Genomic DNA, 90216 nt, shown 5'->3' with positions numbered 1-90216 from the left:
TGCGTGGCCTGCTGGGTCCCGGCTCTGCGCAGCAACGCTTGCGCGTTGCAGCGCGTCCGGGACACGCAGGGATCAGCGTCGCACGTGCCTCACAGGTATCGCGTCAGCTCGGTCTTGACCTGTCCGTAGACGGCGTCCTCGATCTGGCTGCGCGTAATCCCGATGTCGCGCAGGGCGCGGTCGTCGAGCTCGTTCAGGGTCTTGACGGCGGAGCGGTGCTCCAGGCGATCGAACAGCGCGTAAACAACACTGGCGAGCGTTGCAAAAAATCCGCTCGATGAGGATGGGCGTATGCTCCGCCCGGCAGTTTGTGAGATCAGGGTCATTTTTCTTCTCCGGCAGTCGTCCCACGCGGCGAAGCCGATGCCGTTGGCGCAGACGCTACGAGCGCTTGCACCTCATTGCCGTCGGATTGCTCTCGCTCTCCTCGGCTCAATCGCGGAACTTGATGGAACTTAAATGCTCCAGTACACTGCTCGGAGCAAGTAAAACATTGCTCTCGGTGCAATAATGTCCAAGTTCGAGTACGTGAAGCTTGCCGATGCCATTGCCGTCGATATCGCTAACGGCACGTTAAGGCCCGGCGACCGCCTGCCGCCGCAGCGCAATTTTGCCTATGACCGTGGCATCGCGGTCTCGACCGCGAGCCGGGTTTATACGGAGTTGCTCCGCCGTGGGCTCGTCGTCGGCGAGGTCGGCCGCGGCACGTTCATCTCCGGCGACATCAGGCGCGAGGTCGAGGCCTTGAGCGAGCCGCGCGATGCGCGGATCGATTTCGAGGTCAATTATCCGCTGCTGCCGCAGCAATGGGCGATGATCGCCAAGAGCCTTGCGGGCCTCGAGCGCGTCGACGCACTTGAATCCGCGCTGCGCGTCTCGACCAGCACCGGCACCAGGAGCGCGCGCAATGCCGCCGCCGCCTATCTCGCGCGGAAGGATTTCGCCCCGCAGGCCGAGCAGATCGTCTTCACCGCCAACGGCAAGCAATCGCTCGCGGCCGCGCTCGCGGCACTCGTCCCGACCGGCGGCCGCTGCGGCGTCGAGGCGCTGACCTATCCTTACGTCAAGAGCATCGCCGCGCGGCTCGGCGTGACGCTGGTCCCGATTCCCATGGACGAGCATGGCGCGCGGCCCGACGCCATCCAGAAGGCGCATCGCGAGGCGCATCTGTCGGCGCTGTATCTCCAGCCCATCATCCAGAACCCGCTCGGCGTCACCATGACCGCGACGCGGCGCGCCGACATCATACGCGTCGCCGAGAAGCTCGACCTCACCATCATCGAGGACGCCGTCTACGGCTTCCTCGCCGACGACACGCCGCTGGCCGCCCTCGGGCCGGACCGCTGCATCGTGATCGACAGCCTGTCCAAGAAGGTCGCGCCGGGCCTTGCGCTCGGGATCCTCGTGGCGCCGCCTCGCTTGCGCGAAAGCGTGATGAGCGCGGTGCGGACCGGCGGCTGGATCGCCTCGGGCTACGCGCTCGCATCCGGGCAGCGGCTGATGGCCGACGGCACCGTCGCCGAGCTGACGCGGCTGAAGCGGATCGACGCCGCCCGGCGCCAGCAGACCGCTGCACGGCTGCTGGCCGGCTACCAGCTCGCCGCCGACCCGCGCTCCTACCATCTGTGGCTGACGCTGCCGCCGCACTGGCGCTCGCAGACCTTCGTGGCGGCGGCGGCGAGGCGCGGCATCGCGCTGACGCCGTCCTCCACCTTCGCCATCGCCCACGGCCACGCACCGAACGCGGTGCGCCTCGCACTCGCCCCACCCACCTTCGAGCAGCTCGATTCCGGCCTGCGCACCATCGTGTCGCTGCTCGGCACCAAGGAAGAGGATTTCGACTCGACGGAGTAGCTCAGATCTCCGGCCAATCCGCGATGAAGCCCCTCGCTTTGTAGGGCTCGATCTTGTCCCATTCGTGCAGCATGCGGCGGCGAAATTCGGCATCGGTATGCCAGAGCGAACGCGGCGTCGCGAAGCTGTCGACAGTGAGCAGCATCTTCTCGACCTCCGGCCAATGCCTCTGCAGCGTCATCGGGTAACGCCGCGCGGTCCAGGTGTTGCCGAGGCAGATCACGCTGCGGATGTTCCGCAGTCCGAGCGCGGCATCGATCACCGGAAGCGAGAAGATCACGTTCTCGCCGGTGTTCATCGCGCGATGCTCCTCAAGGATAACGTCCGCCGGAATGCTCGCCGCGATCATCGCCGACTTGATGATCGTGCACTCGGTTTGCTCCGAGCCCGGCGTCATACCGCCGCTGACAATCGACCCGCGGAATAGACCCTCGCGCCAGAGCCTTGCGGCAGTGCCGGCACGTAAGCCCACGTCTTCGCGGGTGCCGAACATGAACAGCAGGTCGGCTGGCCGCAGCGGCGTGTCGATCAGATGGGTGCGGTTGATTCTGGCGATCTCATCTGCCGTCGGCAGACGGGTGCTGCGGTCCATGACTGACATGAACGCAAGATGCGACGTCGGCGCCGCGACGCGAAGTCACGTTTGATTGCTGCCGATTGCACTCAAGGCAGCAGGCCCTTCGGCACCTGATCGAAACTGTAGCTCTGCGGCTGGTTGCGCCTGACGAAGCCGCCGACCTGCCAGGCGAACAGCGCGGCAAAGCCGAGGATGAACAGCACGCCGGCGAACTCGCCGATCACGAGGGCACGGATCAACAGGCCGGCCATCGCCACCGTCAGCATTGCGAGCAACGCCAGCACTGCCGCATAGGCCGCACGGCCAAGCCCGGCGGTCAGCACCGCGCGGCTGCCGGCCTTGGCCATGCGCGCATGCAATTCGACGATGAAGGCGCGAAAGCCGTTGTCCTGCGGCGCCATCAGCGCCGCGGTCTGCCAGCTCGTCGACAGGATCGTGATACGGCGGCCACTGCTGTGGGTGACATCGGCGCGGAAGCGATGCTGCTGCATCGAGACCGGGCGGAACGACAGCCGGATCGCGCCGATCTCGGCATAGGGCCACAGCGCGGCGCGGCCGCCGATGTGCCAGGAAAGCCCCTCCTCCGTCAGCTCGAAGCGATGCGCCGAGCCGATCAGCGACGCCTTGTAGGCGTAGCTCGTGACCGACGCCGCCTCGGCTCCCGAATCCTGCATCCTCACAATCAATCCAATCCCGCGCTCCGCGACCCGCTTGCGTGACCGCCCTGGCCCATCCTACAAGCGGGACATGGCTGAGACGATTTCTTTTCCGCGCCGCCTGATTCTCGGCGCCGCAATGACCTCAGGCGTACTGCTCGCTCTCGCGGTGCACATGCTGGGCGCGCGCTACGGGCTCGACCTCGGCGGGCTCTGGCGCTCCGACTCGCATGAGTTCATTCCCGCCGGCGCGGCGATCGCGTGGTGGCTGATCGCGACCGTCGGCTTCTCCGGCGGCTATTTCACGGCGACATTGATGCAGAGCGCCGTCTCCGGCCAGATCCCGCAGCGGATGCGGCAATTCCTGATCGCTGTCGGCGTGCTCCTGCTTGCTGGCGCGGGCCAGGCGGCTTCGGCACCGAGCCCGATCCCGAGCGTCTCGGGCGTGCTGGCCGGGCTTGCCGCGCTATGCCTCGGCGCCGTGATGGCGTTCTGCGGGGCCCATTTCGCGCTGCGCCGCGGCTGAATATCAGGCAGACACGCGCAGCCGCGGGCGGTCCAGCATCATCGCCACATCGGAAGCGGGCCGCGGCTTGCTGAACAGATAGCCCTGCGCCTGGGTGCAGCCCTCGCGCCGGAGCAGCTCGAGCTGCGCATCGTTCTCGACGCCTTCCGCGGTGGTGACGATCCCGAGACTGCGGCCAAGGCCCGTCACGGCGCGGATGATCGCCATGGAATCCTCGCGCGTCGTCAGTTCCGACACGAAGGAGCGGTCGATCTTGATCTTGTCGAACGGGAAGCTGCGCAGATAGCTCAGCGACGAATAACCGGTGCCGAAATCGTCGAGCGAGATCCGTACGCCCAGGGCGCGCAGCTCGTGCAGCGTGGTCAGCGTCGCCTCGCTGTTCTGCAGCAGCACGGATTCGGTGATCTCGAGCTCGAGGCGCCGCGCCGGCAGTCCCGAGGCGGCTAGCGCCGCGATCACGGATGTGATCAGGTTCGGATTCTTGAACTGGACCGGCGACAAATTGACGGCGAGGTCGACATCATCAGGCCAGGTCGCCGCGTCGATGCAGGCCGAGCGCAGCACGAATTCGCCGAGCTGGACGATCAGTCCGGTCTCCTCGGCCAGCGGAATGAAGTCGATGGGAGCAATCAGGCCGCGCTGCGGATGGTTCCAGCGCAGCAGCGCTTCGAAGGCGACGACGCGGCCGCTGGCCACGTCGCGGATCGGCTGATAATAAGCCTCGAATTCGTCGCGCTGCAGCGCCGCGCGCAGATCCATTTCAAGGAGACGACGCGCCTGCGCGCGGGCGTCCATGCCGGTCTCGAAGAAGCGATAGGTGCTGCGGCCGTCGGCCTTGGCGCGGTACAGCGCGAGGTCGGCGTTCTTCAATAGCTCGTCGGGATTGTTGCCGTCCTGCGGCGACAGCGAGATGCCGATCGAGACGCCGATCACGATCTGATGGTCGTCGATCTCGTAAGGTGCCGAGATCACCTCGACGAGGCGGCCGGCAAGCGATCTCGCAGCGGCTTCCTCGGAGCGTCCGATCTGGACCACGGCGAACTCGTCGCCGCCGAGCCGCGCCACGGTGTCGCTTTCGCCGACCGCGAGGGACAGCCTGCGGCCGACTTCCCTCAGCAGGGCATCGCCGATGGGATGGCCGAGCGAGTCGTTGATGTCCTTGAAGCGATCGAGATCGAGACAGAGCACCGCGAGCTGATCGCCCGACCTGGTCCGGCGCAGTCCCTGCTCGAGCTGCTCGTGGAACAGCACGCGGTTCGGCAGGCTGGTCAGCGCGTCATGGCGCGCCATGTGCGAGATCTTGGCCTGCGCTTCCAGCCATTCGGTGATGTCCTCGAAGGTCGCGACCCAGCCGCCACCCTGCATCGGCTGGTTGACCACCCGGATGGAGCGGCCGAACCGGCTGACGACGTCGGTCGTGGTGCGGCCCTCGCGCGCATCGGCGACGAGGCGGGCGAAGAATTCGTCCGCGTCGCCCTGCCACTGGCCCCTGGCCTGCTCGTCCCGCAAGATGTCGACCAGCCGGCGGCCGGTGAGCGCGATGTCGGTGCGGCGAAGCATCGCCGCATAGCGCTCGTTGAACAGGATGATCTTGCCGTCGGCGTCGAACATGCAGAGCCCCTGCGACATGTTCTCGAGTGCCGTATCCAACACCATTTGCTGGGCACCCAATTGGCCCCTGGCACGACGGTCGAGCAGCGCGGCCACGAGCGCGATCGCAATGATCGCGACCGCAGCGCTGGCGGTGAGGAAGGACAGCGAGGCCGGCGGGATCGACAGGCCTCCGATCGCGAGCGTCGGATCCGGCGTCAGCAGCACCGCGCTCATGGCCGTGAAATGATGCGCGACGATGGCGACCGTCAGCAGGGCCGTCGCCGCCAGCGCGTGGACGAGGTCGTCGCGGCGCGCCGCTACGAACAGCGCAAGTGCCGCAAAGAAGATTCCTGAAAGCACCGAGACGGCGACCGTGCTTCCGATCCAGTCCACCCGCGCAGGCATCTCCAGCGCCGCCATGCCGGTGTAATGCATCGCCGCGACACCGGCGCCGACGATGGCGCCGCCGAGGACGATCCATACCGCGCGCGAGGACGATACCGCGATGCTCAGCCCCACGAAGGTCACGGAGATTGCCAAGATCAACGACAGGATCGTCACCGGAATGTTGTAGGCGCCCGCGCCTCCGGGCCCGTAGGCGAGCATCGCGATGAAATGCGTCGCCCAGATGCCGCATCCGCTGACGGCGGCATCGAGGCCGAGCCAGGCCAGACGCCCGGTGCCCTGCGTCGCGCGCGCCCGGTGGAACAGGCTGATCGCCGCCGCGCTGGCGAGCAGACACACCGCGCCGCCAAGCGCGACGAGCCGCAAATCGTGCTCTTTGGTAAGACAGTAGAGAACTTGGTACATCCACGGGCCCCTATGGACCCGCACTTCAACCAACAGAAGTGGACAGTCGGTAACCGGCTAAGCGCCTGTTGCGGCAATGGTGAACGGAAGATGTGCCCATTCACTCGGATTGTTCATCCTCGCGTGCGCGCACAGAGGCGCCAGCCATACGGCTCGACGCCACTCTTCGGGGACGACGGAATATGGTGCAGGCATGCAAGCGCCGCGCGGATGACCGCGCGGCGCCATTCCCGTCAAGCCAGCTTAGCTCGCCGCACGCAGGTTCACCTTGCTCTCGGCGAGTTTCGTCAGCTTCATGTCGGTCGCCTTCTCTTCCTCGAGCGTCTTGGCGAGCACACTGGCGCAGTCGTTGCGGCCGAGCTGCCTGGCCCAGGCAATCAGGCTGCCGTAGCGTACGATCTCATAATGTTCGGCGGCCTGCGCCGCGTTGATCAGCGCGGCATCGAGCACCGCCTTGTCGGCGACCTCGCCGGCGGTCTCGTCGGCCTCCTCGATGATGCCGTCGATCGCCGGGCAGTCGACCGCCTTCACGGGAACGCCATGCATCTTGAAGACCTTCTCGAGCCGAGCGACGTGCTGCTTGGTTTCCTCGAGGTGCGTCAAAAAGCCCTGTTTCAGTTGCGGATCAGTGGCCTTGCTTGCCATTTTCGGCAGCGCCTTGGTCAGTTGCTGCTCGGCATAATAGATGTCCTGGAGCTGGTGCACGAACAGGTCGTTCATGGTCTTGATGTCTTTTGTGAACAGTCCCATCGTTCCGTCCTCTCGGTTTCTCTGGAACAACACGGCAGCGGCCTGCACGAAAAGCCGCTTATTCCGCCATGTTCGGTTGCTGATGAGGCACAACGAGCGCACGGCAGCGACGTTCCAAAAAAGCCCGTATGGCTTGCGCTGGAGCAACGCGGACCAAGGGGGGATCTGAGATCATCTCAACATTCGAAACGCACGAGCCGGCCGATTTCACGACTCATATGCTTAACGCGCCTTCCGATGTGAACCGCGTATGACAAAATGGCCGGTCCTGCGCAGAACCTATTGTTGTCAAGGGCTGCACAAGCCGGTGTTTTTGCCTTAAATGAGCCGGATCATGCCTAGCGATCGATGCCTGCCTATGGCCATCATCGCACCCGATTGGCCAATGCCTGGCCCGGTCGGTCTTGCCCCCCGCCGGGAGGATGAATGCACGGACTGCTGACCGCGCTGAAGCGCGGCTTCAAGAGATGGATCGGCTGGCGACGGCTCGGAGTCGCCGCGAGCATCTTCATCATCGCCTTCGCGATCACCACGCTGGTGCGGACCCTCAAGGGCATCGATACCGGGGTCATCCTGACCGCGTTGACCGAAATTCCCCGCGGGAGCATCGGGCTCGCGGCAGTCTGCGTTTTCTTCGCGTTCTGCACGCTGACCTTCTACGACTATTTCGCACTGCGAACGATCGGCAAGAAGCACGTGCCCTATCGCATCGCGGCGCTCTCCAGCTTCACGTCCTATTCGATCGGTCACAATATCGGCGCCACCGTCTTCACCGGCGGCGCGATCCGTTTCCGGATCTATTCGGATTACGGGCTGAACGCGATCGACGTCGCCAAGATCTGTTTCCTGTCGGGCCTGACCTTCTGGCTCGGTAACATCTTCGTGCTCTCGATCGGCCTGGCCATCCATCCGGATGCGGCGTCCTCGATGGATCAGCTTCCCCCGTCGATCAACCGGCTGATCGCCCTCGGCGGCCTTGCCTCGATCGGCGCGTATCTGGTCTGGCTGTGCATGGGCGAGAAGCGGCGGGAGCTCGGCCAGAAGGGGTGGAAGGTGGTGCTGCCCTCGGCGCCGCTGACCCTGGTGCAGATCCTGATCGGCGTGGTCGATCTCGGCTTCTGCGCCCTGGCAATGTATCTGCTGATGCCTGCCAATCCGCCGATCGACTTCATGTCGCTTGCCGTGGTGTTCATCCTGGCGACGCTGATCGGCTTTGCCAGCCATGCGCCCGGGTCGATCGGCGTGTTCGATGCCGCCATGCTGGTGGCGCTGCCCCAGTTCGGCCGCGAGGAGCTTCTGGCGACGCTGCTGGTGTTCCGCATCCTCTATTTCGTGATCCCGTTCGGCCTCGCCATCTCCATCATGGGCACGCGCGAGCTCTGGATGAACGTGGTCGCCCCCTGGCAGGAGCGGCGGCGGCTGGCGGAGGCCTGCGCCCAGGCCAATCTGCCCAAGCAGGTGGCCGGGATGGAGCGTGAACGGGCGCTGCGGCAGGCCGGCAAGCGGTAGGCGGATCCTCGAACCCGTGAGACAAAGGTTGCAGGCGGGGGAGCGATCCTCTCTTATTTCCGCCTCAACTTTGCCGTTGAACACGCGGGCCATGATCCCTCGCCCCCTTCGTTCCCTTTCCGCAGGCGCCCTGCTGCTTGCGGCGATTCTGGTCGCCCTGCTGCCCGAGCGCGCCGTCGCTCAGGACGCCGGCGCCCTGCAGATCAGCTGGGAGGTGCGCAACCGTTTCCGGCTGTTCCGCGAGGAGCGCGACTTCCTGCTCCATGTCGAGAACGCGCGCAACCGCAACATCCTGGCCGCCGAACAATCGCTGGAGCTCCAGAGCGAAGGCCGCGGCTGGGCCCGCAACATGGTCAACCGCCTCTGCATCGACCTCCAGGGCCGGGTCAACCAGCCCTGCACCCGCGACAACACCAAGGAAAACTACCTCACCCCGATCGACCACCCGGTCACCGTGCGCCTCGTTGGCGCGGTGCCGGTCGGCGCCACCTGCGCCTGGTCGTTCGACGACGGCGACGGCCCGCAACAATCGACCTTCGACTGCGCCGAGCCGATCAACCTGCGCGTCCGCTACGGCAAGCAGACGGTCGCAACCGTCGACGTCTCCTCCGGCTCCGATCCGACCCAGCGCGTCCAGACCGAGATCCAGGTCCGCGACATTTTCGTCGCCGGCCTCGGGGACAGCATCGCCTCGGGCGAAGGCAATCCGGACCGTCCGCTGGCGCTGTCCGACGAAGGCTTCTGCTTCCGCTCCTACCTCGGCACCGCCGGTGCGCAATATTACCGGCCGAGCCGCCAGGGCTTCAAGGGCGGCCGCGCCTGCGAGGCGCCGGATACGCTTGCCAACTGGCAACGCTACAGCGCGCTCTGGTTCAACGCGCCCTGCCACCGCTCGCTGTACAGCTACCAGACGCGCACCGCGCTGGCGCTCGCCGTGCGTTACACCCATATCGCCGTGACCTACCTGCCGCTCGCCTGCACCGGCGCCAGCATCGGCGACGGGCTGCTAGGCTCGCAGCGAGCCCGCGAGTGCCCGCCCGGCAAGACCGGCGTCTGCAACACCAGCGTGAACGCCCAGGTCGCCGAGCTGCGCGAAGCGCTCACCGCGGCGAAGAAGCGCCAGCCCGACCGCACACTCGACCTGGTGCTGCTCTCGGTGGGTGCCAACGACGTCTATTTCTCCGGTCTCGTCGCCGACGTGATCGTCGAGACCCCGACCGAGCGCACGCTGTTCCGCCGCTCCGGGGTGATGGCGAGCGTCGACGATTCCCGTGATGCGCTGGCGCGCGAGCTGCCGCAGAATTTCGTCAAGCTGCGCGAGGCACTGAAGCCCCTGGTCGACGGCGACCTCTCGCACGTGGTCTATGTCTCCTATGCCAACCCAGCGCTCGCCGACGGCGGCGTGCCCTGCCGCGGCGGTCGGGCCGGCTTCGACATCCATCCGTCGTTCAACGCCGACCCACAGCGCCTTGCCCGCGTCTCGACCTTCGTCGACACTGAATTTCTGCCGCAGCTGAAGGGCCTCGCCACCTGCACGCGCGGCGCGCTGTGCCGCGATCCCGAAGCCGATCGCATGACGTTCGTCGATGCGCACCAGGCCGCGTTCGCCGATCACGGCTTTTGCGCCCATTCCGGCAACGATCCCGAATTCGACCGCAGCTGCTTCGCCGAGAACGGCCAGAGCTTCAATCCCGACATCGTGAGCGGAGCGAACCAGCCGATGCTGTGCGGCCGCGGCGCCTCGGAATACCGCGCCTACCTGCCCCGCGCGCGCTGGATCCGCGATGCCAATGACAGCTATTTTGCGGCGATGACCTATCCGCAAGGACTGCCGGCCGCGAGCCAGCCGACCGACATCCACGACGCGACCTGGGGCGTGCTCTCCGCCGTCTATGGCGGCGCCGTGCATCCGAGCGCGGAAGGTCATGCCGCGATGGCGGATGCAGCGCTGCCCGCCGCAAGCGCCGTGCTCGGGCTCGACGCCGTGCCGCCGGGCGTGACGCGCGGATCCCTGCCGCAGCTGTTGCCGAGCGCAAGGCAGTAGCGCAGACGCGAGCTCGTTCCACACACTCGGTGTCGTCGCCCGACTTGATCCGGCGATCCAGTACGCCGAGACAATAGTGATGAATCGAGAAGCCGCGGCGTACTGGATTCCCCGCCTTCGCGGGGAATGACAGCGGTGTGTGCGGCATCATCTTGCGCATCACGACCGCTCGCACGTTCTCCTCGCGCCATCATCGTTCCCCCCGACCTGCCTTTCATCAATCCAAAAACGGCATCGATCGATACTGCCTTGAGCTTGGACACTTTGCCGCGCGCGCCTCTAGGACTCGTCTCGGGGAAACGGGTCGAGTTCAAGGAGGCGCCTGATGAGCGCAGTGGTGTCCACAGCGGATGCGAGGAGATCTCGCGTCAGGCTGTTCATCGTGACCATGTTGTTCCTGGTCACCACCGTGAATTATGCCGACCGCGCCACGCTGTCGATCGCAGGCCCCGCGCTCTCCAAGGAGCTGCATCTCGATCCCGTCGCAATGGGCTGGATCTTCTCGGCCTTCGGCTGGTCCTATGTCGTGGCGCAGGTGCCGGGCGGCTGGCTGCTCGACCGCTATGGCTCGCGCATCGTCTATGCCTTCAGCATCATCATCTGGTCGTTGTTCACGCTGATGCAGGGCTGGATCGGCTTTCTCAGCGCCGGCGCGGCCGTCGTCGTGCTGTTCGCTCTCCGCCTCCTTGTCGGCGTCGCGGAAGCGCCCTCCTTCCCCGCCAATGCCCGCATCGTCGCGGCCTGGTTTCCAAGCAACGAACGCGGCACGGCATCGGCCTTCTTCAACTCGGGACAGTATTTCGCCACCGTGATCTTCGCGCCGCTGATGGGCTGGATCGCGCACGCCTATGGTTGGCGCTTCGTGTTCTTCGTGATGGGCGCGCTCGGCATCGTCATGGGCTTGGTCTGGCTCAAGACCATTTACGGACCGAAGGAGCATCCCTCGATCAACGAGGCCGAGTTCGATTACATCAGGGAAGGCGGCGCGCTGGTCGATCTCGATGCGCCCAAGGACGATCTGCCGCGCGCGCGTTCGCCCGAGGCCGGCTCCGGCTGGCACCACATCCGCCAGCTGCTCTCCAACCGCATGATGCTCGGCGTCTATCTCGGCCAATACTGCATCAACACGCTGACCTATTTCTTCCTGACCTGGTTCCCGGTCTATCTCGTCAAGGAGCGCGGCCTGTCGATCCTGCAGGCCGGCTTCGTCGCGACGCTGCCGGCGCTGTGCGGCTTCATCGGCGGCGTGCTCGGCGGCATCATCTCCGATGCGATCCTGCGCAGGACCGGCTCGCTGACCATGGCGCGCAAGATTCCGATCGTCGGCGGCATGCTGCTGTCGATGTCGATCGTCGCCTGCAACTATGTCGACGGACAGGCGCTGGTGGTCGGCTTCATGGCGCTAGCCTTCTTCGGCAAGGGCATCGGTGCGCTCGGCTGGGCGGTCGTGTCCGACACCTCGCCGAAGGAAGCCGGCGGCGTCTCCGGCGGCCTGTTCAACACCTTCGGCAATTTGTCCTCGATCACCACGCCGATCGTGATCGGCTACATCCTGGCCGCGACCGGCTCGTTCAACGGCGCACTGGTGTTCGTCGGCCTCAACGCGCTGGTGGCCGCCTTCGCCTATCTCGTCATCGTCGGCAAGATCGAGCGGGTGACGCTCAAACGTTCCTCCTGAGGGCTCCCATGGGAGCTCGACCAGGCAACTCAACGGCGGCCCTCAAAGCCGCCGTCTTTGTTTTTGGGGGTGATCGATGCTAGAAGTGCCAGGGAAACGCCTTATCCATCTAAGGCATGTATCGATGTTCGACCTCAACCAGCTCCGCTGTTTCGTCACGGTGGCGGAAGAACTGCATTTCGGCCGCGCCGCCGCGCGGCTGAACATGACCCAGCCGCCGCTGTCCCGGCAGATCCAGGTGCTCGAGCACATCATCGATGCGCCGCTGCTGGAGCGCACCAGCCGCTCGGTCCGTCTCACCCCTGCGGGACGAAGCTTCCTGCCGGAGGCGCGCCGCATCCTCAAGCTCGCGGAAAGCGCTTCGCAAGTCGCTCGCCGCATCGCGCTCGGCAAGACGGGGTCGGTGAAGATCGGCTTCACCGCGGCCGCCGCCTATGGCTTCCTGCCCGAGCTCGTCGCGGCGTGCCGCGCCAAGCTGCCCGAGGTCGACTTCTCGCTGAAGGAGATGGTGTCGGGCGACCAGTTCGAGGCGTTGACCTCGGGCCAGATCGACGCCGGCCTGCTCAGGCCGCCGATCGCGCGGCCCGAACTCGCCAGCCGCCGCGTCGTCGCCGAGCCCCTGCTCGCCGCGATCCCGAAGAAGCATCCGCTCGCGAATGCCGAGAGCATCACCATCAAGGATTTCGACGACCAGCCCTTCGTGATGTATTCGCCCTATGAGAGCCGCTACTTCCACGATCTCCTGGTGGCGCAATTCACCCGCGCCGACGTGCTGCCGCGCTACGTCCAGCATCTCAGCCAGATCCACTCGATCCTGGCGATGGTCCGCGCCGGCCTCGGCCTTGCCATCGTGCCGGCCGCGGCTGCGGGCCTGAAGATCTCCGACGTCCGGCTGCGGCCGCTGAAGCTGCGGGGCCGCGTACCGGTCGAGCTGTTCATGGTCTGGCGCCGCGACGACGAGAATCCGCTGCTCTCGGCACTGGTCAAGATCGCCGGTGAACTGTCCTCCGCGGAGGTGGCGGAAGATTGATGCTCAATCCGCATCGGTCGATATAGGCTTTGGCTTGGACCCGCATCGAACGGTCTCCTAAATCACGGCGCATGGACGCGCAGGCATCGAGGACCGCGTCCTCCACAACACGCACGAAGGGAACAGCGCCCGTGAGCAAGATGACCCCGCAGGAAATGGCCCAGAAGATCGGATCCGGCCTCCTGTCTTTTCCCGTCACGCCGTTCAGGGCGGACTACTCCTTCGACGAGGCGACCTACCGCTCCAACATGGACTGGTTGTGCGGCTATGACGTCGCCGGCCTGTTCGCCGCCGGCGGCACCGGCGAGTTCTTCTCGCTGACGCCGACCGAGGTTCCCGAAGTCGTCAAGATTGCCGTCGACGAAACCAAGGGTCGCGTGCCCGTGCTCGCCGGCACCGGCTATGGCACCGCGATCGCCCGAGAGATCGCGATTGGCGCGGAAAAGGCCGGCGCCGACGGCCTGCTGCTGCTGCCACCCTATCTCACTCACGCCGAGCAGGACGGCCTTGCCGCCCATGTCGAAGCAGTGTGTGCCGCCGTGAAGATCGGCGTCATCGTCTACAACCGCGACAACGCCATCCTCCAGCCCGACACGCTCGCGCGTCTCGCCGAGCGCTGCCCGAACCTCGTCGGCTACAAGGACGGTATCGGCGACATCGAGCTGATGACCCGCGTCTACACCAAGCTCGGCGACCGCCTGACCTATGTCGGCGGCCTGCCGACGGCCGAGACCTTCGCCCTGCCCTATCTCGACATGGGCGTGACGACCTATTCCTCCGCCGTGTTCAACTTCGTGCCGGAATTCGCCACCAATTTCTACACGGCCGTGCGCAAGCGCGACCACGCCACGATCCAGGCCGGGCTGAAGGATTTCATCCTGCCGCTGATCGCGATCCGCAACCGCAAGAAGGGCTATGCGGTCTCGATCATCAAGGCCGGCATGAAGGTGATCGGCCGCGATTCCGGCCCGGTCCGCCCGCCGCTGACCGACCTCACCGAGCAGGAGATCGCGGAGGTGACCGCGCTGGTGAAGAATCTGCCCGCCATCCGATCGTCACAACAGGCTGCAGAATAGGACGCCGACAGCGAGGAGCGTTCGATGGCCCAGACCAATATTTCCGGCGCACCTGTTATCACGGCGATGCAGGTGATCCCGGTCGCGGGCCGCGACAGCATGCTCCTCAACCTCAGCGGTGCGCACGCGCCGTTCTTCACCCGCAACATCGTCATCCTCACCGACAATGCCGGTCACACCGGCCTCGGTGAGGTGCCGGGCGGGCAGAAGATCTGGCAGACGCTGCAGGACGCGCGCGATCTCGTCATCGGCAAGACCGTCGGCGCGATGAACAACATCCTCGCCGAAATCCGCACGGCCTTCGCCGACCGCGATGCCGGCGGCCGCGGCAAGCAGACGTTCGACCTCCGCGTCATGATCCACGCCGTGACCGCGATCGAATCTGCGCTGCTCGATTTGCTCGGGCAGCACCTCAACCTGCCGGTCGCGGCGCTGCTCGGCGAAGGCCTGCAGCGCAGCAGCGTGGAGACGCTGGGCTATCTCTTCTTCGTCGGCGATCGCCGCAAGAGCAGGCTGGACTACGTTGCGGGCGAGACCGGCAAGCCAGAGTGGTTCAATCTCCGCCATCAGGAGGCGATGACGCCCGAGACCGTGGTGCGGCTCGCGGAAGCCACCCACGACCATTACGGATTCGCCGACTTCAAGCTGAAGGGCGGCGTGCTGCGCGGAGAGCAGGAGATCGAGGCCGTCACCGCCATCGCCAAGCGCTACCCGAACGCGCGCGTCACGCTAGACCCCAACGGCGCCTGGTCGCTGGACGAGGCGATCAGGCTCTGCAAGGGCATGCACGGTGTCCTTGCCTATGCCGAGGACCCCTGCGGCGCCGAGGCCGGCTTCTCCGGCCGCGAAATCATGGCCGAGTTCCGCCGCGCCACGGGGCTGCCCACCGCAACCAACATGATCGCGACCGACTGGCGCCAGCTCTCCCATGCGCTGCGGCTCGGCGCAGTGGACATTCCGCTGGCCGATCCCCATTTTTGGACCATGCAGGGCTCGGTGCGCGTCGCCCAGACCTGCCGGGACAACGGCCTGACCTGGGGCTCGCATTCCAACAACCATTTCGACATTTCGCTGGCCATGTTCACCCATGTCGGCGCCGCCGCGCCCGGCAAGGTCACCGCGATCGACACCCACTGGATCTGGCAGGACGGCCAGGCGCTGACCAAAGAGCCGCTCCAGATCAAGGGCGGCAAGATTGCCGTCCCCGACAGGCCGGGGCTGGGTATCGAAATCGACAGGGCCGCTATCGACGCGGCGCATGACCTCTACAAGCGGCATGGACTTGGCGCCCGTGATGACGCTATTGCCATGCAGGACCTGATCCCAGGCTGGACCTTCGACGACAAGCGTCCCTGCCTCGTGCGGTAAACACTCTGGAGGAAACGATGACTGCGATCCTTAAAAACTTCATCGGCGGCGAATGGGTCGACGGCTCGGGCGTCACCAGGAACATCAATCCCTCCAACACCAACGACGTCGTCGGCGAATACGCCAAGGCCGACAAGGCGCAGACCGAGAAGGCGATCGCCGCCGCCAAGGCCGCCTTCCCCGCCTGGGCGCAGTCGACGCCGCAGGCGCGCTTCGACGCGCTGAACAAGATTTCGCTCGAAATCCTCGCCCGCAAGGAAGAGCTCGGCCGCCTGCTCGCGCGCGAGGAGGGCAAGACCCTCCCCGAGGGTATCGGCGAGGTCGCCCGCGCCGGCCAGATCTTCGCGTTCTTCGCCGGCGAGGCGCTGCGCCTGATCGGTGAGAAGGGCGCCTCGGTGCGTCCCGGCCTCGACGTCGAGCTCACCCGTGAGCCGATGGGCGTCGTCGGCATGATCACGCCCTGGAATTTCCCGATCGCCATCCCTGCCTGGAAGATCGCGCCGGCGCTGTGCTACGGCAACACCGTGGTGTTCAAGCCGGCCGAACTGGTGCCGGGCTCGGCGCATGCGCTGTCCGAGATCATCACCCGCTCCGGCATTCCCGCCGGCGTGTTCAACCTCGTGGTCGGCTCGGGCTCGGTGGTCGGACAGACCCTGCTCGATCACCCGGACGTCGCCGCGATCTCCTTCACGGGCTCGGTGCAAACCGGGCGCAAGATCGCGCAGGCCTGCGTGCTCTCGAACCCGATGAAGAAATTCCAGCTCGAAATGGGCGGCAAGAATCCGCTGGTCGTGCTCGATGACGCCGATCTCAAGACCGCCGTCGAAGTCGCCGTCAACGGCGCCTATTTCTCCACCGGCCAGCGCTGCACGGCCTCCTCCCGCCTGATCGTCACCGAAGGCATCCACGATCGCTTCGTCGCGGCGGTGGCCGAGCGCCTCAACAGCCTGTCGGTCGACGACGCGCTCAAGGCCGGCGTGCATATCGGCCCCGTGGTCGACCAGAGCCAGCTCGACCAGGACCTGCGCTACATCAAGATCGGCCAGGACGAGGGTGCCAAGCTCGCCTTCGGCGGCGAGCTGCTCAAGCGCGAGAGCCCCGGCCATTACCTCCAGCCGGCGCTGTTCACCGAAGCCAACAACAACATGCGCATCGCGCGCGAGGAAATCTTCGGACCGGTCGCCGCCGTGATCCGTGCGAAGAACTACGAAGAGGCGCTGGCGATCTCCAACGACACCGAGTTCGGCCTCGCCTCGGGCATCTGCACCACCAGCCTGAAATACGCCTCGCACTACAAGCGCAACAGCGAGTCCGGCATGGTGATGGTCAATCTGCCGACCGCCGGCGTAGACTACCACGTGCCGTTCGGCGGCCGAAAGGGCTCGAGCTACGGCGCCCGCGAACAGGGCTCGTATGCGCGCGAGTTCTATACCACGGTGAAGACGGCTTATACGTTCCCGGGCTGACCGGGAAGATCTCGTAGGGTGGGCAAAGCGAAGCGTGCCTACCGCTTACGTCTGATGTGAAGCGTGGTGGGCACGGCGCGATGCGCCTTTGCCCACCCTACGGCTTCGGAGGCAAGCCCAGATGGACCAGGACGTCGCAGCGAAAGAGCAGCCCCGCTATATCAAGCTCAACGAGCGCGACAATGTCGCGATCGTGGTCAATGATTTCGGGCTTCCCGCCGGCTCCCGCTTTGCCTGCGGGCTGACGCTGCGCGCCTTCGTGCCGCAGGGGCACAAAACGGCGCTTGTCGATATCGCCGAAGGCGCGCCGATCATCCGCTATGGCGAAATCATCGGCTATGCGCTGTCGCCGATCTCGGCCGGCGAATGGGTGGACGAGGCGCGCATCCGCATGCCGGAGGCTCCTGACCTCGACAAGCTCGAAATCTCCACCGCCGTGCCGGCGCCGCTGCCGCCGCTCGAGGGCTTCACCTTCGAGGGCTATCGCAATCGGGACGGCTCGGTCGGCACGAAAAATATTCTGGGCATCTCCTCCTCCGTGCAATGCGTCAAGGGCACGATGGAATATGCGGTGAAGCGCATCCGCGCCGAACTGCTGCCCAAGTACCCCAACGTCGACGATGTCGTGCCGCTGACGCATGCCTATGGCTGCGGCGTCGCCATCACCGCGCCCGACGCGGTGGTGCCGATCCGAACGCTGCAGAACATCGCGCTGAACCCGAATTTCGGCGGCGAGATCCTGGTCATCGGTCTCGGCTGCGAGAAGCTCGCGCCGGAGCGGTTGGTGCCCGAAGGCGTCAGCGATGCCATCGTGCGGATGCAGGACGAAGCCTTCGACGGCTTCGGCGCGATCGTCGATGCGATCATGTCCCAGGCCGAATCCCGGCTGAAGGTGCTCAACGCCCGCCAGCGCGAGACCTGCCCGGCCTCCGATCTCGTCATCGGCCTGCAATGCGGCGGCAGCGACGCCTTCTCCGGCGTCACCGCCAACCCCGCCGTCGGCTTCGCCGCGGACCTCCTGGTGCGCGCGGGCGCTACCGTGATGTTCTCGGAAGTGACCGAAGTGCGCGATGCCATCCAGCTGCTGACGCGGCGCGCCGTCAACGAGGACGTCGGCCGCGCGCTGGTGCGCGAAATGGCCTGGTACGATTCCTATCTCGCCCGTGGCGGCGCCGACCGCAGCGCCAACACCACGCCCGGCAACAAGAAGGGCGGCCTCGCCAACATCGTCGAGAAGTCATTGGGCTCGATCGTCAAGTCCGGCTCCTCCGCAATCACCGGCGTGCTCTCGCCCGGCGAAAAGGCGACGCAGAAGGGCATGCTGTTCGCGGCGACGCCCGCCTCCGACTTCATCTGCGGCACGCTGCAGCTCGCCTCGGGCATGACGCTGCAAGTGTTCACCACCGGCCGCGGCACGCCCTACGGGCTCGCGGCAGCGCCCGTGATCAAGGTCGCGACCCGCAGCGAGCTCGCCCGGCGCTGGAAGGACCTGATCGACTTCGACGCCGGCCGCATCGCCACCGGCGAGAAGACCATCGAGGAAACCGGCTGGGACCTGTTCCGCCTGATCCTCGACGTCGCCTCTGGCCGCACCAAACCATGGTCGGATCGCTGGGGCATCCACAACGATCTCACGCTGTTCAATCCGGCGCCGGTGACCTGAGCGCCGCGGAGTCGGTCGATCACTGCCTGTCGATCAGATGCATGTCGCCCAGCGTGACGGGCAGGCTGCGCGTGATCAGGTCCGCAATCGCCGCGCGCAGCCGTTCACTTGCAGCCGGTCCGTCGAACATGTCGTCGACCTGGCCGCTCGGGCCTGCGACGCTGACGGTCCCGGTATTGTCGAGCGGCGCGGCCGCCCGCTTCTCGATCACGTCGAACGATTTGCCCTCGATGACGCGCACTTCGTACAACGCGTGGATCAGGCCGTAGTTTGCAAGCAGCGTCCGGTATTCGGCGAAGCCGACGCCCTCGACGCTGCGTCCATTTCCGAGTTTCGATCTTGCCCGGGTGATGACGATATAGGCATCCAGCCCCTGCGGGGTGATGTCGCTGCGAACCAGCTCCTTGAACGGATCGCTCCGCAGCAGATTGACGGGCGCAACCGCCGAATCCCGGATCGCAGCGAATGCCGCGCGCCTGTAGGTCACCGGCTGCACGCGAAAACGTCCGGCGAGCAGCTTCGTTGCCTGCTGGACGATCAGCTCGTCCAGACCCCATGCGCTGATCGACACGCTTTGCGCGCTGTTGCCAAGGCCGGTCAGTCCGGCTTGCATCAGGCTCATTTCCTCGCCGATGGCCGAGACGATGCCGACGGTCTTGATTGCCTGGAGACGGCTCGCGCGCGTCTCGAAGGCCGCGGCGGCGCCGAGGGCGACGCAAGCGGCCGCGAGGCCAATCCATAGAAAAGCAGTGCGGCGCATGGCGAGCTACCGAATCCTGAAGTCGAACGAATAGGACGCGCCGAGTCCAACGGTGGTCTGGTTCGACGATCCCCGCAGCTTGACCAGCGGGCTGTCCGCGGCGTCGCCGAGCAGCTTCTCGTACTCGACATAGGCGTGAACCTCCCACTGCGGATTGATGCGGTAGGAGATCTGGCTGCCGAAGCCGACCGAGTGTGCGCCGCCCCTGGCATCGTACCTCGCCAACCCCGACGCCAGCGCCTGCGCAGCGTCGACGCCGAAATACGGCGCGGTCGCGTTGGTGCTCTTCCAGGTGAAGCGCGGACCGGCCGAGATGGTGAGCCTTTGAATCAGCGGAACGATGACGTCGGCGGAGACGTCGGCGACCGTGCCGGTGTGGCCGCCGATACCCTGGCGCAATTCGCTGCGCAGGCGCAGCCAGTCCACGGGATAATATTCGACGAAGCCGCCGAGCTCGTATGCGGCATCGACATTGCCGAGGCCTGTCAGCTCCGCATATTTGTCAGCCTTGCGCGAGGCGACGTATTTGAACGCAGGGCCGGCGCGAAAATTGCCGACGTCGAGCAGCGCGATGCTGGCGCTGTCGCGCGGCCCACGAAACTGGTCGACTGATCCGGCACGACGGATGGTGAAGATCGGAATCGGGAGGAATTTCCCGTCGTTCGACCCGACGAAATTGGGCATGTACTGTCCGCCGATGCCGACCATGACGGTCCAGTTGCCCGAGGGCGAAGGCAGCATCGGCAGCTCGAACGGCGGCGCGGGCAGCGTGACCGGGGTCTGCGCCGATGCCGGTTGTGGAATGGTCGCGATCGCACCGAGTGCGGTAAGGAGGGCGATGGTCAGCCGCGCATTCACCGTGAGGCGGAAGGCGGCTTCGTCAAGATGCTTCATTACGGGCCCCGGACCGGCCTTGCTGGCCTGGTCGACTGATGTGGTTCGGAGCCTCAGCATGTGGTCCGGCAAAATTGCCCCAAGATTGCAAGGCGAGAGCCGCTGAGACAATCCGCTCCCGGCGTGTGCTGCGCATGGCTCGCCGAACCAATATTGCCCGAACATTGCCGACAGGCGCCCATGCGCCCAAACTTTGGCCGGCAGTGCCGATCAGCCCGCTTGCGTCTGCCTTTTATTCGCCAAGCTCGCTGCCTTTATGGGAACCCTGCGCACGAGCCGAAACGCCAGACTTCGGCCAGGGAGCGTCACGCTCGGGTTCTGTTGCCAGCACAGTCAAGGACGACCCGCGTGCGCTCCCTTGTGATCGAAGACGAACCGCAGATCGGCGCTTATGTCAGCCGCCTGCTCGGGCAATTGCACGGGATCGTCGATCTCGTCAGCTCGATTGCCGATGCCCGCCAGGCGCTGAGCAACTTCAAATATGATCTCGCGATCATCGACCGGATGCTGCCCGACGGCGATGCGCTCCAGGTGGTCACGGCGCTGAGCCAATCGCCCGACCGCCCCGCGATCATCATGCTGACGTCCAGGGACGCCACGGAGGATGTCGTCGATGGTCTCAACGGCGGCGCTGACGATTATCTCGGCAAGCCGTTCGAGCCGCAGGAGCTGCTCGCGCGGGTACGCGCGGTGCTGCGGCGGCCCCGGCTGCTCGCGCCCTCGGTGCTGTCGCTCGGCAATGTCGAGCTGCATCTCGGCAGCAACGAGGCCGTCGTCGCCGACACCAAAATTCTGCTGCGGCGGCGTGAGGCCCTGATCCTGGGAGCGCTGCTGATGCGGCGCGACCGCGTCATCACCCGCGCCGCCCTGATCGAGGAGATCTACGGCTTCGACGACGAGATCGAGTCCAACACACTCGAATCGCAGGTCTCACGCCTGCGCAAGAAACTGGCTGAACTCGGCGGCGACGTCGAAATCCGCAGCATGCGCGGCATCGGATATATCCTGCGGCTGGCAACACCTCGATGAGGTCGATCGCCCGGACGTTTGCACTGTCGCTCGGCATCGCCGCCACGGCGATCTTCCTGATCATGCTCAGCATCTTCATCTGGCGCTACCCGACCGAGGAACGCGAATTCAGGTCCTGCCAGGTCGTGGCCGCCATTCTCGATCGCGCGACGGTGATCGAAGGGCAAAAGCTGACGGTGCGTTCGACTCCTGCCCTCGAGGAACTGAAGGCGGACAGTCCAAACCTCTGGTACGTCGTATCCTCGGGCGACCTGCTCAGCGAGTACGGCAGCGAACATCGGCCCGCCCTCCCCTTCGTGTTTCCCTACCACGGGCCCGTCGGCTCGTCCGTCTTCAGCACGCTCGACCAGAACAGCACCTTCTGTCTCTCCGCCGTGCAACGGGGCTCGTTGCGGCTCGCGATGATGGTGGGCGAGCCTCAGGTCCGCTTTGGCCGGATTGCAAGGACTTTTCTCCTGCGAAGGGTCTTTTCGATCATCCTGGTGGCACTGGCCTTTGCTGCGACCGTCGCGATCGGTTCGGCCCTCGCCGCTCGTTTCGTCTCACGGGGGATCGAGCGGGTCGCGAAGCGCGCCCTCGCGATCGATCCGTCGGCGCCGCAAGGCTCGATATCCTTGTCGGAGGTTCCTTACGAGCTGAAGCCGCTGGTCGAGGCGTTGAACCGTGCCTTCGGCGAGATCGACGCCTACATCAGGATGCAACGCCGCTTTCTCGGCAACGCTGCCCATCAACTCCGCACGCCGCTCACGCTGCTGCGTGCGAAGATCGAGGACGTGCCCGAGCCGGCGCTGAAGGCCGAATTGGTGCGCGACGTCAGGCGCCTGACGTCACTGGTCTCCGCCATGCTCGACCTGGCCCGGCTGCAAAATCATGCGATCGAGAAGCGGCCGATCGATCTCGCCCAGATCACGCTCGACGTGCTGGCCGATTTCGGTCCCTCGGCACTGGACGCCGGCATCGAGCTCGCGCTGGAGCAGGACGGGAAAGGTCCGCTCCTGGTGCAAGGCGTGGACGCCGCGATTCGCAGCGCGCTCGCCAATCTCGTCGGAAACGCGCTCATCCACGCCCATGGCGCGCAACGCATCGTCGCCACGCTCAGCCGCGATGGCATCTCCATTCACGACGACGGCGCGGGCCTGCCCGATGGCGCCGAACTCGGGCTGACCGAGCCGTTTCAGACCGGCAACGCGGCCGGCGACGGCGCGGGCCTCGGCCTGTCGATCGTCCGCGAGATCATGGCCGCTCATGGCGGCGAGCTGGTCATTGCTTCCACGCCCGGCCGCGGCACGACCATGAGCCTGCGCTTTCCCGCGGCCATCGCGCCGGTCAAAGCCCCGCAGCCCGATCTGCAAGAGCACTAAGCGAGGCGTACCGATCCGCGAAACCGTCCGGAAACACTGGCGCGAAAAGCTTCTTCATCGTTTCGTCCTTTCGCATCAGGCAACCAATATTGCGCCCAAGGCCAATCGAATGTTCGCACACGCGCGAACCTGTTCCTGCACCGTCACGACCAAACCTCCGATTGACATCTTCAACGGAGATTTCCAATGCGTGTTTTCACAATGATTGCCGTCGCCGCCGCTGTGATTGCGAGCTCGACCAGTGCCTTCGGCAGCGAGCTTCCCTCTTACGAAGTGACGTCGTTTCCGATCTCGGCGACGCAAGTGCAGGTGCTCGGCAGCGGCGGCGTCGAGGAGCAGTCGGCTGCGCCCGCGATGATCGTCGCCGGCATGCCGGCCTCGCCCGCGCAGGTCTCGGTGCTGTCGCCGCGCGTCAAGCAGCTTGCGAGCGCGGGTTCCGAGAGCCAGGCGCGCTAAGCCTTTCTCGTCATCCAACAACAATCACTCTTTTTGTGCTGAAACGTCATGGCCGGGCTTGTCCCGGCCCATCCACGTCTTGCTCCGCTGCACGAAGAATGTGGATGCACGGGACACGCCGGGCGTGACGGCCTCTCCCCGCACCAATCGGAATGGCACGCGCGTTCAGATGCTGCCCAAACGAAACAGCGCATGCGCAAACGCCGTCGAATTTCCTCGCAAGGGGCGACGGCGATGCGTGGCGCGACAGCCGGTCGGGGCAGGACGCGCGAGCAGACGCCTCTATTGCTTGGGCGCCGGCGCCATCATCCCGCCGCCGCTCTTCTTCGGCGCGGGTGCCGGCGGCTTGGTGGCCGCAGCCTGCGCGGGCAGATATTTTGCCACGATGGCGGGATCGACCTGGGCGATGTTGGCGTCAGGCAGGCGCGTCCAGGTCTCGTCCTTGCCGAGCAGCGAAAATCCGAGATAGCCGCGCAGCGTCAGGGTCTGGCCATCGGGACTGACCTTCATGTTGGCCTTCCAGATCTGGCCGTCACGCGGATTGAGCACGTTGCCGCCTTCGTACTTCAGGCCTTCGCGCTTCATGTTACGGACGAAGGAGATGCCGAGCACCGGCGCGTTCTTGCGGTCGTCCGTGCACTTGGAGCACACCTCGTTCGGATCGTCGCCGGGCCGCGGGAAGGTCTTCGCGATCACGCCTTCGAAGACGCCGCTACGGTCGACGAACAGGAACCATCCGACCGTCTTGCCGTCTTCGACCTTCTGCCAGAGGCCCGCCGCCGTGGGCTCGGCGGTCTGCGCCGCAGACGGCGTCACCGCCGCGAGCGACAATGCCAGCGCGAGGAAGGGCAGCCGAAAGCTGGGAGAATTCCGCATTAGATCACCTTGCTATTCCATGACCGGAATGGCCGCAGACTACGGCGATTTCGCGAACAGCTCCAGCACCAGAAACATGGGGCATCGCCTCCCCCGCTCCGCTGCCGTCAGTTGACACCCAGCTTCTTTTGCAGGCTGGAGGATGACGTCGTGTACTGGAACACGAGCCGCTTATCCGGAAAGACGTAGCGATGGGCTTTTTGCGACATCAGCGCACCCTCGTGGAAGCCGCACAGGATCAGCTTGATCTTGCCGGGATAGGTGTTGATGTCGCCGATCGCGAAGATGCCCGGCACGTTGGTCTCGAACGCGGAGGTCTCGACCGGCACCAGATTGTTCTCCAGCGCGATGCCCCAGTTCGCGACCGGGCCGAGCTTCATGGTCAGTCCGAAGAACGGCAGCATGGTGTCGCAGGAAATGTCGCTCACATTGTTGTCGTTGCCCTTGATGGTGGCGCCGGCGAGCTTGCCCTCGGCGCCCGAGAGCGCCGTGACCTGGCCGAGCCGCAGATCCATCTTGCCGGCGGCAACCAGCGCGCGCATCTGCTCGACGCTGTGGGGCGCGGCGCGAAACTCGTCGCGTCGATGCAACAGCGTGATGCGCTTGGCGATCGGATGCAGATTGAGCGTCCAGTCGAGCGCGGAATCGCCGCCGCCGACGATCAGCACGTTCTTGTCGCGGAACGTTTCCATCTTGCGCACGGCGTAATGGACTGACGTGCCTTCATAGGCCTCGATGCCCGGCACCGGCGGACGCTTGGGCTGGAACGAGCCGCCACCGGCCGCGATCACCAGCACCTTGCATTCGAACACCTTGCCCGCATCCGTGGTGCAGCGAAACAGGGGATCGCCGATCTTCTCCACGGTCTCTACCATCTCGCCGAGATGGAAGGTCGGATGGAACGGCTTGATCTGCTCCATCAGCGCGTCGGTGAGGCCCTGCCCCGAAACCTGCGGAATGCCGGGAATGTCGTAGATCGGCTTTTCCGGATAGAGCTCGGCGCATTGGCCGCCGACCTTGTCGAGGATGTCGACGAAATGCGCCTTCATGTCGAGAAGGCCGAGCTCGAAGGCGGCGAACAGACCGCAGGGGCCGGCGCCAATAATCAGCACGTCGGTTTTGATCACGTCGCTCATGTCGTCTCTTTATCGATCGTTATCGGTTGGACGGCGCCCTTCGGGCCGAGGTGACCCTGCCTGTCTAGCCAACGGGGATGGATCAGGGAAGGCATAAAAGCGGGAGGCCCCGCCGCCGCGCCCACTTGCCGGGACAGGATAAGTGGGCTGTAACGTGCAAGGATATGACGGAGATCAATCGGTGAACGCACCAAGCCGCCTCGACACCACGCCGCGCCTGGAGGACTTTCCCTTCCGCCTCAGCGACAATGTCCGCTTCGGCGATCTCGATCCCAACCAGCACGTCAACAACGCGGTCTACGCCACCTATTTCGAGACCGGCCGTGTCACGCTGATGAAGCTTCCTCAGTACGGCCTGACCCCGCCGGGCCTCGCCTGGATCATGGTGCGGCTCGACATGCATTTTCGCGCCGAACTGCACTGGCCGGGCACGATCGAGCTCGGCCTTGGCGTGGTGAAGTTAGGGCGAACGTCAGTGACCTTCGAGCAGGTCGTGTTCTCGGAAGGAAAGTGCATCGCCTCGGCGATGTCGGTCGGCGTCATGCTCGACGAGGCGACGCGGCGGCCTGCGCCGCTCAGCGCGGAGATCGTCGAGAAGCTCAGACCCTGGCACAAGCGCGGCATCGAGGTCGTGCCGCCGAGCAGTCAGTCTGTTTGAGGGATCGATCAGGCTTGCCGTTCCGGCGTCGTCACGACGAGACCATCGAGGTCGTCGGAGACCTTGATCTGGCAGGACAGACGTGAATTCGGGCGCACGTCGAAACCGAAATCGAGCATGTCCTCCTCCATCGGAGTCGGGCTGCCGACCTTCTCGCGCCAGGCTTCGTCGACATACACATGGCAGGTCGCGCACGCGCAGGCGCCACCGCATTCGGCCTCGACGCCGGGAATGCTGTTGCGGATCGCGGCTTCCATCACGGTTGCGCCGTTCTCGATTTCCACCGTGCGGGTTTCGCCCTTGTGGTCGACAAAGTGAATCTTGGCCATGTGTGCTCGTGCTGCCGCGGTGCTGGAATGAAGGAGGGTCCGGGCTGTCCTATAACGGGTCGACCAGCCCGGCGCCATAGGGTTTTGACGCGAAGTGAATCCCGCTTTGCGGCAAGAAAATGCATCAAAACAAGCGACTAGAGCCGGCTCGGCCGGCTGGCCCTAGGGCTTCAGGATCGCCTCGATGGCAGCGCGGGCCTCGATCACGGCCTCCTTCAGCGCGGCGAAGGCGTGGTGCTGGCTATGGCCGGTCTGGATAGCGGTCTCCAGGCTCGCTGCGGCATCAGCCACCGCGAAAGCGCCGATCCCGCAGGCCGAGCCCTTGAGCTTGTGGGCAAGTGCACCGGCCTCCGCCGGCTGCGCCGTCATCGCCGCCATCAGGCGGACCGTCTGCTCGGCGAACATGGCCAGCACTTCCTGTTCCAGCTCCGCGTCGCCGAGCGTCATCCGGGAGAGATGGTCGAGGTCGAGAGGGCTGTCGATGGGTGCAAGCGGGGGCGAGGGCATCCAGTCCATCCGTTGCAGTTCAGGCGTCATGGCGCAGGCCCCGGCATCGCGCGACGGTTCCGCCGGTCCGGCGGTGGATTTCACCTCACCCAAGCATGGAAATGGTTAACGAAATGTTTGGCACGTTTGACGCAGATCTGCCCGTTTATTGACGAAAAGTTGCCGCAATCCGCCGAGACCGGTGGAGAATTGCATTTGTTGCTAAGGCGTTACGGGCCAATCCTGTTAACGATGATTAAGAATGTCTTAATCGCGGGCATTTCATTCGCCACGCTCTGCCAATAGGATGTTGCAGAAATTGGCGGACAAGCCGTCCGGGTGGGGACGGCTCGGAGATCCGCGCAAGCGGCATGATCCGGTCTGTGGGCTTGCGCAGCGCGCAGGGCTCGCGGGGGGACGCGTACAAGTAACGAGGGCTCGGACTGAACATGGCGAACACTCCGAAAAAGGTCAAAGACCCCACAGAAGTTGCGCTTTCTGCGATCCAGGAAGCCCTCAACATCAGCGACACCGCTGCGGACACCAGCCGCAACGCCGCGATGCGCAACGAGACGGCGTCCTCGGTGGCGCCGCCGCCTCCCCCGATCTTCGATGAGCCGAGCTTCGAGCCGCGCCCCGCCGCCAACGAGCGGGCGAACGTGTTCGACCCGATCGAGGAGCCGCGCACCGCGCGCCGCGCCGCCAACGACGACCGCGAGACCATCGGCCAGTTGCTCCAGGCGCTGCAGAAGGGCCGCCCCGCCCGCAGCGTCTACACCTTCGCCACCATCTTCGCCGGCGTCTGGCTCGCCGCCTGCGCCGCGCTGACGTTCGGCTTCCTGCCCTCGATCCAGGCCGCCATGGGCCAGAGCGGCGGCGTGCTCGTCATCGCCGGCCTGATCGCGATGTTCTTCGCGCCGATCATGCTGTTCTACTTCCTCGCCAGCCTCGTCTGGCGCGGCCAGGAAATGCGCATGATCGCGCAGGCGATGGCGCAGGTCGCGATCCGCTTCTCCGAGCCGGAAGGCTCGGCCTCCGATTCCATGGTCACCGTCGGCCAAGCCATCCGCCGCGAAGTCGCGGCGATGGGCGACGGCATCGAGCGCGCGATCGCGCGCGCCGGCGAGCTCGAGACGCTGGTCGCCAACGAGGTCGCGGCGCTCGAACGCGCCTATTCCGACAACGAAGTGCGCATCCGCGCCCTGCTGCAGGACATCGCGCATCAGCGCGACAATCTGGTCGGCCAGGCCGAGCAGGTCCGCAGCGCCATCTCCGGCGTGCAGATCGATCTGCGCCACGACATCGCGCTGATCTCGGACGCGATCGCCTCGCGCGTCGACGAAGTCGCCAAGTCCATCACCGGCGCGCTGGAAGAGCGCGGCGCCCACATCACCAGCGCGCTGAGCAATGCCGGCGACAACATGATCCTGGCGCTCGGCGAGCGCGGCGGCGACCTGCTCGACCGCCTCGAGGAGGCCAGCAACGAGACCACGCGCGCCGTGCTCGACGCCAGCGAGCGGCTGACCACCAGCCTCAACTTCAAGACCGGCCACGTCCACGACGAGTTCGTCGACCTCGCCGACCGCGTCCACGAGATGCTGAACGAGCGCATCGACCGCATCACAGGCGAATTCGAGCAGCGCTCCGCCGCGATCGTCGACGGCATCTCCGAGCGCACCGAGCAGGTGCACGACAGCCTGAAGAATTCCTCGGACTCGCTGCTGCTCGAGCTCGAGCTCCGCTCCAACGACCTCTCCGCCAAGATCGACGACGCCGGCAACCGCCTCGCCGGCCAGATCCTGACGAGCGGCGACAAGGCGAGCGAGGCGCTCGACGCCACCGTCAACACGCTCGTCGCCAAGGTCGTCAGCCAGACCGAGACTGCGCACGATTCGCTGTCGCTGCAGATGAGCGCGTTCGACGAGCTGGTGCGGAACCAGGGCACCGAGCTGGTCGAGAAATTCGCCCGCGACTCCGGCACGCTGGGCGCCCTGATCACACGCCACATCTCCGAGTTCGACCGTACCGTGAAGACCTTCGGCGGCGAGATCGTCGAGCGCATGGGCCAGCGCACGCAGGACATCCACGAGTCGCTCAAGACCTATGTCGACAATTTCGACACCCGCTTCACCGCCAACGGCGGCGAGATCACGGCGGTGCTCGACAAGCGCCTGGTGCAGTTCGAAACCACGATCGGCGAACGCGTCAGCAATCTCGACCTCTCGCTGAACGGCAAGATCTCCAGCCTCGACTCGACGATCGAAGGCCACATCAAGACCTTCGACGCGCAGCTCGGCGGCCGCGTCAGCGCGCTCGAACAGTCGTTCGACACCCGCGCCAAGTCCGTCACCGACACCATCGATCAACGCCTCAACACGCTCGCCTCGTCGCTCACCGACGGTGCCGCGCAGGCGATCCAGTCGGTCGACTCCCGCCTCACCCACCTCACGACGTCGCTGACCGGCGGCGCATCGCAGGCCATCGAAACCATCGATGCGCGCCTCAACCACCTCACGACCTCACTGACCGATGGCGCGTCCCAGACCATCCAGTCGATCGACACGAGGCTGACCCACCTCACGACGACGCTCACCGGCGGGGCGACGCAGGCGCTCGAGTCCATCGACTCCCGCCTCACCTACCTCACCACCGCGGTGACCAACGGCGCATCGCAGGCCGTGCAGTCGATCGACACGCGCCTGACCCTCCTGACCTCGACCCTCACGGACGGGACCGCGCAGGCGATCGAGGCGGTCGACCGCCGCATCACCGGCGTCACCGAGATCATCGACGGCCGCAGCACGCACCTCACCGACACGGTCACGGCGCGCTTCCAGGAGATCCATCAGGTCATCGAGACCAAGGTCGGCTCGGTCGCGAGCGACATCGACGTGCGCGTGGCGCAGTTCGAGGACCTGCTCGGCTCGCGCGTCGAGGCCGTCGCCGGCCGCATCGAAAGCAGCGGCCGCCAGGCCAGCGAGGACATGATGTCCCGCGCCGAGATGATCTCGACCGCGATCCGCTCGCATGTCGAGGATGCCGAGCGCTCGCTCACCAACCTCGTCGTCAACACCAGCGAGACGATCCAGACCGGTGCGCGTACCGCCCAGCAGTCGCTGATGACGGTCTCCTCCGACGTCAACGCCCAGCTCGCGATGACCTCTGCCGAGGTCGAGCGCGCGCTGACCGCGGTCGGCACCGGTGCTGCGAACTCGATCCTGAGCAGCGCCCGCGAGGCGCAGTCGACGCTGGTCGCGGCATCGGGCGATGCGTCCAACCAGATCAAGGGGCTCGCGGCCGACGTCGAACGCACGCTCTCGGCGGCAGGCTCGGCCACCGCGGCCTCGATCCTGGCCGGCGCCCGCGAGGTCCAGACCACCCTCGTCACCGCGTCCTCGGATGCGGCCAACCACGTCAAGACGCTCACCGCCGACGTGCAGCGCTCGCTGTCGCTGGCCGGCTCCACCACGGCGGAATCGATCACCGCCGGCGCCCGCGATGCGCAGAGCGCGCTGATCGCGGCTTCGACCGAGACCGCCAACCAGATCAAGGCGCTGTCCTCGGACGTGCAGCGTTCGCTGACGATGGCCGGCACCTCGACCGCCGAGATCCTCACCAGCGGCGCCCGCGAAGCCCAGAACACCCTCGTTGCCGGATCCTCGGATGCGGCGGCGCAGGTCAAGTCGCTCACGGCCGACGTGCAGCGCTCGCTCACGATGGCCGGCACCTCGACCGCCGAAACCATCACCGCCGGCGCTCGCGAGGCGCAGAACATGCTGGTGACGGCGTCCTCCGAGGCGGCGAGCCAGGTCAAGTCGCTCGCGGCCGAAGTTCACCGTTCTCTCTCGCAGGTGGGCCAGTCGACCGCCGAGACCATCACCACCAGCGCCCGCGACGCCCAGAGCACCCTGCTCACGGTCTCGGCCGAGCAGACCAGCCAGGTCCGTTCGCTCGCGGCCGAGATGCAGCGCGCGCTGGCAACCGCCGGCGGCGCCACCATCGAGGCGCTCACCAGCGGCGTGCGCGAGGCCCAGGGCTCGCTGATCTCCGCCTCGACCGACGCGGCCAGCCAGATCAAGTCGCTGACCACGGACATCGAGCGTACGCTGACCGCGGTCGGCGCCGACACCGCCTCGACCATCCTCAACAGCGCACGCGAGGCCCAGACGTCGCTGACCTCGACCTCGGCGGACGCCGCGAGCCAGATCCGCACGATCTCGACCGAGATCGAGCGCACGCTGAGTGCGGCCACTGCGAATGCGACCAACGACATCCAGACCAGCGCGCTCAACGCCCAGAACGCGTTGATCACGGCTTCCAACGAGGCGAGCTCGCGGGTCAAGTCGAGCTCGTCCGACGTCGAGCGTTCGGTGCTCGCCGCCAGCTCCAGCTTCGGCCAGGCCATGACCGGCAAGACCGACGAGATCGTCACCTATGTCGCGCAGCAGGCCGACCGCCTGTCGAACATGATCGACGCCAAGCGCGGCGCGCTGGTCGATGCGATCGGCTCGAAGACCAGCCAGCTCACGCTCGACATCGACCGCGTCACCTCGGATGCGCTGAAGTCGATCGAGACGCGCGGCCAGGCCTTCTCGCAGACCATGATGGGCAACGGCTCGGAAGTCGCCCGCACCATCAACGCTGCGAGCGAGATCGCCACCAGCGCGGTGGGCAAGTCGCTCAAGGACCTCGAGCAGGCCTCGCGTTCCGCGATCGACCAGTCACGCCAGGTCTCGATCGCGGCCGTCACCGAGATGCAGGAGACCAGCAAGATCCTGCGCACCGACACGGTGGCGCTGTTCGAACGTCTGCGCGAAGGCAACATCCTGCTCCAGGAGGTGCTGACCGGTGCGCACGACAACCTCAACTCGCTCGAGCGGGCGCTGGTGACGCGCGTCGCCGACTTCGTCTCGGCGATGAACGACGTCACCTCGCGCAACGGTGCGGCGACGCAGAACCTGGAAGAGCAGCTCAACGTCTTCAACAGCAAGACCACGAAGGCGCTCCAGGATCTCGGCGAGCTGTCGACCCAGTTCGACGCCCACGGCAAGGCGCTGGTCGACGCCGCGCAGGTCGTCGAGCAGAGCAACAAGAACACCACCGCCTCGCTCGCCGAGCGCAAGCAGGCGCTGGAATCGCTCGTCACCACGATCGACTTGCGCACGGCCGATCTCGACCAGCGGCTGTCGCGCTTCACCGGCCTGCTCGATGAATCGCTGGCAGCGGCCGAGGAGCGCGCCCGCGACATCGCCCGCGTGGTCGCCGAGACCGCCGGCGCCGGCTCCGCCGCGATCACCCGCCAGTTCGAGGCGGTGCGCGTCGCGTCCGAGGAAGAGCACCGCCAGACCATCGAGGCGATGCACGACATCTACCGCCAGACCACGGACGAGGCGGATGCGATGTTCAAGCAGTCGACGGAGAAGTTCACCAACCTCGTCTCCAGCATGAAGCAGATGGCGCTCGAGATGCACAACGAGCTCGAAGCCACTCGCAACGAGCTGCGCCGCGGCGTGCTCGAGATGCCGCAGGAAGCCGCCGAGAGCACGGCGCAGATGCGCAAGGTGATCGTCGACCAGATCGAGGCTCTCGCCGAGCTCAACCGCATCGTGGCCCAGCATGGCCGCGGCCTCGACGTCACCACGACGAGCCGCGCCAGCGTGCAGCGCCAGGAAGAGCCGGTGCTGGCAGCCGTCGGCGTCCGCGCCACCGAGACCCGGATGCGGGACACCGGCAGCGCCTCGACGCTGCCGCCGCCGGACCTGGGCATGCCGGCCGCGCGCCGCACCGAAGCGCCGCCGGTTGCCCCCGCGGGCAACGACCAGGGACGTGACGGCTGGCTGTCGGACCTGCTCAACCGGACCGACGCCAATCAGGGCGCCCCGACGGGTCAGGCTTCCCGTGGCCGCGCCGCACCCGGCCCGCAGCCGCAGGCCAGCAGCAATCCGCTGGAGTCGCTGTCGCTCGACATCGGCCGGCTGATGGACCGCAACCTGGCCGCCGAGATGTGGGACCGCTACCAGCGCGGCGAGAACAAGGCCTTCACCAAGCGCCTCTACACGCCCGCCGGTCAGAAGGCCTTTGACGAGGTCGCCCGCAAGTATCGCGCCGACCGCAACTTCAAGGGCACGGTCGACCGCTACGTCGCCGAGTTCGAGCGCCTGCTCGACGAAGTCGCCCGCGACGGCCGCGGCCCGCAGGAGCTGCGCACCCACCTGACCTCGGAGACGGGCCTGGTGTACACGCTGCTGGCGCATGCGGCGGGACGGTTGGGGTAAGCGGCAAGCCAATCGCGAATGAGAAAACGGAGGCCTCGCGGCCTCCGTTTTTGTTTGGGTGCGTCATCCGCGCTTTCGTGCCCGGACGCAGTGCAGCGCTTCTTCAGCAGTGCGCTGCAGAGCCGGGGCCATCTCGCAACGTGTTCCGTGTTGCCTGCTGGGTCCCGGCTCTGCGCGGCAACGCTATGCGCTGCCGCTTGTCCGGGACACGAACTCACTCGCTACTGCCGCCTCGGCGCAGGCGCCTGCCTCGGCGGCTCGGGCGGCGGTGCAGGCGGTGGGGCGCTGCTGTTGCTGGCGCCGAACAGCACGCGCGTCGGGTTGCGGTCGAAATTGTTCACGGCGCGGCTGATGTCGCCGAGGGTGCGGCGGCCGTCGGCTATCAGCGCGCCTGAGCGCTTGTCGAAATCGTCGGCGAGTTCGCGGATCGACTTCACCGCCTGGAACAGCTCGCCCCCGTCCTTGCCGCCGGCGAGCGTGTTGAGGCCGAGCATGAGATTGTCGGCCTTGAGCATGACGCCGTCGACCTTGGCCATCACCCCGTCGATCTTCTCCGAATTGCGCGCGAGCGAGTTGGTGAAGGTCTCCAGATTCTTCAGCGAGTTCTTCACCGATTCCTGATTGTCCGCGACGATCTTGTTGATGTTCTGCAGCGTGCCGCGGATCGCCTCGGTGACGTCCTGGAGCTTGTTGGGGTCGGCGGTGAGCGTCGGGATGCCGTCCTGGTCGAGCGGCGCCGAAGGGGCGGCCTCGTCGCCGCCCTTGAGCGAGATCGCGGCGACGCCCGTGAGGCCCTGGAATTCGAGGCCGACCAGGGTGTCCTTGCGGATAGGGGCGTTGTTCTCGATCATGGCGAGTGCGACAACCCGCCGCGGGTTGTCGAGCTTCACCGAGACCACCTCACCCACCCTGATACCGTTGAAATTGACGCTGCCGCCGTTGCGCAAGCCTGCCGCCGGGCCCTCGAACACGACGCGGAGGGGGCTGCGCTGCTTGGTGGTGTGCAGCGACTGAAACCACAGCACGAAGCCGATCGCGGCGGCGATCACCGCCAGCGTGAACGACCCGATCAAGACGTAGTTCGCCCGCGTTTCCATCAGGTGCTCCGGCTACCCATCCCAGCTACTCAACCCAGCTCTCAACCCATGACCGCGCGGGCGCGCTTGCCATGGAAATACTGCCTCAGCCAGGGATGCTGCGAGGCCTGCATGTCGGCGATCGACCCTGCAGCAATGATCTTACCGTTCCCTAAAACGGCGATGCGGTCACATGCTGTGTAAAGGCTGTCGAGGTCGTGGGTTACCATGAAAACCGTCAGCCCCAAAGTGCGCTGGAGCGTCCGGACCAGCTCGTCGAAGTCGCCGGCGCCGATCGGATCGAGGCCCGAGGTCGGCTCGTCCAGGAAGACGAGGTCCGGATCGAGCGAGAGCGCGCGCGCCAGCGCCACGCGCTTGATCATGCCGCCCGAGAGTTCGGACGGGAAGCGCTCGGCCACTTCGGGCTTGAGGCCGACCATGGTGAGCTTGGCCATGGTGATCTCGTCCATCAGCCGCTGCGAGACCCGCAAATATTCGCGCATCGGAAACTGGATGTTCTGCTGCACCGTGAGCGAGGAGAACAGCGCGCCCTGCTGGAACAAAACGCCCCAGCGCCGCTCGACGTTGCGGCGCTGCGAAATGTTGGAGGAATCCAGATCGACGCCAAACACCTCGATCGAGCCTGCGACCTTCGGCACCAGGCCGATGATGGTGCGCGTGAGCACCGACTTGCCCGCGCCTGAGGGGCCGACGAATCCCAAAATCTCGCCGCGCTTGACGTCGAGGTTGAGGCCGTCGAGCACGCGGGTTGCGCCGAACTGCACCGTGATGCCGCGGACGCGGATGATGGGATTTTGCATCTCGCCTTGAGCTTCTCCTGCCATCGTCACATCCCGATCGAGGCAAAGAAGATCGCGAACACGCCGTCCATGACGATGACGAAGAAGATGCCCTTCACCACCGAGGCCGTGGTGTGCTGTCCGAGCGATTCCGCGCTACCCTGCACGGCGAGCCCCTCGACGCAGGCGACGATGCCGATCACGGCGGCCATGACCGGCGCCTTCACGATGCCGACGATGAAATGGTCGATCGAGATGGCGTCGCGCAGACGCAACAGAAAGGCCTCCGGCTGGACGCCGCCATAGAGAAAGGCGACGAGACCGCCGCCATAGAGCGCGGCCATCGCGCCGAGGAAGGCGAGGATCGGCAGCGCGAGCACGAGGGCCAGCATGCGCGGCAGCACCAGGACCTCGATGGGATCGAAGCCCATGGTGCGCAGCGCGTCGATCTCCTCGCGCATCTTCATCGAGCCGAGCTCGGCGGTGTAGGCGCTGCCCGACCGGCCCGCGACCATGATCGCGACCAGGAGCACGCCGATCTCGCGCAGCACCAGCACGCCCAGCATGTCGACGACGAAGATGTCGGCGCCGAACCTGCGGAAATGAAAAATGCCCTGCTGTGCGATGATGCAGCCGATCAGGAAGGTGATCAGCACGATGATCGGCACCGCGCGCCAGCAGACCTGCTCCATGTGGTGCACGGTCGAGGTCAGGCGGAGCGAGCGCGGATGGATCAGGACGCGAAAGCCCGCCGCGAGCACCGCGCCGAGCATGTCGACGAGTCCTGCGACCGTGCCGGCAATGCCGGCGACGGTCCGGCCGATCTGCTCCAGCATGCCGGTGATGGTGATCGGGCTGCGGTCGGTCACGGGGGCCGCCCGCACCCGCCGCACCTCGTCCACGAGGCTCGAATAATTGGCGGAGAGCCCCGCGATCTGCGGTTCGACCGCGCCGCTGGTCAGACTGCGGCGTAGTCGCTCGATCAGCCAGGCGCCGAAGGTGTCGAGCTTGGCGACCTCGGAGACGTCGATGAAGATGCTCTGGGGGCCGCCGGCGAGCTTTTCGGCATCGGCCACCATCCGCTCCAGGACCGGCGCGAAGCTCGCGGTCCAGGTCCCGGTAGCGCAAAGTGCCAGCGCGTTGCCCTTGGCAATCCGTTCCAGCTTCGGATCGCTGTTCAAGATGTCCGCTCCCGTGCCGGGGCGGAGAAGATCAGAGAGTTGCGCACGCGCCCTTACCCAGAGAAGGTATCCCCAAGTGGTTAATGTTAGTTGCTAGAGGTAACTAGCAGGTTCAGATTTCGCCAGAGTTCAAAATGACTTCCATGAAATTTGCTTCCCTGGCGGCGCGAATCGAGCGCTTCCCGATCGCGGGCAGCTTTACCATCAGCCGGGGGGCCAAAACCGAGGCCGTGACTGTCGTGGCGGAGGTCAGCCGGGACGGGCTGACCGGCCGCGGCGAGTGCGTGCCCTATCCCCGCTATGGCGAGACGCCCGAGGCGACGCTCGCGGCCATCCAGGCCATGCAGCAGGCCGTCGCCGACGGGCTCACGCGGCAGGCCCTCCAGGCCTCCATGGCGCCCAGTGCGGCCCGTAACGCGCTGGACTGCGCCCTGATCGACCTCGAGGCCAAGGCGGCGGGCCTGCGGGCCTGGAACCTGCTCGACCGCCCGGTCCCGGGCGAGCGCACCACGGCCTACACGATCTCGTTAGGAACGCCCGAGGCGATGGCCGTGGCGACCGCCAGGGCCGCGCACCGGCCGCTTCTCAAGATCAAGCTCAGCGGCGACGGCGATCCCGAGCGCATCGCAGCGGTGCGCAAGGCCGCCCCCGAATCCGAGCTGATCGTCGATGCCAACGAGGCCTGGACCGAGGCCAATCTGGAAGCCAACCTCGCCGCCTGCGCGGCGACCGGCGTCACGCTGGTCGAGCAGCCGCTGCCGGCGGGGAAGGACGAGGCGCTGGCGCGGATCAAGCGGCCGCTCGTGGTCTGCGCCGACGAGAGCGTGCATGACCGCACCTCGCTTGCGCCCTTGCGCGATCGCTACGACGCCGTGAACATCAAGCTCGACAAGACCGGCGGCCTCACCGAGGCGCTCGCCATGGCCGACGCGGCACAGGCGCTCGGCTTCGAGATCATGGTCGGCTGCATGGTCGCGACCTCGTTGTCGATGGCGCCGGCGATGCTGGTGACGCCGCAGGCGCGCTTCGTCGATCTCGACGGCCCGCTGCTGCTGGCGCGCGACCGCGATCACGCCCTGCGTTATGACGGCAGCCTGGTCTATCCGCCGGACGCCTCGCTCTGGGGCTGAGCCTTGAGCCGGTGCCGCGCCGACCAGATCACCAGCGCGCCCGCCGCGGCCATCGCGGCCATGACGTAATACAGGCTGTCGCCGATGCGGGCGTAGATCACGCCTGACGCGATCGAGGTCGCAGCGCCGAGCAGACCGTTGCACGCGGCGTAATAGCCCTGCCCCCGCGCGATCTGATGCGAGGGCACACGCTGCACCAGGAGGTTCATGGTGCCGAGAATGGTCATGCCGAAGGTGAGGCCGTGGCCGAGCTGCACGATCGCAAGCAGCGCCAGCGGCGGCTCGTTCGCCGTCACGATCCAGCGCATCACCGCGCTCACACCACCGATCACGATCATCGTGGACGGATGCAGCGAGAAGCGCGGCGACAGCGCGAATACGACGATCTCGGCGATCACGCCCAGCGTCCACAGCCCCGCGATCGTCAGCCCGCTGATCCCATGGATCTGCCAGTTGATGGCCGAGAAGGTGTAGTAGGCGACGTGGCTGCCCTGGATCAGCGCGGCCGAGGCGATGATCGCCCAGAAGCCGGCATCGCGCAGCAATGCCGTGTCGGCACGCGCCGCGGCGGTCTTCCGCCTGATGTCGTCGAGCGGCTGAAGCAGCAGGCTGGCTGCGACCGCAACGACCGCCCATGCAACGATGATCCAGATCAGATCGCGCGCCGCGATGCTGTCGATCAGATAGCCGCAGGCGAGCGAGCCGGCGGCGAAGGCCGCCGAGCCCCACAGCCGCAGGGGTCCGTAATCGAGCCCGTAACGGGCGACGCCGCGCAGTGCATAGGCATCGGTCAGCGGCATCGTCGGGGTCCACATCATGCAGGTCAGCGCATAGATCAGGAACAGCGCCAGCGGGTGCTGCTGCAGGCCGACGGCCGCAAATCCGATCGCCGTCGCCAGCACCGACACCATCATCGCGGCGCGGATGGCATGCCGCTTTTCGGCAAAGGCGGTCACTTGCGGCAGCGTGGTGAAGCGCGTGATCGCCGGCAGCGCGTTGATGAGGCCGATCCAGGCCGCGTCGATGCCGATAGCCTTCAGCCACACCGGAAAGAACGGCAGATGCGTGCCCGAGACCGCGAAGACGGCCGAATAGAACACCGCAAGACCCACGGCGAATCGTCGCTTTTGTGCCGCTGCGATGGGGATTTGTGATTCGCCTGCCATCAAACCAATTGCGATTCGGCCGATATCGTGGTGATCGTTACAGTAACGCGTACTGATTTGCGCGACGAGATTGTCATGGCCAACGAAGCATTCGCCCTCTCGCCCATGTCTGCCCGCGCGGCCGAGCCGAACGAGCAGGATTACGACGCGATCCGCGAAGCCTTCATGGAGACCGCGCGCGGCCGCTGGTTCCTCGGCGAATACGCCAAGCGCAACCGCAATGCCGACACGAGCATGGTGTTGGACGCGGTCGCCAGAATCGAAGAAACCCTTGCGGCGCAGCGACAACCCGTCGTCGAAGACCGCCTGCCGGAAGCGTTGGTCGAGATCCGCCGCGCCATCCGCGAAGCCGAGACGATCGCGATCGCCGCGTTCGACCCCACGGCGATCGAGGCCAGCCTGGCGGCGATCCCGCGCGGGGTGCGCATCATCAAGGAGATCTCCTGGCGCTGGCGCGAGATCGGCGCCGACGGGCGAATCTGCGACCTCATTGATTCGCAGCTCGCCTCGATCGAGGCCGCCTGCGGACAGGTCCAGGCGATCGATCCCCGTGTCGAGCTCAGGATTGCCTTCGATCTGCTGAAGGATCGGGTCGACCAGACCGAGGGCGGCGCAACGAAACAGGCGGCTGCCCCGGCTCCGGTGCAGGAGGCGCCCTCATCCGCCGCTGAAGCTCCGCCTGCCGAGACCGCGCCTGCCGCGACCGCAGCCGCAGCGATGGCCAGCGAAGCCCCCGTGGCTTTCACGGAGCCCCCGCAGGACGTCGCGGCCGAGCCCGAGGCCGCCGTTGAAGCGGCCATCGCCACCGAAGCGTTCGCCGCCGCCGAGCAGGCAATGGAAGCGGCCGTCGCGTCGGAGATTGCGGCTGAAAGCGAGATCCCCGTCGAAAACGCCGCGCTCGATCATGTCGCGCCGGAAGATACCTCGCCCGAAGCCGTCGCGTTTGAAGAGCCGGTCGCGAACACTGCCGCCTTCGCCGAAGAGGCCAACTCCAATGCCGCTGACGCACCAGCGCTCGACGCTGCGGCGCAGGCCGAGGACGACGCCGTGCTCGAGGCCATCGCGCTCGAGATGGCCGCGCCCGATCCGGAGTTCGACGAGATCATCGCGCCGATCGAGATGGACGCGGCCGTTCCAGAGCCGATGCCAGCGGAGGCCATAGCGCCCGTCGCCGCCGAGCATGCCGAGCCGATCGCATCCGAGCCGATTGCCGCCCCAGTCGTGGAAGAGCACCCGGCGGACGCACCGATCGCAATGGACTCGCTTGCGCGCCTCACCGACGCCATTGCGGAGGCCGCCGCCGAAGTGATGGAGCAGCAGGCCCCGGCGATGGCAGCCAGTGCCACCTTCGCCGCGGCGCCGGCCACGACGCTGACCGCGCCCTCGCCTCTGTCCTCGTCCGAGCCCTCGCTCGGCGCCACCATCCTCGCCAGCGGCATCCTGCAAAAGCCCCGCGCGCCGGCAAATGACCCGCTCGCGCCGATCCGCCGCATGACACAGGCCGAGAAGATCGCGTTCTTCTCGTAACGCGTATTCACTCTCATGTCCCGGACAAGCGAAGCGCAGATCCGGGACCCAGGAGCCACGAGTTCTACTGCGACATGGGCCTCGGCTCAGCAGCGCACCGTCGAACCTGACGATGCTTCGCATCGCCAGAGAGAAGCTGCGCTGCGTCCGGGGCACGAGAGCGAGATGCGGCGCGTGCATTCTCGCCACATCGTCATTGCGAGCGCAGCGAAGCAATCCAGAATCCCTCCGCGGAAACGCTCTGGATTGCTTCGTCGCTTCTCTCCTCGCAATGACGAACTAACTACCGTTCGCTAACTCGATCACCCGCAATTCCACACCGCCCCGATCGGGGTCCGCGTCCAGCACGGGCCAAAGCTGCCGCCATTGTAGCGGCCGCCGTTGAAGCCGGGACGGCCGAAATAGCGCCACTCGCCGTCCCATCCGTAATATTGCGGAACCGGGTCGATGTACCAATGGCGTCGATCGGCGCGCGACATTCGGCGCATCGCGTCCTTCTGCTTGTAGAGCGGAATGCTGTTGCTCAGCGGCTGCCGATAACCCGGCAGGAAGCCGTAGCCTTTCCAGACCGGCTTAGGCGGCTTGTTTGACGCAGCGGGCGCTGTGGCGGGCAGCAGCGACAGGATGATGGCAACAGATAGACACCCAAGGCGGGACATGGTTCGAACAATAGACAGGCGGATGCGAGAAGACCACTCAAATTCGAGTGCGAGGCGTTTCGCCGCTTCTGCTCATCCGCTTCTCTCGATAGGTTGCAAAGTGCAGCATGAGTGCTGCGGATGTCTTGCAAGTTCCGGAATGGACCCATGTCTGAGCCCCCGCGCGTCGGCGCCTTCGCGATCATTCCGAGCAACGATCTTCCCGCCGCCACGCCGTTCTGGGAACGTCTCGGATTTACACGCACGGGCGGCGATGACGGCTATGTCATCATGAGCGGTTGGGGATGCGAGGTTCATCTCACGCAAGCCGGCGATGGTCCTTGGCGTGTGCCGGAGCACAATCCCTTTGGTATCTTCATTCGCACGCCCGAGGTCGAAGCCATCGCCGCGCGCGTGGACGATCTGATCATCCGCCCCGGCGGCGTGTTGCGTCACCGCGAATGGGGCATGTATGAAGTGGGCATCAACGGTCCTGACGGTCTCCTCGTCCGGATCGGCTGGCCGTCGGCGTTGATGCGCCGGTCCAGCTAACCGATCACACCCTTCCTGATCAGGAAGCAACCATAGCCTCGGCTGTCGCCGACCTGCACGACGCCGAAACCCGCCGCTGCGGCCCGATAGAAATCCGCCCGTGAGAGCCTGCCGGGAGCAATGGCGCTGCCGCTGGCGCGTTCAATCTCGGTCAGCACCGCGCGCTGCACGTCGGGCACGCGGTCGGGATCGTCGACCGGCATCATCACCCGCACCGGATCAGGATCGAAATCGTCGAGCGGATAGAGCGTCATGATGGCGCGGACGACCGTCTCCATGCGCAGGCCAGGCAACTGGATCAGGCGCTGCGACGATGTGCTGCTGGCGATGTGCGTGGCCGGGTGGTTGGCGTCGACGACCACGAGGTCGTCGCCGTGGCCCATGGCGGCCAGCAGCCAGAGCAGGTCGGGCGTCAGGATCGGATCGATCGATTTCAGCATGTGACGGCGGTTCCTGTTATCGATCGCTAACCATAGCAGGTTCCAAGCGTGATTCAGATCACGTCCACCGTCATGGTGACAGGGATCACGGAGCATATGCTCGAACGGGGCCAAGCTTCCTCGCCACCAATCTCGCATCGAGATCAGTGCCAGAGGAGCACGCCATGTTCCGCCTAAAGCCTTTTTTGATGACGGCCAGCCTGCTGGGAAGCCTGTTTGGCTTCAGCTGCGGGCCCGTTTCCGCGCAGGTCGCCCCGGTCCAGCCTGCCCCCACCGCGCTGCAAGGCCCCGAGCAGCGGGTGGCGCTGGTGATCGGCAATGCGAACTACAAGAACGCGCCGCAGCTTGCCAACCCCGACGATGACGCGCAATCGATGGCGCAGTTCCTGAACTCTGCCGGCTTCGAGGTGGTCTCGGCAACCGATTTGACCCAGAACGACATGCTCCGCGTCGTCCAGGACTTCTCCGCGAAAGTCGCTTCGCGCGGTCCGAACACGGTGGCGATGGTCTATTATGCCGGCCACGGTGTGCAGCTTGCCGGTGAGAACTACCTGGTTCCGGTCGACGCGAAAGTGTCCAGCCCGACCGAGCTGGTCAACAACTCGGTGCGCCTTGTCGACGTGATGTCGACGCTCGAGACGATCCCGAGCCGCATGCGCATCGTCATCCTCGATGCCTGCCGCAACAATCCGTTCCCCGAGGTCAACGACGCCGGCCGCGGCCTGGCCATCGTCGATGCGCCGAACGGCTCGATCGTCGGCTACTCGACCGCGCCCGGCGCCGAGGCGCTCGACGGCACTGGCAGCCACAGCCCCTACACGCAGGCCTTTCTGAACGTCGCGCGCGAGCCCAACGTGCCGATCGAGCAGCTGTTCAAGCGCGTACGCCTGCAGGTGAACCAGACCACCAGCGGCGCGCAGATCCCGTGGGAGAGCTCCTCGCTCACGAGCGACTTCACTTTCTTCGGTGACACCGCCGTCGCCGCCAACCGCGCGCCGGTGAAAGCGCCCGTGGTGCAGATGGCGGCAAACCTGCCGAGCCGCTCGACGCGCCAGGCCTATGACTACGTCGTGTCCGAGGGCCGGCCGGAATACTATCAGGAGTTCATCCGGATGTATCCGCACGACCCGCTGTGTGACCACGTCCGCTGGCTGCTCAACAACATCCTGCTCTCGCAGGCCTGGCACAAGGCGGTTCTCGTGAACTCGCCCGTGGCGTACAAGAGCTTCTACGACAGCTACGGCAACAGCCCCTATGCGCAAATCGCGCTGAAGCTGCAGGCGCAGCCGAAGCAGATCCCCTTGATGCAGGCGACCAAGTTCCTGGCGCCGCAGAACATTGCCCCGACCTTCAAGATCGGCAATCTCGGTCAGCCGAAATACATGCCGATGCAGCAGGGTAATGGTGGACCGCAAATGGGCGGCAACCTGCCTCTCGTGCAGAAGCCTATCGACGGCAAACTCGGCAATGGCGGCCCGATCGTCAATTTGCCGGCGGGCAACAACAACCAGCAGAACCAGCCGAACGGCACACCGTCGCAGACCCCGGGCAAGATCGTCACCCTGCCCGCGCCGGCCAACACGACCAGCACCAAGGACGGCGGCAAGATCGTGACCTTGCCTGCGACCAACACCACGCCCAATGGTAATAACGGCAGGCCCGGCAAGATCGTGACAATGCCGGTGAACGTCGGCAAGCCTGGCCCGAACATCGAGTCGAAGCCGGTCAACGTTCAGACGCAGAACCGCCCGATCCGCATCAACGATGGCGTGAAGATCACCAACAATCCGGTGAGCAAGGTGCAGGGGCAGAACAACGTGCAGAACCACCGTCCGCAGATCAACACGATGCCGAGCCGCATGGTCAGCAGCAGCAACAACAACTTCCGGCAGTCGATGAACCAGGCGCCGAGCATGGGCGGCGGCAACCGTCGCGGCGGCTTCATGCGCTGATCGTGCGAACGGCGCACACAACAGAGGGGCAGAGCAGCGACGCTCTGCCCCCTTCTTGATCTCAGATCCCAACGTCGTCATTCCGGGATGCGCCGAAAGGCGCAGGCCCGGAATCCATTGCGCGGCAGAGTCGGTCGAAAAAGGGATTCCGGGCTCTCGCTTCGCGAGCCCCGGAATGACGGCTAAGCCACCAGCTCCGCGAACAAATCCGCATCGACATTGCCGCCGGAGAGCACGATGACGACGTTCTTGCCGGCGACGTCGAGACGTCCCGCAAGCAGCGCGGCAAGACCGACCGCGCCGCCGGGCTCCACCACGAGCTTCAGCTCGCGATAGGCGAACGCCACGGCCGCACCGACTTCCTTGTCCGACGCAGTGACGCCGCGCGCGAGCAGCTTGCTGTTGATCGCAAACGTCATCTCGCCGGGGATCAGCGCCATCAGCGCATCGCAGATGGTGCGGCCCGCGGGCGCGTGCGGCTCACGATGGCCGGCGGTCAATGACAGGCCGTGGTCGTCGAAGGCTTCGGGCTCGGCCACCACGATTTCCGCGCGCGGATAACGCGCCTTGATCGCGGTCGCAACGCCCGCGATCAGGCCCCCGCCGGAGGCCGGCGCCACCACGATGTCGGGGCTGAGGCCGAGCGTTGCCATGTCTTCCGCGATCTCGCGGCCCGCGGTGCCCTGCCCCGCGATCACGAAGGGATCGTCGTAAGGCCTGACGAGCGTCGCGCCGCGCTTCTCGGCGATACCGCGCGAGATGGCTTCGCGGTCGTCCTTGTCGCGGTCGTACAGCACGACCTCGGCGCCGTAGGATTTGGTCCGTTCGCGCTTCGACAGCGGCGCGTCCGCAGGCATCACGATGGTCGCCTGCATATCGAGGATCTTGGCCGCCGCCGCCACGCCCTGGGCGTGGTTGCCGGAGGAGAACGCGACGACGCCGCCGGCGCGCTTGTCTGGCGGAATCGAGAACACCTTGTTGAAGGCGCCGCGGAACTTGAAGGAGCCGGTGCGCTGGAGCATCTCCGGCTTCAGGAACACCTTCGCACCGACGCGCTCGTTGAGCACGGGAAAGGACAACAGCGGAGTGCGGATGGCATAGGGTGCGATCACGCGCGCCGCGGCATCGATGTCGGCGGGGCCGATCGGGAGCAGCTGTTCGGTCATGGCGGAATGTTATCGCGGCCAATGAGGCCCGGGCAAGACACCTCCGCGAGAGGATTTTGAGCGGTCAGGCGACGAAGCGGGGCTGTTCCGCACCATTCCGGCCGGGCAGCACGGCTCCCACCGCCCTGATGCCGTCGACGAAAGCCCTCGCCGAGGCTTCCCAGGTGTAATTGGCAGCGAACGCGACACAGTCCTGCCGGGAGACATCGAGCGCCGCGAAACAGGCGTTGCGCAGGTCGTGATCCAGGGCCCCGACCGGGGCATCGCCGATCACGTCGCGCGGGCCCTTCACCGGGAAGGCCGCAACCGGCAGGCCGCTTGCCAGCGCCTCCAGCAGGACCAGGCCGAACGTGTCGGTCTTGCTCGGGAACACGAAGACGTCAGCCGCAGCATAGATTTCCGCCAACGCCTCGCCATGCTTCTCGCCGAGGAAGATCGCATCGGGATAGGCCTCTTCCAAGGCCACGCGCGCCGGCCCGTCGCCGACGATCACCTTGGTGCCGGGCAGATCGAGCCCGAGAAAGGCCTCGAGATTCTTCTCCACCGCCACGCGCCCGACCGACAGGAACACTGGCGCCGGCAGGCAGAGATCGATGGCGCGGGGATGGAACACATCGGTGTCGACCCCGCGGGGCCACAGCACGACATTGTCGAAGCCGCGCTCGGTCAGTTCGCGGGCGAGCGCAGGCGTGGCTGCCATCACGGCGCGGCTGGCGCTGTGGAAACGGCGCAGCGCTCGCCAGATCAGCGAGCCCGGAACCGGCACGCGGGCGCGGACATATTCGGGAAAGCGGGTGTGGAAGCTGGTCGTGAACGGCAGCCTCCGCTGGCGGCAATAGCGGCGGACCATCAGGCCGATCGGCCCTTCCGTCGCGATGTGGATGCTGTCGGGCCGCGCTTCCTCGATCAGCTCCGCGATCCGCGCCGGGCGCGGCATCGCCAGCCGCACGTCGCGATAGCTCGGCATCGCAAAGGTGCGGAAGGATTGCGGCGTCAGGAACGCGAACTCGACGCCGAGGCTTTTGCCGGCGTCGGCGAGCTTGGTCAGCGTCCGAACCACACCGTTGACTTGCGGGTGCCAGGCGTCGGTCGCGACCAGGATGCGCATCAGGCTGCCCTTATCATGCGGCTCTTGCCGCGACCTGCGGGACGGCTGCCGGCTTCTGCAAATGATCCGCCCAGGTGATGATCTCGAAATGGCCGTCGTCGTGCTCGACCAGCGCGGTGCAGCTCTCGACCCAGTCGCCGCAGTTCATGTAGCGGATGCCGGCCTCGTCGCGGATCACGGCGTAGTGGATGTGGCCGCAGATCACGCCGTCGGCGTCGTGACGCCGCGCCTCTGCGGCCAGCGCCTGCTCGAACGCCCCGATATAGTTGACGGCGTTCTTGACCTTCTGCTTGGCCCAATGCGACAGCGACCAATAGCGCACGCCGAACAGGCGGCGGAAGAAGTTGACGAAGCGATTCATCTGGATCGCGAAGTCGTAGGCCTTGTCGCCCAGATGAGCGAGCCAGCGCGCGTTCTGCACCACGAGATCGAAGATGTCGCCGTGGATGACGAGATAACGCTTGCCGTCCGCGCCGGTGTGGACGGTGTTCTCGACCACGTCGATGCCGCCGAAATGCGTGCCGTAGTAATTGCGCAGGAACTCGTCGTGATTGCCGGGGATGTAGACGACCTTGGCGCCCTTGCGCGCCTTGCGCAGCAGCTTCTGGACGAGGTCATTGTGCGATTGCGGCCAGTGCCAGCTCGATTTCAGCGCCCAACCGTCGACGATGTCGCCGACGAGATAGATGGTATCGGCATCGTGGTAGCGCAGGAAGTCGAGCAGAAGATCGGCTTGAGAACCGCGGGCTCCGAGATGAACGTCGGAGATGAACAACGTGCGAAAGCGCCGCTCCGGGCTCTCGTCACTCACATCGTAACTTCCCATGCGCCAGCCTGTAACAATGTCCCGTGACAGGGGGATGACTGATTGAACCCTTGAGGCACCTTCAAATACGAATCACGCCTTGCCTCGCCCTCCCCGCGAATATCAGTCGCATGCGACAATCTGGCGACATGGCGCGGCAGGCGGGGTGCCCTTGAGCGCGGGCGGGGTCCTCAGGACGAGGACCGAATGCGCGGCAGCAGTTTCGATGGGCGCGGCGCTGCTAGCCTCATCCTGAGGAGACAGCGAAGCGGTCGTCTCGAAGGACGAGGCGTGCGCTCACGCGTTGCCCTGCGTCAGTAGAACTTGTGGAAATGATGGATCGGGCCGTGGCCGTGGCCGACGCTGAAGCGGTCGGCTGCGCCGATCGCGGCGCTGATCCAGGCCTTGGCGTTGCGCACCGCGCTTTCCAGATCTTCGCCTTTGGCAAGGCCCGCCGCGACCGCCGACGACAGCGAGCAGCCGGTGCCATGCGTGTTGCGGGTCGCAACGCGGGGCGCGGCGAGCGCGATCGTGGTGTCGGCATCGATGAGATAGTCGGTGCTCTCCGCGCCCTCGCCGTGCCCGCCCTTGATCAGGACCGCACGGGAGCCGAGCGCCAGCAGGCGTCGCCCCTGCTTTTCGATCTCAGCCTCGCTGGCCGCGATCGGCTCATCGAGCAGAGCCGCGGCCTCCGGCAGATTGGGCGTGATCACGGACGCCAGCGGCATCAGCCCGGTGCGCAGAGCGTCGACGGCTTCGGACGCGAGCAGGCGGTCCCCCGATGTCGCCACCATCACGGGGTCGAGCACCACATGCCGCGGCTTCCAGCGCGAAAGCGCCGCCGCGATCGCATCGATGCTGGCGACCTGGGCCACCATGCCGATCTTCACGGCACCGACCTCGAGATCGGCGAACACCGCGTCGATCTGCGCGGTGACGAAGTCGGCAGGCACGGCGTGAATGCCGGTGACGCCGCGCGTGTTCTGCGCCGTCAGTGCCGTGATGGCGGAAGCGCCATAGACACCGAGGGCGGCAAAGGTCTTCAGGTCGGCCTGGATGCCGGCGCCGCCGCTCGAATCGGAGCCGGCGATGGTGAGTGCGACCGGGGTCGTCATCGCCGGACACGTCTGCTGGATACGAACACCGCCATGGCCTGTCCTAGCGCGACCGCGGAGTACCGGCAAGCGCGCCGGGCCGCGGCCGACCGTGATTCGCGATATCGTGGCACGCACGCCGAATCAGGCGGATGTTGCGGGCCACGCCCCGCAATGGCGCGGGCTTGAAAATGCAACCGCGCCGGACCCTTGGTATAGTCGCGAACCTGCTTCGCCGATGAGTGAGACGTCAGGTGGTGGAACCATTCACCGATGCTGCGGGCCGGCCCGGCCCGCAAGCTGCCTGGAACGGAATCTTGGGGTGGAACGATGTGGGCCTTTTTCGAACGTCTCCTCGACTCGTCCATGCTTTCGCCGCACGGCATCTGCCTGTTATGGGAGCCTCAGCTGATCTGGCTCCACGTCGTTGCCGACGCCTGCATTGCCGCCGCCTATTTCTCGATCCCGTTTGCCCTCGCCATTCTCGTCACCAAGCGGCGCGACCTCAAATTCGGCTGGGTCTACTGGGCATTCGCGGTCTTCATCATGGCCTGCGGCCTGACCCATGTGCTGTCGATTTATACGCTCTGGGTTCCGATCTACGGCATCGAGGGCATCGTCAAGGCGGCCACGGCGGTCGCGTCCGTCTTCACCGCCGCCGCGCTTTGGCCGCTGCTTCCGAAGATCCTGACAATTCCCTCTCCATTCGAACTGCGGCAAGTCCAGGCCGCGCTCGAGGAAGAGGAGATCAAGAGCCGGGACGCGACGCTTCTGCTGCAGCAGGTCAGCGATGCCCAACGCGCGATGCGCGACAGCGTGGCGCGACTCACCGCGATCGTCGAGACTGCAGTCGACGGCGTCATCCTTTTCGACGCGCAGGATCGCATCCTGCTGTTCAATCCGGCCTGCGAGCGCCTGTTCGGCTACTCTGCCGAGGAGGTGATGGGCTGGAACGTCAGCATGCTGATGCCCGAGGCGGACGCGTCGTCCGACAATGCCACGCGGCATTTCGCCACCGGCGGCGAATCTGTCGGCCTGCGCAAGGATGGATCGACCTTCCCGATGGACCTGTCGGTGGGTCAGGCGCAGCAGGACGGCGAATTGATCTTCGTCGGCATCGTCCACGACCTGACTGCGCGCAAGCTGACCGAGCAGCAGCTCCAGCAGGCGCAGAAGATGGAGACGGTCGGCCAGCTCTCCGGAGGCATCGCGCACGACTTCAACAATCTGCTCACCGTCATCATCGGCAATGCCGAGCACTTGAGCGAGCAGCTCAAGGCTCGGCCGGATCTGCGGCGCTTTGCCGACGACATCTGCCAGTCGGGCGAACGGGGCGCCGAGCTGACGCAACGGCTGCTCGCATTCAGCCGCCGCCAGTTGCTGCAGCCTCAGCTGATCGATTGCCGCGGCCTGCTCGATTCCATGTTCAAGCTGCTCAAGCGCACCTTGCGCGAAGACATCGAGATCAGGACGAGCACCGGCCCCGGCACGATCGTGGCGTTTGCCGATCGCGCCCAGCTCGAATCCGCCGTGCTCAACCTCGCGCTCAACGCGCAGGACGCCATGCCGGCAGGAGGACATTTGACGCTGAGCACGGAGCTGACCGAGATCGACGACGACTATAGCGCCCTTCACCCCGAAGTCGCAGCCGGCGCTTACGCGTTGATCTCGGTCACCGACGACGGCGAAGGCATGACCCCTGACGTCATGGCACGCGCCTTCGAGCCGTTCTTCACCACCAAGGAAGTGGGCAAGGGCTCGGGTCTCGGCCTCAGCATGGTCTATGGCTTCGCCAAGCAATCGGGCGGCCACATCTCGATCTACAGCGAGATCGGCCTCGGGACCACGGTCCGAATCTATCTGCCGCGCGCGGACACCGGACAATCGCAGGCCGACCCGTCCGATGGCGAGGACGCGGCGCCGCGAGGATACGAGACGATCCTGATCGCCGAAGACGATCCGTTCGTCCGCTCCTCCGTCGTTCGCAGGGTGGAAGCTCTCGGATATCGTGTCGTTGCCGCAGTCAACGGCAAGGAGGCCTTGCAGCAGTTGCACACCGATCCCAGCATCGACATGCTGTTCACTGATATCGTGATGCCGGGCGGCATGAACGGCTGGGAGCTCTCCGATCAGGCGCGGCGGATTCGTCCCGGTCTGCCGGTCCTGTTCACCTCGGGCTACGCATTGGAGACCCTGGTGGAGCAGGGCCGCGCGCCCGCACAGGCGATCGTGCTGACCAAGCCCTATCGCAAGATCGAGCTCGCCCAGCGGCTCAGGGACGCGTTCGCCGCGGCGGCCATGACGCCCTGAACGCCCGAGCGGAATCTGGCGGCCGGCAAGTTCGCTTGCTAAATCATGCCGGTTTTGGCCTATTAGCCGCCAGATACGCTTTCGGAGTGCCCGCGATGGTTCCTTTTTTCGTCCAGATCAAATGCAAGCTCGGCCAGTCCTATACGGTCGCCAATGCGCTTGCCGAAGCCGAGATCGCGTCCGAGATCTACTCCACGGCCGGCCAATACGACCTCCTCGTGAAGTTCTACGTCGACAAGGATACCGACATCGGCCATTTCGTGAACGAGAAGGTGCAGGTGCTGCCGGGCATCCAGGACACCCTCACCATCATCACCTTCAAGGCGTTCGGCGCCAGCTGATCATGCGCCGAACGACGGCCGAAGCGCGTTGACGATCAATCCAAATCTCATCGCGCTTGAGGTTGTTGTTGACGCATGATCTTTCCCGAAAACCGCTTCGCACTTTTCCGGATCATGCTTTAGCCGCCTTCCTTGCGCTTGGGCGGTGTCGGTCCCTGCACTGGCGGCAGCGACTTCAGATACGCGGCCATCGCGGCGCGGTCTTCCGCGGTCAGTTGCGCCAGATTCTTGATCACCGGCCGCATCGCACCCGAAGCGCTGTCGCCCTCGGGCATGTCGCCGGTCTCGAGAAAATCCGCGATATCCTTCTCGCTCCAGCTGCCGATGCCCTGCTGCGTGATGTTAGGCACCCAGCCCTGCCCTTCCGGATTGGGACCACCGGCAAAGCGCTGGCCGGCGATGATTCCGCCGAGCGCATTGCGCGGGCTATGGCATTCGGCGCAATGGCCGAAAGCGTTCACCAGATAGGCGCCACGATTCCATTGCGGCGAGCGCGCGGCGTCCGCCACGAACGGCGCGGTGTCCATGAACAGCAACTTCCAGATGCCGACATTGCGGCGGATGTTGAACGGAAACGGCAGCGCGTGGTCGTGAACTCTGCCGGACACCGATGGAAGCGTCTTCAGGTAGGCAAAGAGATCGCGGACGTCGTCGGTGCTGGCGAGATGATAGGACGTGTAGGGAAATGCGGGGAAATAGTGCGTGCCCGCGGGCGAGATGCCGCGCATCACGGCGTTGACGAAATCGGCCTCGCTCCAGCGGCCGATTCCGTCGGCCGGATCGGGGGAAATGTTGGGGGCGTAGAACGTTCCGAACGGCGAACCCAGCGCCAGCCCGCCGCCGAGCCGCAGGCGATCGGGCTGATTGGGGGTGGCATGACAGGACGAGCAGCCGCCGGCGTTGAACAGTTCCTGCCCGTTGGCGAGATCGGGGCTACGGGTCGGCGCCGGCAAGGCCAGCGCGGCCGGGGCGGTCGCCCACCAATAGAGGGCGAACGCCGCGGCAGCGGCGATCAGGGCGGCAAGAAGCGTTCGTCGCAGCATTCGATCATTCCATCGTGAAAGCGCGAACTTAAGGGTCATGCCGCGCCCGATCCAACCACGAATATTTTAGGCGGTCCGGCTGTAATGCCGGAATAAACCGCATGCCGCACTGTTTGAAGAGCAATCAGGCCTCAACAGGGAGAGACCCATGACCAAAGCCTTTTTTGCCACACTGGCACTTGGAGCTGCCGTTGCGTTCGCCGCCCCGGCCAGCGCGGAGAAACTGAAGGCAACGCTCGACGGCAAGTCCGAGGTGCCGGCAACGACCACTAGCGCCACCGGAACCGCCGATCTGGACTATGACGCCGCCAGCAAGAAGTTATCCTGGACCGTCACCTATTCAGGACTGTCCGGCCCCGCCACGGCCGCGCATTTCCATGGGCCCGCCGAAGCCGGCAAGAATGCCGGCGTTGCCGTCCCCATCCCCAACGCGGCTTCGAGCCCCGTCAAGGGCGAAGCGACGCTCACCGACGCGCAAGCCGCAGATCTGCTCGGCGGCAAGCTCTACATCAACATCCACACCGCGGCCAATCCGGGCGGCGAGATCCGCGGTCAGGTCATGAAGTAGGCCTCAACGCTGCTGCGTCGCGCGAAGGCCGGACGCCGGAGGGGTGTCCGGCCTTTTCGATTCCGACGGTGTCCTAAGCCGCATTCAGCGCCTGCGTGAGATCGGCGATCAGGTCCGACGGGTTCTCGATGCCGATCGACAGACGGATCGTGGAATCGAGCACGCCGATCTTCCGGCGGATGTCGGCGGGAACGCCGGAATGGGTCATGGTTGCAGGCAGGCTCGCAAGCGACTCGGTGCCACCGAGACTCACCGCCAGCTTGAGGATCTGCAGCGCGTTGAGAAATTTGACGGCTGCCTCCTTGCCGCCGACGATGTCGAACGAGAAGGTGGATCCCGCCCCCAGGCACTGCCGCGCGAATGCACGCCCGGCCGGCGACGACGCCTCGTGATGACCGAGATAGTGGACCTTGGCGACCTTGGGATGATCGCGCAAGAAGTCCGCAACGAGGCGCGCATTGCCGTTGGCCTTCTCCATGCGCAGGCTCAATGTCTCGAGCGAGCGATTGATCATCCAGCAGGAATGCGGATCGAGCTGGGTGCCGATGGCGCCGCGCAGCGCCTTGATGCCCTTCATGATCGCCTTCGAACCGAGCGCGGCACCCGCGATCAGGTCGGAATGACCGCCGACATATTTCGTCAGCGAATACAGCGAAATATCAGCGCCGTGCTCGATCGGCCGCTGAAACACCGGCCCGAGCAGCGTGTTGTCGCAGGCGATGATCGGTGTGTTGCCTTGCGCCTTTCCGATGGAATCGGCGACACGGCGGATCATGGCGATGTCGACCAGGCCATTGGTCGGATTGGCCGGAGTCTCGATCAGGATCATCGACACGCGGCCTTTGGCCATGGCCTCTTCCGCGGCCTGCTTGACCGCCGCCTCGTCGATCCCGTCGGCGAAGCCGACGGCGCCGATCGACAGACGCGCCAACGTGTTCGTCAGCAGCGTTTCCGTCCCGCCATAGAGCGGCTGGGAATGCAGGATGACGTCGCCGGGCCGGACGAAGGCGAGGATGGTGGTCGCGATGGCCGCCATGCCCGATGAGAACAGCGCGCAGCTCTCGGTACGCTCGTAGATCGAAAGCCTGTCCTCGACGATCTCGCTGTTGGGATGATTGAAGCGCGAATAGACCAGGCCCGCGCCCATCCCTTCCGGCGGCTCGCGCCGGCCGGCGACGAAATCGAAGAAGTCCTGTCCGTCATCGGCCGTCTTGAACACGAAGGTGGAGGTCAGGAACACCGGCGGCTTGATGGCGCCTTCGGACAATTGCGGATCATAGCCATAGGTCAGCATCAGGGTTTCCGGATGCAGCATATGGTTGCCGATGTGGGTCTTCGACGGGAACGGTTTTACCATGGCCTGCCTCGCTGTTCTTCAGGTGCTCGCCGGGCGTTGGAACTCATGGTGTCATGACGCAGTCAGGCGCGAGATGCGCCTGTATCCAACAGCTCACGTTGATGCCGCAGCGGCTTGCATTGATGATAGCCGCTCTCAGAGCGATCCGTCAGGCCTTGCGACCAGAATTTCCTGATGCTGAGCGGCGATGCAAAGAGGGCGGCTGCTTTCGCAACCGCCCTCTCTTGCTCGTAGCCCGAATGGCGCGAAACGCAATCCGGGACGGGCCATCAGCCGGGATAGACCCGGGATTTCGCTCCGCCGACGGACACTGTGCCCAGCTATTTCAACTTCACGCGATAGGTTTCGTGGCAATCGTTGCAGCGATCGTTGATCGTGGTATAGGCCGCTTTCAAGCTCGCGACGTCGGTAATCTTGCCTTTGGCGTCGGCAATGGCTTTCTGCACTGGCGGAATCTTGGAGTCGAAATCGGCCTTGTTTTGCCAGACCTTTTGCGAGCTGCCGTAGGTCGCGTTCACCACGTCCTGCTTGGGATTGATCTCGAAGGTCTTGGCGATCTTGGCAACATCGGCCTCGATACTGGCGATGGCCTCATCGACCGCCTTCTTGTCGAAGGGGATATCGCCCTTGGTCATCTTCTGGATGACGCCATACTGATTCTTGGCGATCGATCGCATCAGATTGTCCTGCTGGACGGCAATCTCCTGTTGCGCCATTACGGCGCCCGCGCCCAACACGAGGACGCCCGCGACAATCATCGTCCGTTTCATTGGTTCGTTTCTCCGGCTCTCGATACGGTCAGGGAATGAGACTTCACGGGCTTCGGGAGAAGCCTGGACCCATCATGGGTAGAACCCCGCGCGGCGCTTTTATTTCCCGTGCGCGCGGGGAACTTGGCCTAGAGGCTGTGACGGCGATGGTGCTCGTTGATGGCGATCCACACCCGCTCCGGGGTTGCCGGCATGTCGATGTGGTCGATCTTGTATTCGCGCCAGAGCGCGTCGACGATGGCGTTGACGACGGCCGGACAGGAGCCGATCGCGCCGGCCTCGCCCGCCCCCTTCACGCCCATTGGATTGGTCTTGCAGGGGACGTTGGCGGTCTCGAACACGAAGGCCGGCCCGTCCGCCGCCCGCGGCAGCGCATAGTCCATGAAGGTCGCGGTGATCAACTGGCCGTCGCTGGGGCCATAGACCACCTGCTCCATCAGCGCCTGGCCGATGCCCTGCATGGCGCCGCCATGCACCTGGCCGGCCAAGAGCAGCGGATTGAGCGTCTTGCCGAAATCATCGACGATCACATAGTTGACGATCTTGATGATGCCGGTGGCCGGGTCGATCTCGACCTCCGCGACATGCGTGCCGTTGGGATAGGTACCGTCGGCACTGGCGAAGGTCGCGCTGGCATTCAGCTTGGACGGATCGGCGCCCGGCCGCTTGGCGAGATCAGCGAACGAGATCGAACGGTCGGTACCGGCGATCCGCACCACCCCTTCCGAGATCTCGAGGTCCCCGGCGCTGGCCTCCAGCGCCTGTGCCGCGACCTCCTTGAGCTTTTGCCCGAGCTCGCGCGTGGCCCGCTCGACGCTGACGCCGCCTGACGGGATCGAGGCCGAGCCGCCCGTGCCGAGGCCGGTGGCGATCATATCGGTGTCACCCTGGTGGATGTGCACGCGCTCTGGCGCAACGCCGAACTGCTCGGCGACGATCTGCGCATAGGCGGTCTGGTGACCCTGCCCGCTGGATTGCGTGCCGATCAGGACGGTGATGTCGCCGTTGGGGTCCATCCGCACATTGGCGGTCTCCTCGCCCATGGTGCCGCACACCTCGACATAGCTGGCAAGACCAATCCCGCGGATCAGGCCGCCCTTCTTGGCCATCTTGGCGCGCTTTGGAAACTCCTTCCAATCGGCGATTTCCATCGCGCGCTTCAGATGCGCGGCGAAGTCGCCGGAGTCGTAGACCTTGCCGGTCGCGGTCTTGTAAGGCAGCGCCTTCGGCGGGATGAAGTTCTTGCGGCGGACGGCGTCCGGCGTCATGTCGAGCTTTCGCGCACAGGCATCGACGAGGCGCTCGATGACATAGGCCGCCTCGGGGCGGCCCGCGCCGCGGTAGGCGTCGACCGGCACGCTGTTGGTGAAGATGGTGCGTACCCGGCAGTGGAAGGCCTGGATGTCGTAGAGGCCCGGCAGCATGCCGGCGCCGCCATGTGGGATGTAGGGCCCGAAGGTCGACAGATAGGCGCCCATGTCGCCCATCAGGTCGCAATCCATGGCGAGGAATTTGCCGTCTTCCGTCAGCGCCATCTTCGCGGTGGTGACGTTGTCACGGCCCTGCGCGTCGCCCATGAAATGCTCGGTGCGGTCGGCGGCCCATTTCACCGTTTTCTTGAGCTTCTTGGCAGCGACCGCCATCAGGGCATATTCGCGATACGGGAACAGCTTCGTGCCGAAGCCGCCGCCGACGTCGGGGCAGATCACCCGCATCTTGTCGGTGGGGATGTTGAGCACATTCTGGCAGAGGATGTCGCGCAGGCGATGGCTGCCCTGGCTCCCAATCGTCAGCGTCAGATGGTCGCGCTTGGCATCGTACTCGCACACCGCCGCGCGCGTCTCCATGAAGTTCGCGACCACGCGCGGATTGACGATCGAGATCTCGGCGACCGTATGCGCCTTGGCGAAGGCGGCTTCCGTCGCGGCCTTGTCGCCGATCGAGACATCGAACAGCACATTGCCGGCCTTGTCCGGCCACACCTGCGGCGCGCCCTTCTTCACCGCATTGACGACGCCGGTCACCGCGGGGAGCGGGCTCCATTTGACGTCGATCGCCTCGATCGCGTCACGGGCCTGGTCGATCGTCTCGGCAACGACGAAGGCAACGGCGTCGCCGACATGACGCACTTCGCCCGCAGCCAGGATCGGGTAAGGCGGGCCGGTGAACGGATCGGTCTCGAGATTGAACAGGCACGGCAGATTGCCGAGCTCCTTCACGTCGTCGGCGGTCAGGATCAGCGCCACGCCGGGCAGGCCGCGGGCGCGGCTCGCATCGATGGTGTACTTGGCATGCGCATGCGGCGAGCGCAGCATGAGGCAGCGGAGCGCGGCCTGCGGCGCATAATCGTCGGTATAGCGGCCCTTGCCGCGGATGAGCGCGTCATCCTCCTTGCGCAGCACGCTTTGGCCAACGCCGAACTTGATGGGAGCCGCCATTTTATCTTCCCGTTCTCATGGTTGTTTTGTGGGCATATTGCCGTGGAAAAACTGGCAAGGCAAACGGGTTTAGCCATGCACATTGGCAACAGGCCGGGAAAAGCACCGCTCACCGGACGCTTCGAGCCCGACTTATTTCGAGGTTCTGCGCCGACCCGACGTTGGGAGACGGAGTCCATCCAAAGGTGCAATGCGTTGTAGTGGCGAAAAATCGACTTTCCAAAGATCGAGTTCAAACAGTTCCCCACACTGATCGCTGTTCAGAGCGACCGAGACCGGTACACCATCTGCATCATCAAACTCGGCTTCGCCAATACACTTACCTAACTGCCGGTCCGCGCTTCCCACAAAGCGAAGGCTGCCCATTCCGCCGTCGTTCATGTCTTCTACGAGGTCAAAATCGCCGTGCGAAGACGAAGACTGCCCTAGGATATAGACGATCAAGTCATACTCTTTGGGAGTAAGTGGGCGTGGCATTTTTCTCTCAAAGGCTAGGGTGCATTGGCCACATTATGCCACGCTTACGGTGTCCGCCCATGGTCCGCAGTTGAAATTCATTGAGGTTTGCTGCAGCGCGCCTAAGCTCGCACCAGCGAGACCAGCCAGTTGCGGCCGAACAGGATGAGGATCGCGATCGTATAGACGATCGTTCCCCCGACGGCGAGCAGGACTAGCGTCAGTTCGTCGTGGAAGCGCATCGAGGCAAGATAGGCGCCACCAAAACGCGCGATCAGCCAGAAGGCGCCGGCCAGGATGAGACCGATCAGCAGGAATTTGGCGATCGACATCAACCACGCTCGGTCGAGCACGAGAAAGCCCCGCCGCACGGCGAAGTAGAGCACCAGCAGGAGATTGGTCCAGACGCCGATGGCGGTTGCGAGCGCGAGGCCGATCTGGGCCAGCGATCCCATCAAGGCGACCTTCAGCGCAACGTTGACGGCGATGCCGGTCAGCGAGGCCCGCACCGGCGTTGCGGTGTCCTTGCGGGCATAGAAGGTCGCCACTGCGCTGCGGATCAGCACGAAGGGAATCAGGCCGATGGCGTACGCCGCGAGCGTGCTGCCTGCGGCGACCGCGTCGGCCTTGGAGAACGCGCCGCGGGCGAACAGCGCCCGCATGATCTCGTCGGGCACGGTCAGGAAGGCGGCCACGAACGGGATCGAGAACAGCAGCGTGAAATCGAACGCGCGGCGCTGCGCCTTCATCGCGCCGTCGAGGTCGTTGGCGGTGATGCGCCGCGACATCTCCGGCAGCAGCACGGTGCCGATGGCGATGCCGATGACGCCGATCGGCAGCTGGTTGAGGCGATCGGCATAATAGAGCGCCGACAGCGCGCCTGCGGGGAGGAAGGTCGCGATGATGGTGTCGGCGAACAGCGCGACCTGCGTCCCCATCGAGCCCAGTGTCGCCGGGCCCAGCGCTTTGAAGAAGCCGCGGACGTCCTCGTCGAGCTTGAGCGGCGCAAAGCGCGGCAGGCCGCCATGGCGGGCGAGATCGCCGGCGAGCAGGAAATATTGCAGGAAACCGGAGATCAGGACGCCCCAGGCCGCGGCGTGGCCGGCCGTCGGAAACCAGACGGCGACCGCCAGCGTCATCATCATCGCGACGTTGAGGAAGATCGAGGCGGCCGCGGCGCTGGCAAAGCGCTGCATCACGTTGAGCATGCCGCCATAGAGCGTCACCAGCGTGATCAAGAGCAGATAGGGAAAGGTGATCCGGGTCAGCTCGATCGCGAGCTTGCGCTGCTCGGCATCTTCACCGAAGCCCGGCGCCAGAATGCTCATGGCCTGCGGCATGAACAGCCAGGCGACGATCAACAGCAGGACTTGCGAGGCCAGCAGCAGCGTGAAGATGCGGTCGGCGAACAGTTTTGCCGCCGCCTCGCCCTTCTCGCCATGAACATGGGCATAGGCCGGCACCCAGGCGGCGTTGAAGGCGCCCTCGGCGAAGATCGCGCGGAAATGATTGGGCAGCCGCAGCGCCACGAAAAAGGCGTCGGCCACCGGGCCGGCGCCGAGGATCGCCGCGAGCATGATGTCGCGGGCAAAGCCCGTCAGCCGCGAGAGCAGCGTATATCCGCCAACCGTGAAGATGCGTCCGAGCATGCGTCTGTTTTAGAGCATGGCGCGATTAGGTCTAGGTGCTAGCGGCCGGGAAGGTGCGCTGCCTCCCCGCTTGCGTGGGAAGGTTGGGGAGAGGGTGTCTCGGCAACGAGACGAAAGTACCCTCACCCGGCGCTACGCGCCGACCTCTCCCGCAAGCGGGAGAGGTGTCCCAGAGACAGCAGGGCAACGAAGCCGCGGAATCAGCCCGCCAGCGCGCCGCGGACGGCGGCGATCACGCGCTCCTGGTCGGCTTCGGTCAGATAGGCGTGCATCGGCAGGCTGATGACGTCCTGCGACAGGCTCTCGCAAGCAGACAGGCCGCCGTCGGCGACCGGGTACTGCTTGTAGGCGGTCTGCTGATGCATCGACTTGCCGTAATAGATCGCGGTCGGCACGCCCTGGGCTTTCAGCGCGGCAGCGAAACCGTCGCGGTCGGTGCCTTTGGGAAGACGGATCGTGTACTGCGCCCAGACCGAGGTGTTGCCCGGCGCCAGACGCGGCACGGTGACGACGTTGGACAGGCCATGCGCGTAGCGCTCCGCAACCCGGTTGCGGGCGGCGATCTCGTCGTCGAAAATCTTCAGCTTCTCGATCAGGACGGCAGCCTGCATGGTGTCGAGCCGGCCGGTCAGGCCGAGGCGGACGTTGTCGTATTTGTCGACGCCCTGCCCGTGCACGCGGATGCTGCGCAGTGTCGTCGCGAGTTCGTCGTCATTGGTGAAGATCGCGCCGCCGTCGCCGAAGCAGCCGAGCGGTTTTGCCGGGAAGAAGCTGGTCGCGGTGGCAAGGCCGAAGGTGCCGAGCTTGCGGCCCTTGTAGCTCGCGCCGAACCCTTGCGCGGCGTCGTCGAGCACGAACAGGCCTTCGGCCCCGGCAATCTCGGCAATGGCGTCGTGGTCGGCGGGCTGGCCGAACAGATCGACCGGAATGACCGCGACCGGCTTCAGCCCCGCCTTCCGCGCAGTCGCGATGCCGCGCTTCAGCGACTCCGGGCTCATGTTGAAGGTCGTCTCGTCGACGTCGACATAAACAGGCGTCGCGCCGGTCCGCGCCACCGGCGAGGCCGTTGCGATGAAGGTGAAGGACGGACACAGCACGGCATCACCGGGCCCGACATTCTTCGCCATCATCACCATCAGAATCGCATCGGTGCCGCTGGCGCAACCGATCACATGCTTGGCACCGCTGTAGCCCGCAAGCTGCTTCTCGAGCTCGGCGACTTCAGGGCCATTGACGAACTGGCAATGGTCGAGAACGCGCTTGACCGCGGCATCGAGCGAGGCGCCGAGCCGGCGGCGCTGCGAGCCGACATCGATGAAGGGAATGGGTTCGGAACGCAGATGCTGGTTCATGGTCTGGTTCTTGGCGCCTTCTTGCATGGTCGACATGAAAGGGGTTCAGCCGGCGACGCGGCGCGGACCCTTGCGGGCGGACGAGGTGGCCGCGGGCTGCGACGGCGTTTCGAGGCACTGCGTCGCGATCTCGAGGCTGGCGACGCCTTCGTCGCCGGTGACCGCCGGCGTCTCGCCGTGACGCACGGCCCTGAGGAACGCGATCAGCTCGGCGCGGAGCGGCTCGTCATGGCCGACCGGCAGATGCCGCATCGAATAGCTGCCGTCCTGCTTGAAGCCGAAGCACTCGGTGACCTGGCGCGTGAGCAGATCGCCCATCACATATTTGCCCCGGGTCGCAACCGTGACGCTGCGCGCCTTGAAGGGGGTCAGCCAATTGGTGTTGATGTGCGCGAGCACGCCGTTGGCGGTACGGAACTGCAGGAGCGCGATGTCCTCGCGCTCGGCGACCGCGCTCGAGAGCTGCGGCTGCACCTCGACGATGTCGGATTCGGTGAACCAGCGGATCAGATCGATGTCGTGCACGGCGAGGTCGATGACGACGCCGACATTGGACATGCGCGGCGGGAACGGGCCGACGCGCGTGATCGCGATGGAGAGAATATCCTCGCCCGCGATCGCCTGCTTGACGGCGGCGACCGCCGGATTGAAGCGCTCGACATGGCCGACCATCAGCGTCACGCCGGCCTTTTGCGCGGCGGCGACGATCTCGCGGCCCTCTGCGACCGTGGACGCAATCGGCTTCTCGACCAGGACGTGAATGTTCTTGGCGATGCAGGCGAGCGCGACTTCGTGATGCAGATGGGTCGGAGCTGCGATGGTGACCGCGTCGACGCCCTCGGCGAGGAGCTGGTCGAGCGTCTCGAAGCTTTCGCAATTGGCAAGTTCCGTGGCGCGCGCGCGGTGCGCAGGCGAAGGATCAACCACGCCGACGAGACTGACGCCAGGCAGACCGCTAAGCACGCGCGCATGGTTGCTGCCCATCACGCCGGCGCCAATGACGCCGACGCGCAGGCCGGCCTTTGCCGGTGCAGATCCTTTGGAACTCATTTGAGCAAACCCCGATTCAACGCAAATCCCCGGCGCGCTTCTAGCACGGACGCCACATTTGTGGCGAATGCCGCCCTGGCGGCCCGGACACGATTTGATTCAAAAAGTTACACGTTCCCCGGGCCTTAGGCCGAAATACCGCCTGTTTGGCCCGGGTCGCGTGATTCGGAGTTTGCTGGTTACGACCTTTGATAGTCGTCTTCAATCCGGATGATGTCGTCTTCCCCCAGATAGCTTCCAGTCTGGACCTCGATCAGTTCCAGCATGATTTTACCGGGGTTCTCCATCCGGTGCACGGCGCCCATCGGGATGTAGATCGACTCGTTCTCGTGCACCGTCTTCACGGTCTCGTTGACGGTAACGCGGGCCGCGCCGCGCACCACGATCCAGTGCTCGGCACGATGATGGTGCTTCTGCAGCGACAGCCGCCCGCCCGGCTTCACCACGATGCGCTTGACCTGGTGGCGCTCGCCATTGTCGACGGATTGATAGCTGCCCCAGGGCCGATGCACCTTCAGATGCTCCTCGGTGACCTTCGGCGCGACCGCCTTCAGCTTGGTGACGAGGCGCTTCAGTCCGTTGGCATCCTTCTGGCGCGAGACCAGAACCGCATCCGCGGTTGCGACCACGACGAGATCGTCGACGCCTTCGAGCGCGACCAGCGCGCGGTCGGTGGTGACGTTGCAGTTGCGCGAATCCTCGAACACCGCGGCGCCATGCGCCGCATTGCCCTGCGCGTCCTTGTCCGAGAGCTCCCACACCGCGTGCCAGGAGCCGACATCCGACCAGCCGCACGACACCGGAACGACGGCAGCGCGCGAGGTCTTCTCCATCACGGCATAGTCGATCGAGATCGCCTTCGACGAGCCGAACGCCTCGGGCTCCAGCGTGACGAAGCCAAGATCGCGGCCGGCATTGTTGACTGCATTGGTGACCGCCTCGACGCTTGCCGCATCGACCTTGCGGTATTCGTCGAGCAGCACGCTGGCCGGGAACATGAAGTTGCCGCTGTTCCAGAGATAGCCCGAATTGACGTAGTCGGATGCCTTCACCGCGTCCGGCTTCTCGACGAAGCGCGCGACCGCATGCACCTCGCCGGAGATCACCTCGCCCGGATTGATGTAGCCGTATTCGGTCGCCGGCCGCTCCGGCTTGACGCCGAAGGTGACGATGCGCCCGGTGCTCGCGGCCGCAAGACCCTCGCGGCAGGCGGCGACGAAAGCGCCGGTGTCCTGCACGACGTGATCGGCTGCGAGCGCGAGCACGATGGCATCAACGGCGCGGTTCTGCGCGAACACCGCGCCGGCCGCGATCGCAGGGCCTGAATCACGCCGCATCGGCTCGAGGATCACGTCGGCCTCGATGCCGATCTCGGCGAGCTGCTCCAGCACCATGAAGCGATAGGACGCATTGGTGATGACGATCGGCCGGTCGAACAGGGAGGAATCGGAGACGCGCAGCAGCGTGTCCTGGAAGGTCGAGCGCGTGCCGAACAGCGGCAGGAACTGCTTGGGCCGCACCTCGCGCGAAGCCGGCCACAGCCGCGTGCCGGCACCGCCGCACATGATCAGGGGGATTATGCGTTTGTCCATCGTCATCTCAAACCTTGAAGTAGTCCCGATACCAGGTGACAAAATTGTGGACCCCATGCTCGATCGGCGTTGACGGTGCAAAGCCGGTGTCGCGCATCAAATCCTCGACATCCGCGAACGTTTCCAGCACATCTCCCGGCTGCATCGGCAGCAATTCTTTGATCGCCGTCCGGCCCAGCTCCCGCTCCAGAAGACCGACGACGTGCATCAGTTCCTCCGGATGGTGATTGCCGACATTGTAGAGCTTAAACGGCGCATTTGCGGCAGAAGGATCGTCCGCGGGCACAAGATCGATCAGTCTGGACACGACGCGCGTCACATCATCAATATAGGTGAAGTCTCGGCGCATCTCTCCATGGTTGAAGAGCCGGATCGGCTTGCCCGCCATGATGGCGTCCACGAACAGAAACATGGCCATGTCGGGCCGGCCCCACGGGCCGTAAATGGTAAAGAAGCGCAGCCCCGTGACCGGCAGGCGATAGAGATGGCTGTAGGACTGCGCCATCACCTCGTTCGCCTTCTTGGTCGCGGCGTAGAAGCTCACCGGATGGTCGGTGCGGTCCGCAACCGCAAATGGCAGTTTTGTGTTGGCGCCGTAAACGGAGGATGACGAGGCGTAGACGAGATGACGACAGCCGTGGTTGCGGCAGCCCTCGAGCACGTTGAGAAAGCCCTGCAGATTGGAATCGGCGTAGGCGTGCGGCTGCTCGATCGAGTAGCGCACGCCGGCCTGCGCCGCGAGATGCACGACCTCTGTAAAGCGATGCCGCGCAAACAGCCCCGCCATTGCCTCGCGGTCGGCAAGATCGGCCTCGACGAACGAGAAACGGGAGTCGCTCTGCAACAGCGCCAGGCGCGCCCGCTTCAAAGCCGGATCGTAATAGGCGTTGAGATTGTCGAGCCCGACGACGGACCGGCCTTCGCCCAGGAGCTGCCGGGCGACGTGAAAGCCGATGAAGCCGGCGGCCCCCGTGACCAAAATCGCCTGATCCGTCATCCTGTTCCCCGCGGGATCCCTCGCCCGCTCCGGTTTAGCCGCCACCTCAAGATGGCCGCAATAGGCCCGCCCCGCCTCATGCCCGCCATGACGCCCGCCACGACAGCCATTGCAGGGAGGGCTATTGCAAGGAGGGCTATTGCAAGATCGGCGCCAAAACCATACCAAAGCGGCCGAATTCGGCGCTCGCGTCGGGTTGCCTCAAATCTTCGCAAACCCTGTTCATGCGGACGAGATGCGCCGAATCCTGCTTTCTGCGGCCAAGATCCTGATTTCCGTGGCGCTGCTCTATCTGGCGCTGCGCAAGGTGGACCTGTCCGAACTGTTTTCGCGCTTCACGGTGACCAGCCTGCTCTGGATCGGCGTGGCGATCGCGGTCACGTTCCTGCAGATCTTCGTCGGCGTGCTGCGCTGGCGCGAGATCAGCGCCGAATGCGGAGCGCCGCTCGAGCTCGACCGCGCTATGCGCTACAACGTGATCGGCGCCTTCTTCAACCAGACGCTGCCCTCGGCGATCGGCGGCGATGCCGTCCGGCTGTGGCTGGTCGCGCGCGCCGGCGCCGGCTGGCGTGCTGCGACCTATTCGATCTTCGTCGACCGCGCGATCGGCCTGATCGCGCTCGCGATCGTGATCGTCGCGAGCCTGCCCTGGAGCTACACCCTCATCACAGATCCGCACGGGCGCTCGGCGCTGCTGCTCGTCGATTTCGCAGCGCTCGCGGGCGGCCTCGGCTTCCTGATCTTCGGCGCGCTGAAATGGCGCTGGCTGAAGACCTGGTGGGCGACGCATCACATCCACGCCTGTGCGGTGATCGCCAACCGCGTGATCTTCAGCCGCAGCCGCGGACCGATCATCGCAATCCTGTCGGTCCTCGTTCACGTGCTCGCCGTCGTCATCGCATGGTGCGTGGTGCAGTCGATCGCCGCGCCGATCAGCTTCGGCCAGATCTTCCTGCTCGTCCCGCCGGTGATGCTGATCACCTTGATGCCGATCTCGATCGCGGGGTGGGGCGTGCGTGAAGCAACGATGGGCCTGGCATTCGGCTTTGCGGGACTGGCTGCGAACGAGGGTGTCAACGTCTCGCTGCTGTATGGCGCCGTGTTCTTCATCGTCGGCGCGATCGGCGGCCTGGTCTGGATCCTCAGCGCAGAGAAGGCCGCGCAAGGCTCGGCTCCGATCGGGGTGCCGGAGTGACGACTCTCGGCTCGAGTCCGGAAGTTGCGGCCGGACTGGTGCTGCTCGCGATCGCGCCGGCCTTGCTGGCTGCACCACTCTCCTCCTGCATCACCTGGCTGAGCATGCCGCTGCTGCAACGCTATGCGTTGGCACGTCCGAACGCACGCTCATCACACAGGATTCCAACTCCGCAAGGCGCGGGTATCGCGGTTGTCGCAGCGACCTTGCTGGTTGCCGTGCCCTGGGCCGCCTGGATCCATGACCCGCTTCCCCTGGCTCTGATCGGGTCCGCCGTGCTGATCGCCCTGGTCGGTCTTGTCGATGATATCAAGCCTCTGCCGGTCGTCGTTAGGCTCTTTTTGCAAGCCGCGGCCGTGACCGCCATCGTGTACCCGGCGCCGGAATCGCTGCGCATCGTGCCCGCTCTACCGTTTGCCTTTGAACGTGTCCTGATCGTCATCGCCGGCGTCTGGTTCGTGAACCTCGTCAATTTCATGGACGGGCTCGACTTGATGACGGTATCCGAAGTGGTGCCGACGACGGCCTCGCTCGGGCTGATCGCATGGTGGGGCGACCTCTCCGCATCCGCCGGACTGATCGCCACGGCCCTGTGCGGCGCCACGCTCGGCTTTGCGCCTTTCAACAAGCCGGCCGCAAGAGTATTTCTCGGCGATGTCGGCAGCCTGCCGATCGGCCTTCTGCTTGGCTGGTGCCTGCTGGATCTCGCCTGGCGCGGGCAACCGGCTGCGGCGCTGCTGCTGCCCGGCTATTACCTTGCGGATTCCACCATCACGCTGTTTCGGCGCATCATCAGGCGCGAGCCGTTCTGGTCGGCACATCGCTCGCATTTCTATCAGCGTGCGACGGACAACGGGTTCACGGCGCCCCAGGTCATCGGCGAAGTGTTCGCGCTCAATCTGGCGCTCTCATTACTTGCCATCGTCAGCGTTCGCGCCGGCTCGCTGACGGTCACGATCGTGTCCCTGCTCGCAGGCGCGGTCGCGGTCGCGTTCGTGCTGCGGCGCTTCTCGCGCCCTCAGGCTTCCTGAGCCGCCAGCGCCAGCCGCAAGCCTTCGTCGAGGGAGACCTGCTGCTGCCAACCGGTCGCCATCGCCTTGGAGATGTCGAGCTCGAGCGAGCCGATCAGGCTGTCATGCGTATCCTGCCGGCCCATGACGCCGAGCAGCGTGCTGAGCATGCCCGCCGGCATGCCGAACAGCCGCAGGCGCTTGCCGGACGCATCGGCCAGACGCGTGATGAATTCGGGTGTCGAGACCTGCTCCCTGTCGGCCACGAGGAAGATCTCGAAATTGCTGTCGGTATTGGGATGACCGAGCCGGCGCACGATGAAAGACGACAGGTTCTGCACGGCGAGGAAGGCGCGCTGGTTGCGGATCGCTGCAAAGGGCAGCGGCAGCCCGAGATCGACCGCGCGCGTCAGCAGCGCGAAATTGCCCTTGGCGCCCGCGCCATAGACCAACGGCGGCCGGATCACCGAGATCTTCATGTCGTTGTCGCGCGCCAGCGTTTTCAAGCCCGCCTCGGCCGCGGCTTTGGACATGCCGTAAAGGCCGCGCGGCGTCAGGATGTCGTTCTCGCTGAACGGGGCGCGGCCCTCGTTGCTGCGGCCGTGCACGAGCACGGTGCTGACGAAGACGAACTGGCGCACGCCGGCCGTCGCCGCGCAGCGCGCCAGATGCAGCGTGCCGGCGATGTTGACGTTGCGGTAGAGCTGGACCGCGTGCTCCTCGCGCTTGCGGTGCACGCGTGCGGCGAGATGAACGACGGCGTCCACGCCTTCCAGCGCGGCCTGCCAATCGGTCTCGGGGCCGATCGTTTCAATCACGACCTCGTCCTCGACACCTTCCGGACTGCGAACCGCGCGGCGGACCGACCATCCCTCGCGAACGAGCGCCGGCACGATATGACGGCCGACGAAGCCGCTCGCTCCCGTCACCAGCACGACCGGCTTCTTCTCGTTCATCGTTGCTCCGACAGGTCCGGGTTGCGCAACAATTCGTCGATCAGCGCCGCATAAGCGTTCATCGCGGTCGTCCTGTCGAACCGCGATGCCGCCTTCACCGCGCGCGCCGCGATGGTACCATCGTCGGACCGGGACGCCGCGCGGATCGCATCGGCGAGCTGATCGGCGCGGCCTGGCGTCACGACCCAGCCCAGCCCGTTCTCCACCACCGTCATGGCGGCCTCCGCCTCCGGCTCGGATACCAGCACCACGGGACGGCCGACCGCCAGCAGATTGTAGAACCGGCTCGGCACCGACACCCCCGCAACGTCCTTCCGGTACGGAATGATCCAGAGATCGGCGGACGCCAGAAACGCCTCGAGCTCGGAATCCGCGACGCGCCCGACAAAGGAGACATTGGGCAGGCTCGCCGCCGCCTGCAACTGCTTCAGCCGTTCGAAGCCGATGCCCCAGCCGGACAGCAGGAAGCGGATGTCCGCCTCGTCCTTGAGAAGCCGCGCCGCCTCGAACACGATCTCCGGATCATGGGTGAAGCCGAGATTGCCCGACAGGCCGACGATGAAGCGCGCGGCAATCGCCTTGCGGAACGGATTGTCCGGCGTGACCGGGCGCGGCGCGGGCACCAGCGTCGCCCAGTTCGGGATGAAGCGGATCTTGTTCCGCCTCATTCCGGAATAGCTCAGCAGCGGCCGTTCCGCATCGCGCCCGATGGTGATGACGGCATTGAGCGCGCGGAACATCAGGCTGTTGGCGGCCCGCATCGTCCGCGTCACCAGCGAGCCGGGTTTCAAGAGGCCCGCCATCACCAGCACGTCGGGAAAGAGGTCGTGCAGGATCAGCGCCGAGCGCGCGCCCTTGCACCTGGCTGCCGCCGCCACCGCGTAAGGCAGCATGAACGGCGCGGTGACCGTGAGCACGACATCCCCTCGCCTCAGCTGCCGCAGCAATGCGAAAAACGTGCGCGCCGCGAACAGCAGCTCGGACACGCCGCGCCGCACCAGCGCCGCCTTGCCCGCCATGTGGTTCTTGATTGCGACGACGCGGGGCTTGCCCGGGCCGGTCTGCGAGGCTGGCAAAGCGCCCGGCCAGCCCGAGAGCACGACGACCTCGTGCCCGGCGGCGAGACGGCAGGCAATCTCGGCCATGATCGCCGCCGTCGTACTGGTATCCGGCGGATAATGCTGGCTCGCGACGACGATCTTGCCGGAAGGCTGCATGGTCAGGCCGCGGTCGACCCGAACTCGGGCACCGCATCCTTGAGGATGGTCTTGATGGTGGCGCGATCGTCGCGCGCGATCGCCTGCTCGAGCGCCGCGATCCATTTACGCAGCGTCTGCATCGGCGGCTCGTTCGGCTGCGCAGCCATGATGCCGGCCACGCCGATCTCGCGGGTCGGCTCCTCGGATGCGAACAGGATCTCGTGGAGACGTTCGCCCGGCCGCATGCCCGTGAACACGATCTCGATGTCGTAGCCGGGCTGCAATCCGGAGAGGCGGATCATGCGCTCGGCGAGATCGACGATCTTCACCGGCTGGCCCATGTTGAGGACGTAGACCGAGACGTCGGGACGCGGCGCTCCGAGCGCATGCGTGGCCGCGGTGATGACGAGGTCGCAGGCCTCGCGGATGGTCATGAAGTAGCGGACCATGTCGGGATGCGTCACCGTCACCGGGCCGCCGGCCTCGATCTGCGCCTTGAATTTCGGCACCACCGAGCCGTTCGAGGCCAGCACGTTACCGAACCGGACCGAGATCAACCGCATCGGCGGCTTGGCGCCGTGCGCCGTCCCTGCGAGGTCGTGATCCAGCGCCTGGCAGTACATCTCGGCAAAGCGCTTGGTCAGGCCGAGCATCGACACCGGCTCGATCGCCTTGTCCGTCGAAATCATCACCATGGCTTCGGCGCCGGCGGCAACGGCGGCATCCGCCACGTTGATGGAGCCGAAGATGTTGGTCTTGACGCCCTCGCTCCAGTCGCGTTCGAGGATCGGCACGTGCTTGAGCGCGGCGGCGTGGAACACGATGTCGGGCTTGAAAACCGCCATCAGGCGCATGATGCGCTCGCGGTCGCGAATGTCGGCGATGCGCCCTTCGATCTCGGCGGCAGCGCCTCGCGCGGCGAGCGCTTCCGTGATGGCATAGAGCGCCGGCTCCGAGTTTTCCACGATCAGGAGCCGCGCCGCGCCGAAGGCAACGACGCGCTCGCAGATCTCGGACCCAATCGAGCCGCCGCCTCCGGTGACGATCACCGCCTTGCCTTTGATCAGGGCTTCCAGGCGGGCATAGTCGATCGTCTCGCTCGGCCGCAACAGGAGGTCCTCGACCGCGACGGCGGTGAGCCGCGGTGTGTCGCCGCTCTCGAGCGAGGGCATCCGGTTGACGATCACCCTCAGCTTGCGCGCCCGCATCAGGATCGATTCCGGACGGGCCTCCGGCTCGAATGCCGACGGCGTCATGATGAGGCGCGCGATCGGCTTGTTGCGCTTGGCGAAATCGGCGATGATGTCCTCGACGTCGTCGATGCCGCCCAGCACCGGCACGTTGCGGATGAACTGGCCGCGGTCGGAGCTCGATGGCGACAGCACGCCGACCGGCCAGATGCGCTTGATCGCTCCGCTCTCGATGCCGCGCAGCAGTACCTCGGCATCCGCGGCACGGCCGATCAGCAGCGTCGGCGCGGCCTCCCCGCCTCTGGCGTGACGCCGCACCCGCGTATAGCGGAAGTAGCGGTAGGCCAGCCGCAGCGCGATGAGAAAGGAGATCTCGAGGAACCAGTAGAGGACGATCGTCACCTTGCCGAGGAAGAAGGCGCCGCGGACGTTGGGGGCGACGAAGATGTAGTCGAGCACGAGCAGGGCAACCGTCAGCACGGTCGCGACGCGGATGATGTTCAGCGCGTCAGGCAGCGAGATGAAGCGCCATTTCGTCGTGGTCAGGTTGAAGATGAAGAACACCACCACGCTGAACGCGAGGAAGTAGGGCAGGATCTGGAACAGCAGCGGCAAGCGGTCGAAGAAGCCGTCGCCACCCTCGAATCGCAGATAGAAGGCGGCAAAAAGCGCTGCCGCGGTCGCCAGCAGGTCGTGAAGCGCGATCAGGAAATTGCGCAGGGTGAGATGCGAAAGACGCGTCATCCGCCGACCGATGAAAGCCCAGTTAGATGCAACCTTACCGCGCTGATAGCCCATCTGGACCAGACTTGCCAGCCGCGCGGCCGCTCAGGAACCGGCTTCCCCCATCTTCGCCTCACCCTGTTGTGCCCGGATCACCATGCCGCCGGCGACACCGACGCCGATGACGTACATCCAGCCCTCGTGGAAGTCGAACAGATGGGAGTTGAACAGAGAGGTGAAGACGTTCTGCACCACCACCAGAAGCCCGATCCAGTTGACAAGCCCCTCGCCGCGAAACAGTTGCAGATGCAGGATCCAGATCGCGTAGAGAACGGCGATGCCGATCACGCCCCATTGCACGGCAACGTTGAGCGTCTGGTTGTGCGGGTTGCCGATCACCTCGGCGGAGGCCTGATACAGACCGTCAGGCGTCGCGGCGCGTTCGAACAATCCGCGCGTCGAGCCGGTGCCGTGCCCCATGATCGGCGCCTGCACGAAGAAGCCGAGCGACTTCCGCCAGAATTCGAGGCGCAAGCCCGCCGAGCTCGGCTCGCCCCTTTCCATGTAACGCGTGTAGTCGCTGCTAAACCTCTCCGCGGTGTTGCGCAATTGCGGCGAGGTCTGCCAGGCCAGAACGGCGCCGACGAGCAAAGCGGCAGAGATGAGCGCAATGCTGCGCCATTTGAGGTGAAGCAGCGCGAACACGCCGAACATGACCGGAACGGTGACGAGCGCGGTGCGTGACACCACCACGAAGGTCATATTGAGGAAGAAGCCCAGCGCCAGCGCCGTGAGCAGCCCGGCGAACCAGTATCGCTTCTCGCGCAGCAGCGTCACGATCGGATAGGCGAGCGCGACGGCGCAAAGCGCGAATTCCTGGCTCTGGTCGATGTAGTTCTTGACGAAGATGCCGCGTTCGGGCGGATCGGTCTTGAGCGAAAGATCCGGGTAGAAGGCGACCAGCCAGGACATCACCGACAACAAGGCGCAGGACACCAGGAAGGCGATGAATACCCATTGGCCGCGCGTCGAGCGCTCGAAATGGTAGAGCAGGACCGGCAACACGAGCAGCTTGATGGTCGGATTGACCGCATAGAAGCGCGCGCCCCAGGTCGCGTCCGACCATAGTGTCCCCACCAGCGCGAGCAGGACCAGCGCGATCGGCGCAATGCAGATCGGACGCTTCAGCGATTGCAGGAACGCGCGGACGTCGAGGAACGGCACCATGCAGAGCAGCATCAGCGCATTGAAGATCCCCGCAAGCGAGGTCGACCAGGGCAGCGAGGCTGCGGTCAGGACCGCGAATATATCGACGGTCTCGCGCCAGGCAGCCGGGCTGCGTAGACGGCGAATCAACATTCCGCCGGTCGTCTCGCGTGCGAGGGCGGTCACTGGTCGCCTCCCCGGGCGCGATGCACCAGCGCCGTCGTGCTGAAGCCCTGGAGGATGTCGACCAGCACGACCGTTCCGCCGGCTTCCTCGACGACCTCGTGGCCGACCACCTGCTCGCGGGTGTAGTCGCCGCCCTTCACCAGCACGCCGGGCTTGATCCGTGTGATCAGGTCGATCGGCGTATCCTCTTCGAAGATGACGACGAGATCGACGGCCTCGAGAGCGGCGAGCACCTCGGCACGCGCACGCTCGTCCTGGACCGGCCGCTCGGCGCCCTTGAGCCGCCGCACCGAGGCGTCGCTGTTGAGCCCCACGATCAGGCGATCGCAGGCGGCGCGCGCCGCGGTCAGCACCTTGACGTGGCCGGGATGCAGGATGTCGAAACAGCCATTGGTGAAGCCGACGCGCTGGCCCTGCCGCTTCCATTCTGCGAGCTGCGCGTCGAGGGCGGTCGGCTCGAGCACGATCTTCTCCTCGGCCGCGAGACTGGCATGCGGAAGGATCTTGCGACGAAGCTCGGCCGCGCTCACACTGGCGGTGCCTTGCTTGCCGACGGCGACGGCGGCCGCCGCATTGGCCATGCGCAACGCCGTATCCCAGTCCGTGCCGGTCGCAAGCGACGCCGCGAGCGCGGCGGCGACGGTGTCGCCGGCGCCCGAGACATCGCGCACTTTCACCGGAAAAGCCGGAACGTGAACGGCCTCGCCGCTCCGCGGCACCAGCGTCATGCCGTGCTCCCCTTGGGTAACCAGGATCGCCTCGCAATCGGCGAGCCGCATCACGTCCTCGCTGGCGTCGACGATGCTCTGCAGCGTGTCGGCGCGGCTGCGCGTTGCTTCCGAGAATTCCTTGCGGTTGGGGGTGAGCAGCGTGGCGCCGCGATAGATCGCCCAGTTCAGGCTCTTGGGATCGACGATCACGGGCTTGCCGAGTTTCCGCGCCGCGTCGATGGTGTGGCGGATCACGCGCGCCGTCAGCACACCCTTGGCGTAGTCCGAAAGCAGCACGATGTCGGCGCGCGCGATCTGCGGCAGGATCGCCTCGATCAACCTGGTCTCGATCTCATCGGAGGCAGGCAGCGCCTGCTCCCAATCCGCGCGCAGCATGTGCGTGGAAAAATGTTCGGAGACAAAGCGGACCTTTCGCGTGGTCGGCCGCGACGGGTCGCGCACCAGCACGTTCTCGATTGCAGCGAACTCATCCAGCGCCGCCTTGAGCCGTGCACCGGCATCGTCCTCGCCGACGAGGCCGATGAAGATGCAGCGCGCGCCCAACGAGGCGACATTGCGCGCGACATTGCCGGCGCCGCCGATATGGATCTCGCTACGCTGTGCCGCGATGACGGGCGTCGGCGCTTCCGGCGAGATCCGCGACACCTCGCCATAGACGAACTCGTCCAGCATGATGTCGCCGATGCACAACACCGTGCGGCTCGTGATGGCCTGCGCGAGGGCGTCGAAATCGAGAATGGGCGTCGGCATGATCTTTTGGCCTCAGATCCTGGGGGCCTCAGCGGAAGCGGTCGGGCCGGTCGAGATAATCCCCGACAAAGGCCTTCACCGCGTCCTCGAGCGTCGTGAAACCGCCGTTATAGCCGGCGCGGTGGAGGCGATCGACCTCGCTCTGGGTGAAGTACTGGTAAGCTCCGCGGATCTGCTCGGGCATATCGATATATTCGATGTTGGGCCTGGTGCCGAGCGCCGCATAGGCAGACAACATCAGATCCCTGAAGCTGCGCGCCTTGCCAGTTCCGACGTTGAAGAGTCCGGACACCGACGGCGTCGCGAGCAGCCACATGACGACGCGCACGACGTCGTCGACATAGATGAAATCCCGGCGCTGGTCGCCATCTTCTATGCCTTCACGATGCGACTTGAACAGTTGCACGACGCGGCCGGCCTTGACGTCGTCGAAGCGGCGCGCCAGCACGCTCATCATCGAGCCTTTGTGGTATTCGTTGGGGCCGAACACGTTGAAGAATTTCAGCCCGGCCCATTGCGGGGGCAGCCGATCGCCGTTCGCCACGCGCTCGGCAACAGTGAGATCGAACAGGTGCTTGCTCCAGCCGTAGAGATTCATCGGCCGCAGTTTCTTCAGTGCCGGCAGAGAGGCGTCGTCGTCAAAGCCTGCCATGCCGTCGCCATAGGTCGCGGCCGAGGAGGCGTAGATGAACGGCACCGCGTTCATCGTGCACCAGTCCAGAAGGCGCACCGACAGACGGAAGTTGGTCTCGATCACGAGGTCGCCGTCGGTCGCGGTGGTCGCGGAAATCGCCCCGAAATGGATGATCGCGTCGAGCTTGCGGCCCCTCAGCCAGTCCATCAGCTCGGCCGGCGGGACGATATCCACGAGCTGCCGCTTGGCGAGGTTGCGCCATTTGCCCTCGTTGCCCAGCAGATCGCAAACCACGACGTCGCTGCGGCCCGCGTCATTGAGCGCGGCCACGACATTCGACCCGATAAAACCGGCCCCGCCGGTCACCAGCAACATTCCGAAACCCTGCCCGATTTTTGCGGCCCGATCCTGCCCTAGCGCATGAGCCGCCAAAGTGTAAGCGGTTTTGGGATTGAGTTATCAGCCGGCTTTACCTGCTGGCCCGGAGCGGCTAACCGGACGCCATAATCAGATTGCCTTCGGCTCCATCAACGAATGAATCAAGATTCGCAGTTTAGTCGACAGGTAGATCGGGACGATACTCGCCCGATCCTGATCATTCCCTACATGTGGATCGGCGATTTCGTCCGGAATCACACCGTCGTCCGCGTTTTGAAGGAGCGCTGGCCCAATCGCCCGGTCGATCTGCTGACCACCTCCCTGTGCGCCCCGCTGGTCGATTACATGCCCGGCGTGCGCGCTGGCATCGTCTGGGACCTGCCGCGCGGCCGCCTGGCCGTCGCCCGCCAGCTCGCTCTAGGCAAGCTCCTGCGCGAGCGGAACTATGGTACGGCCCTGGTGCTGCCGCGAACCTGGAAGGCCGCCATCGCGCCCGCCCTCGCCGGCATCCCTGAACGGGTCGGCTTCGTCGGCGAATTCCGGTTCGGCCTGCTCAACCGCTGGCGCTGGGGCGAGAAAAAGCTGCCCCGCTTCATCGACAAGAACGCTGCCCTGGCCCAGCCCGACGGTGCGCCCCTACCCCCGGAATGGCCGGTCCCGCAATTGCGGGTTCCGGCCGAGGACATTGTCCGCTGGAGGCAGGCCAATGGCCTCAGCGCCGGCGCCGCGGTGGCGCTCGCCCCGGGCTCGGTGGGGGTCTCAAAGCGCTGGACGTCCTATCCGGAGGCGGCCCGACTCCTGGTCGAGCGCGGGCTGGAGGTCTGGGTGGTCGGGGGCCCCGGGGAAAAAGGCCTCGCCCAGGAGATCGTCGCAGCAGGCGGCCCGGGCGTGCGCGACCTCACCGGCAATGACTTGCGCAACGGCGTGCTGGCCATGGCCGCGGCCGGCGTCGCCATCTCCAACGACTCGGGCCTGATGCACATCGCGGCCGCGCTGGGCACGCCCACCATGGGCATCTTCGGCCCGACCAGCCCCTATCTCTGGGCCCCCCTCAACGGCCTTGCCGCCACCGTGGTGCAGGACAAGGAAGTGCTGTCCTGCCAGCCCTGCCAGAGCACGGTCTGCAAAATGAACGACCACCGCTGCATGCGTAACATCGCGGCGAGCGAGGTGGTGGGGATTGCTGAGAGGGTGCTGGGAGAAGCGGGGGCGAAGGCGGAGAACTAAGCGCCGCCCGCCTTACGTCCATCATGGCGCGCGGGCCGCCAAGCCATTGATTTCGTTAGCGCCGTCTACTGTGCATGGGGTTGTTTTCGCAATTTTTGTTTGACGGCGACAGCGGCACCTCAGAGTAGCGGCCGATAGACGTCCCCGATCCGCGCCGCTTCGGCATCGAGACTGAATCGTGCGAGCACGCGCGCCCGCCCGCGCTCGCCCATCGCCGTCGCCGAGGCCACGTCGCGCATCAGCGGCTCGAGTGCCGCAGCGAGCGCATCGGCATCATCCGTCGGGATCAGCACGCCACTCACCCCGTCCTCAACCACGAGCTCGGCCGCGCCCGCGCGTGCGGCGACGAGGGCGCTGCCCGCCGCCATCGCCTCGATCAGCGTCAGGCCAAAGCCTTCGTTGCGCGAGGTGAAGGCGTAGATCGTCAGCCGTTGGTACCAGCGCTGCACCGCTTCGATCGGCAGTTCGCCGGTGATGACGATGCGCGATTGCAGGCCGGCGGCCTCGATCCGCTTCTTCAGGTCATTCGCGAAACCAGTCTGCTCGGCCGTGACCTGACCGACGATGACAGCGGTGAAATCCGGGTAGCGCGGCAGCAGCCGGCACATCGCATCGACGAACACATCGGTGCCCTTCTGCGCCCGCACGCGACCGAAGCACCCGATGGCGTAGCTGCCCGGCAGCGCGGCTTCAGCGAAGGCGGCGGCGCGATCTGTCGGCGGTGCGTAGACTTCGGTGTCAACGCCGTGCGGGATCACGGTGGCCTCCACCTTCAGGAACGAGGCGGAGATGTCTGAAGTCGCGATGATCGCGTCCATGCGCCGGATCAGCCAGCGCGTGATCCAGCTATGGTGCCGCTGCGCGGCCGAGGTGAACACGAGCTTCAACGGCCAGCCGAGCGCGCGCAACACAACGCCTGCGATCATCTCGTTGTTGCGGCGCGCATGCCAGATCAGTGGCGCCTTGCGGCGCCACTGCTTCAGGAAATCAGCAACGGTCAGCCGCGCGATCCCCGCCGGCGCATCGGACCCGAACCAGGCGGCGCGGTACAGTTTCGCCAGTCGCGGCGCCACCATCCGGTTGGTCGCGGTGACCCCGGAATAGCGCCTGTGCAGATTTGGCACGATCACTTCGAGATCGCCGGGGAGATTCGCCACGTCACGCTCCGTTTCGAAGGTCCCCTATACGCAACATTAAGCATAGTGACCAGTTCGGCCGCGCCGATACCCCCTCTTCACCACGTAAGCGTTAGCTTTGCGCGTTGATCGAAGACGGGTGAGATCATGACTGTGCTAGTCACCGGCGGCGCCGGTTATATCGGAAGTCACACGGTTCTCGCGCTGGCGGAAGCCGGCGAGGACGTCGTCGTGATCGACGATCTCTCGACTGGTTTCTCCGCCTATCTGCCCGAGGGCGTACCGCTGTTCATCGGCGATGCCGGCGACGAGAATCTGCTCGAAGGCGTGATCGCGCAGCACAACATCGAGAGCATCATCCATTTCGCGGGCTCCGTCGTCGTGCCGGATTCGATGCGCGATCCGCTCGGCTACTACCGCAACAACTTCATGACCGCGCGTAACCTGCTCAACGTCGCAGTGAAGCGCGGCATCAATCGCTTCATCTTCTCCTCGACCGCCGCCGTGTACGGCAATCCGGACCAGGTCCCGGTGCCCGAGCACGCGCCGACGCGGCCGCTGTCACCTTACGGCTCGTCGAAGCTGATGACCGAGATCATGCTGCACGACGTTGCCGCCGCCTACGGCATGCAGTACGTGACCTTGCGCTATTTCAACGTCGCCGGCGCCGATCCGCACGCCCGCATCGGGCTGGCCACCGTCGGCGCGACGCACCTGCTCAAGATCGCGGTGGAAGCCGCGACCGGCCAGCGCGCCAAGATCGACGTGTTCGGCACCGACTATCCGACGCCCGACGGCAGTTGCATCCGCGACTTCATCCACGTCACGGATCTCTCGCAGGCGCATCGCTCGGCGCTGGCTTACTTGCGCAATGGCGGCGCCTCGACGACGCTCAATTGCGGCTATGGCCGCGGCTATTCGGTGCTGGAGACCATCGACGCCGTGCGCCGGGTTTCAGGCCGCAGCTTCGCCGTGCAATACGCCCCGCGGCGGCCCGGCGACATCATGACCATGGTCGCCGACACCAGCCGCATCCGCGGACTGCTCGACTGGAAGCCGCAATACGAGGATCTCGAGACGATCGCGGCCCACGCTCTGGCATGGGAGGACAAGCTGTTCCACGAGCGCCATGGCGAGCTCCGCCAGGCGGCCTCGGCCTAGATTCCCCTGCGACGCAAGCCCTTAATTGGGCTTGAAAAACCCCGCTTGAGCGGGCACAGAGGCCCATCGATCCCTGACGCGCGGGCAGGCTTTGTCCTGCGCCGTCAATGGACACCGGATGGCCCAGTTTCCAAAGAAAATCACCGACGATCCCTATGCGGCAGCGACCTTGATTCGCCGCCTCGTCACCGAACAGGGCATCGTCTACTGGCGGCGCTACCTCGTCGCCTTCGCGCTGATGGCGGTGGCCGCGGGCGCGACCGCATGCGCGACCTATGTGCTCGGCCAGGTCATCAACCAGGCCTATGTCGACAAGAACATCCCGGGCATCGCGATGTTCTCAGGGATCACGGTGCTCCTGCTCTTCATCAAGGGCGTGGCGACCTACGGCCACATGGTGATCCTGACCAAGATCAGTAACGCCATCCTCGCCACCAACCAGCGCCAGCTGTTCGCAAAGCTGATGCGCGAGAGCGTCGGCTTCTTCTCCGAGCGGCACTCCTCGGAATTCCTGGCGCGGCTGACGGCCGGCGCCAAGTCGATCACCGACGTGCTCAACATGCTGGTCAACGCCATCGGGCGCGACCTGCTGATGCTGCTCGCGATGATCGGCGTGATGGTGTGGCAGGATCCCGTGATGTCGTTCATCGGCCTCGTCGTGGTGCCGCCGGCGATGCTGGTGCTGCGCAAGCTGGTCAAGCGCATCAAGGGCCTCGCCTTCAACCAGTTTACCGGCACCGCCGACATCATGGAGACCATGCAGGAATCGCTGCAGGGCATCCGCACCGTGAAGGCGTTCACGCTCGAAGACACGATGCAGAAGCGCATCGACGAGAACATCGCGATCGTCGAGCGCAACGCCAACAAGATGGCGCGCGTCGCCAACCGCTCCAATCCGCTGATGGAAATGCTGGGCGGTTTCGCGGTCGCGGGCTGCCTGATGTACGGCGGCTACAGCGTGGTCGCGCTCAACGCCACGCCAGGCGCGTTCTTCTCCTTCATGACCGCCTTCCTGATGGCGACCGAGCCGGCCAAGCGGCTGGCCCGGCTCAACATCGATCTGAACAGCCAGCTGGTCGGCGCGCGCATGCTGCTCGAAGTCGTCGACAGCCCCGCGAGCGAACGGTCGGACGACGACAAGCCGGCGCTGAAGCTCTCCGACGCGCGCATCGAGCTGCGCGACGTCAGCTTCGCCTACCGCACCGGCGAGACCGTGCTCAATCGCATGAGCTTCGTGGCCGAGCCCGGCAAGGTCACCGCGCTGGTCGGGCCCTCCGGCGGCGGCAAGTCGACCGTGCTGGCGCTGCTGCTGCGCTTCTACGAGGTGACGCAAGGCGACATCGTGATCGACGGTCAGTCGATCGGCGCGGTCTCGCGCAAATCGCTGCGCGCGCAGACCGCCTATGTCGGCCAGGACGTCTATCTGTTCCGCGACACCATCCGCAGCAACATCGCCTTCGGCAAACCGGGCGCAAGCGAGGACGAGATCATCGAAGCCGCGAAGGCGGCCTGCGCGCATGATTTCATCATGGGCTTCCCGCTCGGCTACGACACCCCGGTCGGCGAGCACGGTACGCAGCTCTCCGGCGGCCAGCGCCAGCGCATTGCGGTCGCGCGCGCATTGATCAAGAACGCGTCGATCATCCTCCTGGACGAAGCCACCGCGGCGCTCGATTCGGAATCCGAGCGGCAGGTGCAGGAGGCGATCGAGCATCTCTGTCAGAACCGCACCACCATCGTGATCGCGCATCGCCTGCACACCATCATGCACGCAGATGCCATCCTGGTTATCGAGGGCGGCGAGATCGTCGAGCAGGGCCGGCACGACGAGCTGCTCCGCCGCGGCGGGCGCTACGCCTCGTTCTTCCGCCTGCAGCATCACGACGCCGGCGCTCTGGCGCCGATCAGCGCAACGGCATAGAGTTCGTTCCACCTCAAGAGCAGCGAGACCGCTACATGAACGCCGCCTCCTACGTCATCCCGCTTCCGCCTCAGGCTTCGCTTCCCGTCGTCGGGGAAAGCGGCCGCTATCCGGTGCGCCGCATCTGGTGCGTCGGCCGCAACTATCTCGAGCACATCCGCGAGATGGGCAATGACGAGCGCGCTCCGCCGTTCTTTTTCGCCAAGCACGCGGATATGCTGGTGCCCGACGGCGCCACCATCCCCTATCCGCCGCTGACCAAGGATCTGCATCACGAGGTCGAGCTGGTCGTCGCGATGAAGAGCGGCGGCCTCAACATCCCCGCCGACAAGGCGCTCGACCACGTCTACGGCTACGCCGTCGGCATCGATCTCACCCGCCGCGACCTCCAGATCGCCTCGCGCAAGAAGGAGCGTCCCTGGGAGATCGGCAAGTCGTTCGACGGCTCCGCCCCGTGCTCCGCGATTCAGCCGGCGTCGAAGATCGGCCATCCCGCCAAGGGCAAGATCTGGCTCACGGTCAACGGCAAGGAAGCGCAGAAGGGCGACCTCACCGAGCTGATCTGGAACGTGCCTGAAATCATCTGGCAGCTCTCGCAGCAGGTGAAGCTCGCCGCCGGCGACATCATCATGACGGGCACGCCGGCCGGCGTGTCGCAGCTCCAGGCGGGCGACAAGCTCGAATGCGGCGTCGACGGCGTTGGAACGCTGAAGGTGAGCATCGGCCAGCCGGAATAGACTTGCGGCGACTGTAGATCGAAAGGCCTCGGACGCGTCCGGGGCCTTTTGCATTTCGAGCACATGATCGCGGACGTCGTCGATCTACCAGGCCTTCACCGCCCGATTGGCGTGGCTCGCTTGCGGCACACCGCGATTGAGGGACATGTGGGAATGCACACACAGCCACCCCTCGGCATTCCTCGCAAATACCATGGTGGCCCGGCCAGGGCGTGGAAACGCGTTGCCATCGGGATGGTAGCCCGTGCTCGTCCACGGCACGATCACCGTCGCCATCGTGCCGTCGGACGATGCCAGAATCGAGACTTGATCAAGGACGAAACCGAAGTCCGTCGTCTTCGGCCAGACATTGTCCCATTGCGTCGAGACCCATTGATCGAGGCCGGGAATGACATCGTTATGCGTGCCGAAGGCGAGCACGTCCGGATGAAACAGCGGCCGCGCCGAAGCGTAGTCGACCTCGCGAACATAGCCCGCGAAGGTCTCCAGCCACTGGCGGAAGAACCGCTCGATCTCGGTATTCGCGACCGGCAAGGAACTCATTGCAAGTCCCCGATCATCGCAGTGCCGACCACACGATGAGGCCGAGGATCAGCGCCGTCAGCGAGTATTTGAGCGTGTAGTAGACGTTGCGATTCCATTCCTTGACCTTTCGGGTGGCGAGATGGATCTCGTAAAGCTTGCCGAACACCTTGTTGAGCACGCCGACATTCTCGCCGTCGACGTTCTGGGTCGCCGACGCCTTGACGATGTGGTGGCTGACCCAGCGATTGACCGCGGTCATGAAGCCGAACTTCATCGGACGCTCGACGTCGCAGAACAGGATGATGCGGTTGACGTCGGTCGCGTTCTCCGCGCTGTGGATGAAGGTCTCATCGAACATGAAGGCTTCGCCGTCGCGCCAGACGCATTCGACGCCGTCGACCAGAATGCGGCACTTGTTCGAGTTCGGCGTGACCAGGCCGAGATGGTAGCGCAGCGAGCCCGCGAACGGATCGCGGTGGGCCCCCAGCTTGCCGCCGGGCGGCAGCATCGCGAACATCGCGCCGTGCACGCTCGGGATCGACTTGAGCAGCTCCACCGTCTTCGGGCACAGCGTGTTCGCCGAGGGCAGGAAGTCGTCGTACCATTTCAGGTAAAATCGCTTCCAGCCGCTCTTGAAGAACGAGTAGAAGCCCCAATCGTTGTTCTTGGCTGCCGCGCGGATAAAACCTTCGTCGAACAGGCGCACGGCCTCGTCGCGGATGGTTTCCCAATTCTCGCTCAGCGGCCTCAGCTCCGGAAACTGCTCGACCGGGATCACCGGCTTGTTCGGGACCGCCGAGCCCGCATACATCAGCACGTTATAGGGCGCCAGATAGGTCGAGTGGTCGCCGAGCTGGCGCGCAAAGCGCAGCCTCTGCTTGCCGCGGAAGTGAACGTAAATGGTCGATGCGGCCAGGACATAAAGAATGACAAGTTGCGGCGCAATAAGCTGCTTCAACATCTCCCCGTTCCCCAGTGAACCCAGCCGGGGACGTCATCTACTCCGCACCGGCCCGAGCGGCAAGATATTCACCGCCAGGTTGAGGTTCACACCGGCGCGAGCACGGGAACGAAATGGAGGCCTAACGGGATGGGGACCGAGCCAGATCAGGCCCGGGACAACGCCTGGAGGCCCTTGAAAGTCAGGCGTTTGGGGTCGGTGACGCCGGCGAGATAGAGACGGCGGATGAAGGCGATGACGGCGTCGCGGTCACAATCGGTCAGGGCGACGACGGCGTCGACTGCGATTCTCTGGGCTTCCATTGGGCTTACCTCGGCCTTGCGAGTCACCCCGGCCGAGACAGGTTAGGACTCATCCCTTAATCCGGCGTTAACCGTCCGCCAGCTTGGCCGATTCAGTCCGGCGGCCGTATACGCAAAACGACGCATTGCCATCATGTTCGGTAACGACGGCGCGATCAGGAATACCGCATCACACCGTCGTCGATCCGGCCGAAGCGCAGGGTGACGATGTCGAGCGCGTAGTTCTGGTACAGCCGCCACGGCTGCTTCGAGCCCTGCTTCGGCATCCTGGCGACCGAGCGCTGCACATAGCCCGAAGTGAAATCGAGCGACGGCTGCGCGGTGATCTCGGGGTCGTCATTGTGCGGCATGCACTGGCGGAAATTGTGCCGGTCCATGTAATTGATGAGCCGGCAGACATATTCGCAGGTGAGATCGCATTTCAGCGTCCAGGACGCGTTGGTGTAGCCGAAGGCCGAGGCCATGTTCGGCACGTCGGCATACATCATGCCCTTGTAGGTCAGCGTGTTGGCGAAATCGACCGCGCGCCCGTCGACGGTAACTTCGAGGCCGCCGACGACCTGCAGGACCAGCCCCGTCGCAGTGACGATGATGTCCGCGGCAAGCTCACGGCCGTCCTTGAGACGGATGCCGTCGCGCGTAAACGTGTCGATCTCGCTGGTGACCACGGAAGCCCGCTGCTCGCGGATCGCCTTGAAGAGATCTCCGTCGGGCACGAGACACAGCCGCTGGTCCCAGGGATTGTAGCGCGGGGTGAAATGGGTCGCGACGTCGTAGTCGGGGCCGAGCGCCATGCGGACGCCTCCGAGGATCAGACCCTTCACCTTGTCCGGCCTGCGCCGGCTGAGCTGGAAGAAGAACATCCCCCACATCACATTGCGCCAGCGGATGACATGATAGGCAAGCCGCGTTGGCAGATTACGGCGCAATTTGTTGGCGAGGGGATCCTGCGCCGGACGCGATACGACATAGGTCGGCGAGCGCTGCAGCATGGTAACCTGCGCCGCCTTCTTGGCGAGCTCCGGCACCAGCGTCACCGCGGTCGCGCCCGAGCCGATCACGACGACGCGCTTCCCCGCATAGTCGATGTCCTCGGTCCACTTCTGCGGATGCACGATGCGGCCGGCGAAATCTGCCGTACCCTCGAACTCCGGCGTGTAGCCCGCCTCATATTTGTAATAGCCTGAGCACATGAACAGGAAATTGCAGGTGAAGCGCACGAGCTCGGTTGCGCCCTCGCCTGTCGTGCGCTCGGCCTCGATGGTCCAGCGCGCCTCGCTCGTCGACCAAGCCGCGCGCTTGACGCGATGGTGGAAGCGGATGTGCTTGTCGATGCCGTTCTCGCCGGCGGTCTCGCGCACATAGTTCAGGATCTGCGGCCCGTCGGCGATCGCCTTCGGATCGGTCCACGGCTTGAACGAATAGCCGAGCGTGAACATGTCGCTGTCGGAGCGGATGCCGGGATAGCGGAACAAGTCCCAGGTGCCACCGATGCAGTCGCGGCCCTCGAGGATGACGTAGCTCTTGGTCGGGCATTTGGTCTGAAGATGGTAACCAGCGCCGATGCCGGACAAGCCGGCACCGACGATCAGCACGTCGAAATGTTCTTTGCTTTCGGACATGGCGTCCTCCCGCCACACAGGATGGCAGCGCCGCACCAAATTGCAACCATCAGGATGCGGCAGCGACCACGGAAGCCGTATCGAAAAACTCGTGGTATTCGACTGCCTTGCCGTCCTTGAACTTCCAGAAATCCACCTTGGGCGTCTTCGCGACTTTCCCCGTCCGCTTGTTCGTCCAGGCACATTCCCCGCGCGCAACCACGGTATCACCCTGCGCGACATATTCGTTCATCGTAAAGTACTGCATGCTCCAGTCGGCCAGCAGGTCGGCGAAGTAGCTGCGGAGCTCGGCGCGGTCGTCGTAATGCTTGGCGAAGGGCATCGGCTCGGCTCCTCGCGGAACCGAATCGAACTTGATCTCCGGGCCGATGACGTTGTCGAACCAATAGTCGACGTTCAGACCCTTGCTGTCGTTCCACTCGCGATAGGCGTCCTTCAACAGCGCAACGTTTGCTTCGCTGGACATCGCATTCCCTCCATATGCATTCCTGACAATGAACGTGAGAAAAGCGGCCGCCCGCTTCGAAAGTGGCAGGCTTGTTTTGGCTCTACCTGCGAGCGTATCACAGGACCGGCCAAAAAAAAGGGCCCCGGATCGCTCCGGGGCCTTCGGGTCGCAATCGCTTTCGCATCAGTAGCGGTAGTGATCCGACTTGTAGGGGCCTTCCGGCTTCACGCCGATATAGTCGGCCTGGTCCTTACGCAGCTCGGTGAGCTTGACGCCGATCTTGGCGAGATGCAGGCGCGCGACCTTCTCGTCGAGCGTCTTCGGCAGCACGTAGACTTCCTTCTTGTACTTGCCGTCCTTGTTGTTGGCGAACAGCTCGATCTGCGCCAGCGTCTGGTTGGTGAAGGACGCCGACATCACGAAGGACGGATGACCCATCGCGTTGCCGAGGTTCACGAGACGGCCTTCCGACAGCATGATGATGCGGTGCTTGTCGGGGAATTCGATCTCGTCGACCTGCGGCTTGATGTTGGTCCACTTCAGATTGCGCAGAGACGCGATCTGGATCTCGTTGTCGAAGTGACCGATGTTGCAGACGATGGCGCGATCCTTCATCGCGCGCATGTGCTCGATGGTGATGATGTCCTTGTTGCCGGTGGCGGTGACGAAGATGTCGGCGCGGGGCGCGGCATCTTCCATGGTCACGACCTCGTAGCCTTCCATCGCGGCCTGCAGCGCGCAGATCGGATCGACTTCCGACACCATGACGCGGCAACCGGCCTGGCGCAGCGATGCGGCCGAGCCCTTGCCGACGTCGCCGAAGCCGGCGACCATCGCGACCTTGCCCGACAGCATCACGTCCGTGCCGCGGCGGATGCCGTCGACCAGCGATTCACGGCAGCCATAGAGGTTGTCGAATTTCGACTTGGTAACGCTGTCGTTGACGTTGATCGCCGGCCACAGCAGCGTTCCAGCCTTCTGCATGTCATAGAGACGATGCACCCCCGTGGTGGTCTCTTCGGAGACGCCCTTGATGCTCTCGGCGATCGCGGCGAAGTAGCCCTTCGGCTTTTCCTTGAGCTGCTTCTTCAGGAGCGCGAAGAAGACTTCCTCTTCCTCGGAGCCGGGCTTGTCGAGGAAGGCGGTGTCGCCCTTCTCGGCGCGTAGACCAAGATGGACATACATGGTGGCGTCACCACCGTCGTCGAGGATCATGTTCGGATGACCGCCGCCATGCCAGTCGAACAGCTTTGCGGTGTAGTCCCAGTACTCGGTCAGCGTCTCGCCCTTGACGGCGAACACCGGGATGCCGGCGGCCGCGATCGCGGCCGCCGCGTGGTCCTGCGTCGAATAAATGTTGCAGGAGACCCAGCGGATGTCGGCGCCGAGCGCCGCCAGCGTCTCGATCAGCACGCCGGTCTGAATCGTCATGTGCAGGGAGCCGGCGATGCGGGCGCCCTTCAGCGGCTGCTTCGGGCCATACTCTTCGCGGGTGGCCATCAGGCCCGGCATCTCGGTCTCGGCAAGCGAGAGCTCCTTGCGGCCGAAATCGGCGAGCGAAATGTCCTTGACGATGTAATCGGTGAAGCCGGGCTTCGCGTTCATAGGGGGTTCCTGTTTGTTTGGCTGGTCATTCCCGGGCGCTCGTGAAACGAGCGAACCCGGAATCCAGCAGTTCGAGATTCCGGGTTCGCCACTCTCGCGGCGCCCCGGAATGACGCAAGTGAATCAGAGCGCGCGCTTGAGCTGCTCGACGAGGTCGGTCTTCTCCCAGGAGAAGCCGCCCTCGTTGTCGGGCGTGCGGCCGAAATGGCCGTAGGCCGAGGTGCGCGCGTAGATCGGGCGATTGAGGTCGAGATGGCTGCGGATGCCGCGGGGCGTCAGATCCATCGCCTGCGCCGCCGCCTTCTCGAGCTGCTCCTCCGGCACCTTACCGGTGCCGTGGGTATCGATGTAGATCGACAGCGGACGCGCCACGCCGATGGCGTAGGCGAGCTGGAGCGTGCAGCGATCGGCAAGACCGGCGGCGACGATATTCTTGGCGACGTAGCGCGCCGCGTAAGCCGCCGAACGGTCGACCTTGGTCGGGTCCTTGCCGGAGAAAGCGCCGCCGCCATGCGGAGCCGCACCGCCATAGGTGTCGACGATGATCTTGCGGCCGGTCAGGCCGGAATCGCCGTCGGGACCGCCGATGTAGAACTTGCCGGTCGGGTTGATGTGCCAGATCGTCTTCGGGGTGATCCAGTCTTTCGGTAACGCCTCGCGCACATAGGGCTCGACGATGTCCCGGACCTGGTTCGACGTGAGGTCCGGAACCAGATGCTGATGCGAGACCACGATCTCGCGCACGCCGACCGGCTTGCCGTTCTCGTACTGCACGGTGACCTGGCTCTTGGAGTCCGGACCGAGCACCTTTTCCTTGCCGGAGTGACGGGCCTCGGAGATCAGGCGCAGGATCTTGTGGGCGTAGAAGATCGGCGCCGGCATCAGGTCGGGCGTCTCGTTGGTGGCGTAACCGAACATGATGCCCTGGTCGCCCGCGCCCTCTTCCTTGACCTCGCCCGGCTGCAGCGCATCGACGCCCTGGGCGATGTCGGCCGACTGCGGATGCAGCAGGATCTCGATGTCGCAGGTCTTCCAGTGGAAGCCCTCCTGCTCGTAGCCGATGTCCTTGATCGCGTCCCGGACGACGCCCTCGATCTGCTCGTTGGTCACCGACTTCGGACCGCGGGTCTCGCCGGCGATCACGACCTTGTTGGTGGTCGCGAGCGTCTCGCAGGCGGCGCGGATCTGCCAGGGGTCGATGCCGGCCTTGGGCCCTTCGCGGTAGAACAGATCGACGATCTCGTCGGAAATGCGGTCGCAGACCTTGTCCGGATGACCTTCGGACACGGACTCGCTGGTGAAGAGATAGGACGCGCGCATCAGTAACCCCTTGTTCCGCCGCTAACCCGGCGGGCGTTTGCGATGTTTACCTGTGGATGGTGTCAATCACGCCGGCGCGAGATGACGTAGGATTCGTCGAGAAACCAGAGCCCATTGTACTTTCGCAGCACGTCCCTGGCGGCGTCCAGAGTGCGGCCGTTTTGAGTCATTTCCGTCAACCGGTCGTCCTCAATCTGAGCGACATACACCGCCGCATTCCACGCTGCAAAGGCCGTCGAGGTTCCGATCGTCCCGGTCACCTCGTTGGGCAGCGCTTCCATATCATACCTGAAGATCGAGCGGTTATCCGCATAAGCATTAAAATTTAAGTCGCGGCCCACCGACCCGAGTTCATACTTAACGGCGCGCAATAGCTCATGACGGCTCACCGCGAAAGGATTTTCTCCCGGCCAGATCGCCTGGATCATTTCCATGCCCGGATCCTGGCCGTGGGAGTGAATTCCGATCAGCCGGCCGCCAGGTCGAAGCGCTCGGGCCAGCGGTGCTATGATCCGCTTGGCCCGGAAATTGACCGAGGACAGAGCCCGGTAGGGCTGGGACGCGATGACGAGGTCGAAATTGGCTTCGGTCTGGCCCGGCCGCGGAATGGTCGAATCCAGCAGGAACCTGTGGTCCTCGCGATACAGCACCAGAACCACGGGCCGTTCATACAACGGCATGGCGGTGCGCGGGCTGATCGCGGCGCGCCAGTTCTGCTCCAGAAACGGCCTCAGCTCCGCGATCTGCTGCTCGAACTCGCCGGATGAGGCGCCGCGCAGCGGAACCTCGTGCCAGACCGTTGCAGCCGCCGCCGCGGGCGATGCCGGCGTGAGCCAGGGCGCCTCCGAGTAGAACATGTTGGTGAAGACGAACACCGACGCCGGATGCTCGAAAATGCGATCCGGCACCTTGTCCAGCGTCAGGCGCAGGTCCTCGAGACTGAGCTCCTTGCCGGCGACGTAGAACGGCATGTGTGGAAAGCGCTGATGCGTTGCGCGCAGCACGCGCGCCAGCACCGTGCCATCGCCGACGCCGGCATCGAACAGACGCAGGGCCGGCGGACGCGGATGAATGGAGGCAAGCTCGAGTGCAACCCGATCCGCGACCACCCGCTTTTCGCTGCAGGTGTGGACGAACAGCAGGTATTTCTGGCGGTTCTCGAAGAAACGAAAATTGCCGCGCGGATCGCGCTTTTCCGGCGGCACCTGAAGCCCCCGCGGGGGTGGCACGCCGCCAGCCATCGATGCCGCCATATAGGCCTGGATTCGCTCCAGCGTGTCGATGGTGATGCGCTTGCCCTCGCGCAGACGATGCACCAGCTTCCCATCGTTCACGGCGCGCCGGCCGAAGGTCGATTCCGCCATGTCCGCCTTGCGGCAGAACTCCGTGATCTGGCTCAGGATTTCGTCGTTCTTCATGAAGTGGGCCGCAGTGGGCAGAAAGATTGGGACCTGCGTCCTAGCAAATTCTGCCCACTCAGGGAATAGTGGATCGGGCGCGTCCCGTGGTGATCCCCATCCGCCTCGGACGGCGCGACGGCGCCGACCAGGTTACGCTCGACCCCAGTTGCGCTCGACAACAGAGGCGCGACCTCGCCGCCGCCCTTTCGCGCCATATGCGGCGCGCCAGGTCTGGAGGTTCAGCAGATCATGACGGGGTGCGGGCTGGGGGTTGGTGTCGGCCACGACGAATAAGCCGATGCGTGGTCGATGCCGGGCGAGGTCAGTCTGGCCCGCGAAGTGAGATAACTTCCGTGCCCCGGACGCAGTGCAGCGCTTCTTCAGCGGTACGCTGCAGAGCTGGGCCCATATCCCCCAAGCGCAAGTGCAGCAGCAGGGGTCCCGGCTCTGCGCAGCAACGCAAAAGCGCTGCAGCGCGTCCGGGACACGAGCGAGGCTTAAGCCTAGCTGCGGCGCTCAGTTACCCCACACTTCCCTTGCGATCTCGACCGCAAGGCTCAGCTTGGCCCACTGCTCCTCCTCGGAGAGGATGTTGCCCTCTTCCGTCGAAGCAAAGCCGCATTGCGGGGAGAGTGCGAGCTGCTCCAAGGGCGCGAACTTGGCGGCTTCTTCCAGGCGGCGCTTGATGTCGTCCTTCTTCTCGAGCTCGCCGAACTTCGAGGTGATGACGCCGACCACGACGACCTTGTTGCCCTTGGGCAGGAAGCGCAACGGCTCGAAGCCGCCGGCACGGTCGCTGTCGTATTCGAGGAAATAGCCGTCGTAATTGGTGCCCGCGAGCATGGTCTCGGCGACCGGCTCGTAGCCGCCCGAGGAAATCCAGGTCGAGCGGAAATTGCCGCGGCAGACATGCGTCGTCACCACCATGTCGGCGGGCTTTTCGGCCAGCGCGTAGTTGATGATGCGGGCGTAGATCTGCTGGAGGCCGTCCGGATTGTCGCCGCGCTCGCGCGCTTTCTGCAGTTCTTCCTGCGAGCAGAGATAGGCCCACACGGTGTCGTCGAACTGGAGATAGCGGCAGCCGGCGTCGTAGAATGCCTTCACCGCCTTGCGATAGGTCTTGCCGAGATCCTCGTAGAATACGTCGAGATCGGGATAGACATCTTTGGAGATCGACTTGCGACCGCCGCGGAAGTGCAGCACCGCGGGCGACGGAATGGTCATCTTGGCGGTGACGTGGGCCTGGTCGGCGACCTTCTTCAGGAAGCGGAAGTGGTCCAGCATCGGGTGGTCGTCGGGAAAATCGAGCTTGTCGATCACTCGCACCGCGTCATGCCGGGTCTGTACGCCTGCGAACTGAATGCCGGCGTCCGGGTGAAACAGCTCGCAGCCGGTGAGCTTGGCCAGGAAGTCGAAATGCCACCAGGAGCGGCGGAATTCGCCGTCGGTCGCAAGCTTCAGGCCGACCGAGGCCTGCTTGTGCACGACCTTCTCGATCTCCAGGTCCTCGATCTTGCGCAGATCGTCCGCCGAGATCTCGCCCTTCTCGAGACGGCTGCGGGCTTCCTTGATCTTGGCCGGACGCAGGAGGCTGCCGACCTCGTCGGCGCGGAAGGGGGCTTTGGTTCGCTGCATTCGTTACTCCCGGATATTGTTCTAGTGGGCCGCCGCCCCTGCGACGCCGAGGTGGCGCTCCAGGACCGACGGATCGGCCTTCAACGCCGCACTCGGGGCGTCGTGGACGATCGTTCCGCGCTCCAATATCACAACACGGTCGGCGAGCCCCAAAATCTTTTGGGCGTTCTGCTCGACGATGATCGAGCAGATGCCGCCCGCCCGGGTGATGGTGCCGATCGCCTTGAGCAGCTCCTCGACGATGATGGGGGCAAGGCCCTCGGTCGGCTCGTCCAGCAGCAGCACTTTCGGGTTGAGGGTCAGCGCGCGGCCGATCGCCAGCATCTGCTGCTCGCCGCCGGAGAGCTGGTTGCCGAAATTGCTCCGCCGCTCCTTCAGTCGCGGGAACATCTCGTAGACCTTCTCGACGGTCCAGGGACCCGGCTGCGCCACGGCGGTCATGTTCTCCTCCACCGTGAGCGAGCGGAAGATGTTGCGCTCCTGCGGTACCCAGCCGATGCCCGCGCGCGCCCGCTGATCGGGCCGGAGCGAGGTGACGTCCACACCGGCGAGCGCGATGGTCCCTGCGAAACGGCGGGTGACGCCGACGATCGAATTGATCAGCGTGGTCTTGCCGGTGCCGTTGCGGCCGAGCAATGCC

76 protein-coding genes (1 of these 76 running past the window's edge) are annotated in these 90216 nt (G+C 65.3%); 28 read left to right on the top strand and 48 right to left on the bottom strand.

Going from position 1 to position 90216, the window contains the following annotated elements:
- Positions 1–89 precede the first annotated feature (89 nt).
- The gene (locus ACFDR6_RS27835; protein ID WP_212091626.1) at positions 90–326 is read right to left on the bottom strand and encodes a DUF1127 domain-containing protein; all 237 of its coding nucleotides are present in this window, start codon (positions 324–326) and stop codon (positions 90–92) included.
- Between the two features lie 184 nt (positions 327–510).
- Here ACFDR6_RS27835 and ACFDR6_RS27830 point away from each other — a divergent pair, with 184 nt between their 5' ends.
- Positions 511–1854, top strand: coding sequence for an aminotransferase-like domain-containing protein (locus ACFDR6_RS27830; protein WP_212091624.1), 1344 nt, complete (start codon positions 511–513; stop codon positions 1852–1854).
- A gap of 1 nt (position 1855) precedes the next feature.
- Here the strand turns inward: ACFDR6_RS27830 and ACFDR6_RS27825 are convergent, their stop codons facing one another.
- Both ACFDR6_RS27825 and ACFDR6_RS27820 read right to left on the bottom strand, forming a co-directional pair.
- Complete coding sequence (locus ACFDR6_RS27825) at positions 1856–2455, bottom strand: YdcF family protein (protein WP_375860233.1); 600 nt, start codon at positions 2453–2455, stop codon at positions 1856–1858.
- A 62-nt stretch (positions 2456–2517) separates the two neighbouring features.
- Complete coding sequence (locus ACFDR6_RS27820; protein WP_375860232.1) at positions 2518–3105, bottom strand: hypothetical protein; 588 nt, start codon at positions 3103–3105, stop codon at positions 2518–2520.
- Positions 3106–3178: 73 nt separating this feature from the next.
- On the opposite strand from ACFDR6_RS27820, the gene ACFDR6_RS27815 reads away from it, so the two are divergent.
- Positions 3179–3613, top strand: a complete 435-nt coding sequence (locus ACFDR6_RS27815) for a hypothetical protein (protein WP_375860230.1) — start codon at positions 3179–3181, stop codon at positions 3611–3613.
- A gap of 3 nt (positions 3614–3616) precedes the next feature.
- On the opposite strand, the gene ACFDR6_RS27810 is transcribed toward ACFDR6_RS27815, so the two are convergent.
- Together ACFDR6_RS27810 and ACFDR6_RS27805 are read right to left on the bottom strand one after the other, a co-directional pair.
- On the bottom strand, positions 3617–6016 hold the full coding sequence (locus ACFDR6_RS27810; protein ID WP_375860229.1) for an EAL domain-containing protein: 2400 nt from the start codon (positions 6014–6016) through the stop codon (positions 3617–3619).
- Between the two features lie 243 nt (positions 6017–6259).
- On the bottom strand, positions 6260–6766 hold the full coding sequence (locus tag ACFDR6_RS27805; protein ID WP_375860228.1) for a YciE/YciF ferroxidase family protein: 507 nt from the start codon (positions 6764–6766) through the stop codon (positions 6260–6262).
- A 426-nt stretch (positions 6767–7192) separates the two neighbouring features.
- Here ACFDR6_RS27805 and ACFDR6_RS27800 point away from each other — a divergent pair, with 426 nt between their 5' ends.
- From ACFDR6_RS27800 to garD, 8 genes are all read left to right on the top strand, one after another.
- Entirely contained in the window at positions 7193–8275 is a 1083-nt protein-coding gene (locus tag ACFDR6_RS27800; RefSeq protein ID WP_212091611.1) for a lysylphosphatidylglycerol synthase transmembrane domain-containing protein, read from the top strand.
- Positions 8276–8366: 91 nt separating this feature from the next.
- Entirely contained in the window at positions 8367–10319 is a 1953-nt protein-coding gene (locus ACFDR6_RS27795; RefSeq protein WP_317243335.1) for an SGNH/GDSL hydrolase family protein, read from the top strand.
- A gap of 325 nt (positions 10320–10644) precedes the next feature.
- Complete coding sequence (locus tag ACFDR6_RS27790) at positions 10645–11997, top strand: MFS transporter (protein WP_212091600.1); 1353 nt, start codon at positions 10645–10647, stop codon at positions 11995–11997.
- A gap of 124 nt (positions 11998–12121) precedes the next feature.
- Positions 12122–13027 carry a LysR family transcriptional regulator gene (locus ACFDR6_RS27785; RefSeq protein WP_212091598.1) on the top strand — a complete coding sequence of 302 codons (906 nt, stop codon included), beginning with the start codon at positions 12122–12124 and terminating at the stop codon, positions 13025–13027.
- A 131-nt stretch (positions 13028–13158) separates the two neighbouring features.
- Positions 13159–14103: a 5-dehydro-4-deoxyglucarate dehydratase gene (gene kdgD / locus ACFDR6_RS27780; RefSeq protein ID WP_375860227.1), complete on the top strand. Its 945-nt coding sequence runs from the start codon at positions 13159–13161 to the stop codon at positions 14101–14103.
- A gap of 24 nt (positions 14104–14127) precedes the next feature.
- Entirely contained in the window at positions 14128–15471 is a 1344-nt protein-coding gene (gene gudD / locus ACFDR6_RS27775) for a glucarate dehydratase (RefSeq protein WP_375860225.1), read from the top strand.
- Positions 15472–15488: 17 nt separating this feature from the next.
- Positions 15489–16937 (top strand): aldehyde dehydrogenase family protein, encoded by a 1449-nt coding sequence (locus tag ACFDR6_RS27770; RefSeq protein WP_212091584.1) that lies wholly within the window; start codon positions 15489–15491, stop codon positions 16935–16937.
- Between the two features lie 121 nt (positions 16938–17058).
- The gene (gene garD / locus ACFDR6_RS27765) at positions 17059–18600 is read left to right on the top strand and encodes a galactarate dehydratase (RefSeq protein WP_375860224.1); all 1542 of its coding nucleotides are present in this window, start codon (positions 17059–17061) and stop codon (positions 18598–18600) included.
- 19 nt (positions 18601–18619) lie between these two features.
- Here the strand turns inward: garD and ACFDR6_RS27760 are convergent, their stop codons facing one another.
- Positions 18620–19360: a hypothetical protein gene (locus ACFDR6_RS27760; protein WP_375860223.1), complete on the bottom strand. Its 741-nt coding sequence runs from the start codon at positions 19358–19360 to the stop codon at positions 18620–18622.
- Between the two features lie 6 nt (positions 19361–19366).
- Entirely contained in the window at positions 19367–20254 is an 888-nt protein-coding gene (locus tag ACFDR6_RS27755; RefSeq protein WP_375860221.1) for a MipA/OmpV family protein, read from the bottom strand.
- A 348-nt stretch (positions 20255–20602) separates the two neighbouring features.
- On the opposite strand from ACFDR6_RS27755, the gene ACFDR6_RS27750 reads away from it, so the two are divergent.
- The 3 genes from ACFDR6_RS27750 to ACFDR6_RS27740 all read left to right on the top strand — a co-directional run bounded on the left by ACFDR6_RS27750 (position 20603) and on the right by ACFDR6_RS27740 (position 23100).
- A complete protein-coding gene (locus ACFDR6_RS27750; RefSeq protein ID WP_212091575.1) occupies positions 20603–21283 on the top strand; it encodes a response regulator transcription factor in 681 nt (226 codons plus the stop codon).
- Positions 21280–22644, top strand: coding sequence for a sensor histidine kinase (locus tag ACFDR6_RS27745; RefSeq protein WP_212091573.1), 1365 nt, complete (start codon positions 21280–21282; stop codon positions 22642–22644). The genes ACFDR6_RS27750 and ACFDR6_RS27745 overlap by 4 nt, the downstream gene beginning before the upstream one ends.
- A gap of 186 nt (positions 22645–22830) precedes the next feature.
- Positions 22831–23100 carry a hypothetical protein gene (locus tag ACFDR6_RS27740; protein ID WP_375860220.1) on the top strand — a complete coding sequence of 90 codons (270 nt, stop codon included), beginning with the start codon at positions 22831–22833 and terminating at the stop codon, positions 23098–23100.
- Between the two features lie 282 nt (positions 23101–23382).
- Here ACFDR6_RS27740 and ACFDR6_RS27735 read toward each other — a convergent pair whose 3' ends face one another.
- Positions 23383–23976, bottom strand: coding sequence for a DUF2147 domain-containing protein (locus ACFDR6_RS27735; protein ID WP_317243326.1), 594 nt, complete (start codon positions 23974–23976; stop codon positions 23383–23385).
- Between the two features lie 107 nt (positions 23977–24083).
- The gene (locus ACFDR6_RS27730; RefSeq protein ID WP_212091567.1) at positions 24084–25112 is read right to left on the bottom strand and encodes an NAD(P)/FAD-dependent oxidoreductase; all 1029 of its coding nucleotides are present in this window, start codon (positions 25110–25112) and stop codon (positions 24084–24086) included.
- 181 nt (positions 25113–25293) lie between these two features.
- Here ACFDR6_RS27730 and ACFDR6_RS27725 point away from each other — a divergent pair, with 181 nt between their 5' ends.
- Positions 25294–25770 carry an acyl-CoA thioesterase gene (locus ACFDR6_RS27725; protein ID WP_212091565.1) on the top strand — a complete coding sequence of 159 codons (477 nt, stop codon included), beginning with the start codon at positions 25294–25296 and terminating at the stop codon, positions 25768–25770.
- 8 nt (positions 25771–25778) lie between these two features.
- On the opposite strand, the gene ACFDR6_RS27720 is transcribed toward ACFDR6_RS27725, so the two are convergent.
- Together ACFDR6_RS27720 and ACFDR6_RS27715 are read right to left on the bottom strand one after the other, a co-directional pair.
- The gene (locus ACFDR6_RS27720; RefSeq protein ID WP_018317347.1) at positions 25779–26099 is read right to left on the bottom strand and encodes a 2Fe-2S iron-sulfur cluster-binding protein; all 321 of its coding nucleotides are present in this window, start codon (positions 26097–26099) and stop codon (positions 25779–25781) included.
- A 162-nt stretch (positions 26100–26261) separates the two neighbouring features.
- The gene (locus ACFDR6_RS27715; protein WP_317243325.1) at positions 26262–26636 is read right to left on the bottom strand and encodes an Hpt domain-containing protein; all 375 of its coding nucleotides are present in this window, start codon (positions 26634–26636) and stop codon (positions 26262–26264) included.
- A gap of 398 nt (positions 26637–27034) precedes the next feature.
- Between ACFDR6_RS27715 and ACFDR6_RS27710 the strand changes: the two genes are divergently transcribed.
- Positions 27035–32860 (top strand): apolipoprotein A-IV repeat region-like domain-containing protein, encoded by a 5826-nt coding sequence (locus ACFDR6_RS27710; protein WP_375860219.1) that lies wholly within the window; start codon positions 27035–27037, stop codon positions 32858–32860.
- 221 nt (positions 32861–33081) lie between these two features.
- On the opposite strand, the gene ACFDR6_RS27705 is transcribed toward ACFDR6_RS27710, so the two are convergent.
- Genes ACFDR6_RS27705 through ACFDR6_RS27695 form a run of 3 tightly spaced genes read right to left on the bottom strand, consistent with a single transcriptional unit; the run spans position 33082 to position 35917 of the window.
- Entirely contained in the window at positions 33082–33957 is an 876-nt protein-coding gene (locus tag ACFDR6_RS27705) for an MlaD family protein (RefSeq protein ID WP_375860218.1), read from the bottom strand.
- A gap of 41 nt (positions 33958–33998) precedes the next feature.
- The gene (locus ACFDR6_RS27700; RefSeq protein ID WP_375860217.1) at positions 33999–34781 is read right to left on the bottom strand and encodes an ABC transporter ATP-binding protein; all 783 of its coding nucleotides are present in this window, start codon (positions 34779–34781) and stop codon (positions 33999–34001) included.
- Between the two features lie 2 nt (positions 34782–34783).
- Positions 34784–35917 (bottom strand): MlaE family ABC transporter permease, encoded by a 1134-nt coding sequence (locus tag ACFDR6_RS27695; protein WP_375860215.1) that lies wholly within the window; start codon positions 35915–35917, stop codon positions 34784–34786.
- Between the two features lie 134 nt (positions 35918–36051).
- Here ACFDR6_RS27695 and dgcA point away from each other — a divergent pair, with 134 nt between their 5' ends.
- Positions 36052–37047 (top strand): N-acetyl-D-Glu racemase DgcA, encoded by a 996-nt coding sequence (gene dgcA / locus ACFDR6_RS27690; protein WP_212091552.1) that lies wholly within the window; start codon positions 36052–36054, stop codon positions 37045–37047.
- Here the strand turns inward: dgcA and ACFDR6_RS27685 are convergent.
- On the bottom strand, positions 37017–38213 hold the full coding sequence (locus tag ACFDR6_RS27685) for an MFS transporter (RefSeq protein WP_375860214.1): 1197 nt from the start codon (positions 38211–38213) through the stop codon (positions 37017–37019). The genes dgcA and ACFDR6_RS27685 overlap by 31 nt on opposite strands.
- Before the next feature lie 75 nt (positions 38214–38288).
- Between ACFDR6_RS27685 and ACFDR6_RS27680 the strand changes: the two genes are divergently transcribed.
- A complete protein-coding gene (locus ACFDR6_RS27680; RefSeq protein WP_375860213.1) occupies positions 38289–39740 on the top strand; it encodes a hypothetical protein in 1452 nt (483 codons plus the stop codon).
- Between the two features lie 302 nt (positions 39741–40042).
- Here ACFDR6_RS27680 and ACFDR6_RS27675 read toward each other — a convergent pair whose 3' ends face one another.
- A complete protein-coding gene (locus tag ACFDR6_RS27675; RefSeq protein WP_375860212.1) occupies positions 40043–40399 on the bottom strand; it encodes a hypothetical protein in 357 nt (118 codons plus the stop codon).
- 147 nt (positions 40400–40546) lie between these two features.
- Here ACFDR6_RS27675 and ACFDR6_RS27670 point away from each other — a divergent pair, with 147 nt between their 5' ends.
- Positions 40547–40930, top strand: a complete 384-nt coding sequence (locus ACFDR6_RS27670; RefSeq protein ID WP_317243316.1) for a VOC family protein — start codon at positions 40547–40549, stop codon at positions 40928–40930.
- Here ACFDR6_RS27670 and ACFDR6_RS27665 read toward each other — a convergent pair.
- A complete protein-coding gene (locus ACFDR6_RS27665; RefSeq protein WP_317243315.1) occupies positions 40927–41370 on the bottom strand; it encodes an RbsD/FucU family protein in 444 nt (147 codons plus the stop codon). The genes ACFDR6_RS27670 and ACFDR6_RS27665 overlap by 4 nt on opposite strands.
- Before the next feature lie 164 nt (positions 41371–41534).
- On the opposite strand from ACFDR6_RS27665, the gene ACFDR6_RS27660 reads away from it, so the two are divergent.
- Positions 41535–43322 carry a caspase family protein gene (locus tag ACFDR6_RS27660; RefSeq protein WP_317243314.1) on the top strand — a complete coding sequence of 596 codons (1788 nt, stop codon included), beginning with the start codon at positions 41535–41537 and terminating at the stop codon, positions 43320–43322.
- Positions 43323–43504: 182 nt separating this feature from the next.
- Here the strand turns inward: ACFDR6_RS27660 and ACFDR6_RS27655 are convergent, their stop codons facing one another.
- The 4 genes from ACFDR6_RS27655 to thiD all read right to left on the bottom strand — a co-directional run bounded on the left by ACFDR6_RS27655 (position 43505) and on the right by thiD (position 47516).
- Positions 43505–44488 (bottom strand): threonine/serine dehydratase family protein, encoded by a 984-nt coding sequence (locus tag ACFDR6_RS27655; RefSeq protein WP_375860210.1) that lies wholly within the window; start codon positions 44486–44488, stop codon positions 43505–43507.
- A gap of 64 nt (positions 44489–44552) precedes the next feature.
- Complete coding sequence (locus tag ACFDR6_RS27650; protein ID WP_375860209.1) at positions 44553–45596, bottom strand: glycosyltransferase family 4 protein; 1044 nt, start codon at positions 45594–45596, stop codon at positions 44553–44555.
- Positions 45597–45609: 13 nt separating this feature from the next.
- Positions 45610–46422 (bottom strand): UDP-2,3-diacylglucosamine diphosphatase, encoded by an 813-nt coding sequence (locus ACFDR6_RS27645; RefSeq protein ID WP_375860208.1) that lies wholly within the window; start codon positions 46420–46422, stop codon positions 45610–45612.
- A gap of 293 nt (positions 46423–46715) precedes the next feature.
- Positions 46716–47516 carry a bifunctional hydroxymethylpyrimidine kinase/phosphomethylpyrimidine kinase gene (gene thiD, locus ACFDR6_RS27640; RefSeq protein ID WP_317243311.1) on the bottom strand — a complete coding sequence of 267 codons (801 nt, stop codon included), beginning with the start codon at positions 47514–47516 and terminating at the stop codon, positions 46716–46718.
- Between the two features lie 345 nt (positions 47517–47861).
- On the opposite strand from thiD, the gene ACFDR6_RS27635 reads away from it, so the two are divergent.
- Together ACFDR6_RS27635 and ACFDR6_RS27630 are read left to right on the top strand one after the other, a co-directional pair.
- Positions 47862–49805 (top strand): PAS domain S-box protein, encoded by a 1944-nt coding sequence (locus tag ACFDR6_RS27635; RefSeq protein WP_317243310.1) that lies wholly within the window; start codon positions 47862–47864, stop codon positions 49803–49805.
- Between the two features lie 95 nt (positions 49806–49900).
- Complete coding sequence (locus ACFDR6_RS27630; RefSeq protein ID WP_018317369.1) at positions 49901–50146, top strand: Lrp/AsnC ligand binding domain-containing protein; 246 nt, start codon at positions 49901–49903, stop codon at positions 50144–50146.
- A 119-nt stretch (positions 50147–50265) separates the two neighbouring features.
- On the opposite strand, the gene ACFDR6_RS27625 is transcribed toward ACFDR6_RS27630, so the two are convergent.
- A complete protein-coding gene (locus ACFDR6_RS27625; RefSeq protein WP_375860207.1) occupies positions 50266–51189 on the bottom strand; it encodes a c-type cytochrome in 924 nt (307 codons plus the stop codon).
- Between the two features lie 148 nt (positions 51190–51337).
- On the opposite strand from ACFDR6_RS27625, the gene ACFDR6_RS27620 reads away from it, so the two are divergent.
- On the top strand, positions 51338–51757 hold the full coding sequence (locus ACFDR6_RS27620) for a CHRD domain-containing protein (RefSeq protein WP_212091493.1): 420 nt from the start codon (positions 51338–51340) through the stop codon (positions 51755–51757).
- Positions 51758–51830: 73 nt separating this feature from the next.
- Here the strand turns inward: ACFDR6_RS27620 and ACFDR6_RS27615 are convergent, their stop codons facing one another.
- From ACFDR6_RS27615 to ACFDR6_RS27575, 9 genes are all read right to left on the bottom strand, one after another.
- Complete coding sequence (locus tag ACFDR6_RS27615; protein WP_375860206.1) at positions 51831–53114, bottom strand: cystathionine gamma-synthase family protein; 1284 nt, start codon at positions 53112–53114, stop codon at positions 51831–51833.
- Positions 53115–53434: 320 nt separating this feature from the next.
- Positions 53435–53884, bottom strand: coding sequence for a cytochrome c (locus ACFDR6_RS27610; RefSeq protein WP_212091487.1), 450 nt, complete (start codon positions 53882–53884; stop codon positions 53435–53437).
- 128 nt (positions 53885–54012) lie between these two features.
- Positions 54013–56322 (bottom strand): xanthine dehydrogenase family protein molybdopterin-binding subunit, encoded by a 2310-nt coding sequence (locus ACFDR6_RS27605; RefSeq protein WP_375860205.1) that lies wholly within the window; start codon positions 56320–56322, stop codon positions 54013–54015.
- A 132-nt stretch (positions 56323–56454) separates the two neighbouring features.
- Positions 56455–56799 (bottom strand): DUF6984 family protein, encoded by a 345-nt coding sequence (locus ACFDR6_RS27600; RefSeq protein ID WP_375860204.1) that lies wholly within the window; start codon positions 56797–56799, stop codon positions 56455–56457.
- Between the two features lie 101 nt (positions 56800–56900).
- Complete coding sequence (gene murJ / locus ACFDR6_RS27595) at positions 56901–58427, bottom strand: murein biosynthesis integral membrane protein MurJ (protein WP_375860203.1); 1527 nt, start codon at positions 58425–58427, stop codon at positions 56901–56903.
- A 200-nt stretch (positions 58428–58627) separates the two neighbouring features.
- Positions 58628–59815, bottom strand: coding sequence for a DegT/DnrJ/EryC1/StrS family aminotransferase (locus ACFDR6_RS27590; protein ID WP_375860202.1), 1188 nt, complete (start codon positions 59813–59815; stop codon positions 58628–58630).
- 9 nt (positions 59816–59824) lie between these two features.
- A complete protein-coding gene (locus ACFDR6_RS27585) occupies positions 59825–60829 on the bottom strand; it encodes a Gfo/Idh/MocA family protein (RefSeq protein ID WP_212091475.1) in 1005 nt (334 codons plus the stop codon).
- A gap of 179 nt (positions 60830–61008) precedes the next feature.
- Entirely contained in the window at positions 61009–62421 is a 1413-nt protein-coding gene (locus tag ACFDR6_RS27580; protein ID WP_375860201.1) for a mannose-1-phosphate guanylyltransferase/mannose-6-phosphate isomerase, read from the bottom strand.
- Positions 62422–62428: 7 nt separating this feature from the next.
- Positions 62429–63418 carry an NAD-dependent epimerase gene (locus ACFDR6_RS27575; RefSeq protein WP_375860200.1) on the bottom strand — a complete coding sequence of 330 codons (990 nt, stop codon included), beginning with the start codon at positions 63416–63418 and terminating at the stop codon, positions 62429–62431.
- A 235-nt stretch (positions 63419–63653) separates the two neighbouring features.
- Here ACFDR6_RS27575 and ACFDR6_RS27570 point away from each other — a divergent pair, with 235 nt between their 5' ends.
- Together ACFDR6_RS27570 and ACFDR6_RS27565 are read left to right on the top strand one after the other, a co-directional pair.
- On the top strand, positions 63654–64613 hold the full coding sequence (locus ACFDR6_RS27570; protein ID WP_375860199.1) for a lysylphosphatidylglycerol synthase transmembrane domain-containing protein: 960 nt from the start codon (positions 63654–63656) through the stop codon (positions 64611–64613).
- Positions 64610–65644 (top strand): MraY family glycosyltransferase, encoded by a 1035-nt coding sequence (locus tag ACFDR6_RS27565; RefSeq protein WP_375860198.1) that lies wholly within the window; start codon positions 64610–64612, stop codon positions 65642–65644. The genes ACFDR6_RS27570 and ACFDR6_RS27565 overlap by 4 nt, the downstream gene beginning before the upstream one ends.
- Here the strand turns inward: ACFDR6_RS27565 and ACFDR6_RS27560 are convergent.
- The 6 genes from ACFDR6_RS27560 to rfaD all read right to left on the bottom strand — a co-directional run bounded on the left by ACFDR6_RS27560 (position 65632) and on the right by rfaD (position 73573).
- Entirely contained in the window at positions 65632–66579 is a 948-nt protein-coding gene (locus ACFDR6_RS27560) for an NAD-dependent epimerase/dehydratase family protein (protein ID WP_375860197.1), read from the bottom strand. The genes ACFDR6_RS27565 and ACFDR6_RS27560 overlap by 13 nt on opposite strands.
- A complete protein-coding gene (locus ACFDR6_RS27555; RefSeq protein WP_375860196.1) occupies positions 66576–67796 on the bottom strand; it encodes a glycosyltransferase family 4 protein in 1221 nt (406 codons plus the stop codon). The genes ACFDR6_RS27560 and ACFDR6_RS27555 overlap by 4 nt, the downstream gene beginning before the upstream one ends.
- Positions 67797–67798: 2 nt before the next feature.
- Positions 67799–69712, bottom strand: a complete 1914-nt coding sequence (locus tag ACFDR6_RS27550; protein WP_212091454.1) for an SDR family NAD(P)-dependent oxidoreductase — start codon at positions 69710–69712, stop codon at positions 67799–67801.
- A gap of 84 nt (positions 69713–69796) precedes the next feature.
- On the bottom strand, positions 69797–71083 hold the full coding sequence (locus ACFDR6_RS27545; RefSeq protein ID WP_375860195.1) for an O-antigen ligase family protein: 1287 nt from the start codon (positions 71081–71083) through the stop codon (positions 69797–69799).
- Positions 71080–72564, bottom strand: coding sequence for a D-glycero-beta-D-manno-heptose-7-phosphate kinase (rfaE1, locus tag ACFDR6_RS27540; RefSeq protein ID WP_212091436.1), 1485 nt, complete (start codon positions 72562–72564; stop codon positions 71080–71082). The genes ACFDR6_RS27545 and rfaE1 overlap by 4 nt, the downstream gene beginning before the upstream one ends.
- 28 nt (positions 72565–72592) lie before the next feature.
- Positions 72593–73573 (bottom strand): ADP-glyceromanno-heptose 6-epimerase, encoded by a 981-nt coding sequence (gene rfaD / locus ACFDR6_RS27535; protein ID WP_375860194.1) that lies wholly within the window; start codon positions 73571–73573, stop codon positions 72593–72595.
- A gap of 159 nt (positions 73574–73732) precedes the next feature.
- Here rfaD and waaF point away from each other — a divergent pair, with 159 nt between their 5' ends.
- On the top strand, positions 73733–74803 hold the full coding sequence (waaF, locus tag ACFDR6_RS27530) for a lipopolysaccharide heptosyltransferase II (protein ID WP_375860193.1): 1071 nt from the start codon (positions 73733–73735) through the stop codon (positions 74801–74803).
- A gap of 119 nt (positions 74804–74922) precedes the next feature.
- Here the strand turns inward: waaF and ACFDR6_RS27525 are convergent, their stop codons facing one another.
- The gene (locus ACFDR6_RS27525) at positions 74923–75960 is read right to left on the bottom strand and encodes a glycosyltransferase family 4 protein (protein ID WP_375860192.1); all 1038 of its coding nucleotides are present in this window, start codon (positions 75958–75960) and stop codon (positions 74923–74925) included.
- A 126-nt stretch (positions 75961–76086) separates the two neighbouring features.
- Here ACFDR6_RS27525 and galE point away from each other — a divergent pair, with 126 nt between their 5' ends.
- From galE to ACFDR6_RS27510, 3 genes are all read left to right on the top strand, one after another.
- Positions 76087–77100 (top strand): UDP-glucose 4-epimerase GalE, encoded by a 1014-nt coding sequence (galE, locus tag ACFDR6_RS27520; RefSeq protein ID WP_375860191.1) that lies wholly within the window; start codon positions 76087–76089, stop codon positions 77098–77100.
- A 118-nt stretch (positions 77101–77218) separates the two neighbouring features.
- The gene (locus ACFDR6_RS27515; RefSeq protein WP_375860190.1) at positions 77219–79021 is read left to right on the top strand and encodes an ABC transporter ATP-binding protein; all 1803 of its coding nucleotides are present in this window, start codon (positions 77219–77221) and stop codon (positions 79019–79021) included.
- A gap of 35 nt (positions 79022–79056) precedes the next feature.
- Entirely contained in the window at positions 79057–79758 is a 702-nt protein-coding gene (locus ACFDR6_RS27510) for a fumarylacetoacetate hydrolase family protein (protein WP_212091404.1), read from the top strand.
- An 84-nt stretch (positions 79759–79842) separates the two neighbouring features.
- On the opposite strand, the gene ACFDR6_RS27505 is transcribed toward ACFDR6_RS27510, so the two are convergent.
- The 10 genes from ACFDR6_RS27505 to ACFDR6_RS27460 all read right to left on the bottom strand — a co-directional run.
- On the bottom strand, positions 79843–80301 hold the full coding sequence (locus ACFDR6_RS27505; protein ID WP_212091402.1) for a YybH family protein: 459 nt from the start codon (positions 80299–80301) through the stop codon (positions 79843–79845).
- A gap of 13 nt (positions 80302–80314) precedes the next feature.
- Positions 80315–81244, bottom strand: coding sequence for an aspartyl/asparaginyl beta-hydroxylase domain-containing protein (locus tag ACFDR6_RS27500; protein WP_212091398.1), 930 nt, complete (start codon positions 81242–81244; stop codon positions 80315–80317).
- A 146-nt stretch (positions 81245–81390) separates the two neighbouring features.
- A complete protein-coding gene (locus ACFDR6_RS27495; RefSeq protein ID WP_007612486.1) occupies positions 81391–81546 on the bottom strand; it encodes a hypothetical protein in 156 nt (51 codons plus the stop codon).
- A gap of 155 nt (positions 81547–81701) precedes the next feature.
- Positions 81702–83168, bottom strand: a complete 1467-nt coding sequence (locus tag ACFDR6_RS27490) for a flavin-containing monooxygenase (RefSeq protein ID WP_212091395.1) — start codon at positions 83166–83168, stop codon at positions 81702–81704.
- Positions 83169–83217: 49 nt separating this feature from the next.
- On the bottom strand, positions 83218–83634 hold the full coding sequence (locus tag ACFDR6_RS27485) for a nuclear transport factor 2 family protein (protein WP_317243292.1): 417 nt from the start codon (positions 83632–83634) through the stop codon (positions 83218–83220).
- Between the two features lie 165 nt (positions 83635–83799).
- On the bottom strand, positions 83800–85221 hold the full coding sequence (gene ahcY / locus ACFDR6_RS27480) for an adenosylhomocysteinase (RefSeq protein WP_317243291.1): 1422 nt from the start codon (positions 85219–85221) through the stop codon (positions 83800–83802).
- Between the two features lie 123 nt (positions 85222–85344).
- Complete coding sequence (metK, locus tag ACFDR6_RS27475) at positions 85345–86541, bottom strand: methionine adenosyltransferase (RefSeq protein WP_212091385.1); 1197 nt, start codon at positions 86539–86541, stop codon at positions 85345–85347.
- Positions 86542–86603: 62 nt separating this feature from the next.
- Positions 86604–87959: a hypothetical protein gene (locus ACFDR6_RS27470; RefSeq protein WP_212091381.1), complete on the bottom strand. Its 1356-nt coding sequence runs from the start codon at positions 87957–87959 to the stop codon at positions 86604–86606.
- Between the two features lie 498 nt (positions 87960–88457).
- Positions 88458–89576 carry a cobalamin-independent methionine synthase II family protein gene (locus ACFDR6_RS27465; protein ID WP_375860189.1) on the bottom strand — a complete coding sequence of 373 codons (1119 nt, stop codon included), beginning with the start codon at positions 89574–89576 and terminating at the stop codon, positions 88458–88460.
- Between the two features lie 21 nt (positions 89577–89597).
- Positions 89598–90216, bottom strand: partial view of an ABC transporter ATP-binding protein gene (locus ACFDR6_RS27460; RefSeq protein ID WP_212091374.1) — the 3' portion only. It continues 98 nt past the right edge of the window; the window shows 619 of its 717 coding nt (coding positions 99–717); its start codon lies off the right edge, out of view; it ends in the stop codon at positions 89598–89600.

The sequence above is a fragment of the Bradyrhizobium tunisiense genome (assembly GCF_042263385.1).
In the GTDB taxonomy this organism is placed as follows: domain Bacteria; phylum Pseudomonadota; class Alphaproteobacteria; order Rhizobiales; family Xanthobacteraceae; genus Bradyrhizobium; species Bradyrhizobium tunisiense.
The sequence above is the reverse complement of the archived record's forward strand: the minus strand, read 5'-3'. Positions and strand labels throughout refer to the sequence as shown.

What these genes read in the sequence shown, in the direction of transcription:
- ACFDR6_RS27835 (WP_212091626.1), bottom strand. Translation starts at nt 326, where the DNA reads ATGACCCTGATCTCACAAACTGCCGGGCGGAGCATACGCCCATCCTCA.
- ACFDR6_RS27830 (WP_212091624.1), top strand. Translation starts at nt 511, where the DNA reads ATGTCCAAGTTCGAGTACGTGAAGCTTGCCGATGCCATTGCCGTCGAT.
- ACFDR6_RS27825 (WP_375860233.1), bottom strand. Translation starts at nt 2,455, where the DNA reads ATGTCAGTCATGGACCGCAGCACCCGTCTGCCGACGGCAGATGAGATC.
- ACFDR6_RS27820 (WP_375860232.1), bottom strand. Translation starts at nt 3,105, where the DNA reads ATGCAGGATTCGGGAGCCGAGGCGGCGTCGGTCACGAGCTACGCCTAC.
- ACFDR6_RS27815 (WP_375860230.1), top strand. Translation starts at nt 3,179, where the DNA reads ATGGCTGAGACGATTTCTTTTCCGCGCCGCCTGATTCTCGGCGCCGCA.
- ACFDR6_RS27810 (WP_375860229.1), bottom strand. Translation starts at nt 6,016, where the DNA reads ATGTACCAAGTTCTCTACTGTCTTACCAAAGAGCACGATTTGCGGCTC.
- ACFDR6_RS27805 (WP_375860228.1), bottom strand. Translation starts at nt 6,766, where the DNA reads ATGGGACTGTTCACAAAAGACATCAAGACCATGAACGACCTGTTCGTG.
- ACFDR6_RS27800 (WP_212091611.1), top strand. Translation starts at nt 7,193, where the DNA reads ATGCACGGACTGCTGACCGCGCTGAAGCGCGGCTTCAAGAGATGGATC.
- ACFDR6_RS27795 (WP_317243335.1), top strand. Translation starts at nt 8,367, where the DNA reads ATGATCCCTCGCCCCCTTCGTTCCCTTTCCGCAGGCGCCCTGCTGCTT.
- ACFDR6_RS27790 (WP_212091600.1), top strand. Translation starts at nt 10,645, where the DNA reads ATGAGCGCAGTGGTGTCCACAGCGGATGCGAGGAGATCTCGCGTCAGG.
- ACFDR6_RS27785 (WP_212091598.1), top strand. Translation starts at nt 12,122, where the DNA reads ATGTTCGACCTCAACCAGCTCCGCTGTTTCGTCACGGTGGCGGAAGAA.
- gudD (WP_375860225.1), top strand. Translation starts at nt 14,128, where the DNA reads ATGGCCCAGACCAATATTTCCGGCGCACCTGTTATCACGGCGATGCAG.
- ACFDR6_RS27770 (WP_212091584.1), top strand. Translation starts at nt 15,489, where the DNA reads ATGACTGCGATCCTTAAAAACTTCATCGGCGGCGAATGGGTCGACGGC.
- garD (WP_375860224.1), top strand. Translation starts at nt 17,059, where the DNA reads ATGGACCAGGACGTCGCAGCGAAAGAGCAGCCCCGCTATATCAAGCTC.
- ACFDR6_RS27760 (WP_375860223.1), bottom strand. Translation starts at nt 19,360, where the DNA reads ATGCGCCGCACTGCTTTTCTATGGATTGGCCTCGCGGCCGCTTGCGTC.
- ACFDR6_RS27755 (WP_375860221.1), bottom strand. Translation starts at nt 20,254, where the DNA reads ATGAAGCATCTTGACGAAGCCGCCTTCCGCCTCACGGTGAATGCGCGG.
- ACFDR6_RS27745 (WP_212091573.1), top strand. Translation starts at nt 21,280, where the DNA reads ATGAGGTCGATCGCCCGGACGTTTGCACTGTCGCTCGGCATCGCCGCC.
- ACFDR6_RS27740 (WP_375860220.1), top strand. Translation starts at nt 22,831, where the DNA reads ATGCGTGTTTTCACAATGATTGCCGTCGCCGCCGCTGTGATTGCGAGC.
- ACFDR6_RS27735 (WP_317243326.1), bottom strand. Translation starts at nt 23,976, where the DNA reads ATGCGGAATTCTCCCAGCTTTCGGCTGCCCTTCCTCGCGCTGGCATTG.
- ACFDR6_RS27730 (WP_212091567.1), bottom strand. Translation starts at nt 25,112, where the DNA reads ATGAGCGACGTGATCAAAACCGACGTGCTGATTATTGGCGCCGGCCCC.
- ACFDR6_RS27720 (WP_018317347.1), bottom strand. Translation starts at nt 26,099, where the DNA reads ATGGCCAAGATTCACTTTGTCGACCACAAGGGCGAAACCCGCACGGTG.
- ACFDR6_RS27715 (WP_317243325.1), bottom strand. Translation starts at nt 26,636, where the DNA reads ATGACGCCTGAACTGCAACGGATGGACTGGATGCCCTCGCCCCCGCTT.
- ACFDR6_RS27710 (WP_375860219.1), top strand. Translation starts at nt 27,035, where the DNA reads ATGGCGAACACTCCGAAAAAGGTCAAAGACCCCACAGAAGTTGCGCTT.
- ACFDR6_RS27705 (WP_375860218.1), bottom strand. Translation starts at nt 33,957, where the DNA reads ATGGAAACGCGGGCGAACTACGTCTTGATCGGGTCGTTCACGCTGGCG.
- ACFDR6_RS27700 (WP_375860217.1), bottom strand. Translation starts at nt 34,781, where the DNA reads ATGGCAGGAGAAGCTCAAGGCGAGATGCAAAATCCCATCATCCGCGTC.
- dgcA (WP_212091552.1), top strand. Translation starts at nt 36,052, where the DNA reads ATGACTTCCATGAAATTTGCTTCCCTGGCGGCGCGAATCGAGCGCTTC.
- ACFDR6_RS27685 (WP_375860214.1), bottom strand. Translation starts at nt 38,213, where the DNA reads ATGGCAGGCGAATCACAAATCCCCATCGCAGCGGCACAAAAGCGACGA.
- ACFDR6_RS27680 (WP_375860213.1), top strand. Translation starts at nt 38,289, where the DNA reads ATGGCCAACGAAGCATTCGCCCTCTCGCCCATGTCTGCCCGCGCGGCC.
- ACFDR6_RS27675 (WP_375860212.1), bottom strand. Translation starts at nt 40,399, where the DNA reads ATGTCCCGCCTTGGGTGTCTATCTGTTGCCATCATCCTGTCGCTGCTG.
- ACFDR6_RS27670 (WP_317243316.1), top strand. Translation starts at nt 40,547, where the DNA reads ATGTCTGAGCCCCCGCGCGTCGGCGCCTTCGCGATCATTCCGAGCAAC.
- ACFDR6_RS27665 (WP_317243315.1), bottom strand. Translation starts at nt 41,370, where the DNA reads ATGCTGAAATCGATCGATCCGATCCTGACGCCCGACCTGCTCTGGCTG.
- ACFDR6_RS27660 (WP_317243314.1), top strand. Translation starts at nt 41,535, where the DNA reads ATGTTCCGCCTAAAGCCTTTTTTGATGACGGCCAGCCTGCTGGGAAGC.
- ACFDR6_RS27655 (WP_375860210.1), bottom strand. Translation starts at nt 44,488, where the DNA reads ATGACCGAACAGCTGCTCCCGATCGGCCCCGCCGACATCGATGCCGCG.
- ACFDR6_RS27650 (WP_375860209.1), bottom strand. Translation starts at nt 45,596, where the DNA reads ATGCGCATCCTGGTCGCGACCGACGCCTGGCACCCGCAAGTCAACGGT.
- ACFDR6_RS27645 (WP_375860208.1), bottom strand. Translation starts at nt 46,422, where the DNA reads ATGGGAAGTTACGATGTGAGTGACGAGAGCCCGGAGCGGCGCTTTCGC.
- thiD (WP_317243311.1), bottom strand. Translation starts at nt 47,516, where the DNA reads ATGACGACCCCGGTCGCACTCACCATCGCCGGCTCCGATTCGAGCGGC.
- ACFDR6_RS27635 (WP_317243310.1), top strand. Translation starts at nt 47,862, where the DNA reads ATGCTTTCGCCGCACGGCATCTGCCTGTTATGGGAGCCTCAGCTGATC.
- ACFDR6_RS27630 (WP_018317369.1), top strand. Translation starts at nt 49,901, where the DNA reads ATGGTTCCTTTTTTCGTCCAGATCAAATGCAAGCTCGGCCAGTCCTAT.
- ACFDR6_RS27625 (WP_375860207.1), bottom strand. Translation starts at nt 51,189, where the DNA reads ATGCTGCGACGAACGCTTCTTGCCGCCCTGATCGCCGCTGCCGCGGCG.
- ACFDR6_RS27620 (WP_212091493.1), top strand. Translation starts at nt 51,338, where the DNA reads ATGACCAAAGCCTTTTTTGCCACACTGGCACTTGGAGCTGCCGTTGCG.
- ACFDR6_RS27615 (WP_375860206.1), bottom strand. Translation starts at nt 53,114, where the DNA reads ATGGTAAAACCGTTCCCGTCGAAGACCCACATCGGCAACCATATGCTG.
- ACFDR6_RS27610 (WP_212091487.1), bottom strand. Translation starts at nt 53,884, where the DNA reads ATGAAACGGACGATGATTGTCGCGGGCGTCCTCGTGTTGGGCGCGGGC.
- ACFDR6_RS27605 (WP_375860205.1), bottom strand. Translation starts at nt 56,322, where the DNA reads ATGGCGGCTCCCATCAAGTTCGGCGTTGGCCAAAGCGTGCTGCGCAAG.
- ACFDR6_RS27600 (WP_375860204.1), bottom strand. Translation starts at nt 56,799, where the DNA reads ATGCCACGCCCACTTACTCCCAAAGAGTATGACTTGATCGTCTATATC.
- murJ (WP_375860203.1), bottom strand. Translation starts at nt 58,427, where the DNA reads ATGCTCGGACGCATCTTCACGGTTGGCGGATATACGCTGCTCTCGCGG.
- ACFDR6_RS27590 (WP_375860202.1), bottom strand. Translation starts at nt 59,815, where the DNA reads ATGTCGACCATGCAAGAAGGCGCCAAGAACCAGACCATGAACCAGCAT.
- ACFDR6_RS27585 (WP_212091475.1), bottom strand. Translation starts at nt 60,829, where the DNA reads ATGAGTTCCAAAGGATCTGCACCGGCAAAGGCCGGCCTGCGCGTCGGC.
- ACFDR6_RS27580 (WP_375860201.1), bottom strand. Translation starts at nt 62,421, where the DNA reads ATGGACAAACGCATAATCCCCCTGATCATGTGCGGCGGTGCCGGCACG.
- ACFDR6_RS27575 (WP_375860200.1), bottom strand. Translation starts at nt 63,418, where the DNA reads ATGACGGATCAGGCGATTTTGGTCACGGGGGCCGCCGGCTTCATCGGC.
- ACFDR6_RS27570 (WP_375860199.1), top strand. Translation starts at nt 63,654, where the DNA reads ATGCGCCGAATCCTGCTTTCTGCGGCCAAGATCCTGATTTCCGTGGCG.
- ACFDR6_RS27560 (WP_375860197.1), bottom strand. Translation starts at nt 66,579, where the DNA reads ATGAACGAGAAGAAGCCGGTCGTGCTGGTGACGGGAGCGAGCGGCTTC.
- ACFDR6_RS27555 (WP_375860196.1), bottom strand. Translation starts at nt 67,796, where the DNA reads ATGCAGCCTTCCGGCAAGATCGTCGTCGCGAGCCAGCATTATCCGCCG.
- ACFDR6_RS27550 (WP_212091454.1), bottom strand. Translation starts at nt 69,712, where the DNA reads ATGACGCGTCTTTCGCATCTCACCCTGCGCAATTTCCTGATCGCGCTT.
- rfaE1 (WP_212091436.1), bottom strand. Translation starts at nt 72,564, where the DNA reads ATGCCGACGCCCATTCTCGATTTCGACGCCCTCGCGCAGGCCATCACG.
- rfaD (WP_375860194.1), bottom strand. Translation starts at nt 73,573, where the DNA reads ATGTTGCTGGTGACCGGCGGGGCCGGTTTTATCGGGTCGAATGTCGTG.
- waaF (WP_375860193.1), top strand. Translation starts at nt 73,733, where the DNA reads ATGAATCAAGATTCGCAGTTTAGTCGACAGGTAGATCGGGACGATACT.
- galE (WP_375860191.1), top strand. Translation starts at nt 76,087, where the DNA reads ATGACTGTGCTAGTCACCGGCGGCGCCGGTTATATCGGAAGTCACACG.
- ACFDR6_RS27515 (WP_375860190.1), top strand. Translation starts at nt 77,219, where the DNA reads ATGGCCCAGTTTCCAAAGAAAATCACCGACGATCCCTATGCGGCAGCG.
- ACFDR6_RS27510 (WP_212091404.1), top strand. Translation starts at nt 79,057, where the DNA reads ATGAACGCCGCCTCCTACGTCATCCCGCTTCCGCCTCAGGCTTCGCTT.
- ACFDR6_RS27505 (WP_212091402.1), bottom strand. Translation starts at nt 80,301, where the DNA reads ATGAGTTCCTTGCCGGTCGCGAATACCGAGATCGAGCGGTTCTTCCGC.
- ACFDR6_RS27500 (WP_212091398.1), bottom strand. Translation starts at nt 81,244, where the DNA reads ATGTTGAAGCAGCTTATTGCGCCGCAACTTGTCATTCTTTATGTCCTG.
- ACFDR6_RS27495 (WP_007612486.1), bottom strand. Translation starts at nt 81,546, where the DNA reads ATGGAAGCCCAGAGAATCGCAGTCGACGCCGTCGTCGCCCTGACCGAT.
- ACFDR6_RS27490 (WP_212091395.1), bottom strand. Translation starts at nt 83,168, where the DNA reads ATGTCCGAAAGCAAAGAACATTTCGACGTGCTGATCGTCGGTGCCGGC.
- ACFDR6_RS27485 (WP_317243292.1), bottom strand. Translation starts at nt 83,634, where the DNA reads ATGTCCAGCGAAGCAAACGTTGCGCTGTTGAAGGACGCCTATCGCGAG.
- ahcY (WP_317243291.1), bottom strand. Translation starts at nt 85,221, where the DNA reads ATGAACGCGAAGCCCGGCTTCACCGATTACATCGTCAAGGACATTTCG.
- metK (WP_212091385.1), bottom strand. Translation starts at nt 86,541, where the DNA reads ATGCGCGCGTCCTATCTCTTCACCAGCGAGTCCGTGTCCGAAGGTCAT.
- ACFDR6_RS27470 (WP_212091381.1), bottom strand. Translation starts at nt 87,959, where the DNA reads ATGAAGAACGACGAAATCCTGAGCCAGATCACGGAGTTCTGCCGCAAG.
- ACFDR6_RS27465 (WP_375860189.1), bottom strand. Translation starts at nt 89,576, where the DNA reads ATGCAGCGAACCAAAGCCCCCTTCCGCGCCGACGAGGTCGGCAGCCTC.